This is a genomic window from Streptomyces sp. NPDC037421, from assembly GCF_055602105.1.
In genome coordinates this window covers 55414-167390 of sequence record NZ_JBVJWV010000015.1, presented here as the reverse complement: position 1 = coordinate 167390, position 111977 = coordinate 55414, and the positions used below count along the sequence as shown (strand labels likewise).

At 73.1% G+C, this 111977-nt stretch carries 105 protein-coding genes and 1 riboswitch (1 of these 106 running past the window's edge); of the genes, 65 read left to right on the top strand and 40 right to left on the bottom strand.

What is annotated here, in order from left to right; all coding sequences use genetic code 11:
* On the bottom strand, positions 1-86 hold the 5' end (the start) of the coding sequence (locus tag ACZ7IF_RS22570) for a Gfo/Idh/MocA family protein (RefSeq protein ID WP_470973950.1). 919 nt of this gene lie to the left of the window's left edge; only the first 86 of its 1005 coding nucleotides appear in the window; it begins with the start codon at positions 84-86; the stop codon falls past the left edge of the window.
* 142 nt (positions 87-228) lie between these two features.
* On the opposite strand from ACZ7IF_RS22570, the gene ACZ7IF_RS22565 reads away from it, so the two are divergent.
* From ACZ7IF_RS22565 to ACZ7IF_RS22510, 12 genes are all read left to right on the top strand, one after another.
* Positions 229-1239, top strand: coding sequence for a sugar ABC transporter substrate-binding protein (locus ACZ7IF_RS22565; RefSeq protein WP_470973947.1), 1011 nt, complete (start codon positions 229-231; stop codon positions 1237-1239).
* Positions 1236-2276: an ABC transporter permease gene (locus tag ACZ7IF_RS22560; RefSeq protein ID WP_470973944.1), complete on the top strand. Its 1041-nt coding sequence runs from the start codon at positions 1236-1238 to the stop codon at positions 2274-2276. The genes ACZ7IF_RS22565 and ACZ7IF_RS22560 overlap by 4 nt, the downstream gene beginning before the upstream one ends.
* Positions 2273-3109, top strand: a complete 837-nt coding sequence (locus ACZ7IF_RS22555; protein WP_470973941.1) for an ATP-binding cassette domain-containing protein — start codon at positions 2273-2275, stop codon at positions 3107-3109. The genes ACZ7IF_RS22560 and ACZ7IF_RS22555 overlap by 4 nt, the downstream gene beginning before the upstream one ends.
* Positions 3106-4275, top strand: a complete 1170-nt coding sequence (locus tag ACZ7IF_RS22550) for an ROK family glucokinase (protein ID WP_470973938.1) — start codon at positions 3106-3108, stop codon at positions 4273-4275. The genes ACZ7IF_RS22555 and ACZ7IF_RS22550 overlap by 4 nt, the downstream gene beginning before the upstream one ends.
* Positions 4272-4871: a hypothetical protein gene (locus ACZ7IF_RS22545; protein WP_470973935.1), complete on the top strand. Its 600-nt coding sequence runs from the start codon at positions 4272-4274 to the stop codon at positions 4869-4871. Before ACZ7IF_RS22550 ends, ACZ7IF_RS22545 begins: the two co-directional genes overlap by 4 nt.
* 34 nt (positions 4872-4905) lie before the next feature.
* Complete coding sequence (locus tag ACZ7IF_RS22540) at positions 4906-5538, top strand: MBL fold metallo-hydrolase (protein ID WP_470973932.1); 633 nt, start codon at positions 4906-4908, stop codon at positions 5536-5538.
* A 30-nt stretch (positions 5539-5568) separates the two neighbouring features.
* Positions 5569-6348, top strand: a complete 780-nt coding sequence (locus ACZ7IF_RS22535) for an exodeoxyribonuclease III (protein ID WP_470973929.1) — start codon at positions 5569-5571, stop codon at positions 6346-6348.
* A 229-nt stretch (positions 6349-6577) separates the two neighbouring features.
* A complete protein-coding gene (locus ACZ7IF_RS22530) occupies positions 6578-7018 on the top strand; it encodes a DUF6278 family protein (protein WP_470973925.1) in 441 nt (146 codons plus the stop codon).
* A gap of 112 nt (positions 7019-7130) precedes the next feature.
* Positions 7131-7874: an amino acid ABC transporter ATP-binding protein gene (locus ACZ7IF_RS22525; RefSeq protein ID WP_470973922.1), complete on the top strand. Its 744-nt coding sequence runs from the start codon at positions 7131-7133 to the stop codon at positions 7872-7874.
* An 11-nt stretch (positions 7875-7885) separates the two neighbouring features.
* Positions 7886-8791, top strand: coding sequence for a glutamate ABC transporter substrate-binding protein (locus ACZ7IF_RS22520; RefSeq protein WP_470973920.1), 906 nt, complete (start codon positions 7886-7888; stop codon positions 8789-8791).
* Positions 8792-8808: 17 nt separating this feature from the next.
* Positions 8809-9453 carry an amino acid ABC transporter permease gene (locus ACZ7IF_RS22515; protein WP_470973917.1) on the top strand — a complete coding sequence of 215 codons (645 nt, stop codon included), beginning with the start codon at positions 8809-8811 and terminating at the stop codon, positions 9451-9453.
* The gene (locus ACZ7IF_RS22510; RefSeq protein WP_470973914.1) at positions 9450-10328 is read left to right on the top strand and encodes an amino acid ABC transporter permease; all 879 of its coding nucleotides are present in this window, start codon (positions 9450-9452) and stop codon (positions 10326-10328) included. The genes ACZ7IF_RS22515 and ACZ7IF_RS22510 overlap by 4 nt, the downstream gene beginning before the upstream one ends.
* A 24-nt stretch (positions 10329-10352) precedes the next feature.
* Here the strand turns inward: ACZ7IF_RS22510 and ACZ7IF_RS22505 are convergent, their stop codons facing one another.
* Together ACZ7IF_RS22505 and ACZ7IF_RS22500 are read right to left on the bottom strand one after the other, a co-directional pair.
* The gene (locus tag ACZ7IF_RS22505) at positions 10353-11939 is read right to left on the bottom strand and encodes a CocE/NonD family hydrolase (RefSeq protein WP_470973911.1); all 1587 of its coding nucleotides are present in this window, start codon (positions 11937-11939) and stop codon (positions 10353-10355) included.
* A 129-nt stretch (positions 11940-12068) separates the two neighbouring features.
* Positions 12069-13250: a L,D-transpeptidase gene (locus ACZ7IF_RS22500; protein WP_470973988.1), complete on the bottom strand. Its 1182-nt coding sequence runs from the start codon at positions 13248-13250 to the stop codon at positions 12069-12071.
* Positions 13251-13614: 364 nt separating this feature from the next.
* Between ACZ7IF_RS22500 and murJ the strand changes: the two genes are divergently transcribed.
* From murJ to ACZ7IF_RS22475, 5 genes are all read left to right on the top strand, one after another.
* Positions 13615-15300, top strand: coding sequence for a murein biosynthesis integral membrane protein MurJ (murJ, locus tag ACZ7IF_RS22495; protein WP_470973908.1), 1686 nt, complete (start codon positions 13615-13617; stop codon positions 15298-15300).
* Positions 15301-15340: 40 nt separating this feature from the next.
* The gene (locus ACZ7IF_RS22490; protein ID WP_470973905.1) at positions 15341-16021 is read left to right on the top strand and encodes a response regulator; all 681 of its coding nucleotides are present in this window, start codon (positions 15341-15343) and stop codon (positions 16019-16021) included.
* 3 nt (positions 16022-16024) lie between these two features.
* Positions 16025-17470, top strand: a complete 1446-nt coding sequence (locus tag ACZ7IF_RS22485; RefSeq protein WP_470973902.1) for an ATP-binding protein — start codon at positions 16025-16027, stop codon at positions 17468-17470.
* A complete protein-coding gene (locus ACZ7IF_RS22480; protein WP_470973900.1) occupies positions 17467-17985 on the top strand; it encodes a hypothetical protein in 519 nt (172 codons plus the stop codon). Before ACZ7IF_RS22485 ends, ACZ7IF_RS22480 begins: the two co-directional genes overlap by 4 nt.
* An 84-nt stretch (positions 17986-18069) precedes the next feature.
* A complete protein-coding gene (locus ACZ7IF_RS22475) occupies positions 18070-19338 on the top strand; it encodes a cytochrome P450 (RefSeq protein ID WP_470973897.1) in 1269 nt (422 codons plus the stop codon).
* Here ACZ7IF_RS22475 and ACZ7IF_RS22470 read toward each other — a convergent pair.
* Complete coding sequence (locus ACZ7IF_RS22470; protein ID WP_470973894.1) at positions 19298-20020, bottom strand: hypothetical protein; 723 nt, start codon at positions 20018-20020, stop codon at positions 19298-19300. The two genes, ACZ7IF_RS22475 and ACZ7IF_RS22470, sit on opposite strands and share 41 nt — an antisense overlap.
* A gap of 112 nt (positions 20021-20132) precedes the next feature.
* On the opposite strand from ACZ7IF_RS22470, the gene ggt reads away from it, so the two are divergent.
* Positions 20133-21932 (top strand): gamma-glutamyltransferase, encoded by a 1800-nt coding sequence (ggt, locus tag ACZ7IF_RS22465; protein WP_470973891.1) that lies wholly within the window; start codon positions 20133-20135, stop codon positions 21930-21932.
* A gap of 72 nt (positions 21933-22004) precedes the next feature.
* On the opposite strand, the gene ACZ7IF_RS22460 is transcribed toward ggt, so the two are convergent.
* Complete coding sequence (locus tag ACZ7IF_RS22460) at positions 22005-23627, bottom strand: flavin-containing monooxygenase (protein WP_470973888.1); 1623 nt, start codon at positions 23625-23627, stop codon at positions 22005-22007.
* A gap of 564 nt (positions 23628-24191) precedes the next feature.
* Here ACZ7IF_RS22460 and ACZ7IF_RS22455 point away from each other — a divergent pair.
* The 5 genes from ACZ7IF_RS22455 to ACZ7IF_RS22435 all read left to right on the top strand — a co-directional run bounded on the left by ACZ7IF_RS22455 (position 24192) and on the right by ACZ7IF_RS22435 (position 28781).
* Positions 24192-24785: a carbonic anhydrase gene (locus tag ACZ7IF_RS22455; RefSeq protein WP_470973885.1), complete on the top strand. Its 594-nt coding sequence runs from the start codon at positions 24192-24194 to the stop codon at positions 24783-24785.
* A gap of 73 nt (positions 24786-24858) precedes the next feature.
* On the top strand, positions 24859-26316 hold the full coding sequence (locus tag ACZ7IF_RS22450; RefSeq protein WP_470973882.1) for a SulP family inorganic anion transporter: 1458 nt from the start codon (positions 24859-24861) through the stop codon (positions 26314-26316).
* A 331-nt stretch (positions 26317-26647) separates the two neighbouring features.
* Positions 26648-26800, top strand: coding sequence for a hypothetical protein (locus tag ACZ7IF_RS22445; protein ID WP_470973879.1), 153 nt, complete (start codon positions 26648-26650; stop codon positions 26798-26800).
* A 137-nt stretch (positions 26801-26937) separates the two neighbouring features.
* Positions 26938-28269 (top strand): hypothetical protein, encoded by a 1332-nt coding sequence (locus ACZ7IF_RS22440; protein WP_470973876.1) that lies wholly within the window; start codon positions 26938-26940, stop codon positions 28267-28269.
* The gene (locus ACZ7IF_RS22435) at positions 28266-28781 is read left to right on the top strand and encodes a glycine-rich domain-containing protein (protein WP_470973873.1); all 516 of its coding nucleotides are present in this window, start codon (positions 28266-28268) and stop codon (positions 28779-28781) included. The genes ACZ7IF_RS22440 and ACZ7IF_RS22435 overlap by 4 nt, the downstream gene beginning before the upstream one ends.
* A gap of 142 nt (positions 28782-28923) precedes the next feature.
* Here the strand turns inward: ACZ7IF_RS22435 and map are convergent, their stop codons facing one another.
* A complete protein-coding gene (gene map, locus ACZ7IF_RS22430) occupies positions 28924-29691 on the bottom strand; it encodes a type I methionyl aminopeptidase (protein ID WP_470973870.1) in 768 nt (255 codons plus the stop codon).
* Positions 29692-29755: 64 nt separating this feature from the next.
* Between map and ACZ7IF_RS22425 the strand changes: the two genes are divergently transcribed.
* The 7 genes from ACZ7IF_RS22425 to ACZ7IF_RS22395 all read left to right on the top strand — a co-directional run bounded on the left by ACZ7IF_RS22425 (position 29756) and on the right by ACZ7IF_RS22395 (position 36509).
* Entirely contained in the window at positions 29756-30007 is a 252-nt protein-coding gene (locus ACZ7IF_RS22425; protein WP_470973867.1) for a helix-turn-helix domain-containing protein, read from the top strand.
* Between the two features lie 97 nt (positions 30008-30104).
* Positions 30105-30287, top strand: a complete 183-nt coding sequence (locus ACZ7IF_RS22420; RefSeq protein WP_470973864.1) for a hypothetical protein — start codon at positions 30105-30107, stop codon at positions 30285-30287.
* Positions 30288-30310: 23 nt separating this feature from the next.
* Positions 30311-31726 (top strand): hypothetical protein, encoded by a 1416-nt coding sequence (locus ACZ7IF_RS22415; protein ID WP_470973863.1) that lies wholly within the window; start codon positions 30311-30313, stop codon positions 31724-31726.
* Between the two features lie 167 nt (positions 31727-31893).
* Positions 31894-32736, top strand: coding sequence for a nitrilase-related carbon-nitrogen hydrolase (locus tag ACZ7IF_RS22410; RefSeq protein WP_470973860.1), 843 nt, complete (start codon positions 31894-31896; stop codon positions 32734-32736).
* A complete protein-coding gene (locus ACZ7IF_RS22405; RefSeq protein ID WP_470973858.1) occupies positions 32733-34028 on the top strand; it encodes an aspartate aminotransferase family protein in 1296 nt (431 codons plus the stop codon). The genes ACZ7IF_RS22410 and ACZ7IF_RS22405 overlap by 4 nt, the downstream gene beginning before the upstream one ends.
* 10 nt (positions 34029-34038) lie before the next feature.
* The gene (gene hydA / locus ACZ7IF_RS22400; RefSeq protein ID WP_470973855.1) at positions 34039-35439 is read left to right on the top strand and encodes a dihydropyrimidinase; all 1401 of its coding nucleotides are present in this window, start codon (positions 34039-34041) and stop codon (positions 35437-35439) included.
* A 56-nt stretch (positions 35440-35495) separates the two neighbouring features.
* Positions 35496-36509 (top strand): TIGR03842 family LLM class F420-dependent oxidoreductase, encoded by a 1014-nt coding sequence (locus ACZ7IF_RS22395; RefSeq protein ID WP_470973852.1) that lies wholly within the window; start codon positions 35496-35498, stop codon positions 36507-36509.
* 17 nt (positions 36510-36526) lie between these two features.
* Here ACZ7IF_RS22395 and ACZ7IF_RS22390 read toward each other — a convergent pair whose 3' ends face one another.
* The 3 genes from ACZ7IF_RS22390 to ACZ7IF_RS22380 all read right to left on the bottom strand — a co-directional run bounded on the left by ACZ7IF_RS22390 (position 36527) and on the right by ACZ7IF_RS22380 (position 37180).
* Positions 36527-36802 carry a hypothetical protein gene (locus ACZ7IF_RS22390; protein WP_470973850.1) on the bottom strand — a complete coding sequence of 92 codons (276 nt, stop codon included), beginning with the start codon at positions 36800-36802 and terminating at the stop codon, positions 36527-36529.
* Complete coding sequence (locus ACZ7IF_RS22385; protein WP_470973983.1) at positions 36799-36897, bottom strand: hypothetical protein; 99 nt, start codon at positions 36895-36897, stop codon at positions 36799-36801. Before ACZ7IF_RS22385 ends, ACZ7IF_RS22390 begins: the two co-directional genes overlap by 4 nt.
* A gap of 109 nt (positions 36898-37006) precedes the next feature.
* Positions 37007-37180: a hypothetical protein gene (locus ACZ7IF_RS22380; protein ID WP_470973848.1), complete on the bottom strand. Its 174-nt coding sequence runs from the start codon at positions 37178-37180 to the stop codon at positions 37007-37009.
* Between the two features lie 303 nt (positions 37181-37483).
* On the opposite strand from ACZ7IF_RS22380, the gene ACZ7IF_RS22375 reads away from it, so the two are divergent.
* Together ACZ7IF_RS22375 and ACZ7IF_RS22370 are read left to right on the top strand one after the other, a co-directional pair.
* On the top strand, positions 37484-38458 hold the full coding sequence (locus ACZ7IF_RS22375; protein ID WP_470973847.1) for an alpha/beta hydrolase: 975 nt from the start codon (positions 37484-37486) through the stop codon (positions 38456-38458).
* Positions 38459-38480: 22 nt separating this feature from the next.
* Entirely contained in the window at positions 38481-39941 is a 1461-nt protein-coding gene (locus tag ACZ7IF_RS22370) for a glycosyltransferase (RefSeq protein ID WP_470973845.1), read from the top strand.
* Here ACZ7IF_RS22370 and ACZ7IF_RS22365 read toward each other — a convergent pair.
* Both ACZ7IF_RS22365 and ACZ7IF_RS22360 read right to left on the bottom strand, forming a co-directional pair.
* The gene (locus ACZ7IF_RS22365; protein ID WP_470973843.1) at positions 39934-41508 is read right to left on the bottom strand and encodes a M4 family metallopeptidase; all 1575 of its coding nucleotides are present in this window, start codon (positions 41506-41508) and stop codon (positions 39934-39936) included. The genes ACZ7IF_RS22370 and ACZ7IF_RS22365 overlap by 8 nt on opposite strands.
* 205 nt (positions 41509-41713) lie before the next feature.
* A complete protein-coding gene (locus ACZ7IF_RS22360; protein WP_470973841.1) occupies positions 41714-42760 on the bottom strand; it encodes a M4 family metallopeptidase in 1047 nt (348 codons plus the stop codon).
* Positions 42761-43052: 292 nt separating this feature from the next.
* On the opposite strand from ACZ7IF_RS22360, the gene ACZ7IF_RS22355 reads away from it, so the two are divergent.
* From ACZ7IF_RS22355 to ACZ7IF_RS22345, 3 genes are all read left to right on the top strand, one after another.
* Positions 43053-43877 (top strand): inositol monophosphatase family protein, encoded by an 825-nt coding sequence (locus tag ACZ7IF_RS22355; RefSeq protein ID WP_470973840.1) that lies wholly within the window; start codon positions 43053-43055, stop codon positions 43875-43877.
* A gap of 77 nt (positions 43878-43954) precedes the next feature.
* Positions 43955-45373 carry a phytoene desaturase family protein gene (locus ACZ7IF_RS22350; protein WP_470973838.1) on the top strand — a complete coding sequence of 473 codons (1419 nt, stop codon included), beginning with the start codon at positions 43955-43957 and terminating at the stop codon, positions 45371-45373.
* A complete protein-coding gene (locus ACZ7IF_RS22345; RefSeq protein ID WP_470973836.1) occupies positions 45373-45891 on the top strand; it encodes an O-acetyl-ADP-ribose deacetylase in 519 nt (172 codons plus the stop codon). The genes ACZ7IF_RS22350 and ACZ7IF_RS22345 overlap by 1 nt, the downstream gene beginning before the upstream one ends.
* On the opposite strand, the gene ACZ7IF_RS22340 is transcribed toward ACZ7IF_RS22345, so the two are convergent.
* Positions 45888-46370, bottom strand: coding sequence for an Lrp/AsnC family transcriptional regulator (locus tag ACZ7IF_RS22340; protein ID WP_125817366.1), 483 nt, complete (start codon positions 46368-46370; stop codon positions 45888-45890). The two genes, ACZ7IF_RS22345 and ACZ7IF_RS22340, sit on opposite strands and share 4 nt — an antisense overlap.
* A 178-nt stretch (positions 46371-46548) precedes the next feature.
* On the opposite strand from ACZ7IF_RS22340, the gene ACZ7IF_RS22335 reads away from it, so the two are divergent.
* From ACZ7IF_RS22335 to ACZ7IF_RS22305, 7 genes are all read left to right on the top strand, one after another.
* On the top strand, positions 46549-47547 hold the full coding sequence (locus ACZ7IF_RS22335) for a DMT family transporter (RefSeq protein WP_470973835.1): 999 nt from the start codon (positions 46549-46551) through the stop codon (positions 47545-47547).
* Positions 47540-48727 carry an amino acid aminotransferase gene (locus ACZ7IF_RS22330; RefSeq protein ID WP_470973833.1) on the top strand — a complete coding sequence of 396 codons (1188 nt, stop codon included), beginning with the start codon at positions 47540-47542 and terminating at the stop codon, positions 48725-48727. Before ACZ7IF_RS22335 ends, ACZ7IF_RS22330 begins: the two co-directional genes overlap by 8 nt.
* 416 nt (positions 48728-49143) lie before the next feature.
* Positions 49144-49779, top strand: a complete 636-nt coding sequence (locus ACZ7IF_RS22325) for a hypothetical protein (RefSeq protein WP_470973831.1) — start codon at positions 49144-49146, stop codon at positions 49777-49779.
* Positions 49776-50993: an MAB_1171c family putative transporter gene (locus ACZ7IF_RS22320; RefSeq protein WP_470973829.1), complete on the top strand. Its 1218-nt coding sequence runs from the start codon at positions 49776-49778 to the stop codon at positions 50991-50993. The genes ACZ7IF_RS22325 and ACZ7IF_RS22320 overlap by 4 nt, the downstream gene beginning before the upstream one ends.
* A complete protein-coding gene (locus tag ACZ7IF_RS22315) occupies positions 50990-51913 on the top strand; it encodes a DNA-binding protein (protein ID WP_470973827.1) in 924 nt (307 codons plus the stop codon). Before ACZ7IF_RS22320 ends, ACZ7IF_RS22315 begins: the two co-directional genes overlap by 4 nt.
* Positions 51914-52008: 95 nt before the next feature.
* On the top strand, positions 52009-52488 hold the full coding sequence (locus ACZ7IF_RS22310) for a DUF3574 domain-containing protein (RefSeq protein WP_470973825.1): 480 nt from the start codon (positions 52009-52011) through the stop codon (positions 52486-52488).
* A 212-nt stretch (positions 52489-52700) separates the two neighbouring features.
* Positions 52701-54770 (top strand): SpoIIE family protein phosphatase, encoded by a 2070-nt coding sequence (locus tag ACZ7IF_RS22305; protein WP_470973824.1) that lies wholly within the window; start codon positions 52701-52703, stop codon positions 54768-54770.
* Between the two features lie 18 nt (positions 54771-54788).
* Here ACZ7IF_RS22305 and ACZ7IF_RS22300 read toward each other — a convergent pair whose 3' ends face one another.
* Together ACZ7IF_RS22300 and ACZ7IF_RS22295 are read right to left on the bottom strand one after the other, a co-directional pair.
* On the bottom strand, positions 54789-57590 hold the full coding sequence (locus ACZ7IF_RS22300; RefSeq protein WP_470973820.1) for a SpoIIE family protein phosphatase: 2802 nt from the start codon (positions 57588-57590) through the stop codon (positions 54789-54791).
* Positions 57587-58573 (bottom strand): GlxA family transcriptional regulator, encoded by a 987-nt coding sequence (locus ACZ7IF_RS22295; RefSeq protein WP_470973819.1) that lies wholly within the window; start codon positions 58571-58573, stop codon positions 57587-57589. The genes ACZ7IF_RS22300 and ACZ7IF_RS22295 overlap by 4 nt, the downstream gene beginning before the upstream one ends.
* Positions 58574-58686: 113 nt before the next feature.
* Here ACZ7IF_RS22295 and ACZ7IF_RS22290 point away from each other — a divergent pair, with 113 nt between their 5' ends.
* Positions 58687-59289 (top strand): cysteine hydrolase family protein, encoded by a 603-nt coding sequence (locus tag ACZ7IF_RS22290; RefSeq protein WP_470973816.1) that lies wholly within the window; start codon positions 58687-58689, stop codon positions 59287-59289.
* Here ACZ7IF_RS22290 and ACZ7IF_RS22285 read toward each other — a convergent pair.
* Complete coding sequence (locus ACZ7IF_RS22285; protein ID WP_470973813.1) at positions 59277-60419, bottom strand: FAD-dependent monooxygenase; 1143 nt, start codon at positions 60417-60419, stop codon at positions 59277-59279. The genes ACZ7IF_RS22290 and ACZ7IF_RS22285 overlap by 13 nt on opposite strands.
* Before the next feature lie 126 nt (positions 60420-60545).
* Here ACZ7IF_RS22285 and ACZ7IF_RS22280 point away from each other — a divergent pair, with 126 nt between their 5' ends.
* Positions 60546-61451: a GntR family transcriptional regulator gene (locus tag ACZ7IF_RS22280; protein ID WP_470973812.1), complete on the top strand. Its 906-nt coding sequence runs from the start codon at positions 60546-60548 to the stop codon at positions 61449-61451.
* A 261-nt stretch (positions 61452-61712) separates the two neighbouring features.
* Here ACZ7IF_RS22280 and ACZ7IF_RS22275 read toward each other — a convergent pair whose 3' ends face one another.
* Positions 61713-62861: a glycerate kinase gene (locus ACZ7IF_RS22275; RefSeq protein WP_470973810.1), complete on the bottom strand. Its 1149-nt coding sequence runs from the start codon at positions 62859-62861 to the stop codon at positions 61713-61715.
* A 143-nt stretch (positions 62862-63004) separates the two neighbouring features.
* On the opposite strand from ACZ7IF_RS22275, the gene ACZ7IF_RS22270 reads away from it, so the two are divergent.
* The 3 genes from ACZ7IF_RS22270 to ACZ7IF_RS22260 are packed head-to-tail and all read left to right on the top strand — an operon-like array spanning position 63005 to position 65752.
* A complete protein-coding gene (locus ACZ7IF_RS22270; RefSeq protein ID WP_470973809.1) occupies positions 63005-64717 on the top strand; it encodes a BCCT family transporter in 1713 nt (570 codons plus the stop codon).
* A gap of 59 nt (positions 64718-64776) precedes the next feature.
* The gene (locus ACZ7IF_RS22265; protein ID WP_470973808.1) at positions 64777-65277 is read left to right on the top strand and encodes an NUDIX domain-containing protein; all 501 of its coding nucleotides are present in this window, start codon (positions 64777-64779) and stop codon (positions 65275-65277) included.
* Positions 65278-65323: 46 nt separating this feature from the next.
* Positions 65324-65752 carry a hypothetical protein gene (locus ACZ7IF_RS22260; RefSeq protein WP_042802173.1) on the top strand — a complete coding sequence of 143 codons (429 nt, stop codon included), beginning with the start codon at positions 65324-65326 and terminating at the stop codon, positions 65750-65752.
* Between the two features lie 16 nt (positions 65753-65768).
* Here ACZ7IF_RS22260 and ACZ7IF_RS22255 read toward each other — a convergent pair whose 3' ends face one another.
* Both ACZ7IF_RS22255 and ACZ7IF_RS22250 read right to left on the bottom strand, forming a co-directional pair.
* Positions 65769-66272: a methylated-DNA--[protein]-cysteine S-methyltransferase gene (locus ACZ7IF_RS22255; RefSeq protein ID WP_470973805.1), complete on the bottom strand. Its 504-nt coding sequence runs from the start codon at positions 66270-66272 to the stop codon at positions 65769-65771.
* Positions 66269-67762, bottom strand: coding sequence for an AlkA N-terminal domain-containing protein (locus ACZ7IF_RS22250; RefSeq protein WP_470973804.1), 1494 nt, complete (start codon positions 67760-67762; stop codon positions 66269-66271). The genes ACZ7IF_RS22255 and ACZ7IF_RS22250 overlap by 4 nt, the downstream gene beginning before the upstream one ends.
* A gap of 233 nt (positions 67763-67995) precedes the next feature.
* Here ACZ7IF_RS22250 and ACZ7IF_RS22245 point away from each other — a divergent pair, with 233 nt between their 5' ends.
* Complete coding sequence (locus ACZ7IF_RS22245; protein ID WP_470973802.1) at positions 67996-68958, top strand: hypothetical protein; 963 nt, start codon at positions 67996-67998, stop codon at positions 68956-68958.
* A 157-nt stretch (positions 68959-69115) separates the two neighbouring features.
* Here ACZ7IF_RS22245 and pssA read toward each other — a convergent pair whose 3' ends face one another.
* From pssA to ACZ7IF_RS22200, 9 genes are all read right to left on the bottom strand, one after another.
* Positions 69116-69979 carry a CDP-diacylglycerol--serine O-phosphatidyltransferase gene (gene pssA / locus ACZ7IF_RS22240; protein ID WP_470973801.1) on the bottom strand — a complete coding sequence of 288 codons (864 nt, stop codon included), beginning with the start codon at positions 69977-69979 and terminating at the stop codon, positions 69116-69118.
* The gene (locus ACZ7IF_RS22235) at positions 69966-70622 is read right to left on the bottom strand and encodes a phosphatidylserine decarboxylase (protein WP_125817380.1); all 657 of its coding nucleotides are present in this window, start codon (positions 70620-70622) and stop codon (positions 69966-69968) included. The genes pssA and ACZ7IF_RS22235 overlap by 14 nt, the downstream gene beginning before the upstream one ends.
* A 186-nt stretch (positions 70623-70808) precedes the next feature.
* Complete coding sequence (locus ACZ7IF_RS22230; protein WP_007267474.1) at positions 70809-72014, bottom strand: acyl-CoA dehydrogenase family protein; 1206 nt, start codon at positions 72012-72014, stop codon at positions 70809-70811.
* A gap of 2 nt (positions 72015-72016) precedes the next feature.
* Positions 72017-72529 carry a MaoC family dehydratase gene (locus ACZ7IF_RS22225; RefSeq protein ID WP_401252887.1) on the bottom strand — a complete coding sequence of 171 codons (513 nt, stop codon included), beginning with the start codon at positions 72527-72529 and terminating at the stop codon, positions 72017-72019.
* A 5-nt stretch (positions 72530-72534) separates the two neighbouring features.
* Complete coding sequence (locus ACZ7IF_RS22220; protein ID WP_470973798.1) at positions 72535-73509, bottom strand: HpcH/HpaI aldolase/citrate lyase family protein; 975 nt, start codon at positions 73507-73509, stop codon at positions 72535-72537.
* Positions 73506-75575: a protein meaA gene (locus ACZ7IF_RS22215; RefSeq protein WP_470973796.1), complete on the bottom strand. Its 2070-nt coding sequence runs from the start codon at positions 75573-75575 to the stop codon at positions 73506-73508. The genes ACZ7IF_RS22220 and ACZ7IF_RS22215 overlap by 4 nt, the downstream gene beginning before the upstream one ends.
* A 31-nt stretch (positions 75576-75606) precedes the next feature.
* The gene (gene ccrA, locus ACZ7IF_RS22210) at positions 75607-76944 is read right to left on the bottom strand and encodes a crotonyl-CoA carboxylase/reductase (RefSeq protein WP_470973794.1); all 1338 of its coding nucleotides are present in this window, start codon (positions 76942-76944) and stop codon (positions 75607-75609) included.
* A 416-nt stretch (positions 76945-77360) separates the two neighbouring features.
* Positions 77361-78173, bottom strand: a complete 813-nt coding sequence (locus ACZ7IF_RS22205) for a TetR family transcriptional regulator (RefSeq protein ID WP_470973792.1) — start codon at positions 78171-78173, stop codon at positions 77361-77363.
* 181 nt (positions 78174-78354) lie between these two features.
* Positions 78355-80157, bottom strand: coding sequence for a 3-hydroxyacyl-CoA dehydrogenase family protein (locus ACZ7IF_RS22200; protein ID WP_470973791.1), 1803 nt, complete (start codon positions 80155-80157; stop codon positions 78355-78357).
* Positions 80158-80543: 386 nt separating this feature from the next.
* Between ACZ7IF_RS22200 and ACZ7IF_RS22195 the strand changes: the two genes are divergently transcribed.
* Entirely contained in the window at positions 80544-81113 is a 570-nt protein-coding gene (locus ACZ7IF_RS22195; protein WP_470973788.1) for a HEAT repeat domain-containing protein, read from the top strand.
* Positions 81114-81155: 42 nt separating this feature from the next.
* On the opposite strand, the gene ACZ7IF_RS22190 is transcribed toward ACZ7IF_RS22195, so the two are convergent.
* The 3 genes from ACZ7IF_RS22190 to ACZ7IF_RS22180 all read right to left on the bottom strand — a co-directional run bounded on the left by ACZ7IF_RS22190 (position 81156) and on the right by ACZ7IF_RS22180 (position 84362).
* A complete protein-coding gene (locus tag ACZ7IF_RS22190) occupies positions 81156-81581 on the bottom strand; it encodes a RidA family protein (protein WP_470973786.1) in 426 nt (141 codons plus the stop codon).
* A gap of 24 nt (positions 81582-81605) precedes the next feature.
* Positions 81606-83195 (bottom strand): alpha/beta hydrolase, encoded by a 1590-nt coding sequence (locus tag ACZ7IF_RS22185; protein ID WP_470973783.1) that lies wholly within the window; start codon positions 83193-83195, stop codon positions 81606-81608.
* Between the two features lie 135 nt (positions 83196-83330).
* Positions 83331-84362 carry an Rv2578c family radical SAM protein gene (locus tag ACZ7IF_RS22180; protein ID WP_470973781.1) on the bottom strand — a complete coding sequence of 344 codons (1032 nt, stop codon included), beginning with the start codon at positions 84360-84362 and terminating at the stop codon, positions 83331-83333.
* Between the two features lie 205 nt (positions 84363-84567).
* Here ACZ7IF_RS22180 and ACZ7IF_RS22175 point away from each other — a divergent pair, with 205 nt between their 5' ends.
* The 5 genes from ACZ7IF_RS22175 to ACZ7IF_RS22155 all read left to right on the top strand — a co-directional run bounded on the left by ACZ7IF_RS22175 (position 84568) and on the right by ACZ7IF_RS22155 (position 89792).
* The gene (locus ACZ7IF_RS22175) at positions 84568-84768 is read left to right on the top strand and encodes a hypothetical protein (protein ID WP_470973780.1); all 201 of its coding nucleotides are present in this window, start codon (positions 84568-84570) and stop codon (positions 84766-84768) included.
* 150 nt (positions 84769-84918) lie between these two features.
* On the top strand, positions 84919-85371 hold the full coding sequence (locus tag ACZ7IF_RS22170) for an SRPBCC family protein (protein ID WP_470973777.1): 453 nt from the start codon (positions 84919-84921) through the stop codon (positions 85369-85371).
* A 189-nt stretch (positions 85372-85560) separates the two neighbouring features.
* The gene (locus ACZ7IF_RS22165) at positions 85561-86394 is read left to right on the top strand and encodes a M55 family metallopeptidase (protein WP_470973775.1); all 834 of its coding nucleotides are present in this window, start codon (positions 85561-85563) and stop codon (positions 86392-86394) included.
* On the top strand, positions 86387-87778 hold the full coding sequence (locus tag ACZ7IF_RS22160) for a M20/M25/M40 family metallo-hydrolase (protein WP_470973774.1): 1392 nt from the start codon (positions 86387-86389) through the stop codon (positions 87776-87778). The genes ACZ7IF_RS22165 and ACZ7IF_RS22160 overlap by 8 nt, the downstream gene beginning before the upstream one ends.
* A 13-nt stretch (positions 87779-87791) precedes the next feature.
* Positions 87792-89792, top strand: a complete 2001-nt coding sequence (locus tag ACZ7IF_RS22155) for a prolyl oligopeptidase family serine peptidase (RefSeq protein ID WP_470973771.1) — start codon at positions 87792-87794, stop codon at positions 89790-89792.
* Positions 89793-89804: 12 nt separating this feature from the next.
* On the opposite strand, the gene ACZ7IF_RS22150 is transcribed toward ACZ7IF_RS22155, so the two are convergent.
* Entirely contained in the window at positions 89805-90509 is a 705-nt protein-coding gene (locus ACZ7IF_RS22150; protein WP_470973769.1) for a hypothetical protein, read from the bottom strand.
* A 34-nt stretch (positions 90510-90543) separates the two neighbouring features.
* On the opposite strand from ACZ7IF_RS22150, the gene ACZ7IF_RS22145 reads away from it, so the two are divergent.
* Positions 90544-91077, top strand: a complete 534-nt coding sequence (locus tag ACZ7IF_RS22145; RefSeq protein ID WP_470973767.1) for a GNAT family N-acetyltransferase — start codon at positions 90544-90546, stop codon at positions 91075-91077.
* Positions 91078-91171: 94 nt separating this feature from the next.
* On the top strand, positions 91172-93145 hold the full coding sequence (locus ACZ7IF_RS22140; protein ID WP_470973764.1) for a DUF5107 domain-containing protein: 1974 nt from the start codon (positions 91172-91174) through the stop codon (positions 93143-93145).
* A 43-nt stretch (positions 93146-93188) separates the two neighbouring features.
* Here ACZ7IF_RS22140 and ACZ7IF_RS22135 read toward each other — a convergent pair whose 3' ends face one another.
* Positions 93189-94019, bottom strand: coding sequence for a methyltransferase domain-containing protein (locus ACZ7IF_RS22135; RefSeq protein ID WP_470973978.1), 831 nt, complete (start codon positions 94017-94019; stop codon positions 93189-93191).
* Between the two features lie 204 nt (positions 94020-94223).
* Between ACZ7IF_RS22135 and ACZ7IF_RS22130 the strand changes: the two genes are divergently transcribed.
* From ACZ7IF_RS22130 to ACZ7IF_RS22120, 3 genes are all read left to right on the top strand, one after another.
* Positions 94224-94796: a TIGR03086 family metal-binding protein gene (locus tag ACZ7IF_RS22130; protein ID WP_470973762.1), complete on the top strand. Its 573-nt coding sequence runs from the start codon at positions 94224-94226 to the stop codon at positions 94794-94796.
* Between the two features lie 120 nt (positions 94797-94916).
* A complete protein-coding gene (locus ACZ7IF_RS22125) occupies positions 94917-96161 on the top strand; it encodes an aminotransferase class I/II-fold pyridoxal phosphate-dependent enzyme (protein ID WP_470973760.1) in 1245 nt (414 codons plus the stop codon).
* Between the two features lie 45 nt (positions 96162-96206).
* The gene (locus tag ACZ7IF_RS22120) at positions 96207-97310 is read left to right on the top strand and encodes an MBL fold metallo-hydrolase (protein ID WP_470973757.1); all 1104 of its coding nucleotides are present in this window, start codon (positions 96207-96209) and stop codon (positions 97308-97310) included.
* Positions 97311-97324: 14 nt separating this feature from the next.
* Here the strand turns inward: ACZ7IF_RS22120 and ACZ7IF_RS22115 are convergent, their stop codons facing one another.
* The 4 genes from ACZ7IF_RS22115 to ACZ7IF_RS22100 form a co-directional block, all read right to left on the bottom strand.
* Positions 97325-97954 (bottom strand): helix-turn-helix domain-containing protein, encoded by a 630-nt coding sequence (locus ACZ7IF_RS22115; protein WP_470973755.1) that lies wholly within the window; start codon positions 97952-97954, stop codon positions 97325-97327.
* A gap of 293 nt (positions 97955-98247) precedes the next feature.
* On the bottom strand, positions 98248-98583 hold the full coding sequence (locus tag ACZ7IF_RS22110) for a MazG-like family protein (RefSeq protein WP_470973752.1): 336 nt from the start codon (positions 98581-98583) through the stop codon (positions 98248-98250).
* Entirely contained in the window at positions 98580-99227 is a 648-nt protein-coding gene (locus ACZ7IF_RS22105) for a DedA family protein (protein ID WP_470973750.1), read from the bottom strand. The genes ACZ7IF_RS22110 and ACZ7IF_RS22105 overlap by 4 nt, the downstream gene beginning before the upstream one ends.
* Positions 99224-100000, bottom strand: coding sequence for an MBL fold metallo-hydrolase (locus ACZ7IF_RS22100; protein WP_470973746.1), 777 nt, complete (start codon positions 99998-100000; stop codon positions 99224-99226). Before ACZ7IF_RS22100 ends, ACZ7IF_RS22105 begins: the two co-directional genes overlap by 4 nt.
* A gap of 116 nt (positions 100001-100116) precedes the next feature.
* On the opposite strand from ACZ7IF_RS22100, the gene ACZ7IF_RS22095 reads away from it, so the two are divergent.
* The 4 genes from ACZ7IF_RS22095 (at position 100117) to ACZ7IF_RS22080 (ending at position 104744) form a co-directional block, all read left to right on the top strand.
* Positions 100117-100521, top strand: a complete 405-nt coding sequence (locus ACZ7IF_RS22095) for a hypothetical protein (RefSeq protein WP_470973744.1) — start codon at positions 100117-100119, stop codon at positions 100519-100521.
* A gap of 258 nt (positions 100522-100779) precedes the next feature.
* Positions 100780-102795 (top strand): alkaline phosphatase family protein, encoded by a 2016-nt coding sequence (locus tag ACZ7IF_RS22090; RefSeq protein WP_470973972.1) that lies wholly within the window; start codon positions 100780-100782, stop codon positions 102793-102795.
* A gap of 75 nt (positions 102796-102870) precedes the next feature.
* Positions 102871-104262: an amino acid permease gene (locus ACZ7IF_RS22085; RefSeq protein WP_470973741.1), complete on the top strand. Its 1392-nt coding sequence runs from the start codon at positions 102871-102873 to the stop codon at positions 104260-104262.
* A 41-nt stretch (positions 104263-104303) separates the two neighbouring features.
* Positions 104304-104744, top strand: coding sequence for an SRPBCC family protein (locus ACZ7IF_RS22080; RefSeq protein ID WP_470973739.1), 441 nt, complete (start codon positions 104304-104306; stop codon positions 104742-104744).
* 96 nt (positions 104745-104840) lie between these two features.
* Here the strand turns inward: ACZ7IF_RS22080 and ACZ7IF_RS22075 are convergent, their stop codons facing one another.
* Positions 104841-106427 (bottom strand): RNA polymerase sigma factor, encoded by a 1587-nt coding sequence (locus ACZ7IF_RS22075; RefSeq protein WP_470973736.1) that lies wholly within the window; start codon positions 106425-106427, stop codon positions 104841-104843.
* 214 nt (positions 106428-106641) lie between these two features.
* Positions 106642-107403 (bottom strand): methyltransferase domain-containing protein, encoded by a 762-nt coding sequence (locus tag ACZ7IF_RS22070; RefSeq protein ID WP_470973734.1) that lies wholly within the window; start codon positions 107401-107403, stop codon positions 106642-106644.
* A 57-nt stretch (positions 107404-107460) separates the two neighbouring features.
* Positions 107461-107563, top strand: a riboswitch (ZMP/ZTP riboswitch).
* A 60-nt stretch (positions 107564-107623) separates the two neighbouring features.
* Between ACZ7IF_RS22070 and ACZ7IF_RS22065 the strand changes: the two genes are divergently transcribed.
* A complete protein-coding gene (locus ACZ7IF_RS22065; RefSeq protein ID WP_470973969.1) occupies positions 107624-108469 on the top strand; it encodes a bifunctional 5,10-methylenetetrahydrofolate dehydrogenase/5,10-methenyltetrahydrofolate cyclohydrolase in 846 nt (281 codons plus the stop codon).
* A 60-nt stretch (positions 108470-108529) separates the two neighbouring features.
* On the top strand, positions 108530-109789 hold the full coding sequence (locus ACZ7IF_RS22060; RefSeq protein ID WP_470973733.1) for an NADH:flavin oxidoreductase/NADH oxidase family protein: 1260 nt from the start codon (positions 108530-108532) through the stop codon (positions 109787-109789).
* Positions 109790-109949: 160 nt separating this feature from the next.
* Here the strand turns inward: ACZ7IF_RS22060 and ACZ7IF_RS22055 are convergent, their stop codons facing one another.
* Both ACZ7IF_RS22055 and ACZ7IF_RS22050 read right to left on the bottom strand, forming a co-directional pair.
* On the bottom strand, positions 109950-111140 hold the full coding sequence (locus tag ACZ7IF_RS22055) for an MAB_1171c family putative transporter (protein WP_470973730.1): 1191 nt from the start codon (positions 111138-111140) through the stop codon (positions 109950-109952).
* A 114-nt stretch (positions 111141-111254) separates the two neighbouring features.
* Positions 111255-111818: a toxin-antitoxin system, toxin component gene (locus tag ACZ7IF_RS22050; protein ID WP_470973728.1), complete on the bottom strand. Its 564-nt coding sequence runs from the start codon at positions 111816-111818 to the stop codon at positions 111255-111257.
* Positions 111819-111977 lie beyond the last annotated feature (159 nt).

The following is a 111977-nucleotide window of genomic DNA, read 5'->3' as shown; positions in this document are numbered from 1 at the left end:
AGCAGTGAGCCGGCGTCCGGGTGGCGGGCCAGTGCGGCCGCGTGGAAGGAGCCGATCCGGCCCGTTCCGATCAGCCCGATGCGCATGCACTCAACGTGGCCCCGTACGGGGGACCTGTCAATCTGCCCGGGCATGCCCCGATGACCCTTCATGGTCCACTGTGGCGGATACTGGGCGGCTGAAACCGGAATGACCGATTGATGACGGACGAGGGAAGGGCACGGGGACGTGGCTAGGGTTCGGACAGGGGTACGCGTCGTCGGCGCCGTGCTCGCGGCGGTACTGGGGGCTTCCCTCGCCGGCTGCAGCAGCACGGGCGGCAAGCGCGCCGAGGAGCGGGCGAAGGCCGCGGAGGCGGGCCGGCCCGCCGTGTCCACGCCGCGCTGGACCTTCGCGATGGTCACCCACGCGGGCGACGGCGACACCTTCTGGGACATCGTGCAGAAGGGCGCCAAGGAGGCCTCGGCGAAGGACAACATCAACTTCGTCTACTCCCACGACGACCAGGCGCAGCAGCAGGCCCAGTTCGTGCAGAACGCCATCGACCAGAAGGTCGACGGGATCATCGTCAGCCTCGCCAAGCCCGAGGCCCTCAAGGACGTCATCGGCAAGGCCGTCAAGGCCGGCATCCCGGTGGTCACGGTCAACTCCGGCTCCGCCCAGTCCGCCGCGTACGGGGCGCTCACCCACATCGGGCAGGACGAGGAGATCGCCGGCGAGGCCGTCGGCACGGAGCTGACCAAGCGCGGCAGGAAGAAGGCCGTCTGCGTCCTGCACGAGCAGGGCAACGTGGGCCACGAGCAGCGCTGCGCCGGGGCGAAGAAGACCTTCGGCGGGTCGATGGAGAACCTGTACGTCGAGGGCACCAACATGCCCTCCGTGCAGGCGGCCGTCCAGGCCAAGCTCCAGGCGGACCCCTCCGTCGACGCCATCGTGACCCTCGGCGCGCCCTTCGCCCCCACCGCCGTCAAGGCCAAGGACGCGGCGGGCAGCAAGGCGGAGGTGGACACCTTCGACCTCAACGAGTCCGTCGCCCGCGACCTGAAGTCCGGGGCGCTGGGCTTCGCCGTGGACCAGCAGCCCTACCTCCAGGGCTACCAGGCCGTGGACCTGCTGTGGCTCTACCGCTACAACGCGGACGTCCTCGGCGGCGGCCGCCCGGTGCTGACCGGCCCGCAGATCGTCACCGCGGCCGAGGCGGCCAAACTGGAGGAGTACATCAAGCGGGGCAGCCGATGAGCACCCCCGCCGCCCCCGCCGTCGACGAACGGCTCGCGCCCGCCTCGTACGTCCGGCGGCTGCTGGGCCGCCCCGAGCTGGGCGCGGTCGTCGGCGCCGCCGCGGTCTTCGTCTTCTTCTGCTTCGCCGCCGACAGCTTCCTGAAGCCCTCCAGCCTGAGCACGGTCCTGTACTCGGCCTCCACCATCGGCATCATGGCGGTCCCGGTCGCCCTGCTGATGATCGGCGGCGAGTTCGACCTCTCCGCCGGCGTCATGGTCACCACCTCGGCACTGTTCAGCTCGATGTTCAGCTACCAGATGACCGCCAACGTCTGGGTCGGCGTCCTCGTCTCCCTGCTGGTCACCCTGGCCATCGGCTTCTTCAACGGGTTCATGCTGACCCGCACCAAGCTGCCGAGCTTCATCATCACGCTCGGCACCTTCCTGATGCTGACCGGCCTGAACCTCGGCTTCACCAAGCTGATCAGCGGCTCGGTCTCCACCAAGACGATCGCCGACATGGAGGGCTTCTCCTCCGCCCGGGCCCTGTTCGCCTCGCAGTGGAACGTCGGCTCGGTCACCCTCAAGGTCACCGTCCTGTGGTGGCTGGTGCTGGTCGCCGTCGCCACCTGGATCCTGCTGCGCACCCGAGCCGGGAACTGGATCTTCGCCGTCGGCGGCGGTGCCGACGCGGCCCGTGCCACCGGCGTCCCGGTGGTCAAGACCCGGATCGGCCTCTACATGGGGGTCGCGCTGTGCGCCTGGATCTCCGGGCAGCACATCCTCTTCTCCTTCGACGTCGTCCAGTCCGGCGAGGGCGTCGGCAACGAGTTCCTCTACATCATCGCGGCCGTCATCGGCGGCTGTCTGATGACCGGCGGCTACGGCTCCGCGATCGGCTCGGCCGTCGGCGCCTTCATCTTCGGCATGACCAGCAACGGCATCGTCTACGCGCAGTGGAACCCGGACTGGTTCAAGTTCTTCCTGGGCGCCATGCTGCTGCTCGCCACGCTGCTGAACGCATGGGTCCGCAAGCGGGCGGAGGCGCGGGCATGAGCACGCCACTGGTGAAGCTGACGGACGTCAGCAAGTACTACGGCAACATCCGCGCCCTCCAGGGCGTCTCCCTGGAGGTGTCGGCCGGCGAGATCACCTGCGTGCTCGGCGACAACGGTGCCGGCAAGTCCACCCTCATCAAGATCATCGCGGGGCTGCACCGGCACGACGCGGGCAGCTTCGAGATCGAGGGCGTGGAAACCGGGCTCGCCAACCCGCGCGCCGCCCTCGACCACGGCATCGCCACCGTCTACCAGGACCTGGCCGTCGTCCCCCTCATGCCGGTCTGGCGGAACTTCTTCCTCGGCTCCGAGCCCACCAAGGGCCGCGGCCCCTTCCGCCGCCTCGACGTGGAGTTCATGCGCGAGACCACCCGCACCGAGCTGCTGCGCATGGGCATCGACCTGCGCGACGTCGACCAGCCGATCGGCACCCTCTCCGGCGGCGAGCGGCAGTGCGTGGCCATCGCCCGCGCCGTGTACTTCGGCGCGAAGGTCCTCGTGCTGGACGAGCCCACCGCGGCCCTCGGCGTGAAGCAGTCCGGCGTGGTCCTCAAGTACGTCGCCGCCGCCCGGGACGCGGGCCTCGGGGTGGTCCTCATCACCCACAACCCGCACCACGCGTACCTGGTCGGGAACCGCTTCGTGCTCCTCAAGCGGGGCGCCATGGCGGGCAGCCACACCCGCGACTCGATCACCCTGGACGAGCTCACCCGGCAGATGGCGGGCGGCTCGGAGCTGGAGGAGCTGAGCCACGAGCTGGAGCGGGTGGCAGAATCAGGGGCGACCACCCCATCCGATCCGGCCGGCGACAGGGACGAAACGACTCGATGAGCACGTACCGGGACTTCACGCTCGCCCACCGGGGGGCGGCGCGAGGCACCGTCCTGCGGACCGTCGGGACCCGTGAGCGCCGCTCGTTGCGCACCGCCCCGCGCGTACCGACCGTCGGCATCGACATCGGCGGCACCAAGGTGATGGCCGGCGTGGTCGACGCCGACGGGGTCATCCTGGAGAAGATCCGCACCGAGACCCCGGACAAGTCCAAGAGCCCCAAGGTCGTCGAGGACACCATCGTCGAGCTGGTCCTCGACCTCTCCGACCGGCACGACGTGCACGCCGTGGGCATCGGCGCCGCCGGCTGGGTCGACGCGGACCGCTCCCGCGTCCTGTTCGCCCCGCACCTGGCCTGGCGCGACGAGCCGCTGCGCGACGCCCTCCAGTCCCGGCTCGCGGTCCCGGTCATGGTGGACAACGACGCCAACACCGCGGCCTGGGCCGAATGGCGCTTCGGCGCCGGCCGCGGCGAGGACCACCTCGTCATGATCACCCTGGGCACCGGGATCGGCGGGGCCATCCTGGAGGGCGGCCAGGTCAAGCGCGGCCGCTTCGGAGTGGCCGGCGAGTTCGGCCACATGCAGGTCGTCCCCGGCGGACACCGCTGCCCCTGCGGCAACCGCGGCTGCTGGGAGCAGTACAGCTCCGGCAACGCCCTGGTCCGCGAGGCGCGCGAGCTGGCCGCCGCCGACTCCCCGGTCGCGTACAACATCATCGCCAGGGTCGGCGGCAACGTCCACGAGATCACCGGCCCCCTCATCACCGAGCTGGCCCGCGAGGGCGACGCCATGTGCGTCGAGCTGCTCCAGGACATCGGCCAGTGGCTCGGCGTCGGCATCGCCAACCTCGCCGCCGCCCTGGACCCCTCCTGCTTCGTCATCGGCGGCGGCGTCAGCGCCGCCGACGACCTGCTGATCGGCCCCGCCCGGGACGCCTTCCGCCGCCACCTCACCGGCCGCGGCTACCGCCCCGAGGCCCGCATCACCAAGGCCGAGCTCGGCCCCGAGGCCGGCATGGTCGGCGCCGCCGACCTCGCCCGCCTCGTCGCCCGCCGCTTCCGCCGCGCCACGCGCCGACGCGTCGAGCGGTACGAGCGCTACGCGCAGCTCGGCCGGCGCGGCGCCGCGGGCCCCACGGACCCCAAGGATCAGGAACAGCAGTGACACCGCCCTCCCTGCCCCGCCAGGCCTCCTCCCCCGAAGCGGGCGGTACGCAGCCGCCCACCGCCGAGGAACGCGAGGACCGCCGGCACACCGTACGGCGCCGCTGGGTCACCGCGATCATCATCGTGCTGCTCATCGGGGTCCCCGCGGGCTACCTGTTCATCTCGGCCCAGCAGAGCCGCGAGAGCGGCAAGGACAAGGCCGCCCGGGTGGGCGCGGTCAAGGTGCGCACCGACTGGCCCTCCAAGGTGCAGCGCGGCATCTACGAGGTGCCGATCCCGATGATGGCCTCCCACGTCGGCTACCTGGAGACCAACAACTGGCACACCAGCCGGCTGTACGTGCAGTTCCAGGTGACCCCCGCGGAACTGGACGCCTTCCTGGCCGGCGTGGGCACGAGCAGGGACGCCCTGACCCCCGGAGTGTCGGTCTCCGACCGCGACGCCGGGGTCGCCGGCTGGAGCTGGAGCCCGCAGCACAAGTGGTCCGGGGTCACCCTGGAGGCCGAGGACCCCCGCCCCACCCGGGACATCACCGTCGACTCCACCAACCCGACGGCCCCCCGCGTCTACGTGGTCTCCACCACCGTTCCCTAGGTCTTGGCCGGGCGCGGCCGCCTATGGTGGGATCATGAAGCTCACCAAACGGCTGCACTCCTGCGTCCAGTTGGAGAAGGACGGGCGCGTGCTCGTCATCGACCCGGGCGCCTTCAGCGAACCGGACGCGGGCCTCGGGGCGGACGTCCTGCTGGTCACCCACGAGCACCCCGACCACTTCGACGAGGGCCGGCTGCGCGCGGCGCTCGACGCGAACCCGGCCGCCGCCCTGTGGACCCTGCGCAGCGTCGCGGACCGGATGGCCGCCGCCTACCCGGGCCGGGTGCACACCGTGGGCCACGGCGACGCCTTTGCCGCCGCGGGCTTCGAGGTCCAGGTCCACGGCGAGCTGCACGCCGTGATCCACCCCGACATCCCGCGCGTCACGAACGTCGGCTACCTCGTGGAGGGCTCCCTCTTCCACCCGGGGGACGCGCTGACCGTGCCCGGCGTCCCGGTGGAGACGCTGATGCTGCCCGTGCACGCGCCGTGGAACAAGGTCGGCGAGGTGATCGACTACGTCCGCGAGGTGAAGCCGGCCCGGGCCATCGACATCCACGACGCCTACCTCTCGGACATCGCCCGGCCCATCTACGACTTCGCCCTCGACAACTTCGGCGGCGCCCCGCACAGCCGTCTCGGCGCAGGTGAGAGCGCCGCGCTCTGACTGTCGGTGCCGGGCGGTAGGTTGGTGTACATGCGTATCGCCACGTACAACGTCAACTCGATCACCGCCCGGCTGCCGCGCCTGCTGGCCTGGCTGGAGAGCTCCGGCACGGACGTGCTCTGCATCCAGGAGACCAAGTGCTCCGCGGAGCAGTTCCCCGCCGCGGAGCTGCGCGAGCTGGGCTACGAGTCGGTCGTCAACGCCACCGGCCGGTGGAACGGCGTGGCCCTGCTCTCCCGCGTCGGGCTGGAGGACGTCGTCGTGGGGCTGCCGGGCGGCCCCGACTACGAGGGCGTCCAGGAGCCCCGCGCCATCTCCGCCACCTGCGGCGGGGTGCGCGTCTGGTCCGTGTACGTGCCCAACGGCCGCGAGGTCGAGCACGACCACTACGGCTACAAGCTGAACTGGTTCGGCGCCCTGGCCACCGCCATCGCCGAGGACGCGTCCGGCACCCGCCCCTTCGCGGTCCTCGGCGACTTCAACGTGGCGCCGACCGACGAGGACGTGTACGACCCGGCCGTCTTCGCGGGCCTCACGCACGTCACCCCCGCCGAGCGGGCCGCCCTGGAGGCCCTGCGCGCCGCCGGGCTCAGCGACGTCATGCCGCGCGCGCTCAAGTACGACCGCCCGTACACCTTCTGGGACTACCGCCAGCTCGCCTTCCCCAAGAACCGGGGCATGCGCATCGACCTGGTGTACGGGAACGAGCCCTTCGCGAAGGCGGTCAAGGACGCGTACGTCGACCGCGAGGAGCGCAAGGGCAAGGGTGCCTCCGACCACGCCCCGGTCGTCGTCGACCTCGACGTCTAGGTCCTGTCTGGGCGATCTTCGTGGATCAGGCCGCGGGGTCTGGTGCGGTGCATCGCAAGGCGGAGGAGCGCAGCTCGTACTCGGCCGTACTCGCGCGCTCCGACAACGCGGCGAGGTGCCGTGCCGGACGTCGCGGGCCCGCGAAGATCGCCCGGACAGGGCCTAGAAGACGGAGGGATCAAGGCGCGCCCTGTGGCCAGCCGGGGATCCTGGTGCCAGGCTGGTCGGTATGAACATCCCTTTCCTGGCCAACTGGCTGAACCGGCACGAAACGGAACAGGGTGCGGGGCTCGCCGCCGCCCTCGCGGATGATCCCGAGGGCGTCGCCGAGCTGTTCTCGGAGTGCGAGATGCTGCGGTCCCAGGCGAGGGCGGCCGGGCTGGAACTCGACCAGACCCCGGCCTCGTTGGAGGCCCTGGACCAGCTGATGCCGCGCTGGCGCCGGGACCCCGAGGCCGTGCCCTGGCTGGGCAACGACGCCGGCTTCTACCTCGGGACCGTGATCGTGCGCAGCCTCCCGGGCGCCGGCTGGCAGGTCTGGCCCAACGGCCAGCCGGTCATCCGGCTCGCGTCCGGGCGGGAGCTCAACGTGATCGAGTCGGGGCTGTCCTGGGCGATGACCGGCTCCCCGGAGCTCAGCCAGGCCTACGCCGAGGCCTCCGAGGGCTGAATAAAGGGCCAATGTACTTTATGTACCTTTTTGGCGTGTCGAAGTGAAGTCCCTTCGGCGGCTGGATAGTTTGCGCTGACCTCGACACACCGACAAGTGGGCAGGGCAGCGTATGGCCGTCGATCCGTTGATCGAGCTGCGGGACGTCAACAAGCACTACGGGAAGTTGCACGTCCTCCAGGACATCAACCTCACCGTCGGCCGCGGGGAGGTGGTGGTGATCATCGGGCCCTCCGGGTCCGGCAAGTCCACCCTCTGCCGAACGATCAACCGGCTGGAGACCATCGAGTCCGGCACCATCACCCTCGACGGCCGGCCCCTGCCCGCCGAGGGCAAGGAACTGGCGGGCCTGCGCGCCGAGGTCGGCATGGTCTTCCAGTCCTTCAACCTCTTCGCGCACAAGACCGTCCTGGCCAACGTCTCGCTCGCCCAGATCAAGGTGAGGAAGCGCAAGAAGGAGGAGGCCGACAAACGCTCCCGGGAGCTCCTGGACCGGGTGGGCCTCGCCAGCCAGGCGGACAAGTTCCCCGCCCAGCTCTCCGGGGGCCAGCAGCAGCGCGTGGCCATCGCGCGCGCCCTCGCCATGAACCCCAAGGCACTGCTCTTCGACGAGCCCACCTCTGCCCTCGACCCGGAGATGATCAACGAGGTGCTGGAGGTCATGCAGCAGCTCGCCCGCGACGGGATGACGATGGTCGTGGTCACCCACGAGATGGGCTTCGCCCGCTCCGCCGCGAACCGCGTCGTCTTCATGGCCGACGGCCGGATCATCGAGGACCGCACCCCCGAGGCCTTCTTCACCGCCCCCGAGAGCGACCGCGCCCGGGACTTCCTCTCCAAGATCCTCAAGCACTGAGGGGCGGCCCGGTGAAGCACACCCTGCGCGCACTCGCCCTGGCCGCGCTGCTCCTCGTGACCGCAGCCTGCGGCAGGTCCGGCAGCCCCCCGGTCAAGGGTCCCCAGCCCGAGGACCTGCCCGCCTACAAGGTCGACACCGCCTTCTCGCTGCCCCAGTCGCGTACCTGGGAGAAGGCGAAGAAGCGCGGCCGCCTCGTGGTCGGAGTCAAGGAGGACCAGCCGTACATGGGGGAGAAGGACCCCGCGAGCGGCCGCTACTCCGGCTTCGACATCGAGATCGCCAAGATGATGGCGGCCTCGCTCGGCTTCGGCCCCGAGGCCGTCGAGTTCAAGACGATCGCCTCAGCCAACCGCGAGACCGCCCTGCAGAACGGCCAGATCGACTACTACGTGGGCACCTACACGATCAACGACAACCGCAAGAAGCAGGTCGGCTTCGCGGGCCCCTACTTCATGGCCGGCCAGTCCCTGCTCGTCCGCAGGAACGAGAAGGACATCAAGGGCCCCGAGGACCTCGACGGCAAGAAGGTCTGCTCCGCCGCCGGCTCCACCCCCTACCAGCGGCTCCAGCGGGAGTTCCCCAAGGCCGTGCTCGTCGCCTACGACACCTACTCGGTCTGCGTGGACAACCTGCTGACCTACCAGGTCGACGCCGTCTCCACCGACGACTCCATCCTCCTCGGCTACGCCGCCAAGGTCCCCGAGGAGCTCAAGGTCGTCGGCAAGCCCTTCTCCCAGGAGCCCTACGGCATCGGCGTCCCCCGCGGCGACAACGCCCTGCGCCTCGCCCTCGACGACGCGCTGGAGGCGGACGAGAAGAACGGCTACTGGAAGAAGGCCTACGAGGCCACGCTCGGCCTCTCCGGCCAGCCCGCCCCCAAGCCGCCCGCCATCGACCGCTACCCGGCGGGCTGAAGGGAGAGCGCACCTCCATGGACGTACTCACCGAGAACTTCGCGCTCTACGGCAAGGGCTTCCTCGGCACCGTAGAGCTGACCGTCTACGCCTCGCTCGTCGCCCTGGTCCTCGGCTTCCTGATGGCCTCCTTCCGCGTGGCGCCCATCGGCTCCTTCCGGGTCTTCGGCACGGTCTGGGTGACCGTGCTGCGCAACACCCCGCTCACCCTGCTCTTCTTCGCCGTACTGCTGGGCCTGCCGCGCTTCGGGCTGGTCCTGCCCTTCCAGCTCTTCGCCGTCCTCGCGCTCGGCTGCTACACCTCGGCCTTCATCTGCGAGGCGCTGCGCTCCGGCATCAACACCGTGCCCAAGGGGCAGGGCGAGGCCGCGCGCAGCCTGGGCATGTCCTTCGGGCAGACCCTGGGCACGGTGGTGCTGCCGCAGGCCTTCCGCTCCGTCATCCCGCCCGTCGGCTCGACCCTGATCGCGCTCGCGAAGAACTCCGCGATCGCCGGCGCCTTCAGCGTCACCGAGCTGCTGGGCACGTACAAGACCCTCAACGAGCTGGGCTACAGCATCGTCTGGACCTTCGTCTGGATCGCCGTCGGCTACCTGATCATCACCCTGTCCATCAGCGCGGTCTTCAACGTGCTGGAGAAGCGCTACGGAGTCGCCCGATGACCGCGCACGCGCTGCACGGGGACCTGGAGTCCACCGCCCTCTACGACCTGCCCGGCCCCCGGGCGCAGCGCCGCCACTTCCTCTACGGGATCGCCTCGACGGCGGTGATCCTCGGCCTGCTGGCGTGGATCCTCTACCTGCTCTTCGACACCGACCAGTTCACCGCCGCCAAGTGGAGCCCCTTCGAGTACGAGGGCATCCAGGAACTGCTGCTCAAGGGGCTCGGCAACACCCTGAAGGCCTTCGCGTACGCCTCGGTGCTCTCGCTGGCGCTCGGCGCGGTGCTCGCGACCGGCAGGCTCTCGGCGCACCGTCCGGTGCGCTGGATCGCGACGCTGTGCGTGGAGTTCTTCCGGGCCATGCCGGTACTGGTGATGATCTTCTTCATCTTCGTGGCGCTGAAGGTCCAGCCCCTGCCCGCCCTGGTGGCGGGGCTGACCCTGTACAACGGGTCGGTGCTCGCCGAGGTCTTCCGTACGGGCATCAACGCCGTGGAGAAGGGCCAGCGCGAGGCGGCGTACGCGCTCGGCATGCGCAAGACGCAGGTGATGACCTTCGTGCTCGCACCGCAGGCGGTCCGGGCGATGCTGCCCACGATCATCAGCCAGCTGGTGGTGGCCCTGAAGGACACCTCGCTGGGCTTCCTGATCACCTACGAGGAGTTCCTGCACGCGGGCAAGCTGATCGCCTCCAACCTGGACTACGACCTGCCCTTCATTCCCGTCGTGATGATCATCTCGCCGATCTACATCGGCATGTGCATGCTGCTGTCCTGGTTCGCCACCTGGGTCGCGCGGCGCGAGCGGCGCAGCCTGAAGACCAGGGCCGTCGAGGTCGCACCCGCCGAACCGGGCACGGTGCTGCCGGGGAGATAGACGCCCCCCGGCAGCGGCCGCGGATCACTGCTCGCGCAGCGGCACCGAGACGTACGAGGGATCGGTGCGCGGCGAGGAGAAGGTCAGCTGCGCGCCGGTGGGGTTGTGCTCGATGTAGAGCGGGTCGACCGTGTCGACGACGAGGGCCAGGCGGTGGCCCTCGGGCACGTCGTAGGCGGTGGAGAAGAGGTCCAGGTCGACCCCGAAGGACCGGCCGGGGGTCTTTCCGTGGAAGGTGTACGGGGCGTTGCTGACGAGCTTGCCGATGCCGAGCGGGCCGACGTCGTAGAGGTAGGCGACGAAGGTGCCGTCGCCCTTGGTGGGCGTGACGGTGGTGTGCAGGCGTACGGTCCCCCGGATCCGGCGCTCCTGCGCGTAGCGCGGCGACTGCCAGACGGCGGCGAAGGCGCGGGGGAGCAGCGGGACGGAGGCGGTCGGCGGGGCCTTGGCGAACTGGTCGAGGATGCTGGAGAGGAAGAGGATCCCGCCGTTGGCGCCGGAGTCGACGTTCGCCCAGACGTGCTCGCCGTCGGCGAGCGGGAGCTTCTCGGTGCCGCCGGAGCCGACCGACTTCCAGTCGGCGTAGCCCTCGTACCCGTCGGTGCTGCGGGACTTGATCTGCACCGGGGCCTCGGCGTCGACCCCGTTGCGCTCGCCCTTGAGGTAGCGGTCGAACCAGCGGTGGGCGTTGGTCCAGGTGTCGTTGGGCAGGCCGAGCAGGCCGGTCGCCTCGGCGGTGGCGTGGTCGCCGGGGCGGAACTCCAGGCGCTTGGGGCCGGTGAGCTTCTCGAAGAACGACGCGTACTGGTTGGGCGGGAAGATGGTGTCGCCCCAGGCGTTGCCCAGCATGATCGCGGCGCCGTTGGCGTTGATCCGGTCGACCTGCTCGGAGGCGGAGCGCTTCTTCCCCCACTCGATCATCGCCTGCTCGTTCTCCAGCTTCGAGCCGAGGAAGTCGCCGAGGATCTGCTGGAGTTCGGGTCCGGGGCGGCCGGTGAGGTGGCCGGCGGCGCCGAGCATGCCGGCGGCCTGGAGGTGCTGGGTGCGGCCGGAGTAGATGGACTCGATGAGGTCGGCCCAGCCGCTGAGGGCCACCACGGCCTTGACCCGCGGGTCGTGCGCGGAGGCCAGCAGGCTGATGCCCGCCCCGTACGAGACCCCGCCGAGGCCGATGCGGCCGGGGTCGGCGGGGGCGTTGGCGAGGGCCCAGTCGATGACGGCGGAGACGTCGGCGATGTCGGCCGGTCCGGCGGTCTCGATCTGCCCGCCGGAGAGCCAGAAGCCGCGCGAGGTGTAACTCACCACGACGTAGCCGGAGTCGGCGAGCCGCTTGGCCTGGGCGATGTATTCGATCTGCGGCATTCCCCAGCTGGTGGGGAGCACGATCAGCGGGTACTTCCGGCCGGGTTCGGCGCCGGCGGGGGTGAAGACGTTGCCCTTGAGGGTGATGCCGCCGGAGCCGGGGATGTCGTGGAAGCGCACCTGCGAGGACGCGTCGGTCTGCGAGGTGGCGGCGGCGGGGGCCGCCTGGGCCGGGTGGGGGGCCAGGCCCAGGGCGGTCGCCGCGAGCAGTGCGGCCACGGCCGCTGCGGTGGTGGGGCGGGCTCTCATCGATCGCTCCTCGCGTGCGCCGGTGTCCGAAAGTGAACCGACGGTAACGGGAGGGGCTTACTCAAGGTAACCCGTGAGTAAGTTACGTAGCGGTAACAATCGAGGAGGGGTCGGCGGCCGCCCGTCCGGTCAGCCCTGCTGGGTGCCGCCGCCGGCCAGGGCGCTCTTCGCCTTCCACTGGTCCCACGACAGGTTCCACTCGCCGTATCCGTTGCCCAGGTCGGCGTTGCCCTTGGAGCCGCTGCCGACCACCTCGAAGGGGTCACCCACCTGCACCCGCTCGTAGAAGGACTTGGCCTCGGCGTCGCTCATGCCCACGCAGCCCGAGCTGGAGTTGACGCGGCCGAAGTTGGCGGAGTTCCAGGGCGCGGCGTGCGCGTACATGCCCGACCAGGTCAGCCGCATCGAGTAGTCGACCATCTTGTCGTAGGAGTCGCCCAGGCCCACCGTCTGGGAGTCCATCCGGATGGTGCCCTCCTTCGCCATCAGCACCATCTTCCCGGACCAGGAGGCCTTCTGGCCGCCGGGCGTGCCCGCCGAGACCGGGATCGTCTTCACCGCCTGGCCGTCCTCGGTCACCGTCATCTTCTTGGTGTCGAGGCTGACCTCCATCCGGCGGTCCTTGCCCGCCTTGAACTCGGTGTTGTAATCGCGGGCGAAGAGACCGCCACCGGGCCCGGAGTCCACGCCGTTCAGGTTCATGTCGACCTTCACGTCGATGCCGGACTTCCAGTACTCCTTCGGCCGCCAGTCCACCCGGTCCTTCCCGGAATAGTCCTTGAACCAGCCCCAGGAACCCTCGGTGTTGTTCGAGGTGGTGACCTTCAGCTGCTTCTCGACCTCGGCCTTGTTCTTCACCGGATTGTCGAAGACCAGCGAGACGGGCATCGCGACGCCCACCGTGCTGCCCTTCGGGATGTTGATGGAGACCTTGTTCACCTTGTCCGCGGGCGAGGTCTTGAACTGGGTGCTCGCGCTCTGACTGGCGGTGTTCTGCGCCTCGACCTTGTAGTCGGTGCCGGGGGAGGCGTTGCGCTCCGAGGTCCAGGTCCGGCCGTCGGCGGATATCTGCCCCGCCAGCTCGCCGCCCTTGCCGTCCACCACCTTGACCAGGGAGAACTTGCCGTCGGCGAGGGTCACCCTGACGGGTTCTCCGGCCTTGACCTGGTCGCCCGTGAGGTTCACCGAGATCGCCATGGCCGGGCTCTTCTCCGGACCCGCCCCCTTGCCGTCGCCGCCCGCCTTCCCGTCGGAGCCGCCACCCCCGCAGGCGCTGAGCGCGAGGGTGAGGAGCGCGGTGCCCGCCAGCATCGCGTGACGGGTGCGGCGGCGCGGAAGTGCGGTGCGGCGTGTGCGGCTCAACGAAAACCCCTCCGAAAATAACGGTCGTCCTCAGGTAAGGAGCGAACGCGGCAACATTAGGTTGCGCATTCGGCGGAAAAACTCCCCGGGACCGTTGTGACATGGGCCGCAGCGGAACTGTTGCCATCCGGTCACATTCGGGAGCGTGTTACGGGAACCGGCCGTCCGGAATTGGCCAACGAGCGGGTCCGGGGCGGGAAAAGGACCTTCCGCGCCGGTGCGGGGGCCAAAGGACCCTACCGGGGCGTGAATTCACCCGGCCCCGGCGGCCGGGTTACCCTCCACCTTCGGCTCGGCGAAGGGAAAGACCCCGATGTACGGATCCACCAGCAGCGCGGCACCAGGCGCGGCCCCCACGGGCCCGCCGCCGGCGGAACCGGCACCCGCGACGGCGGTGGCGCAGGCACCGGCGAAGACCTCGGTGCTGCGCAGCGGAGCGCTGATGGCCGCCGGCTCCGTCGTCTCCCGTGCCACCGGCTTCGTCCGCTCCGCCGTGGTGCTCGCCGCGCTGGGCGCCGGATTCCTCGGAGACGGCTACACCGTCGCCAACACGGTCCCGAACATCATCTACATGCTGCTCATCGGCGGCGCGCTCAACGCCGTCTTCGTCCCCGAGCTGGTCCGCGCCGCCAAGGAGCACCGCGACGGCGGGGCCGCGTACACCGACCGGCTGCTGACCGCCTGCACCGTGGCGCTCCTCGCGCTCACCGCCGCCGCCGTCATCGCCACGCCGCTGATCGTCGACGCGTACACCCCCGCCTCCTACACGGACGCCCAGCGGAGCACCGTCATCGCCCTGGCCCGCTTCTGCCTTCCGCAGATCCTCTTCTACGGGCTGTTCACCCTGCTCGGCCAAGTGCTGAACGCACGCGGCCGGTTCGGCGCGATGATGTGGACCCCGGTCCTCAACAACATCGTGATCATCGGGGTCTTCGGCCTCTTCCTCCACACCTCCGGCGGCGGCCGCGACGCCCTCGGCGCCGCCGACACCCGGCTGCTGGGCATCGGCACCACCGCCGGAATCGTCATCCAGGCCCTCGCCCTCGTCCCCTCGCTGCGCGCCGCCCGCTTCCGCTGGCGCCCCCGCTTCGACTGGCGCGGCAGCGGCCTCACCCGCCCCCTGCGCAACGCGGGCTGGCTGGTCGTGCTCGTCCTCAGCAACCAGATCGCCTACTGGGTGGTGACCAAGCTCTCCACCACCGTCGGCGACCAGGCCCCCGGCTTCGGCTACGCCGCCTACACCAGCGCCTACCAGCTGTGGATCGTCCCCCAGGGCATCATCACCGTCTCCCTGGTCACCGCCCTCATGCCCCGGATGAGCTCGGCCGCCGCCGAAGGCGACCGCACCGCCGTCCGTGAGGACGTCTCGTACGCACTGCGCTCCAGCGCCGCCCTCGTGGTGCCCGCCGCCGCGCTCTTCGCCGCGCTGGCCCCCTGGGTGATGGACTGCGTCTCCGGATACGGCAAGGTCACCCCCGCCGAGGTCGGGGCCATGGCCGGCATGCTCACCGCCTTCGCCCCCGGCCTGGTCGCCTACTCCGCCCAGTACGTGCTCGCGCGCGGCTTCTACGCCCTCTCCGACACCCGCACCCCCTTCTTCCTCAACCTGGTGATCGTCACCCTCAACGCCGGGCTGTCGTACGCCGCCTACCTGCTGCTGCCGGTGCGCTGGGCCGTCACCGGCATGGCCGCCGCCACGTCCCTCGCCTTCATGGGCGGCGCCGCCGTCACCGCGTACGCCCTCTCCCGGCGGCTCGGCCCGCGCGGCGGGGCCCGTACCACCGCCCTCGCCACCCACCTGCGGCTGCTCGCCGCCTGCCTGCCCGCCGCCGCCGCCGCGTACGCGGCCGCCCGCGCCGCCGGAGGTCTCGGCTCCTTCGCCGCGGCCGGAGCGGGAACCGCCGCGCTCGCCCTGGTCGTCGTACTCCTCGCCCGGCCGCTGCGCCTGGCGGAGATCACCGACCTGCTGGACTCCCTGCGCCGGAAGGTCAGCCGATAGCGGGAGGAAAGCACATGAACCACCCTGGAATACTGACCGGATGCCACGCGTACTGCTGATCGAGGACGACCCTTCCATCCGGGAAGGGGTCGGCCTCGGCCTGCGCCGCCGCGGCCACGAGGTGAGCGCCGCCGCGACCGGCGAGGAGGGACTGGCCCTCATCGGCGGCTTCCGCCCCGAGCTGGTGCTGCTGGACCTGATGCTGCCCGGCATCAACGGCGTACAGGTCTGCCGCCGGATCCGGGAGACCAGCCAGGTGCCGATCATCATGCTCACCGCGCGCGGCGACGACTTCGACATCGTCGTCGGCCTGGAGGCCGGAGCCGACGACTACATCGTCAAACCCGCCCGCACCGAGATCATCGAGGCCCGCGTCAAGGCCGTGCTGCGCCGCCTCAAGGGCCCGGGCGGCCGGCCCGGGGTGGAACGCCACGGCGAGCTCGCCATCGACCGCGCCGGGCTGACGGTCGCCAAGAACGGCGAGCGCATCGCCCTCGCGCCCAGCGAGATCAAGCTCCTGCTCCACCTGTCGGCCTCACCCGAACAGGTCTTCTCCCGGCAGCAGCTGCTGGAGTACGTGTGGGAGCACAGCTACCACGCCGACGCCCGGCTCGTGGACGCCTGCGTGCGCAGGCTGCGCAACAAGGTCGAGGACCCCGACGGCCACCCCCGCTACATACAGACCGTGCGGGGCTTCGGCTACCGCTTCGGCCCGCTCTAGGCCGTGCGCCGCCTCCCGCCGCTCGGCCTGCGCACCCGGCTGATCGCCGCGTTCCTGCTGGTCGCCACGATCTGCGCCGTCAGCACGGCCGCCCTCACCTACCGGCAGGCCCGCAGGGCCGTGCTGACCCAGAGCCAGGACACGGCGGTCAGCACCCTGCGCGACCAGCTGGAGGGCCAGGGCATGAGCCTGCCCATGGACCGCCAGCAGCTCCAGCGCCTCGTCAACGACCTGGGCAAACGCGGCAAACCCCACTCCTGGGTGGTGTACGGGGAGTACGGCACCCTGCGCGCCTCCTCCAACGGCACCCCCACCACCTCCGCCGTCCTCACCCAGAAGCTGCGCGACCAGGTCGCGGCGAACCCGCACGGGGCCTTCCAGCGGGTGGAGGACAGCCGCGGCGAGCCCTACCTGACCATCGGCATGCCGGCCGTCTTCACCCGCAACGGAAACCGCGAGCCGACCGGGGTCACCGTCTACGCCGTCATGCCGCTCACCAGCGAACAGCAGACCGTCGACGCCATGGTCGAAGCCGCCAAACAGGGCGCCGTACCGGGCCTGGCCATCGCCCTCGTACCCGCCCTGCTCGCCGCGCGCAGCGTCCTGCGCCCCGTACGCGACATGCGCCGCGCCGCACAGAACCTGGGCCGGGGCCGCCTCGACACCCGCATCACGGTCAGGGGCGCCGACGAACTCGCCGGCCTCGCCCGCACCTTCAACGAGACCGCGGGCGCCCTGGAGGAGTCCGTCACCGAACTGCGGGAGGCGGAGGCCCGGGCCCGCCGCTTCGCCGCCGACGTCTCCCACGAACTGCGCACCCCGCTCGCCGGGATGCTCGCCGTCACCGAAGTGCTCGACGAGGACGCCGCCTGCCTCGACCCCGACACCGCCAAGGCCCTGCGGCTGATCAGCGCCGAGACCGGCAAGCTCGCCGTCCTCGTCGAAGACCTGATGGAGATCTCCCGCTTCGACGCCCGCGCCGCCGAACTCAACCTCGACGACGTGGACGTCGCCGAGGCCGTCGGCAAGACCCTGGAACGCCGCCGCTGGGACGACGACCGGGTCACCACCGACCTCCCGGAAGGGGTCCGCGCCCGGCTGGACCCGCGCCGCTTCGACGTGGTCCTGGCCAACCTCGTCGGCAACGCGCTGCGGCACGGCGAGGCCCCCGTACGGGTCGCCGTACGCACCCAGGAGCACCCCGGCGGTCCGCGCCTGCTGCTGGAGGTCGCCGACAGCGGACCGGGTATCGCCGAGGAGGTGCTCCCGCACATCTTCGACCGGTTCTTCAAGGCCGACGCCGCCCGCGCCCGCTCCGCCGGCAGCGGCCTCGGGCTCGCCATCACCCTGGAGAACGTCCGGCTGCACGGCGGCACCCTGACCGCCGCCAACGGCCCCGGCGGGGGAGCCGTGTTCACCCTCGACATGCCCCTGGAGGCCGCCGTATGAGCCGGACGCGGACCCTCGCCGCCGCCCTGCTCGGCCCGGCGCTCCTGCTCACCGCCTGCGGGATCAAACCGACCGGGGTCGTGGAGAGCGGCGCGGCGGCCAAGGTGGCCGTCGCCGCGCCCGCCCGCACCTCGATGGCCTACTTCGTCACCCCCGAGGGACGGCTGGTCCCCTCGCCGCAGCCCGAGCACACCATCGACGGCCCCCGGGGCAGCCTGATGGGACTCCTCGGCGGCCCCGGAGCCCGGGAACTGGAGGCCGGGCTCGGCACCCGGCTGCCCCCGGTCGAGGGAAGGGGACTGGAGGAGATCGGCGTCGGCTTCACGGCGCGCGACCGGGTGGAGGCGCGGCTCCCCTTCCCCGTCGCCGACCTGGACCCGATCGCCCGCCGCCAGCTCGTGTGCAGCGCCCTGTCCACCCTCGCCCCGGCCTTCGACGTGGTGCTGCGCGGCACCGACACCGCGCTGGAGGCGGCCCGCTGCGAGGCCGGGGGCCGAGCGGGCGGGGCGGGCTGACGGGGGGACGGCGCTGCGGGCCCCGGGGTGCCGGGGCCCGACGGCCCCTTGCGGCGGCCCCGCCGTCCCGCCACCGTGTGGACCATGGAACGCGCCGCCCGGCCCCCCGGCATCCCCGACGTCTTCGACCCCCGCGTCTACGCCGGGGGCGTCCCGCACGAGCGCTACCGGCTGCTGCGCGAGCGGCACCCGGTGGCCTGGCAGGAGGAGCCCGAACTCCAGGGATGGCCCGCCGGGCCCGGCTTCTGGGCCGTCACCCGGCACGCCGACGTCGTCCGCGTCCTGCGCGACCACACCGCGTACTCCTCCTGGATCGGCGCCACCCAGATCCGCGACCCCGACCCCGCCGACCTGCCGTTCCTGCGCAGCACCATGCTCAACCAGGACCCCCCGGAGCACGGCCGGCTGCGCCGCCTGGTCTCCCGCGCCTTCACCCCCGCCCGGGTCGACGCCTTCGCGGACCGGGCCCGCGAGCGCGCACGCACCCTCCTCGCCGCCGCCCGGGACGGCGCCGAGGACGGCGGCGCCGACGTGGTGCGCGCCGTCACGGACGAGTACGCCCTGCTCAACCTGACCGACCTGCTGGGCGTGCCGGCCGCCGACCGGGGCCTGCTGCTGGAGTGGACCGTGAGGGTCATCGGCTACCAGGACCCCGAGGACGCCCCCGCGCCGCTCCTCGGCCCCGACGGCAAGCCGCTGAACCCGCGCTCCCCGGCCCTGCTCGGCGAGATGTTCGGGTACGCCCGGGAACTGGCCGCGTACAAGCGCGCCCACCCGGGGGACGACGTCATGACCGCCCTCGCCCAGGCCGGACTGGAGCCCGCCGAGCTGGAGATGTTCTTCTTCCTGCTGACCGTCGCCGGCAACGACACCGTACGCAGCGCCGCGCCCGGCGGCCTCCTCGCCCTGGCCGGGAACCCCGACGCCTACCGGCGCCTCGCCGACGGCAGGGCCCCCCTGGACCGGGCCGTCGAGGAACTGCTGCGCGTCCACCCGCCGGTGCTCAGCTTCCGCCGCACGGCCGCCCGCGACACCGACCTCGCCGGCACCCCGATCCGGGCCGGCGACAAAGTGGTGGTCTTCCACGCCTCCGCCAACCACGACGAGCGCGTCTTCACCGACCCCGACCGGCTCGACCTCGGCCGCTCCCCGAACCCGCACGTCTCCTTCGGCGACGGCCCGCACGTCTGCCTCGGCGCCCACTTCGCCCGGCTCCAGCTGCGCGTGCTCTACGAGGAGTGGCGTACGGCGATGCCCGCGCCCGAACTCACCGGAGAGCCGCGCCGGCTGGTCTCCAACTTCATCAACGGCGTCACCCGGCTGCCGCTGCGGGTGTCCGGGCCGCCCGCGTGACGTCCGCGACCAGCTCGGTCACGTCCGGCCCGTAGGCGTCGGAGTTGACCACTTTCAGCACGAGGCAGAAGGACTTCCCGCGGTGTGCGCGCGCCAGCTCCTCGTGGTTCCGGGCCAGGTAACGGGCTGCCGCCTGGTTGCTGTTGGCGGTCTGCCCCGACAGCAGGAAGACCGGCCGCGCCCCCTGCCCGGTGGTCAGCCGGGCCAGCAGTACGTACTCGGCCAGGCCCGGCTCCCAGCGGTACGTCTCCCCGCCGACGCCGATCGAACCCCGGTCCGGGCCGGATTCGGTGGACAGGTCGACCCGCACCCCGGGGAGCAGCGAGTGCAGGTGGGCCACCGTACGGGAGTTGGACGCGGGGCCGCCGACGCAGAACTCGGCGCGTTCGCCGAAGCCCTGCCGCGCCTCGTGGGTGACGACCTGCACCGTCGCCCCGCAGTCCTTTATCAGGGCGGATATCTCCAGCAGCGCGAAGGCGTCGTTGCGGTGCAGCGAGTTCTCCGTGCCGCCCATCTGGCGGTTCACCACGAACAGGCAGTCCGAGCCGGCCGGCAGCCCGAAGAAGGCCTGCTTGCGGCGCAGCGCCCGGCGCCACAGGTACGTTCGAGTGAACCAGCCGAAGCCACCGCTGACGGCGGTGGCCGCCACCCCGAGCACGATGTTGCGGACGTCGTCGTTCATGCGGCGGATGGTAGCCGCCGCGCCGCCGTCATGACGCGGGGGGCGGGACGGGGCTAGGCTGCCGAGCCTGGACACGGCCCAGGCCTGACAGGCAGTCGACTGGAGGAACCGGATGCGCGCTTCCGCCGCACGTCAGTTAGCGTTCGCAGCCCTCGCCGGGGCGCTCGTCTCCACCGGGGCCGCCGCCCCGCCGCAGCAGGCACCCGCCCCGCCCAAGGTGCCCGTCGCCGCCGGCTACGGCGGGGCCGTCGCCAGCGTCGACGCCGACGCCTCCGCCGCCGGCATCGCCGTACTGCGGACCGGCGGCAACGCCGTGGACGCCGCCGTCGCCGTCGCCGCCGCGCTCGGGGTCACCGAGCCGTACTCCGCCGGGATCGGCGGGGGCGGCTACTTCGTCTACTACGACGCCTCCTCCCGCCGGGTGCACACCATCGACGGCCGCGAGACCGCGCCCGCCACGGCCACCTCCGCCCTCTTCCAGGAGAACGGCGTCCCCATCCCGTTCGCCGAGGGCCAGACCAGCGGACGCTCGGTCGGCGTCCCCGGCACCCCCGCCACCTGGAAGAGCGCCCTCGACGCCTGGGGCAGCCGCCCCCTCGCCCAGCTCCTGCGCCCCGCCGAGAAACTGGCCCGCGACGGTTTCAAGGTGGACGGCACCTTCCGCGCCCAGACCGAGGCCAACCAGGACCGCTTCAAGGACTTCCCCGCCACCCGCGAGCTGTTCCTGCCCGGCGGCCAACTGCCCGTCGTCGGGTCCACCTTCAAGAACCCGGACCTCGCCGCCACCTACGCCGAACTCGCCCGCAAGGGCACCGGCGCGCTCTACCGGGGCCCGATCGCCGAGGACATCGTCAACACCGTCCGCAAGCCCCCCGTCGACCCGGCCGCCACCCGCAACGTCCGCCCCGGCGACCTGACCACCGCCGACCTGCGCGCGTACGCGACCAAGCGGCAGGCCCCGACGCAGATCTCCTACCGGGGCCTGGACGTCTACAGCATGGCGCCGTCCTCCTCCGGCGGCACCACCGTCGGCGAGGCGCTGAACATCCTGGAGCGCACCGACCTTTCGAAGCTGTCCCAGGCCCAGTACCTGCACCGGTACATCGAGGCCTCCCGGATCGCCTTCGCCGACCGGGGACGCTGGGTCGGCGACCCGGCCGCCGAGTCCGTGCCCACGCGCGAGCTGCTCTCGCAGCGGTACGCGGACACGCGCGCCTGCCTCATCAGGCCCGACCGGACGCTGACCAGCCCGCTGGCCCCCGGCGACCCCCGCAACCCGGTCCCCTGCGCCACCACGGGCGAGACCGCCCCCACCACCTACGAGGGGGAGAACACCACCCACCTGACGGTCGCCGACCGCTGGGGCAACGTGGTCTCCTACACCCTGACCATCGAGTCCACCGGCGGCAGCGCCATCACCGTCCCCGGGCGGGGCTTCCTGCTCAACAACGAGCTGACCGACTTCTCCTTCGCCCCGGCCGCTCCCGGCGTACCGGACCCGAACCTGCCCGGGCCGGGCAAGCGCCCGCGTTCGTCCATGTCCCCGACCATCGTCCTGGAGCACGGCCGTCCGGTCCTCGCGGTCGGCTCCCCCGGCGGCGCCACCATCATCACCACCGTCCTGCAGACCCTGACCGGCCACCTGGACCGGGGCCTGCCCCTGGTGGACGCCATCGCGGCCCCGCGCGCCAGCCAGCGCAACCAGACGACCACCGAGCTGGAGCCGGGCCTGTGGAACAGCCCGCTGCGCACCGAGCTGGAGGGCCTGGGCCAGGCCTTCCGGCAGAACCCGGAGATCGGCGCCGCCACCGGCGTCCAGCGGCTGCCGGACGGCCGCTGGCTGGCGGCGGCCGAGACCAGCCGCCGGGGCGGCGGCTCGGCGATGGTCGTACGGCCGCACGGCGAGCCGTAGCGGTCGCCGGGGCCGTTCGCGTCTTCCGGATCACGCCGCCCCCCGCGGCGTGATCCGTGCGTCCGGGGCCGCCTACGAGGACGCGGTGGTGGAGAGCACGAAGCCGCCGTATCCGCTCCGGGCCGCGGCGTCGCACTCCGCCCGGTACCGGTCCAGCCCGCCCGCGTAGGCCAGGAACACCCGGGGCTTGCCCGGTACGTTGGCTCCCGTGTACCAGGAGGCCGCGGCGGGGTAGAGCGTCCGGGCGGCGACCTCCGCCACGTGGGCGCCCCAGTCCGCCTCGGCTTCCGGAGCTGCGTCGATCTCCGTGAGGCCGTTCCGCCTCAGATGGGCGATGCAGTCGGTGATCCACTCCACCTGCTGTTCCAAGGACACCGCGATGTTGGTGAGAACGGACGGGCTGAGGGGGCCGAGGACGGTGAACAGGTTGGGGAAGCCGGCCGACATGAGCCCCAAATGGTGCTGCGGGCCGTCCGCCCACTTCTCCCGGAGCGTCACGCCGGCCTTGCCGACGATGTCGATGGCCAGTTGGGAGCCGGTCAAGGCGTCGAAGCCGGTGGCGAAGACGATCGCGTCGAAGGCGTGTTCCCCGTCCGAGGTCAGGACGCCCCGGGGCGTGAGCCTTTCGATCGGCGTCGTGCGCAGGTCCACCAGCCTCACGTGCGGCCGGTTGTAGGTGGCGTAGTAACCGGTGTCCAGGCAGGGCCGCTTGGTCGCGAACGGGAACGTCCGTGGTGAGAGCAGTTCGGCCGTCGCCGGGTCGGTGACGATCGACCGGATCTTGGACCGGACGAACTCGGCCACGGTCTCGTTGGCCTTCGCGTCGGTAAGGATGTCGGTGTACGTGCGGAGCAGTCCGCTGAGCAGCCCCGAGCCCCAGGCGGCTTCATAGGCGGCCGTGCGCTCCGCCTCGTCCACCTCCAGGGCCGACCGGGTCGGCGGTTCGAAGACGGTCCCGCCCCGGGAGAGCCGCTGGGCCTTCCGGAACTCCGGGTACCGGGCCTTGAGTTCGGCGATCTCCGTGCTCCGCAGCGGCCGGTTGTGGGCCGGGAGCGCATAGGCGGGGGTGCGCTGGAAGACGGTGAGTGCGGCCGCCTCCTCGGCGATGACGGGGATGGCCTGGACGCCGGAGCAGCCGGTGCCGATGACGGCGACCCGACGGCCGGCGAAGGAGACCTCCTCACGGGGCCAGCGGGCGGTGTGGTGGATGGCCCCCCTGAAGCCGTCCGCCCCGGGGATTCCCGGGTCCTTGGGGCGGGACATGCAGCCCGAGGCCAGGACGACGAACCGGGCGGTGACGGTCCGGCCGGTGTCCGTGGCGACCTGCCAGGTGTGCCGGTCCTCGTCGTACGCGGCGCGGGTGACGCGGGTGCGCAGGCTGACGTGCTTGCGCAGGTCGAAGCGGTCGGCGACGTGGTGGATGTAGCGCAGGATCTCCGGCTGGGACGCGTAGCGCTCGCTCCACTCCCACTCCTGGTCCAGCTCGGGGGAGAAGGAGTACGAGTACGACATGCTCTCGACGTCGCAGCGCGCACCGGGGTACCGGTTCCAGTACCAGGTCCCGCCGATGTCGTCACCCGCTTCGAAGGCCACTGCCTCCAGGCCGAGTTCGCGCAGCCTGTACAGCTGGAAGAGGCCGGAGAGCCCGGCCCCGACCACGACGACGTCGATCGGGCGGGCGGAGGTGTCGTCCATTGGGTTCCCTCCCCGAGGGCGGTCGTGGTGGCGTGGGGCGGCGGAGACGTGTGACACAGGAGCGACATCCTGGTGCACTCCAGGCGACACGGGAAGGGGCGTTATTCGCTCGTACGGCTTTTCCCCATTCCCTTGGCCGGATATCGCCGGACCGAGTGTGACCGAGCCCACTGGGCGGCGCGGGTTCCCGCGGTATGGGGCGCTTGAGGGGCGCATTTCAACTTTTGCCGCGCGGGGCGCCCGCCCCTCGCGACACCGTGGAGAATGCGCCATTTTCCCGCATGCGGGCGGCACTTGGCCATTATGCGACCGTGACTTGAACCCCTTCCCTGAGGTAATCTCCAGGCAAAGAGGGGTTCGCGTGGTCGTCAAGCGCACCCGTTGGCGTTTTCCTGCTGCGCTATAGGCGCGAGCGTCGACCCGTTTCGAACCACCTCACCGCGTCGACGATGACGCACAAGCACCGGCGTGCGCCCTTGGCATGCGCCGGCACACCCATCGACTGATGACCTGAACACACCGCGCCCGCCACCCTCATGGCCCGGGCGCAGGAGAAAGGCCACCATGAAGTCCCTGGTTGACCACGCACGATCCTTTCCCGCCCGTGTAGCGGAACGCGCTGAGGAGTTCACCGTTCTCGGGGCTGGGCAGAGCCCCGAAGCGCTGTTCATCACGTGCTCCGACTCTCGCGTCGTGCCGTCCCTGTTCACCGGCGCCCGCCCCGGTGAACTGTTCGAGCTCCGCACGGCGGGCAACATCGTGCCCGACTACCGCAGCCACCACCCGGCCGCCGAGACGGCCACCATCGAGTACGCGGTGAGGGTGCTCGGGGTCCGCGACGTCATCGTGTGCGGGCACTCCCACTGTGGCGCGGTCAACGCCCTGATGAGCGGGGGTGACCTGTCCGGCCTGCCCGCCGTACGAGGCTGGCTGGAGCACGCGGCCGTCCAGCCCGAGACCACCTCACCCCTCTCACCGGACCTCGCCGAGGCCGTCCAGGGCCACGCGGTGCTCCAACTGGAGCGGCTGCACACCCACCCGTGCGTCGCGGAGCGGGTGGCGGACGGCACCTTGGGGGTCCACGCCTGGTACTACGAGGTGCACACGGGATCCGTGCAGGAGTACAGGCCGCGTGACAACTCCTTCCGGCCGCTGTGATCCGCATCCGCCCGCCCCACGGGCCGCCCGGTACACCGCCCCTTCCGCTTCGGCCCCGCAAGGAAGTCCGCTGATGTCCTTCACCCTCAAAAAGCCCCCCCACCTGCGGCGTGACGCCTTAGCTTCTCTCGTCGTGTTCCTGGTCGCCCTGCCCCTGTGCGTGGGAGTCGCAGTCGCCTCGGGAGTGCCCGCCGAACTCGGTCTGATCACCGGCATCGTCGGGGGCCTGGTCGTCGGCTTCCTGCCCGGCAGCTCCCTCCAGGTCAGCGGCCCGGCCGCCGGCCTGACCGTCCTGGTCTTCGAGGCCGTCCAGGAGTTCGGTCTCGGCGCCCTGGGTCCCATCGTCCTGGCCGCCGGTCTGATCCAACTCCTCCTGGGCGCATTCCGGTTCGGTCGCTTCTTCCGTGCCATCACGGTCGCGGTCGTGCAGGGGATGCTCGCGGGAATCGGGCTGGTGCTGATCTTCGGGCAGCTCTACACCATGGCCGACGTCAAGCAGCCCCGCTCCGGAATCGAAAAGATCGCCGGTCTGCCGGGTCTGGCCGTCGAGATCGCCGGCTCCGGCCGGGCCCTGACCACGTTCGCCGTCGGGGCGGGCACCATCGCCGTGCTCGTCCTGTGGAAGAAGCTCCCGGCCGGAGTCCAGGCGGTCCCCGCCCCGCTGGCCGCGGTCGCCCTGGCCACGGCCGTCACCGCGGCAGCCGGCTGGTCGGTCCCCCGTGTCGACGTACAAGGACTGCTCTCGGCGGTCCAGCTCCCGGGGATGTCCGATTTCGCCGCACTGGGCAGCCTCGCCGCCATCGGCACGGTCATCGCCTTCGCCCTGATCGCGTCGGCCGAGAGCCTCTTCAGCGCCGCCGCCGTCGACCGGATGCACGACGGCCCGCGCACCGACTTCGACAAGGAACTGATGGCGCAGGGCGTGGGCAATGCCGTCTGCGGCGTACTCGGCGCCCTCCCCCTGACGGCCGTCATCGTGCGCAGCGCCGCCAACGTCCAGGCCGGCGCCCGGACGAAGCTCTCCCGCATCCTGCACGGCCTGTGGCTCGTGCTGTTCGCCGCCCTTCTTCCCGCCGCGATCGGCGTCATTCCCCTGGCCGCGCTCGCCGGTGTCCTCGTCCACGCGGGCTGCAAACTCATCCCCGTCAAGGACTTGCCGCCCCTGTGGCGCTCGCACCGGGGCGAGGCCGTCGTCCTGGTCGCCACCGCGATCGCCATCATCACCACGAGCATGTTCGAAGGGGTCCTCCTCGGCATCGCCCTCGCCGTGGCCAAGAGCGCCTGGGAGACCTCCCACGTGCACCTCGGCGTCCACGAGACGACCGACGGCCGGTTCCTCGTCACCCTCACGGGGTCCGCCACCTTCCTACGCCTGCCCCACATGCTCGAAACCCTCGAAGCACTCCCCGCCGGCCACCCCGTGGAACTCGACCTCTCGGAGCTGCGGCACCTCGACCACGCCTGCCGCATCACCTTGGAGAATTGGGCACAACAGCGCGGGGCCACCATCGGGGCACTCGCGAGAACCTGACCGACCGGAATTCCGAGGCCGGCGCCGATCCACGGCCCGGCCTTCGGCATGCGCGGGCGATGCGCCGGGATCCGTTCTGCTCAATCTTCGCTCGATTCCTGCTCGGTCACCAATGTGCGGGCGGTGAAAAGGCTCAAATTCGATCACCGGAATCCCGGAAGCCGTGTGCTCGGACAAAGCCGCGGGGGCACCACCCGTTTCGGCCCCTCTCTGTCGGTTACGCGCCAACCATTGGTCTTCTGTTGACCATTCCTTGCCCCGTTCTTTAACTTCAGGGGGCGGCGGGAAGCGATATGCGCCGCACTCTTTCCCTATTACCGGAGGTATTGCCATGGAGCAGCTCATCCGCACGATGACCCAGGACGACGTCTGGCGCCGCTGGGTCGAGGCCAACTCCGTCCAGGGTGCGAAGGACGGATGCATCAGCGCCTCGCCGAAGGAGGGCTGCATCAGCCTGGCCGGCAAGACCGGCTGTATCTCCTGAAGCACCTGATCGAGCCTGTCCGCCCGAGGTGACGGGCCGTCGGGCCGGAGCTGGGCGGGGGGAACGCCCCCCGCCCGCCCGGCCCGGGGGCCCACACCCCGGAAGACCCCCCTCACGTCCCCCGACCGAAAGTGGCCATGGACGGCACAACCACCCCGACCGGCATCCCGCATTCGGAGGGCCTCCCGGTCCCCGACGTCATCGACTGCGTCCGGGACATCCCGGTCTACCGTTCCGCTCTCGACCAGGGCGCCTTCCCCATCCTGGAGAAGCCCGAGATCGCCCGGGGCTTCCCGGACAACTGGATGACCCCGCGCCTGGCCGCCGCCCTCGAGGCCGGCGAAGCCGAGTACGTCTGGTCGACCGGCACCCATCACGCCCGGATGCAGCTCATCCGGCCGCCGTACTTCCTGCTGCGCTCCTACTACCGGCTGTGGAAGGAGCACCCCGACCTGGCGAAGACGTGGGAGAGCGGCTGCCGGCGGATCTCGCTGACCACGGTCCTCGCCACCGAGCACGTGGCCCGCGTCAACGCCCGCCGCAACGGCACCGAACCGGCCGCCTCGCCGGCGCTGGAAGACCGCATGCTCGACGAGCGCACCCTGTACCTCAACACGCGCCTCGACCCCGCGCACTGGGACCGGGCCGATGTCGAACGGATGCTGGCCGAGATGCGCGAGGTCTGCTCCGCGCACCCCGACGGGGCCTACCACCTGGACTGCTCCGGGTACCACCTCGCCCACCTGGTGCACCGCGCCTCGGCGTTCGGCCTGTGGACGCCGGAGGCGTTCCCCCGGCCGGCCAGTATCGTCACCGCGTACGAATACACCCCGGCCAACGTTCGGCGGTACCTGACGCAGCGGTTCGGCATACCGGTGATCGACCTCTTCGGCAGCACCGAGCTGGGCTACCTCTACTACAGCGACCGGCACGGCCGCTACCACCCCTACCTGGACCGCATGGGCATCGAGCTCGTCCCGGTGGCCCCCGGCAGCGGGATCCACAGCCTGATCGTCACCAGCATCCGCAACCCGTACATGCCGCTGGTGCGCTACCGCTCCGGCGACTGCGTCCGCACCTCGGACGGCAGTACCGACCCGGCGAAGGTGGTCGCCTTCTGCGGGCGCGAGAAGGAACTGCTGGAAACCCCGCACGGCCCCGTCGCCCAAGCCGACCTCGACGAGCATGTGGCCGCGACCGCCCCGGAGGTCTTCCTCTACAGCCTCGAAGCGGGCGGTGGCGGCCCCGGCTCCCCGGCGCTCCTGCGCTACACCACCTTCGACGGGCAACCGCTGTCCGCCGAACGGGCCACCGCGCTCGCCGCCGGGCTCACCGCCCTCACCGGACGCCCGTGCGGCACCGGGCACGCCACCCATCTGCCGATCGGCGCGTCGGGCAAGTACGCCTGGCTGGCGACCGCCACCGGCATGGACCTGCCGGCCGCAGACCCCCGAGGAGAAACCGCATGAGCCCCCGTGTGACGCCCGAAGCGCTGCGCGCCCTGCTCGGCGAGCCGCTCCACGAGGAGGCGGTGCGGTACGCCGAACGCCGCACTGGCGTCGAGCGGCCGTACGCCGAACGCCAGGTGCTGGAATGCCTGCGCCACCTCTACCTCGTATCCGCCCACCCTGACCGGCTCGGCGGGCTGTTCCTGCCCGTCGAGCAGGACATAGACGAGATCTGGCACTACCTCATCCTCCAGACCCGCGAGTACCGCACGCTGTGCGAGGAACGGCTCCCGGGAGGCTTCTTCGTCCACCACCGCAGCATCGGGTACGAGGAGTACCAGGCCGAGCCCGGGCGCGAGCAGGCCGTCGAGGAGGCACTGCGCTGGATCCCGCTGTACTGCGCGGAGTTCGGCCCCATGGACGAGGGGATCCTGCCGCACTGGACGATCGTCCGCTTCCTGCACGAGGGGCTGCACATGTCCCTCGCCGAGATCTCGGCACTCGAAGCGGTCCCGGAGCCGGCCGTGCGCTGAGACCGCTGTTCCGGCGATCCGGGGGAGAAGCGGATCGCCGGATACGCGTGCCCCGGCCGGCCGGGCGGGCCGGATCGACACCCGACGGGCACGGCCCTCCGGCCCTCCCTCCCGCGGCCGCTCCCACCTGCGTGGACATGCCCTAGAGGGCGGTGAGGATCCTCGGGCCGCCGGCGGTGATCGCCACCGTGTGCTCGGCATGGGCGGCGCGGGAGCCGTCGGTGGTGCGCAGGGTCCAGCCGTCGGGGTCGCAGACGTAGTCGTCCGTACCGCCCGCGATCAGCATCGGCTCGATCGCGATGACCATGCCGGGGCGCAGCTTCATGCCGCGCCCCGGCGGTCCCTCGTTGGGGACGCCCGGGTCCTCGTGCATGCCGCGGCCCACGCCGTGGCCGCCGAAGCCCTCGGGGATGCCGTACCCGGCCGAGCGGCAGACGGTGCCGATGGCGTGGGCGATGTCGCCGATCCGGTTCCCGGGCACGGCGGCCGCGATGCCGGCCGCCAGGGCCCGCTCGGCGGTCTCGACGAGCCGCAGGTCCTCGGGGCGGGGGCGGCCGACGGTGAAGCTGACGGCCGCGTCCCCGACCCAGCCGCGCAGCCTGGCCCCGCAGTCGATGCTCACGAGGTCCCCGTCGCGCAGCCGGTAGCCGTCGGGGATCCCGTGGACGATCGCGTCGTTGACCGAGGCGCAGACCACGGCCGGGAAGGGCACCGGCGCGAAGTGCGGCCGGTAGCCGAGGAAGGGGGAGGCGGCCCCGGCCTCGCGCAGGACCGCGCGGGCCACCGCGTCCAGCTCCAGCAGGGACACCCCGACCCGGGCGGCCCCGCGCACGGCTGCCAGGGCGTGCGCCACCACCCGGCCGGCGGCACGCATCTCGTCGATCGACCTGTCGGTCTTCAGTTGCACCATGCCAATAACTATACCGGTATTAGTTTACCGGGATAGTTATTGGCGTGCGGGGTAGGATGGGGTCATGGTCCGCACCCCCCTGACACCCGAAGAGCGCGAGCGCGGCGAGCGCCTGGGCGCGCTGCTGCGCGAGGCGCGCGCCGGCCGCAGCATGGTCGAGGTCGCCGCCGGCGCCGGCCTCTCCGCCGAGACCCTCCGCAAGATCGAGACCGGCCGGGCGCCCACCCCCGCCTTCTTCACGGTCGCCGCCCTGGCCGAGGCCCTCGGGCTCTCCCTGGACGAGGTCGTACGGCGCTGCGCCCTCGTGCCCGCCTGATCCGGCAGCGGCCCCTCCACGGGCGTGTCCGGCGGCCGGACGGCCCAATGGGCGGTGGAGGTTCCCGGATCCGGGAAACGGTGAAGGCGTGTCAGTGATGAACGCAGCGAAACGCCTCGGCCTCGCACTCCTCGGCGCCCTCCTCGCGGCCGGCCTGCTGGCCGCCGCCTGCTCCACCCCCGGAGGGCGGACCGGCGCCCTCGCCCCGGCACCGGCCGGCGGGAGCGCGGTGGACGCGGGTTCGCCGTCAAGGTTTGAGATTTCCGTAGCCCGCCCGTAACGCGGGTGGGATGCAATGCGTGCATGGAGACGCCGACTGCGCTGGTGATCGGGCAACTCACGGACTACCTGCGGGGGTTGACGCAGAGACTGGATCCCGGAGCCGGCTGGTACGGGGAGTTCCTGCGGCGGGACCCGGAGGGCATGCGCGCCTGCCTCGACGGGGTCGCGGTGCCGCCGTGGGACGTACTGGAATCGCTGCTCGGCGACCTGCCGGGCGAACCGGGCGGCACGGCCGGCGAGGCGGCCTACGCGGCAGCGCTGCGGGCGGCCGCGGTCGCCGCGTGGGACGCCCTGCCGGGCGGCGCGGGGGAGCTGCGCACCCTGCTCGACACGGCCGCCGGGCAGCGGGCCGTCCTGGACCGGGCACTGCGGAGCCTGACCGCCAGGCTCGCCTCCGCCGGGGACCCGGCGGAGGCGGCCGCCCTGAACCGGGAGCTGGCCTGGACCCGGGACGACGCGGCCCGCGCCGCCGCGCGGTACGCGGACCTGGAATCCCGGCTGGCCGCCCTCGGGCCGGGGCCGGGGCTGTGGCCGGAGCCGCCGCCGGGGCAGCAGCCGCGCCCGGAGCCCGAGCCGCTGCCCGCCGTGCCGGCGCAGCGGGAGGGCGGCCGGTGGCTGCGCGGGGCCCGGCGGGCCGGGGGCGCCCGGTACGCGGGCGCGCCGCCGGCCGCCGCCGCGGCACCGATGCCACCCGGGGAGCCCGCCCCGCCCGCCGGCACCGTCCCGGACCTCCCCGTTCCGCCGCCGCGCGGCGCCCGCTACCTCCGCCCGGCCGCCCCGTCGGCCGGGGAGGCGCCGGAGGAGGCACCGGCGGCACCGGCGGCACCGGAGGCCGCCCGGGCCGAGCACCCCGCCCCCGACGAGCCCTCCGTGTGGGACGCCCCCGCCGGTGCCCCGGCGCCCGCCCCGGCGAGCGGCCCGCGCGGCGGGTTCACCGCCGAGCTGCTCGCGCTGCGCGCCCAGGGCCGTAGCGGCGAGGCCCACGTCCTGCTCTGCGAGGCCGCAGCCTGGCCCGCCGCCGAACTGCCCGCCCTCGCCGCCGAGCTCGCCCGCGCGGGCCTCGCCGCCGACTGGGCCACCCTGCTCTGGGAGGCGGCCTCGCTCCCGCCCGACCGGCTCGCCGCGGCCGCCGCAGCCCTCGGCGAAGCGGGCCGGGAGGCCGACTGCGACGGGCTGCTGCGCCAGGGCGTGGCCCGTCCCGCCGCCGAGGTCGCCGAAGCCGCCCTCGCCCTCGGCGAGGCCGGCCGGGACCGCGAGGCCCAGGCCCTGCTCGGCGCCTTCGTCCGGCTGCGCACCGCCGAGGAGGCGGCCGGCCTGGCCCGCCGGGACCCGCAGTGGTTCGCCCCCCGGCTCCTGCGCGCCGCCCGGGCCCTGTCCGCCACCCGGCACCGCGACCTGGCGCACGCCCTGCGGGTCGCGGGAATCCCGGTGGCCTGAACCGCCCGTCCGCTGACCGCAAACGCCCACGTATCGACGTAACGTGATCGACTACTCCAATCGCGCAAGGCGGTCTTGCCCCGCGCTGTGGCGAGGCCTACCTTCGACTCCCTACGCACACCGTCTACGTGCGTAGAAGCCGGCGTTCCCGTCGCGAGGAGCAGCTCATGGCCCAAGTCGTCCGCGCCGCACTCGTCCAGGCCACCTGGACCGGAGACACCGAGTCGATGATCGCCAAGCACGAGGCGCACGCCCGCCGGGCGGCCGCCCAGGGCGCGCAGATCATCGGCTTCCAGGAGGTGTTCAACGCCCCCTACTTCTGCCAGGTCCAGGAACCCGAGCACTACCGCTGGGCCGAGCCCGTCCCCGACGGCCCCACCGTGCGCCGGATGCAGGAGCTGGCCCGCGAGACCGGCATGGTGATCGTCGTCCCGGTCTTCGAGCTGGAGAGCGAGGGCTTCTACTACAACACCGCGGCCGTCATCGACGCCGACGGCAGCTACCTCGGCAAGTACCGCAAACACCACATCCCACAGGTCAAGGGCTTCTGGGAGAAGTTCTACTTCCGCCCCGGCAACCTCGGCTGGCCCGTCTTCGACACCGCCGTCGGCAAGGTCGGCGTCTACATCTGCTACGACCGCCACTTCCCCGAGGGCTGGCGCCAACTCGGCCTGGGCGGTGCCCAGCTGGTCTACAACCCCTCCGCCACCTCCCGAGGCCTCTCGGCGTACCTGTGGCAGCTGGAGCAGCCCGCCTCCGCCGTCGCCAACGAGTACTTCGTCGCCGCCATCAACCGCGTCGGCCAGGAGGAGTACGGGGACAACGACTTCTACGGAACCAGCTACTTCGTCGACCCGCGCGGCCAGTTCGTCGGCGAGGTCGCCAGCGACAAGGAGGAGGAACTCCTCGTCCGCGACCTGGACTTCGACCTGATCAAGGAGGTCCGCGACCAGTGGGCCTTCTACCGCGACCGCCGCCCCGACGCCTACGGAGGACTCGTCCAGCCGTGACCAACCCCATCCCGCTGCACAGCCGCCACCGCACCGTCCTGCCCGACTGGCTCGCGCTCTACTACGACCGCCCCATCGAGCTCACCCACGGCGAGGGCCGCCACGTCTGGGACGCCGACGGCAACCGCTACCTCGACTTCTTCGGCGGCATCCTCACCACGATGACCGCCCACGCCCTGCCCGAGGTCACCAAGGCCGTCGCCGAACAGGCCGGGCGGATCATCCACTCCTCCACCCTGTACCTCAACCGGCCCATGATCGAGCTGGCCGAGCGGGTCGCCGCCCTGTCCGGCATCCCCGACGCCCGGGTCTTCTTCACCACCTCCGGCACCGAGGCCAACGACACCGCCCTGCTGCTCGCCACCACGTACCGCCGCTCCAACCAGATCCTGGCGATGCGCAACAGCTACCACGGCAGGTCCTTCTCCACCGTCTCGATCACCGGCAACCGGGGCTGGTCCCCGACCAGCCTCTCCCCGCTCCAGACGTACTACGTCCACGGCGCGGTCCGCACCCGGGGCCCCTTCGCCGGCCTCGACGACACCGCCTTCACCGCCGCGGCCGTCGCCGACCTGGAAGACGTACTGGGCCAGGCGCGCGGGGGAGTGGCCGCACTCATCGCCGAACCGGTCCAGGGCGTCGGCGGCTTCACCTCCCCGCCCGACGGCCTCTACGCAGCCTTCCGCGAGGTGCTGAACCGCCACGGCATCCTGTGGATCAGCGACGAGGTGCAGACCGGCTGGGGCCGCACCGGCGACAACTTCTGGGGCTGGCAGGCCCACGCCCGGAGCGGCCCGCCGGACATCCTCACCTTCGCCAAGGGCATCGGCAACGGCATGTCCATCGGCGGTGTCGTGGCCCGCGCCGAGGTGATGAACTGCCTCGACTCCAACTCCATCTCCACCTTCGGCGGCTCCCCGGTCACCATGGCGGCCGGCCTCGCCAACCTCGCCTACCTGCTGGACCACGACCTCCAGGGCAACGCCCGCCGCGTCGGCGGCCTGCTCCTGGAGCGGCTGCGCGCCGTCACCGCCTCCGTGCCCGCCGTACGGGAGGTCCGCGGCCGGGGCCTGATGGCCGGCATCGAACTGACGAAGCCGGGCACCGACCAGGCCGACCCGCAGACGGCCGCCGCCGTCCTGGAGGCAGCCCGGGAACGCGGGCTGCTCCTCGGCAAGGGCGGCGGGCACAACACCAGCGTGCTGCGCATCGCGCCGCCGCTCTCCCTCACCGTCGCCGAGGCGGAAGAGGGCGCCGAGATCCTCGAACAGGCGCTGAGCAGCATCCAGTAGGGGGACGCACATGAGCATCCGTACGCTGATCAGCGGCGGCCTGGTCGTCACCGCCGCCGACGAGCTCCACGCGGACGTCCTGATCGAGGACGGCCGCGTGGCGGCCCTCGCCGCGCACGGCTCGGCGGCCGCCGGGGCCTGGACGGCCGACCGCACGATCGACGCCACCGGGAAGTACGTGCTCCCGGGCGGCGTCGACGCGCACACGCACATGGAGCTGCCGTTCGGCGGCACCTTTGCGTCGGACACGTTCGAGACCGGGACGCGAGCCGCGGCATGGGGCGGTACGACGACGATCATCGATTTCGCGGTGCAGTCGCAGGGACAATCCCTGCGGGCCGGCCTGGACGCCTGGTACGCCAAGGCCGACGGCAAATGTGCGATCGACTACGCATTTCACATGATCGTGTCGGATGTGCACGAGCACACGCTCAAGGAAATGGACGGACTTGTCGAAGAAGGCGTGAGTTCGTTCAAATTGTTCATGGCGTATCCGGGGGTCTTCTACTCGGATGACGGCCAGATCCTGCGTGCGATGCAGCGGGCATCTTCCAACGGTGGGCTGATCATGATGCACGCCGAGAACGGCATCGCGATCGACGTCCTCATCGAGCAGGCCCTGGCGCGCGGTGAGACCGATCCGCGCCACCACGGCGAGGTCCGCAAGGTGCTGCTGGAGGCCGAGGCCACCCACCGTGCGATCCAGCTCGCCCGCGTCGCGGGCGCCCCGCTGTACGTCGTCCACGTCTCCGCCGAGGAGGCCGTCGCCGAGCTCGCCGCGGCCCGGGACAAGGGCCTGCCGGTCTTCGGCGAGACCTGCCCGCAGTACCTCTTCCTGTCCACCGACAACCTGGCCGAGCCCGACTTCCAGGGCGCCAAGTACGTCTGCTCCACCCCGCTGCGCCCGCGCGAACACCAGGCGGCCCTCTGGCGCGGCCTGCGGACGAACGACCTCCAGGTGGTCTCCACCGACCACTGCCCGTTCTGCTTCCGGGGCCAGAAGGAGCTGGGCCGCGGGGACTTCTCGAAGATCCCCAACGGGCTGCCGGGGGTGGAGAACCGGATGGACCTCCTGCACCAGGCCGTGGTGGACGGGCACATCAGCCGTCGCCGCTGGATCGAGATCGCCTGCGCGACCCCGGCCCGGATGTTCGGCATGTACCCGCAGAAGGGCACCATCGCGCCGGGCTCGGACGCCGACATCGTCCTCTACGATCCGCACGCCGAGCAGGTCATCTCCGCCGAGACGCACCACATGAACGTGGACTACTCGGCGTACGAGGGCAGGCGGATCACCGGACGCGTGGACACGGTCCTCTCGCGCGGCGAACTCGTCATCGACCGGCGCGAGTATGTGGGCCGGGCCGGCCACGGGGCCTTCGTTCACCGTTCCACCTGCCAGTACCTCTAAGCGGTGTCCGGGGCGTGCACGCCCCGGCGCCCGTACTCCCCAGCAAGGAGCGACGTATGGACTTCGGCCTCGTCCTGCAGACCGACCCGCCCGCTTCCCAGGTCGTCAGCCTCATGAAGCGGGCCGAGCGCAACGGCTTCCGCTACGGCTGGACCTTCGACTCGGCCGTGCTGTGGCAGGAGCCGTTCGTCATCTACAGCCAGATCCTCGCCAATACGCAGAAACTGCACGTCGGACCGATGGTGACCAACCCGGGCACCCGCACCTGGGAGGTCACCGCCTCCACCTTCGCCACCCTCAACGACATGTACGGCAACCGCACCGTCTGCGGCATCGGCCGCGGCGACTCGGCGATGCGCGTCGCCGGCCGCGCCCCCAACACCCTGGCCCGGCTCGGTGAGGCCATCGACGTCATCCGCGACCTCGCCGAAGGCCGCGAGGCCCTCGTCGACGGGAACCCGATCCGCATCCCGTGGATCAAGGAGGGCAGACTCCCCGTCTGGATGGCCGCGTACGGGCCGAAGGCCCTCGCCCTCGCCGGCCAGAAGGCCGACGGGTTCATCCTCCAGCTCGCCGACCCCTTCCTCACGGAGCGGATGGTCAAGGCGGTACGGCAGGCCGCGAGCGAGGCCGGCCGCGACCCCGACGCGCTCACCGTCTGCGTGGCCGCGCCCGCCTACGTCACGGCCGACGACTCGGCGGCGGCCCTCGCCCACGCTCGCGACCAGTGCCGCTGGTTCGGCGGCATGGTCGGCAACCACGTGGCCGACCTGGTGGCCAAGTACGGCGAGCACTCCGCGATGGTCCCGGACGAGCTCACGACGTACATCAAGGACCGGCACGGCTACGACTACAGCCACCACGGCCGGGCCGGCAACCCGTCCACCGACTTCGTCCCGGACGAGATCGTCGACCGCTTCTGCCTGCTGGGCCCGGCCGAGGCCCACATCGAGAAGCTCCGGGCCCTGCGGGACCTGGGCGTCGACCAGTTCGCCGTCTACGACATGCACGACGCGCGGGAGGCCACCATCGACGCGTACGGTTCCACGGTCATCCCGGCGTTCGACTGACCCTGGCCGGCGACGCGTCACCGTGGGCCGGCGAGCTCCGGCCCCTCTGCCGCGGCGGCGTTGTCGAAGATCACGTGTGTGTCCGGCGACGCGTTGGAGAGGGCCATCAGGCCGATCGCGCAGACGACGGCGACGATCGGGAGGACCAGGACCGCGACGACACACCGGCGCCTGTGCTCCCGTCGGCGCCAGCGGGCCTGTTCCTTGCGGTACGACGTCGCAGAGCCGTCCGGAACCGACGCGGCGAGGCCGACCAGTACGCTGCGCAGAAGGGCCTCGGTCTCCGTGCTCACCTGGCTGCTCCCTTCATGAGACCCGTCAGCTTCGCCATGCCCCTGGCGGTGTGCGACTTCACTGCCCCGACGGAGATCTTCATCGTCTCGGCGATCTCGGTCTCTCGGCCACCATCGGCTTCCCCGCCTACAGCCCGGGGAACGGCTCACCATCCTGGCCCACCACGCGGAGCGTTCCGGCTCCGAGACCCCGGACGCCACCCTTCAGGCGGTCCGCACCCAGATCGCCGCCGACCCCGAGAGGTTCGCCCAAGGCAACGCCCGCGAAGAAAGCTCTTCGACGAGGTCAAGAGCGCCCATGCCCGCCGCATCGCCGCCCTCGAACGCACTGGTCGCGAAGCGACCCTGGACGATCTCCGCGTCCTCCTCCCGCAGCACGCCGCCCGGTAGCGGGGCGGTAGCGGCGCGGTGCCGCTACCGCGACAGGGTTTGTCCGATAACCCGAATGGATCAGGCTAAGATGCCACGGCAGACGCAACCTGCCGATCGCGGCCCATTTCACAAGGCCGCTGTAGGTGCGGTTCCGTACGGGGCGTTTCCCCCGGCACTCCGGTGGCCGCAACCGCGCCGCGTGTATGTCCGGCCCCACCGGGGGCCGCCGCCCTGGTCGGACGGACCGGGCGCGTCATTGCTTGGAGAGTTCTCGCCGTGTTTGGTCAGCGTTCCCGTTCCCATGCCGTCGTGACCGGCGCCGCCGTCGTGGCCCTGGCCGTCGCGCTCGCGGGCTGCGGGAGCCACGAGGGCGAGAAGAGGAAGAAGACTCCGGCGGTGGCGAGCGGCCCGACCGCCGCGACCGCTTCCCCCTCGGCCGGCGGGAAGGTGCAGATGCCGACCGGTCCGGCCGCCACCATGACCAAGGCCCGGGACACCGCCGTCGGCCCGGTCATGACGACCAGACTGGCCGGCCCGAAGTCCGGTGTGACCGGCCAGGTATGGGTCTGGCTCCCTCCCGAGTACCACGACCCCAAGTACGCCAAGACCGGCTTTCCGGTGCTGACCCTGTTCGCGGGCGGTCAGAGCAACGGCTACAACACCTGGGCCGGCAGCGAGCTGCCGATCCAGGAGGAGGACGTGCGGCTGGCCAAGGCGGGCAAGGCCCATCCGTTCATCATGATCATGCCGGTGCAGAACTTCAGCGGAGACGAGAAAAAGGCGCTGGACTGTTCGGACATCCCCGGCCAGCCCAAGATGGCGACCTGGATGGCCCAGGACATCCCGGACTGGGTCCGCGCCAATTTCCGCACCCTGAAGGGCCGCGACAGCTGGGGCGTCATGGGCGCCTCCACGGGTGGATTCTGCAGCGCCAAGCTCGCTCTGCAGTACCCGGACGTCTACAAGGCAGCGGTGCCGATCGACGGCTACTTCGTCCCGGACTCGCGCCTGTGGCAGGGCCACAGCGCGGAGAAGGCGGCCAACAGCCCCGACCAGATGGTCACCCAGGGCAAGGCCGACGTGAAGATGCTGGTCACGGCCGGCGGTGCCGACGCGTACGAGCAGGGCGTGGTCAAGGGCTGGATGGCCAAGGCGGCCCCGCCGGTGTCCATCGAGTACTACGAGCAGCCCGGCGGCAAGCACCTGACCTCGGACTTCAAGAAGATGATCCCGGACGCCCTGCAGTGGTTCACCAAGAACCTGGCGGGCCCGGCCCACGACTGACCCGGACGCGGGGAAGGGCGGCATGGCGGACACCGTCGGTACGGACGTGGCCGGAGAACTGGCACGGGCCGGAGCGAAGGAACAGGACCGGATCCTGGAAGAACGCGCGGCGGCGGTGGCCGGCGTCATGGCCGACGGGTTCGGCCGCCGGCACCCGGAGCTGGCGGCGAAGTCCGGCTTCGCCCGCTGGCAGCTCGGGGCCCTGGCCGTCGGCGCCACCGCCGCCCTCGCCGGGCTGGCGGTCGCGCCCATGGCCGTACTCGCGCTGCTCACCGCGGTGGTGACGGCCTACAGCCTGCTGCACGTGGTGGTCATGCTGGCCGGCCTGCCGCGCGGCGGACGCCCCGCGGGGGCCGGCGACGTGCCGGTGCCGGACGCGGAGCTCCCGTTCTACACGGTGCTGGTGCCCGCCTACCGGGAGGCCGAGGTGATCGGCGGTCTGGTCCGGCACCTGGCCGCCCTGGACTACCCGGCGGACCGGCTGGAGGTACTGGTCCTGGTGGAGCGGCACGACCCCGGCACCGCCCGGGCCGTGCTGGCCGCGGACCCGCCCCCCTTCGTCCGCCTCGTCCGCCTCCCGCCGGGTCCGCCCCAGACCAAACCCCGCTCGGTGAACCTGGGCCTGCTGCTGGCCCGCGGCGAACTCCTGGTGGTCTTCGACGCCGAGGACCGCCCCGACCGCGGCCAACTGCGGCGCGTGGCCGCCCGGTTCGCCGCGCGCGGCGAGCGCCTGGCCTGCGTACAGGCGCAGCTGCTCTTCCACAACGCCGACGGGAACTGGCTGACCAGGCAGTTCGCCATGGAGTACGCCCTGCGCTTCACCCTGGAGCTGCCCGGGCTGGTACGGCTGGGGATGCCGGTCCCGCTCGGCGGGACCAGCAACCACTTCCGCACCGGCACCCTGCGCGCCCTCGGCGGCTGGGACGCCTGGAACGTCACCGAGGACGCGGACCTCGGCATGCGCTGCGCCGCCATGGGCCACCGCACCGAGACCGTCGAGTCGGTCACCTGGGAGGAGGCCCTCGGCGCCGTCCGCCCCTACGTCCGCCAGCGCACCCGGTGGTTCAAGGGGTTCCTGCTGACGACGGTCGTGCACACCCGCCACCCCCGCCGGACCGTGCGCAGGTTCGGCGTTCCGGGCCTGATCACCCTGTTCGGGATCGTCGCGGGCGCCGCGGTGACCTCCTGCGTCCAGCCGCTGCTGGCCGCCCTGACCCTGATCGGCCTCTGCGGCCTCTCCTGGTCGCCCGTCGGAGCCGGTCTGCTGCTGCCTTCCGTGGCCGCGCAGGCCGTGGCGGCCCTCGCCTGGACCGCCATCACCTTCACCGCGGCGAGGCGCGCGGGCCTCGGGGCTCCGTGGCACGCGCTCCTCACGCCGCTCTCCTCTGTGCTCTGGTGGTTCGCCGCCTGGCGGGCGGTGCACCAGCTGGTCTTCTCCCGGTTCACCTGGGAGAAGACACCGCACGGAGCCGGGCTCAGTTGACGTTGACGGCCTTCCAGGCGGCCGCCACCTGCTGGTACTCCGTGCCGGAGGCGCCGTAGAGGTCGGCCGTCGCCTTCAGCGTCGCCGTGCGCGCCCCCGCGTAGTTGGTGGTCGACGTCATGTAGGTGGAGAGCGCCTTGTACCAGATCTTGTACGCCTTGGTGCGGCCGATCCCGGTGACGGTGGAGCCGTCGTAGGTCGGGGAGTCGTAGGACACCCCGTTGACCGTCTTGGCGCCGCTGCCCTCGGAGAGCAGGTAGAAGAAGTGGTTGGCGACTCCGGAGGAGTTGTGGACGTCGAGCCGGCCGACGTTCTTCGACCAGTAGTCGGCGGAGACGCCGTCCTTGCTGGGCTTGTCCATGTAGCGCAGCGGGGTGCCGTTGCCGCGGATGTCGATCTTCTCGCCGATGAGGTAGTCGCCGGGGTCGGCGGCGTTGTTGGCGAAGAACTCCACGGAGGTGCCGAGGATGTCGCTGGTGGCCTCGTTGAGGCCGCCCGACTCCCGGCTGTAGTTCAGCTTGGCGGTGGCGGCCGTCAGGCCGTGGCTCATCTCGTGGCCGGCGACGTCCAGGGAGGTCAGGGGCTTCTGGTTGTTCGCGCCGTCGCCGTAGGTCATGCAGAAGCAACTGTCGGACCAGAACGCGTTGACGTAGGCGTTGCCGTAGTGGACGCGGGAGTACGCGGCCTTCCCGTCGCCGGCGATGCCGTTGCGGCCGAACTCGGTCTTGTAGAAGTCCCAGGTGACGGCCGCGCCGTAGTGGGCGTCGACGGCGGCGGTCTGGCGGTTGGACGGCGTGCCGTCGCCCCACGCGTCGTCGGCGTCGGTGAAGAGGGTGCCGGTCGCGGTGGAGGTGGCGCCGTTCAGGTCGTAGGTCTTGTGGCCGCCTCGTGCCGCGTCGGTCAGGCTGTACGCGGACCCGCTCTGCGTGGTGCCGAGGGGGACGGTGCCGGAGTATCCGCTGGTGCCGGTCCCCGTGTCGATGGCCTCGTACGCGTAGAGCTCGGCGCCCGTCGCGGCGTCGGTGATGACGTGGCGCTCGCTGGGAGTGCCGTCGGGCTGGGTGCCGGTGACGACGGCCTCGTAGGCGAAGACCGGGTTGCCGGCGGCGGCCCACACGACCTGCCGGGCGCCGGCCGGGGCGGCCTTGACGCCGCGGGCGGCGGTCGGGGCGATCCGGGCCTCGGTGCCCTTGGTCGTCTTGCGGCTGCCGTCCTTCTTCTGGTGGACCACCAGATCGCCGCCGAGGACGGGGAGCCCGGCGTAGGTGCGCTCGTAGCGGGTGTGCACGGTGCCGTCGGCGTCCTTGACGACGTCCCGTGCGACGAGGCGCTCCTCGTCGGACAGGCCGATGGCGCGTGCGGTGCCCGCCGCTTCGCCCTGGGCGGCGGATATCGCCTGGGCGCGGGCGCCGGAAGACAGCGTCAGGGCGGTGGCGCCCGCCTCGCGTTCGGCCGCCGCGCTGGCGGCGCCGCTCTGGGCGGCGACCGCGACCATCGCCGCGGAGGCGACCACGGCGGCGGTGCGCAGCATCCGGGCGCGGTTGCGAGAGGTGGGGGTTGAGGACATGGGGTGGGTCACTCGCTCTCCTGGTGTCGTGGGGGACGCCGGCGAGATTGCCAGAAAGCAGCCCTGCAATGACAGGTACGCAACAATTATTTGACCTGCTGTTATCCGGAGAGCGGAGATCGGTGTCCGGATGTCGGCCGAAACCGGAGCATTCCGGCGCCCGCCCGGGACGGGGCGGGCGCCGGCGGTCCGGACGGGGCCGGGCCTACTGGACGCCGGGGATGCGGCGGGCCTTGAACGCGGCCCGCACGGCGTCCGCGGCGCTCTGGCCGTACATGCTCCGGGCGGTGTCGATCGTGGCCAGCGCCGCCTCCCGGAAGCCGGTGTCCGGCGCGAAGCGGAACTGGGCGTTCACGATGATGCGGTCGGCGGTCCTGGCGCCGAGGGCGCCGCGGACGTCGAAGAGGGCGCGGGACCAGATCTCGCCGTCGGCGTGCACCTCGCCCACCCGGTCCTCGTAGACCTTCGTCCCGTCGATGCGGCGCAGGCAGTGCGGGGCGGCGCTGTACGGGGCCGAGTCCCAGTCGGCGACGCACGCCCGGTCCGCCCCGCGGGGCCAGCCGTACGCGGCGGCGGCGTGGTCGCCGACCTCCACCGCCAGGTAGTCGCCGAAGGCCTCGCCGATCGCCCCGGCCTCCGGGGAGCTGCCGAAGCCGGGGACCTGCGCGTTGTGCACGGCGTGCCCGTACTCGTGGACGATGACCTCGGCGTCCTCGGCATCGTCGACACCGCCCTTGCCGAAGCGGATCTCGGCCTTCTTGTCGGTGAAGAAGGAGTTGTCGGCGCCCCACTGGTTGATGCGGACCGGCTGGACGCGGTCGTTGGCGCCGGGCAGCTCGCTGCCGAAGCCGAGGCCCTGGAGGTACTCCTGCGCCTCGTTGACCCAGAAGTAGGCCATGACCTGTTCGAACTGCTCGTCGGAGCGGTCGTAGCGCGCGGCGTCCGCGACCGACGCGGGCGCCCCGGTCTCCGACCGGACGGACGCCCATCTGCCCGAAAGGCCGCCGCTGCCGTCGAGGTTGCGCAGCGCCGCGGTGGCGTAGGCCGAGGCGGGTATCGCGGCGGCGGAGTCCTTGGCGTCGGTGAGCGTCTGGTCGCCGGACGACTGTACGGGGTTGACCATGAAGACACGGCCCTGCGGAAGGCCGCCGCCCGCCGGCCGGGGTGCGGTGGCCGAGGCGGGGACGGCGAGGCCGAGCAGTGCCACGGCGGCGGTGGCCGTCGCGATCAGTCCGCGGGGTGTGCGGGGCATGGACATCCTCCTGTGATGGACGCGGAGTACGGGAGAAAACGCGGTCGCGTGGTGCGGACGCGATCCTTGCCCACCCGCGGCGCCTTTGACCAGGCCTCAGGAGGGCCCGGCCCCGTTCCGCTCCGGCACCGCGGGCCCCCGGGTCCGGGCGGCCGAGGACCGCCGGCGACCGGGGCCGGCCGGCCTCGCGGGACCCTGACCTGCGCCGGTTCACCGGAAATTCCCCCGGTGTGCGGGCCTCGGACCGGGAATGACGATGGGCTTCGCCGCCCGGGCGTGCTTTGCTGGAGGCATGATCGATGAATTTCCGGCCCTTGACCCGTCCGCTGTCGACGAAGCCGTCCGCAAGGCCGCGGCGGTCGAGATCATGCCCCGGTTCCGGCAGCTCGCCGAGCACGAGGTGGACCAGAAGAGCGGTCCGCACGACCTCGTGACCGTCGCCGACCGCATGGCGGAGGAGCACCTCACCGCCTCCCTGACCCGGCTGCTGCCCGGCTCCGCCGTGGTCGGCGAGGAATCCGTGCACGCCGACCCGAACGTCTACGGAGCGCTGCGCGCCGACGCCCCCGTGTGGATCGTCGACCCGGTCGACGGCACCCGGCAGTTCGTCAACGGCGAACCCGACTTCTGCACCCTGGTGGCGCTCGCCCTGCGCGGCGAGATCCTCGCCTCCTGGACCTTCGCCCCGGCCCTGGAGGAGATGTCCACCGCCGTGCGCGGGCAGGGCGCGTACGTCAACGGCCGCCGGATCCACAGCGGTTCGCCCGAGCCCGGCGCGGAGCTGCGCGTGGCGACGGCCCACCCGCTGTACACGTCGGAGGAGGACCGGCGCAGCCTCGCACGGCTCGACGTGCCCGGCGTCGCCGCCCGGCCGTGCGGTTCGGCGGGCCTGGAGTACCTGAAGGTGGCGCGCGGGGAGATGGACGCGCTGGCCTTCACCTGGCCCTCCGCCTGGGACCACGCGGCCGGCCTGCTGCTCGTCGCCGAGGCGGGCGGCGCGCAGAGCACCGTCGAGGGCGTCCCCTTCCGGGTGGACCGGGACAACGCCCTCCCGTTCGCCGTGGGCCGCGACGAGGCCACCGCGATCCGCGTCCGCGATCTGCTCCGGGGCGCGTGACCGCCGCGACGGGCGGGTGTGGACGGGCGGACTAGGGTGGAGGCAGTGGCCGCCGCCGGACGAAGGAGCTGTTGTCAGTGCCGTCGATTCTCGACGCAGTCGTGGTGGGTGCGGGGCCCAACGGCCTGACGGCCGCGGTCGAACTGGCCCGCAGGGGGCACTCGGTGGCCGTTTTCGAGGGCGCCGGCGCGATCGGCGGCGGCGCCCGCACCGAGGAGCTGACCCTCCCCGGTTTCCGCCACGACCCCTGCTCCGCGGTGCACCCGCTCGGCGTCGGCTCACCGGTGTTCAAGACGATGCCGCTGAAGCGGTACGGGCTGGAGTGGCTGCACGCCCCGCTGCCCATGGCCCACCCCTTCGACGACGGCACGGCCGCCGTGCTCTCCCGTTCCGTGGCGGAGACGGCGGCCTCCCTCGGGCCCCGCGACGCGGGCGCGTACCGGCGGCTGGTGGAGCCGTTCCTCGGCAAATGGGACACCCTCGCCCGGGACTTCATGTCCCTGCCCAACACCGCCCTGCCCCGGGACCCCCTCACCCTGGCCCGCTTCGGCCTCACCGGACTGCCGCCCTCCACCTGGCTGCTGCGCCGCTTCCGCGACGACCGCGCCCGCGCCCTGTTCGCCGGGCTCGTCGCGCACGTCATCGCCCCGCTGAACGGGATCGCCACCGGCGCCGTCGGACTGGTCTTCGCCCTCGCCGCGCACGCCGGCGGCTGGCCGATGCCGCGCGGCGGCTCGCAGTCCGTCTCCGACGCCCTCGCCGGCTACCTGGCCGACCTCGGCGGCACCGTCCACACCGGCTTCGAGGTCAAGCGGCTCGACGACCTGCCCCCGGCCCGCGCGTACGTGTTCGACACCTCCCCGACCGCGCTGGCCCGGATCGCCCGCCTCGGCCGCGCGTACGACGGCTACCGGTACGGTGCCGCCGTCTTCAAGCTGGACTACGCCCTGGACGGACCCGTCCCCTGGACCGCCGAGGCACCCCGCCGGGCCGGCACCGTCCAGATCGGCCCGGGCAGCCGCGACATCGACGCCGCCCTCCAACTGGCCTCCGGCGGCCGGGCCCCGCGCAACCCCTTCCTCATCACCGCCCAGCCCAGCCTGGTCGACCCCGGGCGGGCACCCGAGGGGAAGCACGTCTTCTGGGCGTACGGCCATGTCCCCGCGGGCTGGGACGGCGACCTCACCGAAGCCGTCGAACGGCAGCTGGAGCGCTTCGCCCCCGGCTTCCGCGACCTGGTCCTGGCCCGCGCCACGGCCGGCCCGCCGCAGCTCGCGGCCCGCAACCCCAACTACGTCGGCGGGGACATCGCCTGCGGCGCAGCCTCGGGCCTCCAGCTGCTGCTCCGCCCCAGACTCACCCTGTCCCCGTACACCACCGCCCACCCCGCGGTGTTCCTCTGCTCCTCGGCGACCCCGCCGGGTCCGGGCGTCCACGGCATGTCCGGCCACAACGCCGCCAAGGCGGTCTGGCGGCACCTGCGAAAGGCGAACTGATGGTCCGCATCACCCTCGTCCAGGGCGACATCACGGCCGAGAAGGCCGACGCGATCGTCAACGCCGCCAACTCCTCCCTGCTCGGCGGCGGGGGAGTGGACGGCGCCATCCACCGGCGCGGCGGCCCCGAGATCCTCGCCACCTGCGAGGACCTGCGCCGCTCCCACTACGGCAAGGGCCTCGCGACCGGCCAGGCGGTCGCCACCACGGCCGGCCGGCTGGCCGCCGGGCACGTCATCCACACCGTCGGCCCGGTCTGGTCGCGCGAGGAGGACCGCTCGCACCTGCTCGCGTCCTGCTACCGCGAATCCCTGCGCGTCGCCGACGGGCTGGGGGCGCGTACGGTCGCCTTCCCGGCGATCTCCACCGGCATCTACGGCTGGCCGATGGACGACGGCGCCCGCATCGCGATCGAGACCGTCCGGTCCGCCCGCACCTCGGTGGAGGAGGTCCGCTTCGTCCTCTTCGACGCCGCCGCCCACACCGCCTTCGAAGCCGCCCTGGGCCACACGGCCTAAGGGGTGCGCGCCCCGCCCCCCGGGGTGGGGCGCGGATAGGTGCGGGACTGCTTGACGCTGCCGTACGCGAAGCTGGACTCGATCGACGCGATGCCGGGGATGGCGTGGATGCGGTGGCGCACCAGGGACTCGTACGCCTCCAGGTCCTCGATGACCACCCGGAGCAGGTAGTCGCTGCTGCCCGCCATCAGGTAGCAGTCCTGGATGTGCTCGATGACCGCGACGTGCTCCTCGAAGAGCGCGACCGCCTCCGCCGTGTGCCGTTCGAGGCGGATGCGTACGAAGACGGTGATCGGGAGCCCGAAGGACACCTGGTCCACCACGGCCGTGTAGCCGCGGATCAGCCCAGCCTCCTCCAGCCGGCGGACCCGGCGCAGGCAGGGGGAGGGGGAGAGGCGGACGCGGTCCGCCAGGTCCTGGTTGGAGAGCCGGCCGTCGGCCTGCAACTCCCGGATGATCTGCAGATCGACCGCGTCCACGACTGCTCCCGAGGGCTTTCCCGGGGGTTCCGGGGGGCTTCTCCGCCGTTTCTTGGCAGATCCTGCCCCAAACGTATGTCCGAGCGACAGAACTGGCAATCGGCTGCCCCGGCAAAAGCCCTAACGTTGCCCGCGAACGGGCCGGACCGGCCCGCTCTCACAGGCTGGAGCAGATCCCTTGGTCGCGACCAACACCACCGGCGCGGCCGCGCCTCACGACACGGCGGTCCCGCCGGCCGGAAACCCCGGCCGGCGCGGACCGTCACCGCAGGCCCGCGGCATGGCCGCGCTGCTGGTGACCGTGGCGATCTGGGCGGCCTTCGCCCTCAGCGCCCGAGGCCTCAGCGCCTCCACCCTCCTGCCCGCCGACGCGGCCCTGCTGCGCTTCGGCGTCCCGCTCCTCGTCCTGCTGCCGGCCCTGTGGCGGCGCAGGCGCCGCATCGCCGCCGTGAAGCCGGGCGCCGCGATCAAGATCGTCTGCGGGGCGGGGGTGCCGTTCTTCCTCGCCGCCATGCACGGCGGGTCCCTGACCTCGGCGGCCTTCGTCGGCTCGATCGTCCCCGGCATGGTCCCGCTCTTCGTCGCCGCGCTGATGGCCGCCCGCGGCCACGGACTGCCCAGGGGCACTCAGGTCGCCGGGCTCGCACTGATCGCGGCCGGAGTGGCCGCCCTCGTCTGGCGGTACGTCGTCCCCGTCGACACCGATGTCCTGGAAGGCGCCGGCACCCTCCTGGTGGCCAGCGGGCTGTGGGCCCTGTACACGGTCGGGCTGCGGGACGTGGACCTCGACCCCGTCGGGTCGATCGGGCTGCTGTGCCTGCCCTCCTTCGCCGTGATCGGGCTGCTGGTCCTGACCGGGGCGCTCCCGACGGGCCTCGCGCACGCGACGGGCGGCGACATCGCCACGTTCCTCGTGGTGCAGGGGCTCGGGGTCGGGCTGTGCGCCGGCCTGCTCTACGCCTACGCCATCCGCAGTCTCGGCGCCGAGCGCAGCTCCGTCGTCGGCAGCCTCAGCCCCGTGGCCGTCGTCCTCCTCGCCATCCCCGTCCTCGGCGAGTCCCCGGCCCCCGCCGTGCTGATCGGCGTACCGCTGATCACCGCCGGTGTCGTGCTCGCCAACCGCCGCCGCACCCCCGTCCGTCCCGCCCCCCGCCCCGAGGTCCCCGCAGATGCTTGAGCTCCTTCCCCCGCCGCCCACCGACCCGCTGTGGGACCTGACGTACGAGTTCGGCTCCGACGAGCGGGCCGAGCGGCTCAACCTGGTCCTCGGCGTCTACCGCGACCACACCGGCCGCACCCCGGTGATGGCCGCCGTCCGCGAGGCCGAGATACGCCTCGCCGAGCGCTCCGAGTCCAAGGAGTACCGCGGGCTCTCCGGCAACGCCGCCTTCAACCGGGCCCTGCTGGACCTGGTGCTCGGCCCGCAGGGGCCCTCCGACCGGGCGGCGGCCGTACAGACCGTCGCCGGCTCCGGGGCGCTGCGGCTGCTGGCCGACCTGATCTGCCGGACCCGCCCGGGCACCACGGTGTGGATCAGCGACCCCGCCTACGTCAACCACCGCCCCATCCTGGAGGCCGCCGGACTGGAGGTCCGCACCTTCGGCTGGTGCGACGCCGAGGGCGGGTTCGACGCCGCCGGAGTCCTGCGCGACCTGGCCGGAGCGCGGCGCGACGACGTCGTCCTGCTCCAGGGGTGCTGCCACAACCCCACCGGCGCGGACCCGGCGCCCGAGGACTGGGCGGCGCTCGCGGAGCTGGCCGTCCGGAACGGCTGGGTCCCCTTCGTCGACCTCGCCTACCACGGGCTCGGCGACGGGCTGGAGGCCGACCTGGCGGCCACCCGCCTGCTGGCCGAGCGGGTCCCGGAGATGCTCGTCGCCGTGAGCTGCTCCAAGAACTTCGGCCTCTACAGCGACCGCACCGGCTGCGCCATCGTCCTCGGCGCGTCGGCGCGGGCGGTGCGGCACGCCGAGACGGCCCTGCAGAACGCCGCCCGGACCCTGTACTCGATGCCGCCCGAGCACGGCGCCGCCGTCGTCACCACGGTCCTGGAGGACGCGGGGCTGCGGGACCTCTGGCGCGCGGAGCTGGACGCGATGCGGGGCCGCATCGAGGCCAACCGGACGGACCTGGCGGCACGCCTGACCGCCATGGGGTGGCAGGCGCAGGCCCGCTCGCTCGCGCGGCAGCGCGGGATGTTCTCGATGCTGCCGCTGACGGCGCAGGAGATGCTCAGACTGCGCCGCGAGTACGCGATCTACGGGACCACCGCCGGGCGGATCAACATCGCGGGCATCGGGGCCGACCGGATCCCCTGCCTCGCGCGGGGCATCGCGGGAGTACTGGCGGGCCGCTGACCGCAGAGGCGGCGGGGGCGCCGGGGGCACGCGGAGCGCGGGAGCGCGGAGGTGAGGGAACGCGGGTCCCCGCTCCGCGGGCTCCCCGGACGTGACAGTCCCCGGCTGTCCCGTCGGTGCCATGAGCCATCCGCCGTCGCCGATGGCTCCCGTGGTCCGCGAGAACGGCCGGGGGCCTGGCCAGAGCCTGGACAAGGGTCACGCGGGCCTGGGGACGTCTCCCGAGGGAAGTGCGGCTCTTTCCGGTATTCCGGTGTATCACCGATTTTCCTCCGTGCCATCCCATAGTCAAGGGAAATCGGCAGCCGAAATCCCGGAGCCAATGGCCGGATAGAACTGGCCTTGAGCAGGGCCGAGTTGGGGTGTGGCATCATGGCCGCATTGTCCGACCGCTGGGTTCGCCGGAGGACTGAGGGATGAAGTTACCTGGCTCCGCGTTACCGGCGTCGGAGGACAGGCGGCTCAGGCGCCGTCTCAAGAAGGTCCGCCACACCTGCGAGGGTCTGCTCGCCGACTGGGGCATGGAGCACGGTTGCGGCATCGACGAACTCCACGCATATCTCAGCGAGCAGCGCGGGCGGCCCATCCATTTGATTCCGACGGCCTTCCCCGAACGGCATCTCTTCGGCATATGGCTGAAAACCGATGACTTCGACATCATCGCCTTCGAGAAGGCCGCTTCGGCGTCGCACAAGGAACACATCATCGCCCACGAGCTCGCCCACATCGCCTTCGACCACAACGGATCCGTACAGCTGGACCAGCTCGGCGGCACGGCGGACGGGGACGGGCCCGGGAGCCCTGCGCCCACCGCCGGCGGCGGGCCCGGCGGGCTGTTCTCGGACGTCGACCCCGAGGCGGTCCGCGGCGTCCTGATGCGCTCCCGCTACAGCGACGACGAGGAGCAGGAGGCCGAAACCATGGCCTCGCTGATCCTGGCCCGCGCCACCAAGCGCTGGACCGAGCGGGCCTGGGGCGTACCGGACGAGGCCGCCGAGATCGTGGCCCGCATCGAGAGCGGGCTCGGCCGGCCCGACCAGGGGCCCGCGTGATCTACACCGTCCTCGCGTGGGTCTGCGCCTTCGTGGGCCTCGCGGCCTTCGCCTACCGCCTCCCGGACCTGCTGCGCCGCAGGAACGACATCGCCCTGTGGGCGCTGTGCACCTACTTCCTGTGCTCCGGGATCAGCTTCCTGGTCGACCTGGACCAGCTGCGGCTGCACATCTCCGCCTTCTTCGGCCTGCCGAACATCACCTCGCTGATCACCCAGGTCGCCGTGGTCGTGCTGACCGCCGCCCAGCAGGTCGTCCTCGTGTACTGGTCCTCGCCGCCCGGCGAGGCCCGGCGCATGGCGCGCCACCGCGTCCTGTTCTTCGCCGGGGCCCTCGCCGTCCTGGTCGTCGCGTCCTTCGCCGTCGGCCCCGTGGCGCACTCGGAGACGGCCACCTCCACGATCCTGCTCAGCATCCAGCACGGCAGCTACGCCCTCTACATGTCCTTCTACCTGCTGATCTGCGCCGTGGGCCAGTTCGAGACGGTCCGGCTGTCGCTGCGCTTCACGACGATGGCCAACCGGCAGTGGCTCAAGGTCGGCATGCGTACCGTCACCGTCGGCGCCAGCATGATCCTCGTCTACTGCGTCACCCGGAGCATCCAGATCGCCGGGACCCGCCTGGACTACGACGCGGCCGCGCTCGACCCGATCCAGTGGACCTGCGGAAGCGTCGGCGCCCTCCTCCAGATCGTCGGCTGGACCATCCCCTCCTGGGGCATCCGCATCACCCGCGCACGCGGCTGGGCCCGCAGCTACCGCTCCTACCGCCGGCTGCGGCCCCTGTGGTGGGCGCTGTACGAGGCGTCCCCGGACATCGCCCTGGACCCGCCGCGCTCCTGGCTGCGCGACCTGGTGCCGCCCCGGGACCCGCACTACCGCCTCTACCGGCGCGTCATCGAGATACGCGACGGCCAGCTGATCCTGCGCACCTCCCTCTCCCTGGACGACTTCGTCCGGGTGGCCCGCTCCCTGGACCTCCCGGAAGACCCCACCTCGCCCCTGGGCGAGGCGCTCCAGGTACGCGCCGTACTCAGCCGCCCGGCGCAGGAGCGGGCGGACCGCGCCGAGCGGGCCGAAGCCTCCGACATCCCCGCGCGGCCCCCCTACCAGGACTTCCGCGACGAGGTGGACTGGCTCAGCAAGGTGGCCTCCTCCTTCGACGACCTCGGCCGGCTCCGCGCCGACGCGGTCGGCGCCGGCCTGCTGTCATGACGGCGGCGGCCGCCCCGCCCGGGGGAGCCGAGGAGCACGACGCGGCGCTCCGGCTGGCCGTGCGCACCATCGGCCGCCTGGTGGCCCTGGACGCCGAGCGCGGCGCGACCGCCGCCGTGCCCGCCGTACGGGAGGCCGTGCGGCGGATCCCGGAACTGGCGGCCGACCCCCTGGCCCTGCGCGCGTACGGCCCGGACCGGCTCGCGGCCCTCGCCGAGCTGAGCGAGGTCATCGGCTGGATCCTCTTCGACGCGGGCCGCTACCGCGGCGCCCGCCGGATGAACGCGCGGGCGCTGGCCCTGGCGGAGCTCTGCGGCGACCGCTGGACGGCGCGGCTGGTCCTGCTGAACCACAGCATGCTCACCACCCACACCGGGCGGCCGCGCGCCGCCCTGGCGGCGGCCGCCCGGGTGAGCGGGCCCCGGCCGCTCCCCGCCCGCATCGCCGGCCTCGTACTGATCCGGCAGGCCCACGCGACGGCCCTGCTCGGCGCCCGATCGGAGCCGCTGGAGCTGGTCTCCCGGGCCCGCAGCCGCTTCCTCGACGGGGTCTCCCGCCGGGACCCCCACTGGGCCTGGTGGATCGACGAGGCCGAACTGCTGGGCCACGAGGGCTGGGTCCAGGCCAGGCTGCGCCGCTGGGACCGGGCCATCCCGCTGCTGCACCGGGCGGCCACCGCCCCGGGCCCCTCCTACCGGCACCTGTTCACCGCGGAGCTGCTCTCGGCCCTGGCCGGGGCCGGGGCCTGGCGCGAGGCGGAGGAGCTGATCGCACGGGTCGCTCCGGGTGCCGCCGCCATCGGCTCGGTACGCACCACCGAGACCCTCCGCAGGACGGCGGCGGCCCTCCGCCGGGACGCGGCCGCCCCGGCCCCGCTGCGGGACGCGGCGGCCTACCTGCGGGAATCACTGCCCGCCTAGACCTCCCGGGCCGGCACCCGGTCCGCCTCCGGGCGGCCCGGCGCACCTGCCGGTCCGCGGACCACGTACGACACACGGACTGATTGGACGACTGCATGCGCAGCATAAGGATCTCCACGCCCGCCGCCGGCCTGCTGGCGGCGGCCGCGCTCCTGCTCGCCTTCGGCGGACCGGCGCCGCAGGCCTCCCTCGGGTCCGGCACCGTCTCGGCGGCGTCGGCCGGGGCGGACACCGCCGAGACGGGCAGCGCGTACATCTCGACGCACCTCTACTTCGGCACCGGCCGGCACGACGGGCACCCGCCGATCACCGAGGAGGAATTCAACAAGTTCATCGCCGACGTGGTCACGCCGCGCTTTCCCTCCGGGCTGACCCTCCAGGAGGGCCGCGGCCAGTGGCGTGACCAGGAGGGCGACATCAACCGGGAGAGATCGTACGAGCTGACGGTCATGTACCCGGTGCGCGAGGCCCGCGCCCGGAACGCGGACATCGAGTACATCCGCCGCCTCTACTGCACCATGTGGGAGCTGGAGTCGGTCGGCCGGGCCGACGTCCGCGCCCAAGTCGATTTCTGACGGACGCCGTCCAAGGGTCCGCCAGGCACCGCCTCCTGCTCCGCCGGGGCCCGGGTCCGCGCATTCCGGACCGGGGCCCCGTTCCGCTTCCACGGGTTCCGGACGCGGCCCCCGCCCGGCCCCCGCCCGGGAACGCGCGGAGCGCCCCGGGCCGGGGGCTCGGATAGGGTGAATCGGTACGAATCAGGCCCCCTCGGGGTGAGGTCGGTGCATTGGACACTTACCAGTCGACGAGCAAGGTGCCCGATCCGCCGGCGGCGGCGGTCGGGTACGCGGGCGTCCTGCGCGAACTGCTCCCGATCGCCCTGTGGCGGGAGGACGCGGACGGCCGGGTCGTGGAGTGGTCGCTGGCCGCCCAGGACCTGCTGGGCCACCGCCCCGAGGACATCCTCGGCCGCCCCGGCACCGCCGTGCTCGTCCCGGAGGCCAACCGCGAGCTCGCCGACGACCTGACCCGCCGGGTCCAGGCCGGCGAGACCGTCGTCGGCACCCTGCCCGTGCGCCACCGCGACGGACACCGGGTGGCCATGGAGATGTGGATCGTGCCCGCCGCCGACCCCCAGGGCCGTACCGGCGCCATGCTCATCGCCGTCGAGACCTCCGAGGTCCTGCGCATGCGGGACTCCCTCGCAGCCCTCCAGAGCCTCTTCACCCAGTCCCCGATCGGCCTCGCCACCCTCGGCCCCGACCTGCGCTTCCTGCGCGTCAACGACGCCCTCGCCCGGATGAACGGCGTCTCCGCCGCCGAGCACCTCGGCCGGCGCCTCACCGAGGTCGTCCCCGGAGTCAACGCCGCCGCCCTGGAGGCCACGATGCGCCAGGTGCTCGAACAGGGCACCGCCGTCGTCGACGTCCGCCGCACCGGCCGCACCCCCGCCGACCCCGACCACGACCGCACCTGGTCCTGCTCCTACGCCCCGCTGCTCGACGGCAGCGGCCGCCGCCTCGGCCTGATCGCCTCCCTCATCGACATCACCGAGGGCCAGCGGGCCCTGCTGGACGCCGAACGGGCCCGGTCCCGCTTCGCCCTGCTCGCCGAGGCGGGCACCCGCATCGGGACCACCCTCGACCTGCGCCAGACCGCCCGGGAGATCACCGACCTGCTGGTCCCGCAGCTCGCGGACTCGGCCGACGTACAGCTCCTCGAAGCCGTCCTGGACCCCGACGAGAGCGCCGTCGCCGCCGCCTCCACCCACGGGGTGCTGCGCAGGCTCGCCGCCACCTTCCCCGACCCCGCCGCCCCCACCGCCCGCCTCGCACCGGGCCAGACCTTCCAGATCCCCGCCGGGACCGTCTACGAGCGCGTCATCGCCGAGGGCGTGCCCATGAACCTGTACGTCTCCGACATCCCCGCGCTGATCACCGACCCCCGCGCGGACGCCCTGCGCGACTACCTGGCCACCCTCGGATCGGCCCGCATGGTGCCCCTGGTCGCCCGGGGCAAGGTCCTCGGGGCCGTCGCCGTGACCCGGCTGCGCTCCCGCGAGCCCTTCGACGCGCAGGACTGCGTACTCGTCGACGAACTCGTCGCCCGGGCCGCCCTCAACATCGACAACGCCCGCATGTACACCAGCCAGCGCCAGGCCGCCCTCACCCTCCAGCGCAGCCTCACCAACAGCGCCCTCCCCGAGGTCCCCGGCCTGGAACTCACCGGCCGCTACCTGCCCGCCAGCGAGCACGACGTCGGCGGCGACTGGTTCGACGTCATCCAGCTGCCCCGCGGCCGCACCGGCCTCGTCATCGGCGACGTCATGGGCCACGGCATCCACGCGGCCGCCGTCATGGGCCAGCTGCGCACGGCCGTGCGCACCCTCGCCCGCCACGACGTGCCGCCGGCGCAGATGCTCCGCTCCCTGGACGCCGTCGTGGCCGACCTGGGCGAGGACGAGATGGCGACCTGCGTCTACGCCGTCCACGACCCGGCGGCCGGAGGCTGCGTCATCGCCCGCGCCGGGCACCCGCCGCCCGCCGTGGTCACCCCCGACGGACGGGTCGCCTTCCTCCAGGGGCCGCCCGGCACCCCGCTGGGCACCGGCGGCCACGACTTCCGCACCGAGGAGGTCCCGCTGCCGCCCGGAACCCTGCTCGCCCTGTACACCGACGGGCTGATCGAGTGCCGCCACCGGGACCTCGACGAGGGCATGGACCGCCTCGCGCGGACCCTCCGCCAGGCCGGCCGGCCGCTGGAGGAACTGTGTGACGGCATCCTGGCCCGGCTGCTGCCCGACGCCCCGCAGGACGACGTGGCCGTACTGCTGGCCCGCACCGCCCGCACCGGGTGAGGGCGTGCCGGGCGGCCCTCACCAGGCCAGGTCCTCCAGGGCGTCCAGGTCCATCTCCAGCGGCACCGGGGCCTCGCCGCCCGACGGCGACAGCTCCGCCCAGATGACCTTGCCGCGCTCCGTGTAGCGGGTGCCCCACCGCTCGGCGTACTGGGCCACCAGGAACAGGCCCCGGCCCCCTTCGTCCGTCGTCGCCGCGTACCGCAGGTGCGGGGAGGTGCTGCTGCCGTCGGCGACCTCGCAGATCAGCGCCCGGTCGCGCAGCAGACGGACGCGGATCGGCTCGTTCCCGTACCGGATGGCGTTGGTGATCAGCTCGCTGAGGATCAGCTCGGCCGTGAAGGAAGCTTCCTCCAGCCCCCAGTCCCGCAGCTGCGCGGCGGCCTCCCGCCGCACCCGCGACACGGCCGCCGGATCGTCGGGCACGTCCCACTCCGCGATCCGGCCCGGCTCCAGCCGCCGGGTGTCCGCCACCAGCAGCGCGATGTCGTCGCTCGGCGCCGGGAACAGCAGCGCCGCCAGCACGTCCGCGCAGGCCTGCTCGGGGCTGCGGCCCGGCCGCGACAGGGTCTCGCTCAGCAGCTCGAGCCCGCTGTCGAAGTCCCGGTCGCGGTCCTCCAGCAGCCCGTCCGTGAACAGCACCAGCCGGCTCCCCTCGGGCAGCACCAGCCGAGCCGTCTCGAAGGGCATCCCGCCCACCCCGAGCGGCAGCCCGGCGGGCAGCTCGGGGAACTCCACCCGCCCGTCCCGGTGCACCAGGGCGGGCCCGGGATGTCCGGCGCTGGCCATCGTGCACTGCCCGGACACCGGATCGTAGACGGCGTACAGGCAGGTGGCGCCGGTGATCCCGGCCGGCGGCTCCTCCACGCCCCCGGCCAGGCCCGTACCCTCGGCTCCGCCCTCGCCGGGCTCCCCGTCCTCCAGCTGGTCGATCCGGCCGGTCAGCTCGTCCAGGTGGCCGAGCAGCTCGTCGGGCGGCATGTCCAGGGTCGAGAAGTTGTGCACCGCGGTCCGCAGCCGGCCCATCGTCGCCGCCGCGTGCACCCCGTGCCCCACCACGTCGCCCACCACCAGCGCCACCCGGGCCCCCGGCAGAGGGATCACGTCGAACCAGTCCCCGCCCACCCCCGCCTTCGCGGGCAGGTAGCGGAACGCCGTGTCCACCGCGCTCAGCTCCGGCAGCACCCGGGGCAGCAGGCTGCGCTGGAGGGCCACGGCGGTGGCGTGCTCGCGGGTGAAGCGGCGGGCGTTGTCGACGGACACCGCCGCCCGCGTCCCCAGCTCCTCCGCGAAGGACAGGTCCTCCTCGTCGAAGGCCTCCGGGGTGTCCGCCGCCCGCCAGAAATTGGCCATGCCCAGGACCACGCCCCGGGCCTGGAGCGGTACGGAGATCAGCGAGTGGAGCCCGTAGTCCAGGGCCTGCTTCGTCCCGGGCTCGTCCTGCGCCCGCCAGCCCATCGCCGCGTGCAGGTCGGCGGCCAGCACCGCGTGCCCGGCGGCCAGGGCCGCCGCCATCGGAGCCGTCGGCACCTCGAAGCGGATGACGTCCCCGACCGGCTGGAGCGGCTGGTCGGTGCGCGTCCCGCTCATCGCCGCCCGGCGCATCCGGGTGTGCGCCCCCGCCGCGGGCGAGGGCTCGTCCCCGCGCAGCACCGGCTCCAGCAGCTCGACGGTGACGAAGTCCGCGAAGCGCGGCACGGCCACCTCCGACAGCTCCTCCGCCGTCCGCACCACGTCCAGGGTGGTGCCGATCCGCACGCCCGCCTCGTAGAGCATCTGGAGCCGCTCCCGGGCCACCTCGGCGCGCCCGGACAGCGCCGCGAGCTCGGTGGTGTCGCGCAGGGTGGTGACACTGCCCGACGGCCGCCCGGCGAACGGCTCGGTGGGCCGTACGTTGACGGCGAGGAGCCGGTCGCCCGCCAGGTGGACCTCGTCCGTGGCGACCCGACCCGACAGCAGCAGCTCGGTGGTGCGCGGGTCCAGGCCGAGGTCGCCGACGTACCGCTGCTCGGCGTCGGGCGGCAGGTCCAGCAGCCGCCGGGCCTCGTCGTTGGCGAGCAGCAGCCGGTGGTCGGCGCCGACGATCAGCACTCCCTCGCGCACGGCGTGCAGCACCGCCTCGTGGTGCTCGTTCATCCGGGCCATCTCCACGGCGCCCAGGCCCCGGGTCTGGCGCCGCAGCCGGCGGCTGACCAGGGCGGCGCCGCCGGTGCCCAGCAGCAGGGCGCCCGCCGCCGCGCCGAGCAGCAGCGGCAGCTGGCCCTCCACGGCCTGGCCGACGTTCTCCACCTCGATGCCGGTGGCGACCAGCCCCACGACGGTGCCCCGCGCGTCCCTCACCGGGACCACGGCGCGGACGGCGTCACTGGGATCGCCCTTGAACACCTCCGTGAAGGAGTCCCCGGCCGCCGCGCGGGCGAGGTCCCCGGTGGCGCGCTGCCCGATCAGCTCGGGTCTGGAGTCGGTGTAGCGGATCCCGTCGGTGGTCATGACGGCGACGAAGTCCACCCCCGAGGCGCGGCGGGCGCCCTCGGCCAGCGGCTGGAGCTCGGCCGTCGGGTCGGCGGACTTCAGGGCCGCGGGCAGGCCGGGGGCGTGGGCGAAGGCCTCGGCGGCGGCCAGCGAGCGGTCCCGGGCGTTGCGCTCGATGTCGTAGCGGCCCTGGAACACCAGGGCCAGCGCGGCCGTTGTGATCAGCACCAGCACGATGACGGCGGTGACGGAGAAGACCTGGCCGGCGATGCTGTTCCGGGCCAGCCACAGGCGCGCGGGCAGGCTCGGGGGCCGCGTCTCCCTGTGCCGACCCGAACGTCCGGTCATGAGCCATTTCTAGCACTGTCGCCGCCCGCGGGAGCGCTGGCCGCGGCCGCCCGGTACGCGCGCGGGCTCAGGCCGAAGGCGGCCCCGAAGTGCTGGCGGAAGGTGACCTCGCTGGCGAACCCGGCGCGCCGGGCCACCTCCGGCACCGGATGGTCGGTGCGCTCCAGGAGTTTGCGGGCCTCGTCCAGGCGCCGGCTCAGCAGCCATCTGTGCGGCGTGGTGCCGGTGGCCGCGGTGAAGTGCCGGGCGAAGGAACGCGGGGACATGCCCGCCCAGCGGGCCAGGGTGGCCACGTCCAGCGGCTCGTGCAGCCTGCGCAGCGCCTGCTGCCGTACGGCGGCCAGCGCCTCGGCGGTACGGTCCGCCGCCGGGGTGGGCCGGTCCAGGTACTGGGCGTGGTCCCCGGTGCGGAAGGGGCCGGTCACCATCGAACGGGCGATGGCGGCGGCGGCCTCCGCGCCGTGGGCCTCGCGGACCAGGTGCAGGCACAGGTCGATCCCGGAGGCCACCCCGGCGGAGGTCCACAGCCCGTCGTCCTCCACGAAGAGCGGGGCCTCCTCGACCAGCACCGCCGGGTAGCGGGCCGCCAGCTGAGGGGCCAGCCACCAGTGCGTCACCGCCCGGCGGCCGTCCAGCAGCCCGGCCTCGGCGAGTACGAACGCCCCGGCGCAGAGCGCGGCCACCGGCACCCCGCGGGCGTGCGCGGCGCGCAGCGCGGCGAGGACGGGCTCGGGCGTCGGGTCGGCGGGTTCGGCCAGTGCCGGTACGACGATCAGGTCGGCCTGCCCGAGCCAGTCGAGGCCCCGGTCGGGCATCAGGGTCAGCCCGCCGGGCAGGGCGATCGGCCCGTCGTCCAGGGCGCAGCGGCGCAGCTCGAAGGGGGGCACCCCGGCGCGGCTGCGGTCGGGGCCCCAGACCTCGGTGATGACGGCGAGGTCGAAGCCGCGGATCCCGGGCTGGGCGACGATGGCGACGCGCTGCATGGGGCCACTGTGCCAGAGCCGGAAGGGGGAGTGCTGCCAGTCTGGCAGGATCTCATCGGTTCGCGGCCCCGGGGCCCCTGGGGCGGGTGCGGCCGGGCGGACACGATGGAGCCATGACAGAGAACGCGATCGAGATCGCCGCCGACAGCGCCCTGCTCGTGATCGACGTCCAGAAGGGCTTCGACGACGCCTCCTTCTGGGGGAAGCGCAACAACCCGGCCGCCGAGGGGAACATCGCCGCCCTCATGGACGCCTGGCGGGAGACCGGCCGCCCGGTGGTGCTGGTCCGGCACGCCTCGCGGCCCGGCTCCGTGCTGGCCCCGGACCAGCCCGGCCACGCCTTCAAGGACTTCGTCGAGGACCGCCGCGGCCAGGAGGCCCTCCTGGTCACCAAGACCGTCAACTCGGCCTTCTACGGCACCCCGGACCTTTCCGAGTGGCTCACCGCGAGCGGCACCCGCCAGCTCGTCGTGGCCGGGATCCAGACCAACATGTGCGTCGAGACCACCGCCCGGATGGCGGGGAACCTCGGCCATGACGTGCTGGTGCCCCTGGACGCCACCCACACCTTCGACCTCGCCGGCCCGGGCGGCCTGTCCCTGACCGCCGACGAACTGGCCGCCGCCACCGCGGTCAACCTCCAGGGCGGCCGCTTCGCCCGCGTGGTGACCACGGCCGAGCTGCTCGACGCGGCTGTGGCGGCTCACACCCCGTAGTCCTGGAGGCGGACCGGCTCCGTGCGGGTGTTCTCGGGGGCGTTCGCGGCGAGCATGTCCAGGATCTCCTGGGTCGGGGCCGGCATGAAGAACCGCTCGGCGCCCTCACGGCCCAGGGCCTGGTGCTCGGCGACGTAGCCGCGCATGCGCTCCTCGTACGCGGCGAAGGCCGCGGCGTGGTCGCCGCCGCAGACGCCCAGCTCGCCCGCCAGGAGGTACGCGCCGATCAGGGCCTGCGAGGTGCCGCGGCCCGAGGTCGGCGCCGCGCAGGCGGCCGCGTCACCGAGCAGCACGACGCGGCCGGCGGCCCAGGTGTCCATCTCCACCTGGGCGTTGGCATCGAAGAAGAACTCCTCGGCCGCCTCCATCTCCTCCAGCAGGCGCGGCACCTCCCAGCCCTCGCCCGCGAACCGCTCGGCGACGATCCGCTTGTGCGCGGCCGGGTCGCGGCGGTCGTACTCCAGGCCCTCGGCGGCGAAGTGGAAGGCGGCCCGGGCCTCGGTGTTCGCACGGGCCGTGAAGATGTTGGCGGCCTTGCCCGGGACGGAGTACAGCCGGCCGGTGTTCTCCAGCCCCAGGTAGTTGTCCAGGTTGAAGACCGCCGTGTAGATGCCGAGGTGGCGCAGGTACCGCTCCTCGGGCCCGAAGGCCAGGGCCCGGGTCTTCGAGTGGAGGCCGTCCGCGCCGACGACCAGGTCGAAGCGGCGGGGCGCGCCGCGCTCGAAGGTGACGAGGACGCCGTCCTCGTCCTGCTCCAGGCTCGCGATCGAGTCGCCGAAGACGTACTCGGTGTCCTGGCGGGTGGCCTCGTACAGCAGCCGGGTCACATCGCCCTTGAGGGCCTCCAGGTCGCCCGCGAACACCGCCGCCGGGAGGGTGGCGTACCGCCTGCCCTCGGCGTCGACCATGGCCGCGTCGCCCATCTCGGTGTCCAGGGCGCGGACGGCGTCCAGCAGGCCCATGCGGTCGAGGACGTCCAGGGCCTCACCGCGGAAGTCGACCGCGTAGCCGCCGTCGCGCAGCCGCGGGGCCCGCTCGACGATGGTGGGGGCGAAGCCGTGGCGGTGCAGCCAGTAGGCGAGGGCGGGGCCCGCGACGCTGCCACCGGAGATCAGCACGCTCTTGTTCATTTCCGTTTCCTCTCTCGGGGTGATGTGTACAACGTACAGACGGAGATCCCTGGTGGGAACAGGGGAGTTGGGCAAAGCAACCTAGTGCACTAGGGTTGGGGTGTACTAGTGCACCAGGAGGGCGGGATGAAGGAAGAGGCGCCGTACGCGCGGATCGCGGCCGAGCTGAGGCGGCGGATCGAGAGCGGCGAGCTGCGGCCGGGGGACCGGGTGCCGTCGACGCGGGCGATCACCCAGCGGTGGGGGGTGGCCATGGCCACGGCGAGCAAGGTCCTCGCGGCGCTCGGGCAGGAGGGCCTGGTCCGTGCGGTGCCGGGGGTCGGCACGGTGGTCGCCGACCGGCCGGCCCCGAGCTCCGGGCGCCACCCGGCCGACGACTTGGAGTACCGCGCCCGGATCGTCCGTACGGGGGTCGAGATCGCGGACGCGGAGGGCCTGGCCGCCCTGACCATGCGGCGGCTCGGCGCGGAGCTGGGGGTCTCGGCGATGTCCCTGTACCGGCACGTGGGCAACAAGGAGCGGCTGGTGGTGCTGATGGCCGACGCGGTCTTCGGGGAGGAGGCCCTGCCGGAGCGGCCGCCGCCGCACTGGCGGGCCCGGCTGGAGCTGTCGGCGGCCGTGCAGTGGCGGCTGTACGGCAGGCACCCCTGGCTCGCCGGAGCCATGAACCTGAACCGCCCGCTGCTGGTCCCGAACGGCATCCGGCACATCGACTGGGCGCTCGCCGCGCTGGAGGGGCTGGGCCTGGACGACGACACCAGGATGCACGCCGCCGTGACCCTCTTCGGCTACGTCCGGGGACACGCGGTGGACCTGGAGCCGGAGTCCGAGGCGGCGCGCTCCAGCGGGGTGAGCGGGGAGGACTGGATGCGGGCCCAGGAGGCCCGGCTGGCCGCCCTGGTCGACGGCGGCGCCTTCCCGGCGTTCGCCGCCGCCCGTGGGCTGGCCGCCCTGTCCCCCGAGTCCCTCCTCCGCTTCGGCCTGACGGCCCTCCTGGACGGCCTCGCCGCCCGTGTAGCGGAGCCGGGCTGACGGGCCGCTGCGCGGGGCTGGTCCCCTGCCCGCCCTTCCTCCGTTCCCCGGGGCTGCGCCCCGGACCCCCAGCGCCTCAAACGCCGACGAGGCTGAATTCGCCGGCGTCTGAGGCGCGGGGGTCCCCCGGACTGAGGCTGGGGGAGGGCGAAGGGCGGGGAGGGGACGGGCCCGCGCCGCGGCGCCCCCGGGGCCGGGCCACGGCAGAGGCCCGCCGCCCCCTGCGGGGCAACGGGCCTCGGGGCCGGGGACCGGCCGGGGTCAGAGGACCTCGGCGGCGATGTTCTCCGCGACCCGCTCCAGCAGCGGCCCGGCGTTCGGGATGGACTTCGCCGGGTCCGGCTCCAGGTCCGTCAGCGGGTACGCCTTGCGGATGCCCGCCGCCTCCAGGGCCTCCTGCCCCAGCAGCAGCCGCCCGCAGACCGCCACCACCGGCTTGCCCGCCGCCCGCGCCGCCGCCGCGACACCGGCCGGGGCCTTGCCGTGCAGGGTCTGCTCGTCCAGGGAGCCCTCACCGGTGATGACCAGCGTGGCCCGCTCCAGCGCCGGGGCGAAGCCCAGCACCTCCAGCATCAGCTCGATGCCGGGCCGGAACGTCGCGCCGAGCAGCAGCGCCCCGTAGCCGATGCCGCCCGCGCCGCCCGCGCCCGGCAGCACCGCGCACTCGGCCGCCTTCGCGCCGATCGACTTCTCCAGCACCACCGCGAAGTGCGCGAGGGCCGCGTCGAGCGCCGCCACGTCCTTTGGCGACGCGCCCTTCTGCGGGCCGTACACCGCCGCGCAGCCCTTCGGGCCGGTCAGCGGGTTGTCCACGTCGCTGGCGAGGACGAACTCCACCTCCGCGAAGCGGGGGTCGACCCCGGACAGGTCCGCCGACGCCAGGGACGCCAGCGCGCCACCGCCCGGGCCGACCGGTTCGCCGTTCGCGTCCAGGAACACCGCGCCCAGCGCGGCCAGCATGCCCGCGCCGCCGTCGGTGGTGGCGCTGCCGCCCACGCCGAAGACGATCGAGCGCGCGCCCGCGTCCAGCGCGGCCTTCAGCACCTCGCCGGAGCCGTACGTGGTCGCCGTCAGCGGGGCGAAGGTGCCCGCCGGCAGCAGCTGGAGCCCGGAGGCCTCCGCCATCTCGACCACGGCGGTGCCGTCGCGCAGCGCGAAAGCGGCCGTGACCTGGTCACCGAGGGGTCCGGTGACCCGTACCTCCCGGCGTTCGAACCCGGCCGCCACGGCGGCCGCGACCGTGCCGTCGCCGCCGTCCGCGACGGGGAGGGTCTCGACCTCCACGCCCGGTACGGCCTTGCGAAGGCCGGCCGTCACCCGCTCGGCGACCTGAACGGCCGTGAGCGAGCCCTTGAATTTGTCCGCGGCGATGAGCACGCGCGCGGCCTCAGTTACTGCTCCGTCCGTCACCTTTGCTATCCCTTGCTATCGAACAGTGCAGTCGCGCCGCCATGAGCTTATCCGGAGGATCCTCCTATGCCCATGAGTGGCCTGGGCCACATGCGGCGCGCCATGCATCAAAATAGGGATATATCCCCGCATAGTGTGGCCCCATGAGCCCGGAATCACTGGAACAGGCACGTCCGGATGCCCCCGGAGCGGGGTCCGGGGGCCCGGCGGACGGCTCTCCCGACCTCGGCGTCGTCACCGTCGGAGTGATCGCCGTGCTCGCCGTCGTCGGCTGGGCCGCCCTCGGCAAGGACTCCTTCGACACCGCCTCCGCCGCCGCCCTGGCCTGGGTGCTGAACAACTTCGCCTGGCTCTTCGTGATCGCCGCCGACGTCTTCCTCGTCATGTGTGTCGTCCTCGCCATCAGCCGCTTCGGCCGGATCCGGCTCGGCGCCGACGACTCCGAGCCGGAATTCGGCAACCTCGCGTGGATCGCGATGATGTTCAGCGCCGGCATGGGCATCGGCCTGATGTTCTACGGGGTGGGGGAGCCGCTCACCCACTACCTCAACCCGCCCCCCGCCAGCGGCGCCGCCCCCGGCACCGGGGCGGCCGCCCGCGCCGCCCTGGACTACTCCTTCTTCCACTGGACCCTCACCCCCTGGGCGATCTACGGCATCGCCGGCCTCGCCCTCGCCTACGCGACCTTCCGCAAGGGCCGCGGCAACCGCCTCAGCTCCGCCTTCGTCCCGCTCATGGGCGAGGAACGGGCCAACGGCAGGCCCGGCAAGGCCATCGACCTGCTCGCCGTCTTCGCCACCGTCTTCGGCACCGCGACCAGCCTCGGCCTCGGCGCCCTCCAGGTCTCCAAGGGCCTGAACATCACCACCGGCATCGAGGACTCCACCCGCGTCGAGCTCGTCATCATCGCCTCGCTCTCCGCCGCCTTCGTGCTGTCCGCCTTCTCCGGACTGCACAGGGGCGTCAAATGGCTCAGCACCGTCAACATCGTGCTCGCCGCCACCCTGATGCTCTTCGTCTTCGTCCTCGGGCCGACCGTCTACGTCCTCGACGTCATCCCGGCCGGCGTCGGCAGCTACCTGCACGAACTGCTGCCCATGGCCTCCCGCACCGGCGCCTTCACCGACAGCGCCTGGCTCGGCGCGTGGACGATCTTCTACTGGGCCTGGTGGCTCTCCTGGGCCCCCTTCGTCGGCACTTTCATCGCCCGCATCTCCCGCGGCCGCACCATCCGCGAGTTCCTCGTCGGAGTCCTGCTCGTCCCCAGCGGAGCCACCGTCGTCTGGTTCTGCGTCATGGGCGGCACCGCCATCCGCCTCGACTCCACCGGCGCCGCCGACCTCGCCTCCAAGGTCAAGGAGGGCGCGGAGGCCTCCCTCTTCGCCATGCTCGACGCCCTCCCGCTCGGCACGCTCACCTCATGGGTGGCCATGGCCCTGGTCATGACGTACTTCGTCACCAGCGCCGACTCGGCCTCCCTGGTCATGGGCTCCCTCACCAGCCGGGGCTCCCTGCACCCGCCCACCTGGCTCGTCGTCACCTGGGGCGTGCTGATGGCCGCGGTGGCCGCCGTACTGCTCGTCGCCGGCGGCCTGAAGTCCCTCCAGACCGCGACCATCCTGGTCGCCCTGCCCTTCGTGATCGTCATGCTGCTGCTGTGCTGGGCGCTGCTGAAGGAACTGCGCGAGGACCCCGGCGCGGGACCGGCCCGCCACCCCGCCCTCCACGGGCTGCGGGACGCCGTCAAGGCCATGGTCGGCGACGCCATCACCGAGCAGGGCCAGACCCGCCACCCCCGGCTGCGCCGCGTCGCCGAATCCCGGGGACGCGACCGCGAGGACGGCGGCGGCACCTGAACGGGTTCCGCGCGGGCCCGCCCTGCGCGGCGCCCCCTACCGACGGTTAGGGTGGCCGCGTGACCACCACGGATGACTTCGCCACCTACATCGCGAGCCTGCCCCGGGTGCTGGCCGGAGCCGCCGCCCTCTTCCGCGACGAGCGGGGCCGGGTCCTGCTCGTCGAGCCCAACTACCGCGAGGGCTGGGCCCTGCCGGGCGGAACGGTCGAATCGGACAGCGGCGAGTCACCCCGTACGGCCGCCCGGCGCGAGAGCGCCGAGGAGATCGGCATCGACGTCCCGCTCGGCCGGCTCCTCGCCGTCGACTGGAGCCTCGGCGCGGGCCGCCCGCCGCTCGTCGCCTACCTCTACGACGGCGGCGTGCTCGACGCCACACAGCTCGGCTCCGTCAAGCTCCAGGAAGAGGAACTCCTCTCCTGGAAGCTCGTCGAGCCCGCCGAACTCACCCACCACCTCCCCGGATCGCTCGGCCTGCGCACCCAGGAGGCGTACCGCGCCCTGGAGTCGGGCGAGGGCACCGTGGAACTGGAGAACGGCCGCCGGCCGGCCAACCCCTGAACCACCCCGCGTACTTGGACACCTCCGACCAGGGCAGAATCAACAGATGATCACGATGTACGCCTGGCCGAGCACGGCCGACGGGCCCGACGCCCTCCCCATGGTCCACTTCACCACCGACGAGCAGTCGGGCGGCGAGGTCTCCGAAGAGGGGATGCCGATCTGGCTGTTCGACACCGCGATACGCGAGGGCGGCTGGTCCGCCTTCGAGGACTTCGAGGGCTGGTCCGCGCCCGCCGAGGGCTGGCAGGCCTTCTACCGGCGCGAGGACGACGTCCTCGCCGTCACCGGCCCCGGCGCCTGCGAGGGCTGGTACCAGGGCCGGCTCGGCGCCGACGACGACTGGATCAAGGCGGCCGCCACCCAGAACAGCGTGGTCCTGCTCGCCGCCCCGGTCCAGCACCCGTCCCTCTACGCCTACGCCGTCGAAGCCGGCGCCGGCTTCGCCCTGCTCGCCCCGCTCGTGGTGATCTGACCCGGACCGGCCCGCCTCAGCGGGCCGCGCCGCTCTCGAACTCCAGCAGCCGCACCTTGCGCTCGATGCCGCCGCCGTACCCGGTCATCGAGCCCGAGGCGCCGATCACCCGGTGGCAGGGCACGATGATGCCGACCGGGTTCTTCCCGTTCGCCAGGCCGACCGCGCGCGAGGCGTTCGGCTTGCCGAGCTCCGCGGCGAGCCGCCCGTACGACCACGTCTGCCCGTAGGGGATCCGGACGAGCTGCTCCCAGACGCCGCGCTGGAACTCGGTGCCCTCCAGCCGCACCGGCACGGTGAACTCGGTCAGCTCGCCGGCGAAGTACGCGGCCAGCTGCCGCCGCACCTCGGGGAAGGGCTCCTCGCCGTCCGCCACCCGCTCGCCGAAGGACTCCTCGGCCGGCCGGTGGCGCTGGCCCGTCATGTACAGCCCGCTGAGGACCCCGTCGGTGGCGACCAGGGTGAGCGGCCCGTACGGGCTGTCGACGACGGTGTGGATCTTGTGGCTGACGCTGCTCACGACGGTGCTCCTTGCGCTACGGGCAGATGGTTGATCGGGTGGTCGTCGGTGGCCCACAGGTACTGGACGGCGTACGCGCGCCAGGGCCGCCAGCCGCCCGCGCGGGCGGTCAGGGCCGCCGGCGTGGACGGCAGGCCCAGCCCCCGGGCGGCCTTGCGCACTCCCAGGTCGGACGGGAGGAACGCGTCGGGGTCGCCCAGCGCCCGCATCGCGATGATCTCGGTGGTCCACGGCCCGAAACCGGGCAGCGCGGACAGCCGGGCGCGTGCCGCCTCCCAGTCGCTGTCGATGCCGAGCGGCAGCGAGCCGTCGGCCAGGGCCGTGACCAGGGTGGTGAGGGTCGTGCGGCGGCTGCGCGGCATCGACAGCGACTCGGGGTCGATGCCGGCCAGCGCCTCCGGGGACGGGAACAGGTGGGTCAGCCCGCCCTGCGGGTCCTCGACGGGCTCCCCGTACGCCGCCACCAGCCGGGCCGCGTGCGTCCGCGCCGCCGCGGTCGACACCTGCTGCCCCAGCACCGCCCGTACGGCGAACTCCGCCGCGTCGACGGTACGGGGCACCCGGCGCCCGGGGGCCTTGTCCACGAGCGGGGCCAGCAGCGGATCGGTGCGCAGCTGGCCGTCGACGGCCTCCGGGTCGGCGTCCAGGTCGAGCATCCACCGGCAGCGGCTGATGGCGATGGTCAGGTCCCGCAGGTCGGTCAGCGCGAGCCGGCAGCCGATGTGGTCGGGGCCGGGCGTCAGCGCGACCACCCCCGAGCCGTACGGCAGCCGCAGCGTCCGCCGGTAGGCCCCGTCGCGCCACTCCTCGACCCCGGGCACGGCGGTGGCCGCCAGGTGCCCGAAGAGGTTGTCCGGGTTGAGGGGCTTGCGGAACGGCAGCCGCAGACTGATCGTCCCGGGGATCCGCGGCTCGCGGCGGGCAGAGCGCTCGGAGCGCAGCCGCAGCTCGGTCGGGGAGAGGGCGAAGACCTCCCGGACGGTCTCGTTGAAGGTCCGGATCGAGGAGAACCCGGAGGCGAAGGCGACCTCCGCCATCGGCAGCTCGGACGTCTCGATCAGCAGCCGCGCGGTCTGGGCGCGCTGCGCCCGGGCCAGGGCGAGGGGGCCGGCGCCGAGCTCGGCACCCAGCTGGCGCTCGACCTGGCGGGCGGAGTAGCCGAGCCGGGCCGCGAGCCCCGGCACCCCCTCCCGGTCCACCACCCCGTCCCGGATCAGCCGCATCGCGCGCGCGACGGCGTCGGCGCGGGCGTTCCACTCGGGGGAGCCGGGGCTGGTGTCGGGCCGGCACCGCTTGCAGGCCCGGAACCCGGCCTGCTGGCAGGCCGCGGCGCTGGGCAGGAAGGTCATGTTCTCGACCTTCGGCGGGACGGCGGGGCAGCTGGGGCGGCAGTAGATCCGGGTGGTCACGACGGCGGTGAAGAACCAGCCGTCGAATCGGGCGTCCTTCGACTGCACGGCCCTTACGCAGCGCTCGGTGTCGGTGTGCATGGCTCCAGCATCCTGGGAGGAGGTACCACCGGGCTGGCGGTTTTCCGACATCAAGCGTAGTGGGGCCGGGGCCGGGCCGGGCTCCCGCGGGCCCGGGCACCGGCGAGCACGGTGCGGGGTGCGGCCCTGGCCAGGGGCCGTGGCAATATGGGCGACCGATTTCGGCCATCAGTCCTGCCCATGGCCTGAACCAGTCCTATGCCGACATCGGAACGAGCCGGAAGGACCCGCGCGTGAGACCCGAGGCCATCATCTGGACCGTCGTCTGGCTCCTGTTCCTGGGAGCCTCCCCCGTACTGCTGCGCCGGCACTGGCGCGGGGGCGGCATCGCGAGCAGGCCGGATCTGGACTGGGTGTCCTGGTCCCTGCCCTGGGGGGTCTCCGCCGGCCCGGCGCTGCGGCGGGGCGTCAACCGGGCCTTGCCCCTCCTGCTCGGCGGAGTCTGGGTCCTCGCCCTCGGCGTGGGCGTCCGCGGGGCGCTGCCGATGCTCGGGGTGGAGCCGGGGGACGCGGCGAAGACCGGGATCCCGGCCGCCGCCCTGGGGCTGATGGCGTTCGGGACGGTGGTGCTCATACCGGCGGTCGTCCTGTTCAACCGACCCCGGCTGCTGGTGGCGCCCGGCCTCCGCGGGGAACCCGGGCTGCTGGCCGAGCGGCGCGCCGGCCGGCGGCCGCGGGCCGAGGAGTCCATGGCGGCGGGCGGGCGCGGCCGAGCGTCCCGCCGCGCACAGGGCGGCATGGCCGCCGCCACCGCTCTGCTGGGGCTCGCCGCCTTCGCGACCCTGAGCACCCTGTACGCGGCCGATTGGTGGCGCGCCGCCGCCCTGCACTGGCCGGGCGGCGGCCACGCCTTCGCCGCCTGCCTCGGCCTGGCGGTGCCGCTGCTCGCCGCCGGGGCGTACCTCGCCGGCGCCCGGGCAGCCGACGAGCCCGCGCTCCGCGCCGTCCCGTACTGGCTGCTGACCGGCGCGACGTCGGCCGTGCTCGCCGTCACCCTGATGCTGGCCTTCCACACGATGCCCGGCCGGCGGGAGCGTGTCCGCGGCTGCCGCGACCGCTGCTGGCTCCTGTACTCCTACCCGCACGCCGTGGCATGGCAGGTCGCCGGCTTCGTCCTGGGCCTGGCACTCACCGCCCTGCTCGTCTTCGCGCTCCTGCGCCTGCGCGCCCGCCGCCGCGCCCCCGCCCCGGCCTGACGGCCCCGGCTCTGCCCCGGCCTGACGGCCCCGGCCCTGCCCCGGCCTGACGGCCCCGGCCCTGCCCCGGCCTGACGGCCCCGGCCCTGCGGCCGCATGACGAGAAGGGCCCCGGACGCCTGATGGCGTCCGGGGCCCTTCTCGGTGTTACCGCGTGCTACGGCAGCTGCGACGCGGCCCGCGCCTCGCGCCGGTTGTGGCGGAACGTGTTCGCGCGACGGGTCGTCGCGAACAGCGGGATGGTCGCCGCCAGGGCGATCTGGAGCGCGCAGCCGGTCTGGAGGAGCAGCTGGCCGCCCGGGGCGTCGAACGCCCAGGCCGCCAGGAGGCCCATGGCCCCGACGATCCAGCTCAGCATCGCCGCCGCGAGGACACCCCGCGGCTTGGGGTACTCGACCCGGCTCACCATCAGCCAGGCCACCCCGATGATCGCCAGCAGCGTCGGGATGAACGGCAGCTCCAGCAGCACGATCGAGACGACCGTCAGCGCGCCGAAGGGGCTCGGCATGCCCTGGAACATGCCGTCCTTCATCGTCACGCAGCTGAATCTCGCGAGCCGCAGCACGACCGCCAGCAGGACCACGATCGCCGCGAGCGCCGACATCTTCTGGTGCGCGTCGTCGGCGACCATGCCGTAGACCAGCACGAAGTACGCCGGCGCCAGCCCGAAGCTGATCAGGTCGGACAGGTTGTCCAGCTCCGCGCCCATCGGCGAGCTGCGCAGCTTGCGGGCCACGATGCCGTCGAAGAGGTCGAAGACCGCCGCGAGCAGCATCAGTATCACCGCGGTCGCCGCGCTGTGCCGGGCCATGCCCGACTCGCCGCTGCCGGTGAGGTGCGGGATGAGGATCCCGGTGGTGGTGAAGTACACCGCCATGAATCCGCACGTGGCGTTGCCGAGGGTGAGGGTGTCCGCTATCGACAGCCGCAGCGAGAGCGGCATGTCGTCCTCGGCGGACTCCTCCTCGGCCGACTCGGGAACCCAGCCGGTGGCAGGAGTCTCGGGGTCAGTCACGGTCAATTCGGGTCACCCCCGCGGTGGTGGCCTGACCGACCTCGACCGCGACCTCGACGCCCTCCGGGAGGTAGATGTCGACGCGGGAGCCGAAGCGGATCAGACCGATGCGTTCGCCCTGCTCCACCTTGGTTCCGGCCGGCAGGTACGGGACGATGCGACGCGCGACGGCGCCGGCGATCTGCACCATCTCGATGTCGCCGAGCTCGGTGTCGAAGTGCCAGACAACGCGCTCGTTGTTCTCGCTCTCCTTGTTGAACGCCGGGACGAACCCGCCGGGGATGTGCTCCACGGACGTCACCGTGCCCGCCAGGGGCGCGCGGTTGACGTGGACGTTCAGCGGGCTCATGAAGATCGCGACGCGGGTGCGCCCGTCCTTCCACGGCATGATGCTCTGCACCACACCGTCGGCGGGCGAGATGACGCGGCCCTGGGCGATCTCGCGCTCGGGGTCGCGGAAGAACCACAGCATGCCCGCCGCGAGAGCGGTGGCGGGCACGGCCGCCGCGGCCCAGCGTCCGGACTTGCGGGCCCGGGTGAGGCTGAGCGCCGCGGTGGCGACGGTCGGCAGAAGCCACGGCGATGCTCCGCGCGCGAGGCGTACGCCGGAGAGGCTGTCGCGGTGTGCAGAGGTTTGGCTGTGGGGCATGGATGACCTTCGTAGCGGGTGATTGCCGCGCCGCAAACGGGGGGACGGGACGGCGGCTTTACTGGAATGCTATCGGTTGCGCGCAACAACTGGGCAAGCCAGAAGCCGAGTCGATGGCCGCCGGCCAGTGACTGCTGGTGACTCTTCTGCGGTGGATCATCGGATGATCCACCGCAAAAGGGACATTCAGCCCTGGAGTCGGTACTCCTCGAGCAGGCGTCGCCCGATGATCATTTTCTGGATCTCGGCGGTTCCTTCACCGATCAGAAGCATCGGCGCTTCCCGGTAGAGGCGCTCGATCTCGTACTCCTTCGAGAACCCGTAGCCGCCGTGGATGCGGAAGGCATCCTCGACGACCTCCTTGCAGTATTCGGAGGCGAGGTACTTCGCCATCCCGGCTTCGAGGTCGTTTCGTTCCCCGGAGTCCTTTTTGCGTGCCGCGTTCACCATCATGGCATGGGCGGCCTCGACCTTGGTAGCCATCTCGGCCAGCTTGAACTGGATGGCCTGGTGCTCGGCGATCGCCTTGCCGAAAGTGTGACGTTGCTGGGCATAGGAGACACCCAGTTCGAAAGCACGCTGTGCGACGCCGCAGCCACGCGCCGCCACGTTGACGCGGCCGACCTCCACGCCGTCCATCATTTGGTAAAACCCTCGGCCCGTCTGGCCTCCGAGGACCCGATTGGCCGGAATGCGCAGTCCGTCCATGATGAGCTCGGTCGTGTCGACGCCCTTGTAGCCCATCTTGTCGATCTTGCCCGGGATCGTCAGGCCCGGACGGACCTCCCCGAAGCCCGGCTCCTTCTCCACGAGGAAGGTGGTCATCGACTTGTGGGGCGCCGTGCCCTCGGGGTGTCCTTCGTCACTCCGGACGAGAACGGCCACCAGCGTCGAGGATCCGCCGTTCGTCAGCCACATCTTCTGGCCGTTCAGGACGTACTCGTCGCCGTCCTTCACCGCCTTGGACGTGATGGCCGACACGTCCGAGCCCAGCCCCGGCTCCGACATCGAGAAGGCGCCGCGCACCTCGCCCAGCGCCATCCGCGGGAGGAAGTACTCCTTCTGCTCCTGCGTGCCGTGCTGCTTGAGCATGTACGCCACGATGAAGTGGGTGTTGATGATGCCCGAGACGGACATCCAGCCCCGCGCTATCTCCTCGACGCACAGCGCGTAGGTGAGCAGCGACTCACCCAGGCCGCCGTACTCCTCCGGGATCATCAGGCCGAAGAGGCCCAGCTCCTTGAGCCCGTCGACGATCTGCTGCGGGTACTCGTCGCGGTGCTCCAGCTCGGTCGCGACCGGGATGATCTCCTTGTCGACGAACTCCCGGACGGTCTTGAGGATCTCCTGCTGGACGTCCGTGAGCCCGGCGGTCTGGGCGAGTCGTGCCATGGCTACTTCCCCTGTTCCTTCAGCTGAGGCCGGCCGGGCTGCTCGCCGCCGCGCGCCGTGATGTACGTCTCGGTCGGGACCATCACCTTGCGCCGGAAGACGCAGACGAGGGTGCCGTCCTGCTTGTAGCCCTTGGTCTCCACGTAGACGATGCCGCGGTCGTCCTTGGACTTGGACGGGGTCTTGTCCAGGACCGTGGTCTCGCCGTAGATCGTGTCGCCGTGGAAGGTCGGCGCCACGTGCCGCAGGGACTCGATCTCCAGGTTGGCGATGGCCTTCCCGGAGACGTCCGGCACGGACATGCCCAGCAGCAGGGAGTAGACGTAGTTGCCCACCACCACGTTCCTGCCGAAGTCCGTGGTGTTCTCCGCGTAATTCACGTCCATGTGCAGCGGGTGGTGGTTCATGGTGAGCAGACAGAAGAGGTGGTCGTCGTACTCCGTGACCGTCTTCCCGGGCCAGTGCTTGTAGACCGCGCCGACCTCGAACTCTTCGTAGGTGCGTCCGAACTGCATGGTGCTCAGGCCTCCGGGATCTCGAACTTGCTGGTGCGCTGCATGCCGGCGGCCCGGCCCTTGCCGGCGATGACCAGGGCCATCTTGCGGCTGGCCTCGTCGATCATCTCGTCGCCGAGCATCGCGGAGCCCTTCTTGCCGCCCGCCTCCGAGGTGCACCAGTCGTAGGCGTCGAGGATCAGCTCGGCGTGGTCGTAGTCCTCCTGCGAGGGGGAGAAGACCTCGTTGGCCGCGTCGACCTGGCCCGGGTGCAGCACCCACTTGCCGTCGAAGCCCAGGGCGGCGGCGCGGCCGGCCACCTCGCGGTAGGCGTCCACGTCGCGGATCTGGAGGAAGGGGCCGTCGATCGCCTGGAGGTTGTGCGTACGGGCCGCCATCAGGATCCGCATCAGGATGTAGTGGTAGGCGTCCGCCGGGTAGCCGGGCGGCTGCATGCCCACGACCAGGGACTTCATGTTGATCGAGGCCATGAAGTCGGCCGGGCCGAAGATGATGGTCTCCAGGCGCGGCGACGCGGCGGCGATCTCGTCGACGTTGACCAGGCCCTTGGCGTTCTCGATCTGCGCCTCGATGCCGATCTTGCCGACCTCGAAGCCCATGGTCTTCTCGATCTGGGTCAGCAGCAGGTCCAGCGCGACGACCTGCTGCGCGTCCTGGACCTTCGGCAGCATGATGCAGTCGAGGTTCTGGCCGGCGCCCTCGACGACGGTGATGACGTCGCGGTACGTCCAGTGGGTGGTCCAGTCGTTGACGCGCACCACGCGGGTCTTGCCGGTCCAGTCGCCGTTGTTCAGCGCGTCCACGATGGTGTGGCGGGCGCCTTCCTTGGCGAGCGGGGCGCAGGCGTCCTCCAGGTCCAGGAAGACCTGGTCGGCCGGCAGGCCCTGGGCCTTCTCCAGGAACCGCGGGTTGGAACCCGGGACCGCGAGGCAGGAGCGGCGCGGACGCAGCCGGTTCACGGGGGAGAGGGGCGTGGTCATGCGGGGACCTCCGTGCTTTCAGCGATGTTGAGAGGGTGGAGCTTGTTGGCCTTGCGGATCTCGTCGACGATACGGCCGATGATCTCCGTGATGCCGAAGTCCTTGGGGGTGAACACGGCGGCCACCCCGGCGGCCTTCAGCGTGACGGCGTCGGCGTTCGGAATGATGCCCCCGACGATGACGGGGACGTCGCCCGCCCCCGCCGTGCGCAGCCGTTCCAGGACGTCCGGGACCAGTGCGCTGTGCGACCCGGACAGGATGGACAGTCCCACGCAGTGCACGTCCTCGGCCAGAGCCGCCGAGGAGATCTCTTCGGGAGTCAGCCGGATGCCCTGGTAGACGACCTCGAAGCCGGCGTCGCGGGCCCGTACGGCGATCTGCTCGGCGCCGTTGGAGTGCCCGTCCAGGCCGGGCTTGCCGACCAGCAGGCGCAGCCGGCCGGAGCCCAGCTCGTCGGCCGTCCGGGAGACCTTCTCACGGACCAGGGCCAGCGGGGTGCCCTCCTCGGCGGTGACGGCGACCGGGGCCGAGGAGACCCCGGTCGGGGCGCGGAACTCGCCGAAGACCTCGCGCAGGGCGTTCGCCCACTCACCGGTGGTGACACCGGCGCGGGCGCACTCCAGGGTGGCCTCCATCAGGTTCTCCGTCCCGGCGGCGGCCTCCTTGAGCCGGTCCAGGGCCTGCCCGGCGGTCGGGAAGACGAACGGGTCGCCGTTCCCCTGCCGGTCCGAGGACTCCTGCCGCTCCGCCCGCCAGCGGGTGATCCGCTCCACGGTGAACGCCTCCACCGCGGGGTCGACGGTCATGATGGCCCCGTCGAGGTCGGCGGTGAGCGGGTTCTCCTCGGTCTGCTGGAAGCAGTTCACCCCGACGATCTTGTCCTCGCCGCCCTCGATCCGGGCGCGCCGCTCGGCGTGCGAGGAGACCAGCTGGGACTTCAGGTACCCGGACTCGACGGCGGCCATGGCGCCGCCCATCTCCTGGATCCGGTCGATCTCGGCCAGGCAGTCGGCGACCAGGGAGTCGACCTTGGCCTCGATGACGTGGGAGCCGGCGAAGATGTCCTCGTACTCCAGCAGGTCGCTCTCGTGGGCCAGGACCTGCTGGATGCGCAGCGACCACTGCTGGTCCCAGGGCCGGGGCAGCCCCAGCGCCTCGTTCCAGGCGGGCAGCTGCACCGCGCGGGCGCGGGCGTCCTTGGAGAGGGTGACCGCGAGCATCTCCAGCACGATCCGCTGGACGTTGTTCTCGGGCTGCGCCTCGGTCAGGCCGAGCGAGTTCACCTGGACGCCGTAGCGGAACCGGCGCTGCTTGGCGTTCTCGATGCCGTAGCGCTCCTTGGTGACCTTGTCCCAGATCCGGCCGAAGGCGCGCATCTTGCACATCTCCTCGATGAAGCGGACGCCCGCGTTCACGAAGAAGGAGATACGGGCGACCACCTCGCCGAAGCGCTCCTCGGGCACCTGGCCCGAGTCGCGCACCGAGTCCAGGACGGCGATCGCGGTGGACATGGCGTACGAGATCTCCTGGACCGGGGTGGCCCCGGCCTCCTGGAGGTGGTACGAGCAGATGTTGATCGGGTTCCACTTGGGGATGTGGCTGACCGTGTACGCGATCATGTCCGTCGTCAGGCGGAGCGAGGGCCCGGGCGGGAAGACGTGCGTCCCGCGCGAGAGGTACTCCTTGACGATGTCGTTCTGGGTGGTGCCCTGGAGCCGGGAGATGTCCGCGCCCTGCTCCTCGGCGGCCACCTGGTAGAGCGCCAGCAGCCACATCGCGGTGGCGTTGATCGTCATCGAGGTGTTCATCTGCTCCAGGGGTATGTCCTGGAACAGCCGCCGCATGTCGCCGAGGTGGGAGACCGGGACCCCGACCCGGCCGACCTCGCCGCGGGCGAGGACGTGGTCGGGGTCGTAGCCGGTCTGCGTCGGGAGGTCGAACGCGACCGACAGGCCGGTCTGGCCCTTGGCGAGGTTGCGGCGGTACAGCTCGTTGGACGCCTCGGCCGTGGAGTGGCCGGCGTACGTCCGCATGAGCCACGGACGGTCCTTCTGGCGCTCTGTCATCTCAGGCGATCCTTATGGCCTTTGAGTGGACTCAGACGTTACGGAAGCGGTTGATCGCGTCGAGGTGCCGGGCGCGCATCTCGTGGTCGCGGACGCCGAGGCCCTCCTCGGGGGCGAGGGCGAGGACGCCGACCTTGCCCTGGTGGAGGTTGCGGTGGACGTCGTAGGCGGCCTGGCCGGTCTCCTCCAGGGAGTAGACCTTCGAGAGGGTGGGGTGGATCTTGCCCTTGGCGATCAGGCGGTTGGCCTCCCACGCCTCGCGGTAGTTGGCGAAGTGCGAGCCGATGATCTTCTTGAGGGACATCCACAGGTAGCGGTTGTCGTACTCGTGCATGTAGCCCGAGGTGGAGGCGCAGGTGGTGATCGTGCCGCCCTTGCGCGTGACGTAGACGGAGGCGCCGAAGGTCTCGCGGCCCGGGTGCTCGAAGACGATGTCGATGTCCTCGCCGCCGGTCAGCTCGCGGATCTTCGAGCCGAAGCGCTTCCACTCGCGCGGGTCCTGGGTGCGCTCGTCCTTCCAGAACTTGTAGCCCTCGGCGTTGCGGTCGATCACGGCCGTGGCGCCCATCTTGCGGCAGATCTCCGCCTTCTCCGGGGAGGAGACGACGCAGATCGGGTTGGCGCCGCCGGCCAGCGCGAACTGGGTGGCGTACGAGCCGAGGCCGCCGCTGGCGCCCCAGATCAGGACGTTGTCGCCCTGCTTCATGCCGGCGCCGTTGCGGGAGACCAGCTGGCGGTAGGCGGTCGAGTTGACCAGACCGGGGGACGCGGCCTCCTCCCAGCTGAGGTGGCCGGGCTTCGGCATCAGCTGGTTCGACTTGACGAGCGCGATCTCCGCCAGGCCGCCGAAGTTGGTCTCGAAGCCCCAGATGCGCTGCTCGGGGTCGAGCATGGTGTCGTTGTGGCCGTCCGAGGACTCCAGCTCGACCGAGAGGCAGTGCGCGACGACCTCGTCGCCCGGCTTCCAGGAGTTGACGCCGGGGCCGGTGCGCAGCACGACGCCCGCGAGGTCGGAGCCGATGACGTGGTACGGGAGGTCGTGGCGCTTGGTGAGCTCCGACAGGCGCCCGTAGCGCTCCAGGAAGTTGAAGGTGGAAACCGGCTCGAAGATCGAGGTCCACACCGAGTTGTAGTTGACCGAGGAGGCCATGACGGCCACCAGGGCCTCGCCCGGGCCGAGTTCCGGAACCGGGACCTGGTCGAGGTGCAGGGACTTGCGCGGGTCCTTCTCGCGGGTGGTGAGCCCCGCGAACATCTCCGCCTCGTCCTTGTGCACGGTGATCGCGCGGTACGAGTCGGGGAGCGGCAGTGCGGCGAAGTCTGCGGCGGTGGCGGACTGCGACTGAATCGCGTCCAGGATGTCCTTCACGGTAGAGCCTCCGGCTAGCGCTGATGAGGGTGCGCTGAGGGATACGCGGGTGCGCGGGTACGTGTGTGGTGGGTGCTGCGAGGTGCCGTCGGTCCGGCGGAGCTGTGGTGCTGTCGCGCCTGTGGTGAGGGCGAGCGGGGGCCTGGTGACGCAGGCATCCGGGGCGCGTTCCGTGCCGAGTGGGCGTGGGCCGCGGGGACATCCGGACGGGACTCAACGTATGGCACCCCGTGTCACTCGGCAAGGCACTGGGTGCCAGAAATTTCTCTCACTTGCCGATTGACCTGCGCAGATGAGCGATGATCGATCAGAGTTACCCGCGAGTAGGGGCAACTCGGACAAAGAAAAGCGGCCGCCCCCGGAACGGGAGCGGCCGCTGTGACGGAGGTCGCCTTCTGCTGCTGGAGAGGGACCGCCTACTTGTTCTTGAGCGCCTCTTCGATGGTCCGCATGACCTCGTCGAGCGGAGCGTCCGTACGCGCCACCGCGACCAGGACCTCGCCCTCCGTGCGCACGGCCGCCGGGGCCTCGGTACTGGCGCCCGGCGTGCGGCCGGCGCCGATCCCCGACCCGAAGGTCTTGCGGACGATCGCGAAGGCGTGGTCCAGCTGCGCCTCCACGTCCCCCTGGCCCCCCGCCCGCAGCCAGCGCCGCAGCACGTGGTTGTGCGCGGTCACCACCGCGGAGGCGGCCACCTCGGCGAGCAGCGGATCGTCGTTGCCGTCGTGGTGGTCGGTCTCGTCGAAGTGGGCGAGCAGGTAGCGGGTGAAGAGCCGCTCGTAGCGGGCCACCGAGGCGATCTCCCGCTCCCGCAGCGCCGGCACCTCGCGGGTCAGCCGGTAGCGCTCCACCGACACCGCCGGCGAGGCGGCGTACATCTTCATGACTTCCTTGATCCCCCGGCACACCGTGTCGAGCGGGTGCTCGTGCGCCGGGGCCACGTCCAGGACGGCCTCGGCGCGGGTCAGGGTGTCGTCGTGGTCCGGGAAGATCGCCTCTTCCTTGGAGCGGAAGTGCCGGAAGAAGGTCCGGCGCGCCACACCGGCGGTCGCGGCGATCTCGTCGACCGTCGTGGCCTCGTACCCCTTGGTCGCGAAGAGCTCCATGGCCGCGGTGGCGAGCTCGCGGCGCATCTTGAGCCGCTGGGCGGCCGCCCGGGTGCCGGCCGCGCTCTCCTGGGAATCGGCGGCCGACGCGGCGCGGGGTGAGGTCTTGGCGGGCTGGGACATAGAGCGAAAGTACTTCATTCGCGCAGGCGCGCGCGCCGGAGGGGGGTACGAGGGGGGTGGATGCGGGGGAGGGCCCGCACTGGGCTCGGGAGGGTATGTCCGCCGTGAGGGTCCGGCGGACCCGAGCAGCCCTCCCCACGCATCCTGATCGGGGCCCGGCCGGGGGTCAGGGGGTGTCCCCCTACCGGCGGGCGTACTCACGGAATCCGCGGCCGGTCTTCCGGCCCAGGCAGCCAGCCGCCACCAGGTGCTCCAGCAGCGGGGACGGCGCGAGGGCGGGGTCGCGGAACTCCTGGTAGAGGACCTTCTCGATGGCGAGCGACACGTCCAGGCCGACCACGTCGAGGAGCTCGAAGGGCCCCATCGGGTAGCCGCCGCCCAGCTTCATCGCGGCGTCGATGTCGTCGATGCCCGCGTAGTGCTGCTCGACCATCTTGATGGCGTTGTTCAGGTACGGGAACAGCAGCGCGTTCACGATGAAGCCGGCCCGGTCCCCGCAGTCCACCGGGTGCTTGCGCACCTTGGCGCAGACCTCGCGGACCGTGGCGTGCACGTCGTCGGCCGTCAGGACGGTCCGGACCACCTCGACCAGCTTCATGGCCGGAGCCGGGTTGAAGAAGTGCATGCCGATCACGTCCTGCGGACGCGAGGTGGCCCGCGCGACGGCGATCACCGGCAGCGAGGAGGTGGTGGTGGCCAGCACCGCGCCCGGCTTGCAGACCTTGTCCAGGCCGGCGAAGAGCTGCTGCTTGACCTCCAGGTCCTCGGCGACCGCCTCGACCGCGAGGTCCACGTCCGCGAAGGCCTCCAGCGACCCGGCCGGGGTGATCCGGTCCAGGGTCTGCGCGGCGGCCTCCTCGGTCAGTCGGCCCTTGGACACCGCACGGCCCAGGGACTTCCCGATCGCGGCCTTCGCGGCCTCGGCCTTCTCCTCACTGCGGGCCGCGAGGACCACGGCGTAGCCGGCCTGCGCGAAGACCTGCGCGATACCGCTCGCCATGGTCCCGGAGCCGGCCACGCCGACCGAGGAGACCGGACGGCCCGCGCCCAGCAGGGACCCGTCCAGCGGGGTCTGGAGGTCGCGGACGACCACCGGGCTGCCCGGGGCCTCGTACGTGTAGAAGCCGCGCCCGGCCTTCTGCCCGGTCAGGCCCGCCTCGACGAGCTGGCCCAGGATCGGCGCCGGGGCGTGCAGCCGGTCGCCCGAGGAGGCGTACATGGCCTCCAGCACGGTGCGCGCGGTGTCGACGCCGACCAGGTCGAGCAGGGCGAGGGGGCCCATCGGCAGGCCGCAGCCGAGCTTCATCGCCGCGTCGATGTCCTCGCGGGAGGCGTACTTGGCCTCGTACATCGCGGCGGCCTGGTTGAGGTAGCCGAAGAGCAGGCCGTCGGCGACGAAACCGGGCCGGTCGCCGACCGCGACGGGCTGCTTGCCCAGCTCCACCGCCAGCTCGGTGACCGCCTCGACGGCCGTCGGCGCGGTCAGCACGCTGGAGACGATCTCGACGAGCTTCATCGCCGGGGCCGGGTTGAAGAAGTGCATGCCCAGCACCCGCTCGGGGTGCAGGGACTCGGCGGCGAGCCGGGTCACGGACAGCGCGTTGGTGCCGGTGGCGAGCACGGTGTCGGGCCGGACGACCGCGTCGAGCTCGCCGATGATCCGGTGCTTGAGGTCGTAGTCCTCCGGGACCACCTCGATGACGAGGTCGGCCTCGGCGGCGGCGCCGAGGTCCGTGAAGGTGCGGAAGCGGGCCAGGACCGCCTCGCGCTCCTGCTCGGTCAGCTTGTACTTGGCCACCGAGCGGGCCGTGGCGGCCGCGAGGGCCCCGGCGGCGCGGCGGGTGGCGGCCTCGCTGACGTCGATGCCGATGACCTCGCGGCCGGCCCGGGCGAGGACCTCGGCGATGCCGGTGCCCATCGTGCCGAGGCCGACGACGGCGACGGTGCGGAGGGAGGACTGACTGGACGTGGACGGAAGGTCCATCGCGGGACTCCAGTGGAAGAGGGTGACGACTGAGGGAGCGCGCGGCGCACAGCGCGCGCGGATGCCGTACGGAAGAGCCGTGCGGAGCACGCCCGGCGGTGCGCCCGGAGAGGGATGGGGGCGCGGCGGGCGGAAACGGTGGAACCCTGTCCCGGGGTCCAGCCGTACGGGTGAAACGGTCGAGCGAACGAACCGACTGGTACGGGGCGGCTGCGTCACCAGGCCGCGTCCGTACGTGTTGGGAGCGAGATTAACCGGCCGGTAACTGGTCCGCCAGAGCGCGGAGATGTGACCTGTACCGCCTAAATGTACCGATCATCGATCATCGATCAACGAGCTCTGCGGAACCCCGCCTGCCGGGGGCCCCCGACCCCTAGGGTGGCGGCGTGAACGACGTGCTGGAACGCCTGCGGGCGGAGGCCGACGGGTCGGCCGCGTACGCGGAACTGCTCGCGGCGGCGCCCGACGCCCTGGCCGCCTCCCTGACCTCGGCCGGGCTGCCCCTGTGGGCCCGGGAACTGGCCGCCTACCGGCTCGGGATGGCGGGGGACCGGCGGGCCTTCGAGCCCCTGGTCCTGCTGCTCAACCACCGGGACCCGGTCCGCTGCGCCGCCGCCGCGCAGGCGCTCGGCGTCCTGGGTGACCCGCGCACCGCCCGCGCGGCGGCGGCCCTGGCGACGAACTCCCTGCGCACGGCCTACGCCCTGCACCCGGTCCGGCTGCTGACCGCGCTGCGCGCACCGGAGTCGGCCCCGGCCCTGATCAAGACCCTGTCGCGGCTGCTGGCCCCGCACGACCCGTACTGGCGGGTGGCCCTGGCCTGCGTCGAGGGCCTGGGCACCCTGGCCGACGCCCGGGCCCGCGACGTCCTGGTCCGCGCCCAGGCCCACCCCCGCCTCGCCCTGGCGGCGACGGACGCCCTGAACCGCCTGATGGCAGGGCACCCCGACGCTTAGGCCCTGGCCGGGCGGGGCGGGGACCGCACCACGCAGCGGCCCTCAGCCCGCCGTCGGGACCACCGCGAAGGCCTCGACCTCCAGCAGGAGCTCCGGGCGGAACAGGGCCGCGACCTGGACCGCCGAGGAGGCCGGCAGCCGGTCCGGGGCGATCACCTCGTCCCGGGCCGCCCGGACCGCGGGCAGGTGGGCCACGTCCGTGACGAAGTACGTCAGCTTCACCACGTCCTCGAAGCCCGCCCCGGCCGCCGCCAGGCACCGCCGCAGGTTCTCGAACACCTGCCGGGCCTGCGCGGCCGGGTCGCCCTCGCCGACCACCGCGCCCTTCTCGTCGAAGGCGCACTGCCCCGAGACGGCCACGAACCGCCCGGTGCCCCAGACGACGTGGCTGTACCCGGTGCCGGGGCTGACGCCCTCGGGCGCGGCGATGCGGGTGAGGTGGGTGTCATCGTACGGAGGAGGAGTCATACGGACGATCTTGCCCGCCCGGCCTCAGCCCCGGAAGCCCAGCAGCCCGTGCAGTGCCGCACCGCCGGCCGAGGGCGGCACCGCGCGGGTCGCCGAGGCCGGCTTCGGGGCGGGCTGCGCCTGGCAGGTCGCGTCCGCCGCCTGACCCGTCCTCAGGTACGCGGACAGCTTCTCGTCCAGGCACTTGTTGCCGCTCAGGGCGATGCCGTGGTTCCCGCCGCCTTCCTCCACCACCAGCGCCGAGCCGGCCAGCTTGTCCCGCATGCTCACCGCGCCCTCGTACGGGGTGGCCGCGTCCTCCGTCGCCTGGAACAGCAGCGCCTTCGGCAGCGCCGTGTTCGTCACGTCCGTGGCCTGGAGCGGCTGCGTCGGCCAGAACGCGCACGGCGCGTTGTACCAGGCGTTGTTCCAGGTCATGAAGGGCGCCTTGGCGTGCGTGCGCCACATGTCGGCCCGCCAGCGGTTCCAGTCCCTCGGCCACGCCGAGTCCCGGCACTGCACCGCCGTGTACACGCTGTAGCTGTTGTTCGCCGACGGCTCCACCGCGCCCAGCCGCTCGTACGCCGCCACCAGCGGCTTCGGGTCCTGCTTCACCGCGTACGCCGCGAAGGCCTCGGCCAGGGCCGGCCAGTAGCCGTTGTAGTAGCCGCCCGGCATGTACGTGTCCTCCAGCTCGGCCGGGCCCACCTTCCCGCCCGCCGGGGCGGCGCGCAGCGCGTCGCGCATCCCGTACCAGCGCTCCTCGATCCGGGCCGGATCGGTGCCCAGGTGGTACGTGGAGTCGTACTGGGCCACCCAGGCCAGGAACGCCTTGTGGCGGGCGTCGAAGGCCAGGTCCTGCGAGAGGTTGTCCTCGTACCAGACGCCGCCGGGGTCGACCACGGAGTCCAGCACCAGCCGGTGCACCCGGTCCGGGTGGAGCTTGGCGTACACGGCGCCCAGGTAGGTGCCGTAGGAGTAGCCGAAGTAGCTGAGCTTCTCCGCGCCCAGCGCGGTGCGCAGCACCTCCAGGTCGCGGGCCGCCGAGACGGTGCCGACGTACGGGAGCACGTCCGCGTGCTTCTCCTGGCAGGACACCGCGAAGGACCGCACCCGCTCCAGGTTGGCCCGCTCGGTCGCCCCGTCCCGCGGTACGGAGTCGGGCCGTACGGGGTTGAAGTGGCCGGACCCGCAGTCGAGGGCGGGCTCGCTCTTGCCCACGCCCCGGGGGTCGAAGCCGATCACGTCGTACTGGGCGGCCACGTCCTTGGGCAGGGCGGATGCGACGAACCCCGCCAGCGAGCGGCCGCTGCCGCCCGGGCCCCCGGGGTTGACCAGCAGCGGCCCCTGGGAGGTGGCGGCGGTGTGCGGGACGCGGGTCAGGGCCAGGGAGATCTGCCGCCCGGCGGGCTGCTCGTGGTCGAGCGGGACCTTGAGGGAGGCGCACTGCAGCGTCGGGTTGCGGGGGGTCGCGCAGTCGGTCCAGCGCAGGCCGGCGGCGGCCGGGGCGGGCGCCTCGGCGGGCGCGGCCGGCGCGGCGGTGAGGGGGGTCGCGAGGGCGGCGGCGACGGTGGAGATCGCCAGCAGGACGGCGGCCCGCTTCTTCGCGGGGCGCAGCTTCGAGGGGTGGAGCATGGGGCCTCCCAGCCGAGGGTTCTGGGCGGAATCGTCCCGGAAACCGTGGCGGGAAGACGGGATTGGGCCGCGCATTGGCCCGATGTGATGACCCGTCGGGAGGCGTACGGGTCACGGGCGGTGCGCGCGGCGGGGTCACAGCAGTGTCAGCTGCGTCGGCCCGGCGGGAGCCGGGCGGGCCGTCCGCTCCGCCGCGGCGGCGGCCCGCGGCTGCTCGCGCCGGGCGGGTCCGATGCCGAATTCGGCGGCGAGTTCGTGGACTTGGCGGGTGATCCGGCGCTGGTACCAGGTGGGCGCGTACGCCCCGCCCGCATACATCCGTTCGTACCGTTCGACCAGGTGCGGGTGATGCCGGCCGAGCCAGGCCGTGAACCACTCGCGCGCCCCCGGCCGCAGATGGAGTACGAGGGGTGTCACGGAGACCGCCCCGGACGCGGCGATCGCCCGGACGGTCGCCCGCAGCTGCCCGGGGGAGTCGCCGAGGAAGGGGATCACCGGCGCCATCAGCACCCCGCACTCCAGGCCCGCGTCCGTCAGGGCCCGCACGGCGGCCAGCCGGGCGTCGGGGGAGGGGGTGCCGGGCTCGACGGTCCGCCACAGGGCGGTGTCGGTGAACCCGACCGAGACGCAGACGCCGACCTCCGTGACCTCGGTGGCCTGCCGCAGCAGGGGCAGGTCGCGCAGGATCAGCGTGCCCTTGGTGAGGATCGAGAAGGGGTTGGCGCGCTCCCGGAGCGCCTCGATGATCCCGGGCATCAGCCGGTAGCGGCCCTCGGCGCGCTGGTAGCAGTCGACGTTGGTGCCCATCGCGATGTGCGCGCCGCTCCAGCGCGGCGCGGCCAGCTCGCGGCGCAGCAGCTCCGGGGCGTTGACCTTGACGACGATCTGGGAGTCGAAGCCGGTCCCGGTGTCGAGGTCGAGGTAGCCGTGGGTCTTGCGGGCGAAGCAGTAGACGCAGGCGTGGCTGCAGCCCCGGTAGGGGTTGACGGTCCATTCGAACGGCATCCGCGAGGCCCCGGGCACGCGGTTGACGATCGAGCGGGCCCGCACCTCGTGGAAGGTGATCCCGTGGAACTCGGGGGTGTCGAAGGTGCGGGTGACGACGGCGTCGGCGCCGAACAGGGCGGCGGGTCCGCCGGTGCCGGTGGTCAGACTCTCCCAGCGCATGGCGCCTCCTCGGGGTAGCTCAGCCCGAGAATAGAACAAGCGTTCCCATGATCGTGCGGACGAGGGCTCGCCCGGCTCGCCGCCGGCGGTGCTGCGAGTGGCCGTAGTCGCCGTACCGAAGGGGTTGCCCGCCCCGCGCCGGCGCCGTCCGGCCCCTCCCGCCGGGAAGGCAATCGGCGTCCGACCACTCACGAATGGAGACGAAATGCGCAATTTCCTCAAGACCTCCCTGGTGGCGGTCGCCGCGATCGTCGTGTGCGGCGTCTCGGCGACCGCCGCCAACGCCGCTGCCCTGGGCGGCGGCGACGGGCTCGGCGGCAGCGTCATCGGCAGCGGCAACAGCTACGGCTACGACGTGAACTTCGCCAACATCGCCCTCGGCTCCCTCCTCGGCCTCCTCACCTGAGGAGCGGTCAGGGCGACAGCGGTTCGTCCCTCCGGCCGGGGGCTCGCGCCACCGGCCGGAGCCGTCCGGCAGCGGAGGGCGGATTTGGGCGCCCGCCCCGGAGGTGATTGGCTTGCCGCCGCAACGTTCACGACTGCTGGAGGAACAGGCATGGCGCAGGTCGAGGCCACCACGGAGCGCATCATCGAGGCCGACGCGGACACCGTGTTCGACGCGCTGGCCGACTACACCGGCACCCGGAAGAAGCTGCTCCCCGAGCACTTCAGCGAGTACGAGGTGCGCGAGGGCGGGGACGGCGAGGGCACCCTGGTCCACTGGAAGCTCCAGGCCACCAGCAAGCGCGTACGGGACTGCCTGCTGGAGGTCACCGAGCCCACCGACGGCCAGCTCGTGGAGAAGGACCGCAACTCCTCCATGGTCACCACCTGGACCGTCACCCCGGCCGGCGAGGGCAGGTCCAGGGCCGTGGTCAGCACCGTGTGGAACGGCGCCGGCGGCATCGGCGGCTTCTTCGAGCGGACCTTCGCCCCCAAGGGCCTCGGCCGCATCTACGACACCGTGCTCGACAACCTGGCCAAGGAGGTCAAGGAAGTCGGCGCCTGACCGGGGCCCATCGGCCGCCGACGGGGCCAACGCCCGGGGACGGCTCACCGGTTCGGGTGGAATTCCCGGCCGCCGTGAGCCGCCCCGCGACCCGCCGCGCACCCCGCCCCGGCCCGGGCGTGCCCCGGGGCCGCGATCCTGCCCGGAGGTTAGGGTGGGGCTCCGCGACCCGACCCACCGGGGGGCCCGATGAAGATCCTCGTCTCCGCCGACATGGAAGGCGCCACGGGCGTCACCTGGCCCGCCGACGTGCTGCCCGGCACCCCGCAATGGGAGCGCTGCCGGGGCATGTTCACCTCCGACGTGAACGCCGCCGTGCTCGGCTTCTACGACGGCGGCGCCGACCAGGTCCTCGTCAACGAGGCCCACTCGACCATGCGCAACCTCCTCCTGGAGAAGCTCGACGCCCGCGCCGAGATGATCACCGGCCGCCACAAGTCCCTCTCCATGGTCGAGGGGGTCCAGCACGGCGACGTCGACGGCATCGCCTTCGTCGGCTACCACACCGGCGCCGGCAGCGAAGGGGTCCTCGCCCACACCTACCTCGCCAACTCCATCACCGGCGTCTGGCTGAACGGCCTGCGCGCGAGCGAGGGCGTCCTCAACGCCCACGTGGTCGCCGAGTACGGCGTCCCCGTCATCCTCGTCACCGGCGACGACCTGACCTGCGCCGACGCGGCCGGGTACGCCCCCGACGCCCGCACGGTCGCCGTCAAGGACCACGTCTCGCGCTACGCGGCCGTCTGCCGCACGCCGGCCCGCACCGCGGCCGACATCCGCGCCGCCGCCACCGAGGCGGCCAAGCTCGCCGTCCGGCACGAGCCGGTGCGCGGCGGCCCCTTCGCGATGGAGGTCGAGTTCGACGCCGAGCACCTGTCGATGGCCGCGACCGTCGTCCCGGGCGTCGAGCGCTCCGGGGAGCGCAGGGTCGCGTACACCAGCGAGACCATGTACGAGGGGATCCGGACCTTCAAAGCGGTCACGACGGTCGTCTCGGCGGCCGTGGAGGAGCAGTATGGCTGACATGCACCGGGTGGAAGGCGTTCCCCGCGGGGTCGCCCACGAAGCAGCCGCGGCCCCCGACGGGGCCTGCGTCGACGAGGCGGCCCTCGCCGAGGTGGTCGAGTTCACCTCCGGCCTGATCAGGATCGACACCACGAACCGCGGCGGCGGCGACTGCCGCGAGCGGCCCGCCGCCGAGTACGCCGCCGAGCGCCTCGCCGGAGCCGGGCTGGAACCCGTGCTGCTGGAACGCACCCCGGGCCGCACCAACGTGGTGGCCCGGATCGAGGGCACCGACCCCTCCGCCCCCGCCCTCCTCGTCCACGGACACCTGGACGTGGTCCCCGCAGAGGCCGCCGACTGGAGCGTGGACCCCTTCTCCGGAGAGGTCCGCGACGGCGTGGTCTGGGGCCGCGGGGCGGTCGACATGAAGAACATGGACGCGATGGTGCTGGCCGTCGTACGCGCCTGGGCGCGCCACGGCGTACGGCCGCGCCGGGACGTCGTCATCGCCTACACCGCCGACGAGGAGGACAGCGCGGCCGACGGTTCCGGCTACCTCGCCGACGAGCACCCGCACCTGTTCGAAGGCTGTACGGAGGGCCTGAGCGAGTCCGGTGCCTTCACCGTGCACCCCCGGCCCGGCCAGGCCCTCTACCCCATCGCCGCCGGTGAACGCGGCACCGCCTGGCTCAAGCTGACCGCCCACGGCACCGCCGGACACGGCTCCAAGCCCAACCGGGCCAACGCCGTCAGCCGGCTCGCCGCCGCCGTGGCCCGCATCGGCGAGTACGACTGGCCGGTCCGCCTCACCGACACCGTCACCGCCTGCATCACCGAACTCGCGGCCCTCCAGGGCCTCACCGTCGACCCGCGCGCCCCCGGCACCGACCTGGACGGCCTCCTCGGCAAGCTCGGCCCGGCCGCCGCCCTGGTCGAGGCGACCATCCGCAACAGCTCCAACCCGACGATGCTCAGCGCCGGTTACAAGCTCAACGTCATCCCGGGCCACGCCACCGCCTACGTCGACGGACGCACCGTGCCCGGCGGCGAGGCGGAGTTCACCGACACCCTGAACCGGCTCACCGGCCCCGACGTGCACTGGGAGTTCGAGCACCGGGAGGTGGCCCTCCAGGCCCCGGTGGACGGGCGGACGTACGGGATCCTGCGCGAGTCCGTCGAGCACTTCGACCCCGACGGGCACGTGGTCCCCTTCTGCATGGCCGGCGGCACCGACGCCAAGCAGTTCTCCCGGCTCGGCATCACCGGCTACGGCTACTCCCCGCTCAAGCTGCCGCCGGGCTTCGACTACTGGTCCCTCTTCCACGGCGTGGACGAGCGGGTGCCGGTCGACGCCCTGCACTTCGGGGTCCGCGTCCTCGACCGCGCGCTGCGGGCCCTGTGATGGGAGCCCGGTGATGGCGGCGGCCGCCGTCGGGGGCCCCTACGGCAGCTGGCCCTCCCCGATCACCGCCGCGCACGCCGCCGCGCACGACGGCCGGCCCGAGTACGTGGGCACCGTCGGCGCCGAGGTGTGGTGGACCGAGCCCCGCCCCGAGGAGGGCGGCCGCCGCACCCTGGTGCGCCGGCCCGCCGGCGGCGGCGCCGCCCGGTCGGTGCTGCCCGCCCCGTGGAACGTGCGCAGCCGCCTCACCGAGTACGGCGGCCTGCCCTGGGCGGGCGCCGAACAGCCCGGCCGGGGGCCGGTGGTGGTCTTCGTCCACCACGCCGACCAGCGGCTGTACGCGTACGAGCCCGACGCCCCCGGCAGCCCCCGGCCGCGCCCGCTCACCCCCGTCTCGGCCGTCGGCGGCGGCCTGCGCTGGGCCGACCCCGTGCTGCGCGGCGGCGAGGTCTGGTGCGTGCTGGAGGAGTTCACCGGCCCGGGCCCGGGCGACCTGCGGCGGGTCGCGGCCGCCGTGCCGCTGGACGGCTCCGCCGCCGGCGACCGGGCCGCCGTACGGGAGCTGACCGACGACCGGCACCGCTTCCGCACCGGGCCGAAGCTCTCCCCCGACGGGCGGAGCGCGGCCTGGCTGGTGTGGGACCACCCCCGGATGCCCTGGGACGGCACGGAACTCCAGCTGGCCGGCGTACACCCCGACGGGACGCTCGCCGCCCCCCGCACCGTGCTGGGCGGGCCGGACGAGGCCGTGGCCCAGGTGGCGTGGGCGGCCGACGGGACCCTGCTCGCGGTGAGCGACCGCACCGGCTGGTGGAACCCGTACCGGGTGGACCCGGACAGCGGGGAGGCGGTCAACCTGTGCCCCCGCGAGGAGGAGTTCGGCGGCGCCCTGTGGAAGCCGGGGCTGACCTGGCTGGCCCCGCTGCCGGAAGGGCCGGTGGCCGTACTGCACGGACAGGGCTCCTCGGTGCTCGGCGTCCTCGACCCCGACACCGGCGACCTGGTGGACGCGGCCGGGCCCTGGACGGCCTGGCAGCCGGCCCTGGCCGTCAGCGGCACCCGCGTGTACGGGGTCGCGGCCAGCCCGCGCAGCGCCTACGAGGTCGTCGAGCTGGACACCGCCACCGGGCACGCCCGCGTCGTCGGAGCCCCGGCCGCCGACCCGGTGGACCCCGCCCACTACCCGGAGCCGCAGAGCCGTACCTTCCCCGGCCCCGGCGGCCGGGAGATCCACGCCCACGTCTACCCGCCGCACCACCCCGCCCTGCGGGCACCCGGCGACGAGCTGCCCCCGTACGTGGTGTGGGCGCACGGCGGTCCCACCGAGCACGTACCGCCCGTACTGGACCTGCACATCGCCTACTTCACCTCGCGCGGCATCGGCGTCGTCGAGGTCAACTACGGCGGGTCCACCGGCTACGGCCGCGCCTACCGGGAGCGGCTGCGCGAGCAGTGGGGCGTGGTCGACGTCGAGGACTGCGCGGCCGTGGCCCGGGCGCTGGCCGCCGAGGGCACCGCCGACCCCGCCCGGCTCGCGATCCGCGGCGGCAGTGCGGGCGGCTGGACGGCGGCGGCCTCCCTGGCCGCCACCGACCTGTACGCCTGCGCGGCGGTCATCTACCCGGTGCTCGACCTGAGGGGGTTCGCCGCCGAGACCCACGACCTGGAGTCGCACTACACGGACAGCCTGGCCGGACCGCCGGGCACCCTGGCGCTGCGCTGCCGGGAACGCTCCCCGGTGGCCCGCGCCGACCGGATCGAGGCCCCCTTCGTCCTGCTCCAGGGCCTGGACGACCCCGTCTGCCCGCCCGCACAGGCCGAACGCCTGCTGGCCGCCCTCCGCGGCCGCGAGCCGGCGGTCCCGCACGCGTACCTCACCTTCGAGGGCGAGGGCCACGGCTTCCGGCGCGCGGACACGATGGTGCGGGCCCTCGAAGCGGAACTGTCCCTCTACGCCCAGGTGTTCGGCATCGACCGCGGCGACGTCCCCAGGCTGGAACTGCGTACGGAGTAGGCCCCGGGGCCCCTACGCCGTGTGCAGCCAGATCCGCAGCGGGCCGAGCGGGGTGAACCCGGCGCGGACGGCGGTCTCCAGGTCGTCCCCGTGCTCGTAGCCCACGACCGGCAGCTCCGGCCAGTGGCGGGCGGCCGCGTCGAGGGCGGCCGCCCAGACGGCGTCGGCGTCCGCGTCGTCATGGGCGAAGACGTTGGAGACGCCGGCGGCCCCGCCGCCGGTGCTGACGACGGCCCCGGCCACGATCCGGGCCCCGTCACGGCCCGCGAGGAAGACGATCCCCTCCCGCAGCAGCCCCTCGTGGAACAGGCCGGTGCTCTCCTCGCCGTCCCAGGCCGCCTCCCAGGCCCCCAGCTCCCCGGGGCCCTCCACCTCGCTCCACTCCAGCCGGCCACCGGGAACGGCCGCCCCCGCCGGACGGTGGATCCACTGCGCCTCGAACAGCACCTCGAAGCCGGCCGGGGCCAGGTCGAGCGAGGCGAAGCTGTCCTTCACCGAGCAGCCCGGGGCGGCGGTGTCGACCCCGGCGAGCACGTCGGCGGCCGCGGCGTCCGGGGCGAGGGTGACGGCGTCGGGGTACAGCGGCGGGGTACGCCGCGGGCTGCACCAGACCGAGTCGCGGAAGCGGCCGCTGCGGGAAACGGCGGCGCACCACTCGGCGTTGTTGCGGGCGGCGGCGCCGAGCAGCTGCTCGGGAGTGTTCGGGGTGATGATCACACCGGGATGCTGCCACAGTGCCTAACCTGGGGCGATGCCTTATTCCGCTGAGTACGTCACGACGGGCGCCCGGGTCGGCCTGCGCCCCTTCCGGCCCGCCGACGGCCCCGAGTTCACCGCCCGGGTGCGCGAGAGCCGCGAGCTGCACCGGCCGTGGCTGTCCCCGCCCGCGTCCCTGGAGGAGTACGAGCCCTACGCGGCCCAGCGTGCCGGGTCCGGGTTCCTCGTCTGCGAGCTGGCCACCGGGGACATCGCCGGGTTCGTCAACGTCAACAACATCGTCCGCGGCGCCTTCCAGTGCGGGGCACTGGGCTACGGGGCCTTCACGCACGCCGCCGGGCGCGGACTGTTCGGCGAGGGCTTCGACCTGCTGCTGGCGCACGCCTTCGGGGCCGGCCTGGGCCTGCACCGCCTGGAGGCGAACATCCAGCCGGGCAACACCGCGTCGATCGCGCTGGTTCGCGGACGGGGCTTCCGCCTGGAGGGGCTCTCGCCGGAGTTCCTGTACGTCGACGGGGCGTGGCGCGACCACGAACGCTGGGCGGTGACGGCCCCGGCCCCGTCCTGACGCGACCTGGTCGCCGGGGCCTTTGCGTAATCCTGACCGGTGGTGATGTGCGGAAACCCTGTGCACAGGCCGCACCCGAGTGTTCCATTCCCCCATGGCCACCACAGTGCGACGTGCCCAGCTGACCCTCCCCGCCGCCCCCTTGGGCCCCGACAACCCGCTGCCCGCGCTGCGCGCCCCCGACGGGGTGCACGAACTGGACGAGCGCTCGCGCCAGGGGCTGCCGCGCGACATGGCGCGCCAGATCGGCTACGAGCCGCTGCGCTCCCTGCTGCCCGTCCGGATCCGCGACGGATACGGACGGCGGCGCGCGGAGCGGGAGTTCGAGGCGGTCGTCATCGAGAACGGGCGGCTGCGCGTCACCGTGCTGCCCGGGCTCGGCGGGCGGATCCACTCGATTGTCCACCTCCCGGCCGGCCGCGAACTCCTCTACCGCAACCCGGTGTTCCAGCCCGCGGACTTCGCGCTCAACGGGGCCTGGTTCTCCGGTGGCGTCGAGTGGAACATCGGCGCCACCGGGCACACCGCCCTGTCCTGCGCCCCGATGCACGCCGCGCTCGTACCGGCGCCCGACGGGGGTGTGATGGTGCGGCTGTGGGAGTGGGAGCGGCTGCGCGAACTGCCCTTCCAGGTGGACCTGTGGCTGCCGGCGGACTCCGACTTCCTGTACGTCGGCGTCCGCGTGCGCAATCCGCACGAGCGGCCCGCCCCCGTGTACTGGTGGTCCAACACCGCCGTCCCCGAGGGCGCCGGCACCCGGGTCCTGGCGCCCGCCGAGGAGGCCTGGCACTTCGGCTACGAGCGCACGCTGCGCCGCGTCCCCGTGCCGCACTGGCAGGACGCCGACCGCACGTACCCGCTGAACAGCACCCATCCCGCCGACTTCTTCTACGAGGTCCTCGGCGAGCACGCCGAGCGGCCCTGGATCGCCGCCCTCGACGCCGACGGGCACGGCCTGGTGCAGGCCTCCACCGGGCGGCTGCGCGGGCGCAAGCTGTTCGTGTGGGGTGCGGGCCCGGGCGGGCGGCGCTGGCAGGAGTGGCTGACGGAGCCCGGTACGGGCGGCTACGCCGAGATCCAGGCGGGGCTGGCCCGGACCCAGCTGGAGCACGTACGGCTGGACGCCGGGGCGGAGTTCAGCTGGCTGGAGGCGTACGGGCCGCTGTCGGCGGAGCCCTCGGCGGTGCACGGAGCCGACTGGGCGGCGGCGCGCGGGGCGGCTTCGGCGGCGCTCGACGCCGTGCTGCCGGACGGGACCCTGGACGCGGCGTACAAGGCGTGGCGCGGGCACGCCGACACCGAGCCGGGGGAGCGGCTGGCGGACGGCTCGGGCTGGGGCGCGCTGGAGGTGCTGTGCGGGGGCTTCGAGCTGCCCGGCACGCCCTTCCCGGAGTCCACCTTGCAGGAGGAGCAGCAGCCCTGGCTGGAGCTGTGGCGCACCGGGGTCTTCCCCGCCCCGGCCGGGGACGCCCCGCCCGGCCCCGGGCTGGTCGCCCCGCACTGGCGGGACATGCTGGAGACCGCCCCGGCGGACCCGCTCACCGAGTACCACCTCGGGGTGGCCCAGTGGCACGCCGGCGACGTCGCCCAGGCGGTACGCAGCTGGGAGCGCGGGCTGGCGCAGGCGCCCTCGCGCTGGCCGCTGCTGCGCTGCCTGGCGGCGGCCGACGCCCTGGCCGGGAACACGGAGCGGGCCGCCGACCGCTACGCGGAGGCCTTCGAGGGCCTGGCGGGGGAGGGCCGGGGCGGTGCGGCCTGGGCGGCGGCCGAGGCGGCCCTGGGGCGGGAGGCGATGACGGCCCTGCTCGCCGCCGGGCGCCTGGCGGCGGCGCGGGCCGTCTGGGACCGGCTGCGGCCGTCGCTGCGCGAGCAGGGCCGGTTCCGGCTGCTGGCCGCCCGGCTGCTGGCGGCCGAGGGGCACGTGGGCGCGGCCAGGCGGGTCTTCGAGGACGGCTTCGAGATCGCCGACCTGCGGGAGGGGGAGGAGACCCTGTCCGAGGTGTGGGCCGCCCTGACGGACCGCCCCCTGCCCCCGGAGTACGACTTCCGGATGCGCCCGCCGCAGTGACGCGGTCCTCATGGTCCTCATGGTCCTGATGGTCCTCATGTGGTCATACGCGGCACAGCAGTTCGCCGTTCAGGACCGAGAACCACGCGTCGGGGGCCTTCCTCCAGGCGTGCCAGGCTTCGGCGACGGCGGCCAGGCCCTCCGGGGTGGCGTGGCCGCCCTCCGTCGCGACGGAGGCGTAGGAGGAGGCGGTGGTGCGGTCCGCCCACAGGGAGGACCACCAGGAGACCTCCTCCGGCGTCGCGTAGCACCAGGCCGTCGCCGAGGCCTCCACCTCGGTGAACCCGGCCGCCCGCGCCCAGGACAGCAGCCGCCGCCCGGCGTCCGGTTCGCCGCCGTTGGCGCGGGCGACCCGCCGGTACAGGCTCTGCCACTCCTCCAGGCCCGGCGTCGCCGGGTACCAGGTCATCGCCGCGTAGTCGGCGTCCCGTACCGCGACGATCCCGCCGGGCCGGCACACCCGGCGCATCTCGCGCAGGGCCCGCACCGGGTCGCCGACGTGCTGCAGCACCTGGTGCGCGTGGACCACGTCGAAGGAGTCGTCGGCGAACCGCAGGGCGTGGACGTCGGCCGTGGCGAAGTCCACCGCCCCGGACAGCCCGCGCTCCGCGGCGTACGCGGCCGCCTGCTCCAGTACACCGGCCGCCGCGTCGACCGCGGTGACGTGGCCGCCGGGGGCGACCAGTTCCGCCAGGTCCGCCGTGATGGTGCCCGGGCCGCAGCCCACGTCCAGCACCCGCATGCCCGGGCGCAGTTCGCCGATCAGGTACGCGGCCGAGTTGGCGGCGGTGCGCCAGCGGTGCGAGCGCAGCACGGACTCGTGGTGGCCGTGGGTGTACAGCGCGGTCTCGTGGGCGTCGTGGGTGTCGTTCATGGCGGACTCCTCGTCGTCGAAGGTCGTCGAAGGCGTTGTGATCACCGTAGGCGATCCGCTCGCGATTCGAGATCCACGTTTTGACATGTGGACAACATCCTTGCGGGACATGGGATCTGGCCGGGTCGGTGGCAGGGCGGGTCAGGGGCGAGGAGAGTTGGGCCCAGGGGGCGGCGCACCTCGGGGCGAAGGACGGTGAGACCCATGCCGCGGACGCTGCTGGAATGGCACGCCGCCGCGTTGCGGCTCTTCGGTGAGCGGGTGCGGGCCGTCGGGGCCTCCCAGTGGGACGCGGCCACCCCCTGCACCGAGTGGACCGTGCGCGACCTGGTCAACCACGTCACCGGCGAGCAGCTGTGGATCCCGCCGCTGGTCACCGAGGGGCGCACGGTGGCCGAGGTCGGCGACGCGCTCTCCGGCGACCTGCTGGGCGAGGACCCGCAGGCCGCCTGGGACCGGGCCGCGGCCGCCGGGCACGCGGCCTTCGCCGAGCCCGGCGCGCTGGAGCGGACGGTCACGCTCTCGTACGGGCCCACGCGCGGATCGGCGTACTGCTCGGAGCTGACGGCGGACTGCGTCGTGCACGCCTGGGACCTCTCGCGGGCCATCGGCGCGGACGACCGGCTGCCCGCCGACCTCGTCGAGTTCTCCATCAAGGAGGTCATGCCGTACGCCGACGGACTCGCCGCGAGCGGGATGTACGCGGAACCGCTGGAGGTGCCGGCCGGTGCGGACGCGCAGACCCGGTTGCTGGCCCTCCTGGGGAGGAAGGGCTGAGGGGAAAGCCCGACGGGCCTGTCATGGTTGACGGGCGTATCGGTGTAAATAATCGTATAAAGGGCAGGTCGATCGGTGGCGGCGTCGGAAGGCGGGCACGTGTCGGGGATGGCCGAGGGCATGACGGAAGGGCTCGCCGGGCTCTGGCGCCGCCCGTCACCGGAGGGGCGCGGGCCGGTCAGGTACGGGCCCCCCGCCCCCGAGCCCGGCCTGCCGGTCCTGCCCGAGCTGACCTCCGTGCTCGCCGCCGCCGCGGACCGGGCCGCCCCGGAACCCCCCGGCGGCGGGCAGCCGCTGCGCGAGGCCGCATGCCGCCACTGGGCCCGGCGCGGGCTCGCCACCGCCCCCGAGAACGTGGCCGCCGGGCCCGGCGCGCCCGCCCTGCTGCTGGCCCTGCTCGGCGCGTACGGCGGCGACGTGCTGCTGCCCCGGCCGTGTCCCGCCTGGTGGACCCCCCAGGTCCGGCTGCTGGGACGGCGGGCCTACCACGTGCCCACCCCGGCGGAGTGCGGCGGCGTACCCGACCCGTACGCCCTGCTGGAGACCGTGCGGCGGGTCCGCGCCGAGGGCGGCGACCCGCGCGTACTGCTGCTGTCGGTGGCCGACGACCCGACCGCGACCGTGCCGCCGCCCGAGATGGTGCGCGAGGCGTGCGAGGCGGCCGAGGCCGCCGGGCTGTTCGTGGTCAGCGACGAGAGCTGGCGCGACACCGTGCACCGGCCGCACGACACGCTCGTGCTGAGCCCCGCCGAGATGCTCCCCGACCGGGCCGCCGTCCTCGTGGACCTCGCCGGAGCACTGCTGCCGGGCGGCTGGCCCGCCGCCGTGGTCCGCTTCCCCGACACCCCGAGCGGCACCTGGCTGCGCGCCCGCACCCTCGACGTCCTCACCGCCACCGGCGCGCTGGTCGCGACACCCGTCGCGGTGGCCGCCGCGCACGCCCTCGACGAACCCGACGCCGTCGCCGGGCGCGCCTACGCGGCGGCCGCCCTGCACGGCACGGTGGCCGCCGCCGCGCACCGGGTGCTGCTGGCCGCGGGCGCCCTCGCCCGGCCCCCGCAGGCCGGCCGGCACCTCTACGCCGACCTCACCCCGCTGCGCGCGGGCCTCGCCCGGCAGGGGGTCGGGGACGCGATGGAACTGGAGGACTGGCTCGGGGCCCGGCTGGGCACGGCCACACCCGGCGGACAGCGCTTCGCCGACGAACTGGGCGCACCGCGCGTACGGCTGTCGACCGGGCCGCTGCTGGGAGCCACCCCGGGCGAACGGCTCGCCGCGCTGGGCGCCCCCGACCCGCTGACGCTGCCGCAGGTCCGGGACGGGCTCGACCGGCTCGGGTCGGTGCTCGCCGGACTGGCCGACTGACGTGCGGCCCGCGCCGGCAGGCCGCCGCCGAACGGAGACTTCGAGATGAGGGACCAGCCGGACGCCGTGACCACCGCCCCGCCGGCCGACGGCCCCGGGGGCCCCGCCGCCGCGCTGCCGGGGCGCCCGACCCGGCGCCCGCCCGCGCCCGCCGGACCCCCGCCCGGCCCCGCGCCTTCGGTCGCGCCCGCCGCGCCCCGCCCGCTCGGCGAACACCGCCTCTGGCCGAGGTCGTTCGCGGACCGGCTGACCACCCCGCTGCCCGGGCTGCGCGCCTTCGCCCGGCTGGCTCGCGAGGGCGCCTTCCGGCCCGGGGCGGAGGGGCTGAGCGGGATCCCCGACCTGCCGTACGAGCCCGCGCCGCTGCCCGCGGTGCCCCCGGGCGCAGTGTGCGCCACCTGGGCCGGGCACGCCAGCTGGGTGCTCCGGACCGGCGGCCTGACGGTGCTGACCGACCCCGTGTGGTCCCGGCGGATCCTGGGGACCCCGGCGCGGGTGACTCCCGTCGGGGTGCCGTGGGAGGAACTGCCGCCCGTGGACGCGGTGGTGATCAGCCACAACCACTACGACCACCTCGACGCCCCCACCCTGCGGCGGCTGCCGCGCGACACCGCGCTCTTCGTCCCGGCCGGGCTCGCCCGCTGGTGCCGCCGCCGGGGCTTCACCCGGGTGACGGAGCTCGACTGGTGGGAGTCGGCCGAACTGGGCGGCGTACGCTTCGAGTTCGTCCCCGCACACCACTGGTCCAAGCGCTCCCTGCTGGACACCTGCCGCACCCTGTGGGGCGGCTGGGTGCTCACCGACACGGCGCGAGCCCGGAAGGTGTACTTCGCGGGTGACACCGGCTACGGCCACTGGTTCGGGGAGATCGGCCGCCGGCACCCCGGCATCGACCTCGCCCTCCTGCCGATCGGCGCCTACGCCCCGCGCTGGTGGCTGCGCGACGTGCACGCCGACCCGGAGGAGGCCGTGCGGGCCTGTCTGGACCTCGGGGCCCGCAGGATGGCCCCGATGCACTGGGCCACCTTCGTGCTGTCGGCGGAGCCCGTCATGGAGCCCCTGCGCCGCGCCCGCGCCGCCTGGGCCCGCGCCGGGCTGCCCCGCGAGGACCTCTGGGACCTGCCGATCGGCGCGTCCCGCGGCTTCTAGGCCCTGCTTTCGGATCAGGCCCGGCCCGCCGCCGGTTCCGCCGCTCCCTTCGGCTTCGGCTTCGCGACCACGTGCATCCGCTCGCCCTGCTTCCCGAAGAGGCTGAGGATCTCCACGGGCCGCCCGTCGGCGCTGCCGAACCAGTGGGGGGTCCGGGTGTCCCACTCGGCGGCCTCGCCGGGGCCGAGGACCAGATCGTGCTCGGCCAGCACCAGCCGCAGCCGGCCGGTCAGCACGTACAGCCACTCGTAGCCCTCGTGCGTGCGCAGGTCGGGGTCGGCGCCCCGGTCCGGGATGACCATCTTGTACGCCTGGAGCGGGCCCAGACCCTGGGTCAGCGCCACGGACGTTCCGCCGTGCCGCATCGCGCGGGGCGTCATCCGCACCCGGGGATCGCCCACCGCAGGCGCCCCGACCAGGTCGTCCAGGGCCACCCGGTAGGCACGGGCGAGTGGGAGCAGCAGCTCCAGGCTCGGCCGCCGCTGCCCGGACTCCAGCCGGGACAGGGTGCTCTTGGAGATCCCGGTCTCCTCGGACAGCGCGGCCAGGGTGAGACCGTGCCGGTCCCGCAGCCGCCTGAGCCGGGGGCCGACCTCGTCGAGGACGGCGCGGTGGGAGGAGGGTCCGTCCGGGCTGGCATCCATGCGGGCATTCCATCCCACCGTCCCGGAAACGGCAACAGGGGTTGCCGCGCGGCCGCGGCGGAGCACCGGACCACCGAGATCACGTGCCCGTGGAGCCGAGTGAACGTCCGGGACCGGTGCGGGGACGTCTACGCCGCCGAGGTCTGCGGCGAGCACCGGGTCCTGCGCGGCGGCGGCCGGCTTCGACGAGCACTGGCCCTGCCGCGCCTCCGCCCGCCGCCGCAGCCACCCGGCGTTCCCGCTCGGCGTGGGCTTGCGGCTCGCCCGCTCCGCCGCGCGCTGAACCGGCGGGCTCAGGGCCCACGGTCCGGCAGGAAACGGGCCGACTTCAGGGCCAGTTGCTCCGCGAAGTAGGCCTGCGCGTCGGGCCGCATCCGGGCCAGCGCCACCATCCCGGTGATGATGACGTCGCACACCTCGTCGTGCACGTCGTCCCAGCTGTGCGAGTGCCCCTTGCGCGGGTTGCTCCCCGTCGCGCCGATCACCGCCTGCGCGGCCTCGCCGAACTCCTCGCCGATCTTCAGCACTTGGAGCACGTGGCTGTGCGGAGGATGCACCCCGCGGGCGGCGGCGGCCGCTTCGAAGCGGGAGGCGAGGGCGCGGACCGTGTCCCAGGAGGCGGAGTTCACGGCCGGACCCTGCCCGGCCGCAGCCGCCGCCACACCCCCGGGGCCACGCTGATCAGCAGCGTCAGGCCCACCGCCAGCACCACGCCCTTCCACGGCTCGGAGAACAGCGAGCCGCCCAGGATCCCGATCAGGCCGTACGTCGCGGCCCACGCCACGCAGGCGGGCGCGTCCCCCCGGGCGAACCGGCGCAGCGGCAGCCCGCCCAGCAGGCAGGCCACCATCACCGGGATCCGGCCCGCCGGGACCAGCCTGGACAGCACCAGCACCAGCACCAGCACCCCGTGCTCGTCGAGCCCCCGCCGCGCCCGCTCCAGCCGCTCCGGTTCGGCCCGCCCCCGCAGGGACTCCAGCCACCGCGAGCCGCCCCGCGAACGCGCCCCGCGCGACCCCAGCCAGTACAGCGCGACGTCCCCGGCGAAGGCGGCCAGCGCGGCCACCGCGATCACCAGCAGCACCCCGAGGGGCAGCGACCGCTGGTGGAACGCCACCACCGCCGCCGAACTCACCAGCGCCCCCGTAGGGATCACCGGCACCAGCGCCCCCAGCGCCACCAGCACGAACAGCGCCGGGTAGCCGACCGCCTGCTGCGTGGTCTCCGGCGGCACCCGGCCCACCACCTCCGCCGCCACCCGCCACGGCGTCACGGCAGCAGCACCCGCTCCCCGTGCCCGGGGACCCGTACCGTCACCTTCGGAGCGAGCTGCCCCGCCCGCCGGGCGAACTCCCCGCCCGGCGCGTGGAACTCGTGCGGCCGCACCGCGTCCATCCCGATCGGCCAGTACGTCCCGTAGTGCACCGGCACCGCCGCCGCTGGAGCCAGCTCCGCCAGGGCCCGAGCCGCCCGCTCCGCGTCCAGGTGCCCCGGCCCCAGGTACGGCCCCCAGCCCCCGACCGGCAGCAGCGCCACGTCCACCGGACCGACCTCCTCGGCCATGGTGTCGAACAGGCCGGTGTCCCCGGCGAAGTACGTGCGCGCCGCGCCCTGCACCACGTACCCCAGCGCCGGCGCCCGCTGCGGCCCGAACGGCACCCGCCGCCCGTCGTGCCGGGCGCTCACCGCCCGGACCCGTACGCCGTCCCGTACGCCGACCTCCTCGCCCGGGACCACCTCCGTCACCACCAGCCCCCGCGCCCCCGCGAGCCGCGCCAGCCCCGGCACCGCCCGGCGCGCCCCGCGCGGCACCACCAGCCGGGTGCCGGGCGCCAGCAGGCCCAGCGAGGGCAGGTGCAGATGGTCGGCGTGCAGGTGCGAGACCAGCACCACGTCCGCCTCCGCCGCCTCCGGCGGGGGCACCGCCCCGCGCCGGCGCCGCAGGTGCGCGAGCCGCCGGGCGAACAGCGGATCGGTCAGCACCCGCACGCCCGAGTCCCGTACCGCACACGTGGCATGACCCCACCAGGTGATCTCCACCGCCACCCCGGCACCCCCTTCCCTCCGGCTACGAGCCTAGGACGATCCCTGCCCGCCCGCGCGGAAGCAGAACCCGGCGCACCCCTCCTCCCCGGGCCCGGATCGGAGTAGGGTCGGGCGCCATGGATGCGCTGCGCGTGGCCGCGATCGCCAGCCTGGCCCCGCTGGAGGAACTCGACGCCGACCCCTTCGCCGTGGACACCCGCGGCCAGCACGCCATGTGCGCGCGCTGGGCCGCGGAGCAGGGGTACGTGGTCACCCGGCAGTTGCTCTTCTACGGGCTGCGGACCGACCACTGCGGGCTCTGGCGCGACGTGGACGCCGGACAGGTCGACCTGTTCGTCGCCCCCAACCGCCGGGTCCTGGCCCGCGCGCTGCGCTCCGTCGAGGAGTTCACCGCCGAGTGCGAGCGGCGCGGCGTACGGCTGGAGACCGCCGGGCTCGAAGAGCCGGCCTACACCTCCGCGATGAAGGCCGAGGTGCACCGCCGGCTGTCCATGCCGACCGCCGGCTACGACGGCACCTGACCGACGGCACCTGACCGACGGCACCCGAGATGCCGGCGCCCGCCGGCCGCCGGCCCGCCGCGTCCCGTACTCCCGTGCGCCACCCGTGCCGACCGGCCGCTCCCGCCGCCCTGTGCGACGCTGGCGGAGGGGACCGCGGGCCGGGCGCGGGCCGGGGAGCGAGGCGGGTGCGGCGTGTGGCGGGAGCGGTTGCGCTGGCGGGCCGTGGGCGGGGCGCTGGTGCGCGTGGTGCTCGTCTGGGCGGCGTCCACCCTGACCATGCTCGCGCTCGCCGGGATCCTGCCGGACTTCCGCCTCCAGTCCGCCGACGGTGACAGCCTCACCCGGATCGGGCTGACGGCGGCCTGGGGCGCCGGGGCCTTCGGCCTGCTGAGCGCGCTGGTGTGGCCGGTCCTGGTACGGGCGCTGCTGCTGGTGCCCGCCCTCGTGCTCGGGCTGCTCGTGTTCTTCCTCAACGGCTCACTGCTGCTGATGGCCCTCAGCCTGATCCCCGCCGGGCGGGGCGCGGCGGTCGCCCCCGAGACGGCGGTGGTCGTGGCCGCCGTGATGTCCGCCGTGGCCTCGGCCACCTCCACCGCGCTCGCGGTGCGCGACGACGAGGCGTACCGGCGCCGGCTCTACCGGCTCGCCGACCGGCGCCGCCGCCGGTTCGGGGCGCCCCCCGGCGGCAGCCCCGGACTGGTCTTCCTCCAGCTCGACGGGGTCGGGTACGAGGCCCTGCGCCGGGCCGCGGCCGAGGGGCTGATGCCCACGGCGGCCGGCTGGCTGGAGCACAGCCACCGCGTCATGCCCTGGCACACGGACTGGTCCAGCCAGACCGGCGCCAGCCAGCTCGGCATCCTGCACGGCTCCAACTTCGACGTCCCGGCCTTCCGCTGGTACGAGAAGGACACCGGCGAGGTGATGGTCTGCAACCGGCCCACCAGCGCCGCCGAACTCCAGCGCCGGGCCGTCGCCCGGACCCGGGACGGCGGTCTGCTCACCCTCGACGGAGCCAGCCGGGGAAACCTGTTCAGCGGGGGCGCCGACCAGCTGGCGCTGGTGCTGTCCGTCGCGGCCCGGCGGGGCCGCGCCAACCGCTCCCGCGCGGGCTACTTCGCGTACTTCTCCGATCCGGCCAACGCCGTGCGCACCGCGCTCTCCTTCGTCGCCGAGGCGGGCCGCGAGATCGGCCAGTCGCTGCGCTCACGGCTGCGCGGGGACCGCCCCCGGGTGGCCCGGGGCGGGCTCTATCCGCTGATCCGGGCCTTCGCGACGGTGGTCGAGCGGGACGTGGTGGTCGCCGCGGTGATCGGGGACATGCTCGCGGGCCGCGCGGCCGTCTACGCCGACCTGGTCGCCTATGACGAGGTCGCGCACCACTCGGGCCCGCAGGGCCGGGACACCGACCGGGTGCTGGCCCGGCTCGACCGGAGCCTCGCGCTGATCGCCCGGGTCGCCGAGCACGCTCCCCGGGAGTACCGCGTCGTGCTGCTGTCGGACCACGGCCAGAGCCCGGGGGAGACCTTCCTCGGCCGGTACGGGCTCAGCCTGAAGGACCTGGTCCGGGCGGGGTGCGGGCTGCCCGTCTCGCGCAGGGCCGGCCGTACCCGCAGCGGGGCCGAGGCCCGCGCGGCGGTGCTGGCGGCCCTGCACCGGCCCGTGGAGGAGGAGGCGGAGGAGGCCCGTCCGGGACCGGGGCCCGGCCCGGTGGTGCTGGCTTCGGGCAACCTCGGGCTGATCTCCTTCCCGGACCTGCCGGGGCGGGCGTCGCGGGCGCGGATCGAGCGGGCGCACCCCGCCCTGCTGCCCACCCTGGCCAACCACCCGGGCGTGGGCTTCCTGCTGGTGGACGGGGAGGTGCTGGGCCCGGACGGGGCGGTGGCGCGGCTGGACGTACCGGGGGAGGCGGAGGCGCTGCTGGCCCCCTTCGGGCCGGGCGCGGCCCGGGCCGTGCGCCGGACGGACTCCTTCCCGCACGTGGCCGACATCATGGTCAACTCGGCGTACGACCCGGGAACCGGCGCCGTGCACGCCTTCGAGGAGCAGATCGGCTCGCACGGCGGGCTGGGCGGGGAGCAGGCCCACCCCTTCCTGATGTGGCCGACCGTGCTGTCGGAGCCGGACCCGGAGCCGGTGGGCGCCGAAGCCGTGCACGCGGTGCTGCGCCGCTGGCTGCGCGAGGCGGACGGCCCCCAGGTTCCGCTGTCCCCGCGGGAGGATTACCGGCCGGGAGCCCCTTCGGGTGGAATCCTTCCTTCCGGGGAGGTCCCCGCGCCGGACGAAACCCGGTGATTTGGCGCCCACTTCGCGGTGGTCAACCATGTGTTGACCTGCCCAGCATGTGAGACACCCAGAGGCGCACCACCGATGACCAGCACCGCAGCCCCGCCCGCCGAAGTCACAGCACCCCCGCAGGCCCCCCGCCGGCAGGACCGGCACGCCCGCAGCTTCGGCCTCCCGGTCGCCGTCTGCCTGGTCATGGGCAACGTCATCGGCGGCGGGATCTTCCTGCTTCCCGCCTCGGTCGCGCCCTTCGGCACCATCAGCCTCCTCGCCTTCGCCGTCCTGACCCTCGGCGCGATCGCCCTCGCCCTCGTCTTCGGCCGCCTCGCGCAGCGCCATCCGCAGACCGGCGGCCCGTACGTGTACGTGCGCGCCGCCTTCGGCGACTTCGCGGGCTTCCTCGCCGCGTACAGCTACTGGATGACCGCCTGGGTCTCGAACGCGGCGCTCGCCGTGGCCTCCGTCGGCTACCTCGCGGTGCTGTTCCCGGCCGTCGGGGAACACCGGTGGTCCATGTGCCTGGCCGCCCTGGCCGTGCAGTGGCTGCCCGCCCTGTCCAACCTGGCCGGCACCCGGTACGTGGGCGCCGTCCAGGTGGTCGCGACCGTCCTGAAGCTGGTCCCGCTGCTGCTCGTGGCCGTGGGCGGACTGTTCTTCTTCGACCCGGCGAACCTCGGCCCCTTCCAGGCCACCGACCAGAGCCCCGTGGGGGCGGTCTCCGCCTCCGCCGCGATCCTGCTCTTCAGCTACATCGGCGTCGAGTCCGCCGCCGTCAGCGCGGGCGAGGTCCGCGACCCGGCGCGCAACGTCGGCCGGGCCACCGTCCTCGGCACCGTCGGCGCCGCCACCGTGTACCTGCTCGGCACCCTGTCGGTCTTCGGCCTGGTCGCCCACGAGAAGCTGGTCTCCTCCCAGGCCCCCTTCACGGACGCCGTGAACGCCGTCTTCGGCGGCACCTGGGGCGGCACCCTCGTCGCCGGCGCGGCCGTGGTCTCGATGCTCGGCGCCCTGAACGGCTGGACCCTGCTCAGCGCGCAGACCCCGTACGCGGCCGCCAAGGACGGGCTCTTCCCGAAGGCCTTCGAGAAGAAGCAGCGCGGGGTCCCGGTCGTCGGCGTGGCCGTCACGGTCGTCCTGGCCTCCGCCCTCACCGTCTACAACTACACGGCGGGCTCGGCACGCGTCTTCGAGATCCTCGTCCTGGTCACGACCTTCACCGCGACCGTCCCCTACCTGCTCTCCACCGCCGCCCAGCTCTACTTCCTGGCCTCGGGCCAGACCGACCGGGTCCGGCGCGGGCGGCTCGTCCGCGACGCCGTCCTCGCCGGCACGGCCTTCGCCTTCTCGATGTGGCTGGTCGCCGGGTCCGGCTACGCGGCCGTCTACCAGGGCGTGCTGTTCCTCTTCGCGGGCGTCCTCGTCTACGCGCTGATGGCCGCCCGCAAGCGCCGCGCGGCCGGTACGGCCGCGGGGTAATTTGGAAGAAAGACCGGCCAGGGGGGCTCCGAGGGGTCGCCATGTCCGCGATCAGCAACACCATCGACATCGACCGCAGGCCCGAGGACGTCTTCGCCTACGTGACGGACCCCACGCACCTGCCCGAGTGGCAGGACAGCGCCGTGGCCGCCGTCCCCATGGGCGACCTGCCCGTGCACGTCGGCTCCAGGGTCGCCATCACCCGGCAGTTCGGCAAGCGGAGGATCCCCACCATGGTGGAGTTCACCGAACTCGACCCGCCGCGGAGCTGGCACATCCACGGCGTCGACGGGCCGGTCCGGCCCGACGTGCACGGCAGGATCGAGCCCCTCGACAACGGGACGCGCTCACGCGTGACGCTGTCGGTCGACTTCGAGGGCCACGGCCTGGGCCGGGGCCTGGTCCCCCTGGTGGTGAAGCCCAGGCTCCGCAAGGAGATGCCGCGCAGCGAGGAGAAGCTCAAGCACCTCCTGGAGCACTGACCGCCGCGGAGACGCGGAGCACGCGGAACACGCGGAAACACGGAGGCCCGCGCCGTTACGGCGCGGGCCTGCGGTGTGTCCGGTACCGGGAGCGGATCAGTCCAGGTAGTCGCGCAGGACCTGCGAACGCGACGGGTGGCGCAGCTTCGACATGGTCTTGGACTCGATCTGGCGGATGCGCTCACGGGTGACCCCGTACACGCGGCCGATCTCGTCCAGCGTCTTCGGCTGGCCGTCGTTGAGGCCGTAGCGCATGGAGACCACGCCCGCCTCACGCTCGGAGAGCGTGCCCAGGATCGACTGGAGCTGCTCCTGGAGGAAGGTGAAGGACACGGCGTCGGCCGGGACGACCGCCTCGGAGTCCTCGATGAGGTCACCGAACTCGCTGTCGCCCTCCTCACCCAGCGGGGTGTGCAGGGAGATCGGCTCGCGGCCGTACTTCTGGACCTCGATGACCTTCTCGGGGGTCATGTCGAGTTCCTTGCCCAGCTCCTCCGGGGTGGGCTCGCGGCCCAGGTCCTGGAGCATCTGGCGCTGCACACGGGCGAGCTTGTTGATGATCTCGACCATGTGGACGGGGATGCGGATGGTGCGCGACTGGTCGGCCATGGCACGCGTGATCGCCTGCCGGATCCACCAGGTCGCGTACGTGGAGAACTTGAAGCCCTTGGTGTAGTCGAACTTCTCCACCGCGCGGATCAGACCGACGTTGCCTTCCTGGATCAGGTCCAGGAAGAGCATGCCGCGGCCGGTGTAGCGCTTGGCCAGCGAGACCACGAGGCGGAGGTTGGCCTCCAGCAGGTGGTTCTTGGCCCGGCGGCCGTCCTCGACGAGGATCTCCAGCTCGCGCTTGAACGCGGGCTTGTGGTCCTCCTCCTCTTCGAGCTTGTACTCGGAGAACAGGCCCGCCTCGATGCGCTTGGCGAGCTCGACCTCCTGCTCGGCGTTGAGGAGCGGCACCTTGCCGATCAGCTTCAGGTAGTCCTTGACCGGGTCGGCGGTGGCACCGGCCACCATGACCGTCTGCGCCGGAGCGTCGTCCTCGTCCTCGTCGGACAGCACGAAGCCCTGGCCCGCGGCCTTGGGCGCCTCCTCCTCGGTCTCGTCGGCGAGGTCCTCGACGGCCCAGTCCTCACCCTCGACGGCGGGGTTCTCGGCGTCGTCGGCGTCCTTGGCGCCGGCCTTCTTCGAGGCGGCGGTCTTCTTGGTGGCCGTGGCCTTCTTGGCGGCGGCCTTCTTGACCACGCGCTTCTTCGGCTCGGCGGCGGCCTCGGCCGACACCTCCTCCGACGCGGCGGCCGACGGAGCGGATATCGCCGCGGCGGCGGCCGGGGCGGCAGCGGTGGCGGAGGCCTTGCGCGCGCCGATGGGGCGCGGCGGGGCGACCGCCTTCTTCGTCACGGTGCGGGCCGGGGCGGCAGCTGCCTTGCGGGGCTTCTTGGCAGCAGCCTTCGTGGCGGGGGCGGCGCTGACGTGGAGGGCGACACCCTCCTCGTCCAGGACCTGGTTCAGGCTGCGCAGGACCCGCTTCCACTGGTCCACCGGGATGCGGCCGGCCTCGAAGGCCTGGCGGACATCGTCACCGTTGATGTGACCCTGCTCGCGGCCGCGCTCGACGAGCGCGACCAGGGCCTCGGATTCGGCGATCTCCGGAGGGAACGTACGGGACGGGCTGAGCGACACAAGGAGCCTCTCGTTGCGAACAGATAAGGAGTGGGCGGGACATCATCGCGCGGACTCGGGAAACAGACCGAAGCGGGTCTGTATTCCGGGGCCGCGCGAGGACACCTGTCGGTTCATCGCCTGCCCGAGTCGATTCGTTACGCGCTGAATTGAGTGACCTGCGCCACGCTGTGGCCGCGCAACCGATCCGGAGTGGATCCGTCCGCACCTCGGGTCACTCCTTCTTCCGGGCCTCGATGAGGAAACGGGCGGTGTGCGCGACGAACGGACCCTCGCGCCCGATCCGTTCGTGGAGCTCGCGCAGCCGGTCCCGGTACTGCCCGACCGTGAAGCCGGGAACCATCCAGATCACCTTCCTCAGGAAGTAGATCACGGCCCCGATGTCGTGGAACTCGGTACGCAGCCGCTCGGAGCGCAGGTCGGTGATCTCCAGACCGGCCCGGGTGGCGTCGGCGACCGCGTCGTCGGGGTGGCGGGCGCGCCTGACCTCCTCCGGCTGCGGGCCGAGGAAGTACTCGACGAGCTCGAAGACGCTCGCCGGACCCACCTGCTGCGACAGGTAGGTGCCGCCCGGTGCCAGCACCCGGGCGATCTCGTCCCACCAGATGGTCACCGGGTGCCGGCTCGCGACCAGCTCGAAGGCCTCGTCCCCGAAGGGCAGCGGAGGCTCGTCGGCGTCCGCCACCACCACCGCGCCCAGCGGGTGCAGCAGCCGGGTCGCCCTGTCGATGTTCGGCGGCCAGGACTCCGTGGCGGCCGTCAGCGGGGGCAGCGGGCCCGCTCCGGCGAGCACCTCGCCCCCGCCGGTCTGGATGTCCAGGGCCGAGCGGACGGTGGCCAGGCGCTCGGCCAGCAGCCGCTGGTAGCCCCAGGAGGGCCGCTGCTCGGTGGCCCGGCCGTCGAGCCAGGAGAAGTCCCAGCCGTCGACGGAGACGGACTCGGCCTCGGCGACGAGATGGTCGAAAGTGCGCGTCATGTCTCGATCGTCCCAGCTCGGGCCCCGGTCATCCACCGGATATGTCGACTACAGTGGGCCCCGGGCCGTGACTGGCGTTCGGGTGGATCACCACCGGGGAGCGGCCCGGCGTACACCTCCGCGGTCCGTACGCCGTATGCCGCGCGCCTGGGCGAACCGCGATCCGCAGCGACGTTCAGGAGACCCCGTGACGACTGCCCCCACCGCCACCGCCCAGCTCATGGACGGCACCGCCCTCGCCCGCCGCGTCTCGGAGCGCACCGCCGCCCTCGCGGCGAAGATCACCGAGCGCACCGGCACCGCGCCCTGCTTGGCCACCGTCCTCGTCGGCGAGGACCCCGCGTCCGTGACCTACGTCAAGATGAAGCAGAACCGCTGTGCCAAGGCCGGGATCACCTCCCGCCACGTGGAGCTGCCGGCCGAGACCACCACCGAGGAGCTCGTCGCCGCGATCACCGCCCTCTCCGAGGACCCGGAGATCAGCGGCATCCTGCTCCAGCACCCCGTCCCGCACCACATCGACGAGCGCGCCGCCTTCGAGGCCATCGCCCCCGGCAAGGACGTCGACGGCGTGACCATGCACTCCTTCGCCGCCATGGGCTTCGGCCTGCCCGGCTTCGTCTCCTGCACCCCCGGCGGCATCATGCGCCTGCTGGAGGAGTACGACGTGGACCTCACCGGCAAGCACGCCGTCGTCGTCGGCCGCAGCGCGATCCTGGGCAAGCCCGCCGGGATGCTGCTGCTGGAGAAGAACGCCACCGTCACCTACTGCCACTCCCGCACGCAGGACCTGTCCTCGATCGTGCGCCAGGCGGACGTCCTGGTCGCCGCGGTCGGCAAGGCCGAGTTCATCCGGGGCGAGGACATCAAGCCCGGCGCGGTCGTCCTGGACGCCGGCTACAACGAGGGCAACGTCGGCGACGTCCACTTCGAGTCGGCCGCCGCCCGCGCCTCCCTCATCACCCCGGTGCCCGGCGGCGTCGGCCCGATGACCATCGCGGTCCTGCTGGAGCAGACCGTCCGGGCCGCCGCGGCCCAGGCCGCGCTGGACCTCGCGGAGCTCTGAGGCGATCATCTTGTGGCGCGGCCCCGCGTGACGGCCGCGCCACAAGCTTGGGGGACTCGGATGGACCTGTTCGCACCGCTCGACCTGCCGGGGGGCACCACTCTTCCCAACCGTCTCGCCAAGGCCGCCATGGAGGAGAGCTTCGCCGCCCAGCCCGGCCAGCTCCCCGACGCGCGCATGGAGCGGCTGTACGCCCGCTGGGCGCGCGGCGGCGCCGGACTGGTCATCACCGGCAACGTGATGGTCGACCGGCGCGCCCTGACCTCCCCGGGCACCGTCGTCCTCGACGAGCACTCCCCGCCGGAGCCCTTCCGCCGCTGGGCCGCCGCCGCGACCTCGGGCGACGCCCGGGTCTGGATGCAGATCAACCACCCCGGCCGCCAGGTCGGCTCCGACATGCCCGGCACCGCATGGGCCCCCTCCGCCGTCCCCGTCAGCCTCGGCCGGCACACCAAGCGCTTCGCCCACCCCACCGCCATGACCGAGGCCGACATCGAGGCGACGATCGCCCGGTTCGCCCTCACCGCCGGACGGGCCGAGGAAGCGGGCTTCCACGGGGTGCAGGTCCACGCCGCGCACGGCTACCTGCTCAGCCAGTTCCTCTCCCCGCTCGTCAACCGGCGCACCGACCGCTGGGGCGGCGGCCTGGACAACCGCGTACGGATGCTCACGCAGACCGTCGCAGCCGTCCGGGCCCGGGTCTCGGCCGGCTTCGCGATCGGGGTGAAGCTGAACGCCGCCGACTTCCAGCGCGGGGGCTTCGACAGCGAGGAGGCCGCCCAGGTCATCGCGGCCCTCGACGGCCTCGGAGTGGACCTGGTCGAACTGTCCGGCGGCACCGTCGAGAGCCCCGCCAGCATGGGCCACACCACCGACCAGCGGACCCTGGAGCGGGAGGCCTACTTCCTCTCCCTCGCGGAGCGCCTGCTGGAGACCGCGGCCGTGCCGCTGATGCTGACCGGCGGCATCACCCGCCGCGCCACCGCCGAGGAGGCCCTGGCCCGCGGGGTCGCCGTCGTCGGCATGGCCTCCGCCCTGGCCCTGCGCCCCGACCTGCCCGAGCGCTGGCGCGCCGGCGAGGACGTACGGGTGGCCGTGCCCCGGATCGCCTGGCGGGACCGGAGCCTGGCGGCCGCGGGCACGCTGGCCCTCGTACGCTTCCAGCTGGACCGGCTGGCCCAGGGCCTGGAACCCCGCGCACGCGTCTCACCGCGCTGGATCCTCACCGCCGACAGCCTCCGGCACCGCCGCAGGGTCCGTGCGTACGGGGCCTGGCTGGCCCGCGAGCCGGCCTCCGGCGCTCCTGAGACGGCCTCCTAGGCCGTCTCTTTCGGATCTTGCCGGTCAAGCCCGCGCCGTCCGGTGCCGTGCACCGCAGGCCGGAGAGGCTCCCGATTACCGGACGTCCTCGGGTGCCTCGCCAACGCGGCGAGGTGCGGTGCCGGGCGGCGCGGGTCGGGCAAGATCCGGAAGGGCCGGCCTAGCCGGCCTCCTGGCCGACCGGCAGCCCCCGGCGGGCCGCGTCCACGATGGGCGAGCCGCGGAACTCCCGGGCGAGCGCGGCCAGGGGCTGCCCGTCGAGGCGGTACGGGGCGGGTTCCGCGGAGCCGGCGCCCGCGGCGCCGGACCGTTCGGCGGCGGCCCGTGCCCGGCAGGCGGCGGCGAGCATGGCCGCGTCCGCCACCACGGAGGCACCCGCCTCGGTCAGGCCCTGGCGGCGGGCGGCCCCGTACGCGGCCGTCCGTACGGCGGGGTCGAACCAGCTCGCGAGGGCCAGCAGCCCGTCATCGATCACCGACTCGCGGTGGATCAGCCGGATCCCCACCGGTGACCACCAGGTCAGCGGTACCGTCGCCACGCCGAGGTGGGCGAAGCCGCGCAGGGCCTTCCACAGCGGGCGCAGCCGGCGGTACTGGCTGAAGTCCCGCCAGGCCGCCGAGCCGCCGACCATCGGGACGATGAACCCGGTGCCCACCAGCAGCGCCGCCGCAGAGGCGAGCGGCGGGGCCACGTACGTGGACAGGCCGTCCCAGTCGCGGCCCGCCCAGCGGGCTCCGACGGCCACCCACTTCGCGACGAGGTACCCGAGGTCCAGCACCCCGCCGAGGGTCAGCAGCGCCAGACCGGTCCGCAGCGGCCGCAGCGCGGGATCGACCCGCAGCATCCACTTCAGGCAGAGCAGGCTCAGCGCGGCGCTGCCGACGGTGTGCGCCAGCAGGTAGCAGACGATCATCTCGCGCAGCCACGGCGTGTTCGCGTAGTACGTGTCCAGGTCCCGCAGCCGCTCCACGCGCGCGTCCCCGATCACGAAGAAGGCCACGATCAGCACGGTGACCGCGCTGAACACCCCCACCGTCACCCAGGTCGCCCGCCGCAGCCGGACCGCCGGACCCCCCGCCCAGTGCAGGATCAGCACGATGGAGGCCCCCGAGAAGGCCGTCAGCACGCCGTACACCAGCGGGGCGGCGAAGTTGGCCACCCCGGTGAGCCGGTTGACCGCCGCGAGGGACGGCGGGGGCGCCAGGAAGGTGAGCAGGCAGCCGACCACCAGCAGCGCGCACACGGCCCGCATCAGCGGCTGGTCCCAGCCCCGGCGCAGGGCCGGGGCCTTGATCAGCAGGGCCAGCACCAGCACCGATCCCGCGAGGTAGAGCGGCAGGCCGTCCTTCACCGCGCACGGCCGGGGGTGTCGGTACGGAAGTCCGGGGCGGAGGTGGGGGGCATGGGGCGGTGCTTTCTTTCGGACCGCGCGGCGGCGGGGAAGGGCGGGTGCGGTGCGGTGCGGTCAGAGGTTCCAGCCGAGCGAGGACTTGATGCGCTCGGTCCCGTCCGGGAAGGGCTCCCGCCGGGGCGGGGGCAGGAGCGCCTTCAGGATCTTGCCGAGGTGCAGGCCGAAGGTCTCGGCCCGGATCTCGGCCGGATCCTCCCGGTCGGCGCGGGCCGCCGCCTGACGGACCACCGAGTCCAGCGCGGAGTCCGGGCGCAGCAGGTCCGCGAGGCTGCCGTGCGGGCCCGTCAGGCGGGCGGCCACCGCCATGCCGGGGCCGTGGCCGTCGCAGGCGCCCTCCTCGATGTGCCACAGCTCGTGGCAGGCGATCACCAGTTGGTGCTCGGGCCGGGTGCGGGCCTCCACGACGACCAGGTCGCGCTCCTCCAGCTCCAGCCACAGCCCGCTGGCGGTCTCCGGGGGGAAGGGGGCGAAGCGGAACTCCACCGGCCGGCCGCCGCGACGGCGCCCGAAGGCCGCGCACAGGCCCCCGATGATCACCTCGGCCCCGGCCGGGGCCGTGAGCCGCGCCTCCGCCGTCAGCTCGGCGCCGAGCTTCCGCATGGTCCGTGTGGTCCTCATGGCGCTTCCCCCTCGGCGGTATGGTCCGGGCGCGCGGCCCGCGGCTTGGGCCCGGGCCCGCCGGACAGCCCCGCCGGCACCACGGCGCGGCGGCCCCCGGCCGTGGTGGGACCGGGTCGGGCGACGGCTCGCACCGGAAGGTTCTCCGTGTGTCGACAA

Coding starts and splice junctions, on each gene's coding strand:
- ACZ7IF_RS22395 (WP_470973852.1), top strand. CDS start 35,496: ATGGACTTCGGCCTCGTCCTGCAGACCGACCCGCCCGCTTCCCAGGTC.
- ACZ7IF_RS22185 (WP_470973783.1), bottom strand. CDS start 83,195: ATGCTCCACCCCTCGAAGCTGCGCCCCGCGAAGAAGCGGGCCGCCGTC.
- ggt (WP_470973891.1), top strand. CDS start 20,133: ATGCGCGCTTCCGCCGCACGTCAGTTAGCGTTCGCAGCCCTCGCCGGG.
- map (WP_470973870.1), bottom strand. CDS start 29,691: ATGGTGCAACTGAAGACCGACAGGTCGATCGACGAGATGCGTGCCGCC.
- ACZ7IF_RS22310 (WP_470973825.1), top strand. CDS start 52,009: ATGCGCAGCATAAGGATCTCCACGCCCGCCGCCGGCCTGCTGGCGGCG.
- ACZ7IF_RS22500 (WP_470973988.1), bottom strand. CDS start 13,250: ATGCTGGCGGGCACCGCGCTCCTCACCCTCGCGCTCAGCGCCTGCGGG.
- ACZ7IF_RS22085 (WP_470973741.1), top strand. CDS start 102,871: ATGACCAGCACCGCAGCCCCGCCCGCCGAAGTCACAGCACCCCCGCAG.
- ACZ7IF_RS22200 (WP_470973791.1), bottom strand. CDS start 80,157: ATGGACCTTCCGTCCACGTCCAGTCAGTCCTCCCTCCGCACCGTCGCC.
- ACZ7IF_RS22230 (WP_007267474.1), bottom strand. CDS start 72,014: ATGGCACGACTCGCCCAGACCGCCGGGCTCACGGACGTCCAGCAGGAG.
- ACZ7IF_RS22460 (WP_470973888.1), bottom strand. CDS start 23,627: ATGGACGACACCTCCGCCCGCCCGATCGACGTCGTCGTGGTCGGGGCC.
- ACZ7IF_RS22160 (WP_470973774.1), top strand. CDS start 86,387: ATGGCTGACATGCACCGGGTGGAAGGCGTTCCCCGCGGGGTCGCCCAC.
- ACZ7IF_RS22090 (WP_470973972.1), top strand. CDS start 100,780: ATGCTCGCGCTCGCCGGGATCCTGCCGGACTTCCGCCTCCAGTCCGCC.
- ACZ7IF_RS22065 (WP_470973969.1), top strand. CDS start 107,624: ATGGACGGCACCGCCCTCGCCCGCCGCGTCTCGGAGCGCACCGCCGCC.
- ACZ7IF_RS22435 (WP_470973873.1), top strand. CDS start 28,266: ATGAGCCCCCGTGTGACGCCCGAAGCGCTGCGCGCCCTGCTCGGCGAG.
- ACZ7IF_RS22475 (WP_470973897.1), top strand. CDS start 18,070: ATGGAACGCGCCGCCCGGCCCCCCGGCATCCCCGACGTCTTCGACCCC.
- ACZ7IF_RS22080 (WP_470973739.1), top strand. CDS start 104,304: ATGTCCGCGATCAGCAACACCATCGACATCGACCGCAGGCCCGAGGAC.
- ACZ7IF_RS22130 (WP_470973762.1), top strand. CDS start 94,224: ATGCCGCGGACGCTGCTGGAATGGCACGCCGCCGCGTTGCGGCTCTTC.
- ACZ7IF_RS22220 (WP_470973798.1), bottom strand. CDS start 73,509: ATGACCACGCCCCTCTCCCCCGTGAACCGGCTGCGTCCGCGCCGCTCC.
- ACZ7IF_RS22260 (WP_042802173.1), top strand. CDS start 65,324: ATGATCACGATGTACGCCTGGCCGAGCACGGCCGACGGGCCCGACGCC.
- ACZ7IF_RS22315 (WP_470973827.1), top strand. CDS start 50,990: ATGACGGCGGCGGCCGCCCCGCCCGGGGGAGCCGAGGAGCACGACGCG.
- ACZ7IF_RS22525 (WP_470973922.1), top strand. CDS start 7,131: ATGGCCGTCGATCCGTTGATCGAGCTGCGGGACGTCAACAAGCACTAC.
- ACZ7IF_RS22300 (WP_470973820.1), bottom strand. CDS start 57,590: ATGACCGGACGTTCGGGTCGGCACAGGGAGACGCGGCCCCCGAGCCTG.
- ACZ7IF_RS22235 (WP_125817380.1), bottom strand. CDS start 70,622: ATGCCCCACAGCCAAACCTCTGCACACCGCGACAGCCTCTCCGGCGTA.
- hydA (WP_470973855.1), top strand. CDS start 34,039: ATGAGCATCCGTACGCTGATCAGCGGCGGCCTGGTCGTCACCGCCGCC.
- ACZ7IF_RS22490 (WP_470973905.1), top strand. CDS start 15,341: ATGCCACGCGTACTGCTGATCGAGGACGACCCTTCCATCCGGGAAGGG.
- ACZ7IF_RS22540 (WP_470973932.1), top strand. CDS start 4,906: ATGAAGCTCACCAAACGGCTGCACTCCTGCGTCCAGTTGGAGAAGGAC.
- ACZ7IF_RS22445 (WP_470973879.1), top strand. CDS start 26,648: ATGGAGCAGCTCATCCGCACGATGACCCAGGACGACGTCTGGCGCCGC.
- ACZ7IF_RS22215 (WP_470973796.1), bottom strand. CDS start 75,575: ATGACAGAGCGCCAGAAGGACCGTCCGTGGCTCATGCGGACGTACGCC.
- ACZ7IF_RS22550 (WP_470973938.1), top strand. CDS start 3,106: ATGAGCACGTACCGGGACTTCACGCTCGCCCACCGGGGGGCGGCGCGA.
- ACZ7IF_RS22140 (WP_470973764.1), top strand. CDS start 91,172: ATGGCCACCACAGTGCGACGTGCCCAGCTGACCCTCCCCGCCGCCCCC.
- ACZ7IF_RS22225 (WP_401252887.1), bottom strand. CDS start 72,529: ATGCAGTTCGGACGCACCTACGAAGAGTTCGAGGTCGGCGCGGTCTAC.
- ACZ7IF_RS22415 (WP_470973863.1), top strand. CDS start 30,311: ATGGAGACGCCGACTGCGCTGGTGATCGGGCAACTCACGGACTACCTG.
- ACZ7IF_RS22425 (WP_470973867.1), top strand. CDS start 29,756: ATGGTCCGCACCCCCCTGACACCCGAAGAGCGCGAGCGCGGCGAGCGC.
- ACZ7IF_RS22560 (WP_470973944.1), top strand. CDS start 1,236: ATGAGCACCCCCGCCGCCCCCGCCGTCGACGAACGGCTCGCGCCCGCC.
- ACZ7IF_RS22470 (WP_470973894.1), bottom strand. CDS start 20,020: ATGAACGACGACGTCCGCAACATCGTGCTCGGGGTGGCGGCCACCGCC.
- ACZ7IF_RS22175 (WP_470973780.1), top strand. CDS start 84,568: ATGCGCAATTTCCTCAAGACCTCCCTGGTGGCGGTCGCCGCGATCGTC.
- ACZ7IF_RS22370 (WP_470973845.1), top strand. CDS start 38,481: ATGGCGGACACCGTCGGTACGGACGTGGCCGGAGAACTGGCACGGGCC.
- ACZ7IF_RS22290 (WP_470973816.1), top strand. CDS start 58,687: ATGACAGAGAACGCGATCGAGATCGCCGCCGACAGCGCCCTGCTCGTG.
- ACZ7IF_RS22280 (WP_470973812.1), top strand. CDS start 60,546: ATGAAGGAAGAGGCGCCGTACGCGCGGATCGCGGCCGAGCTGAGGCGG.
- ACZ7IF_RS22180 (WP_470973781.1), bottom strand. CDS start 84,362: ATGCGCTGGGAGAGTCTGACCACCGGCACCGGCGGACCCGCCGCCCTG.
- ACZ7IF_RS22325 (WP_470973831.1), top strand. CDS start 49,144: ATGAAGTTACCTGGCTCCGCGTTACCGGCGTCGGAGGACAGGCGGCTC.
- ACZ7IF_RS22060 (WP_470973733.1), top strand. CDS start 108,530: ATGGACCTGTTCGCACCGCTCGACCTGCCGGGGGGCACCACTCTTCCC.
- ACZ7IF_RS22145 (WP_470973767.1), top strand. CDS start 90,544: ATGCCTTATTCCGCTGAGTACGTCACGACGGGCGCCCGGGTCGGCCTG.
- ACZ7IF_RS22285 (WP_470973813.1), bottom strand. CDS start 60,419: ATGAACAAGAGCGTGCTGATCTCCGGTGGCAGCGTCGCGGGCCCCGCC.
- ACZ7IF_RS22095 (WP_470973744.1), top strand. CDS start 100,117: ATGGATGCGCTGCGCGTGGCCGCGATCGCCAGCCTGGCCCCGCTGGAG.
- ACZ7IF_RS22360 (WP_470973841.1), bottom strand. CDS start 42,760: ATGCCCCGCACACCCCGCGGACTGATCGCGACGGCCACCGCCGCCGTG.
- ACZ7IF_RS22455 (WP_470973885.1), top strand. CDS start 24,192: ATGAAGTCCCTGGTTGACCACGCACGATCCTTTCCCGCCCGTGTAGCG.
- ACZ7IF_RS22330 (WP_470973833.1), top strand. CDS start 47,540: ATGCTTGAGCTCCTTCCCCCGCCGCCCACCGACCCGCTGTGGGACCTG.
- ACZ7IF_RS22155 (WP_470973771.1), top strand. CDS start 87,792: ATGGCGGCGGCCGCCGTCGGGGGCCCCTACGGCAGCTGGCCCTCCCCG.
- ACZ7IF_RS22295 (WP_470973819.1), bottom strand. CDS start 58,573: ATGCAGCGCGTCGCCATCGTCGCCCAGCCCGGGATCCGCGGCTTCGAC.
- ACZ7IF_RS22410 (WP_470973860.1), top strand. CDS start 31,894: ATGGCCCAAGTCGTCCGCGCCGCACTCGTCCAGGCCACCTGGACCGGA.
- ACZ7IF_RS22070 (WP_470973734.1), bottom strand. CDS start 107,403: ATGACGCGCACTTTCGACCATCTCGTCGCCGAGGCCGAGTCCGTCTCC.
- ACZ7IF_RS22420 (WP_470973864.1), top strand. CDS start 30,105: ATGAACGCAGCGAAACGCCTCGGCCTCGCACTCCTCGGCGCCCTCCTC.
- ACZ7IF_RS22125 (WP_470973760.1), top strand. CDS start 94,917: ATGACGGAAGGGCTCGCCGGGCTCTGGCGCCGCCCGTCACCGGAGGGG.
- ACZ7IF_RS22535 (WP_470973929.1), top strand. CDS start 5,569: ATGCGTATCGCCACGTACAACGTCAACTCGATCACCGCCCGGCTGCCG.
- ACZ7IF_RS22250 (WP_470973804.1), bottom strand. CDS start 67,762: ATGCACACCGACACCGAGCGCTGCGTAAGGGCCGTGCAGTCGAAGGAC.
- ACZ7IF_RS22480 (WP_470973900.1), top strand. CDS start 17,467: ATGAGCCGGACGCGGACCCTCGCCGCCGCCCTGCTCGGCCCGGCGCTC.
- ACZ7IF_RS22365 (WP_470973843.1), bottom strand. CDS start 41,508: ATGTCCTCAACCCCCACCTCTCGCAACCGCGCCCGGATGCTGCGCACC.
- ACZ7IF_RS22530 (WP_470973925.1), top strand. CDS start 6,578: ATGAACATCCCTTTCCTGGCCAACTGGCTGAACCGGCACGAAACGGAA.
- ACZ7IF_RS22345 (WP_470973836.1), top strand. CDS start 45,373: ATGGTCCGCATCACCCTCGTCCAGGGCGACATCACGGCCGAGAAGGCC.
- ACZ7IF_RS22135 (WP_470973978.1), bottom strand. CDS start 94,019: ATGAACGACACCCACGACGCCCACGAGACCGCGCTGTACACCCACGGC.
- ACZ7IF_RS22165 (WP_470973775.1), top strand. CDS start 85,561: ATGAAGATCCTCGTCTCCGCCGACATGGAAGGCGCCACGGGCGTCACC.
- ACZ7IF_RS22440 (WP_470973876.1), top strand. CDS start 26,938: ATGGACGGCACAACCACCCCGACCGGCATCCCGCATTCGGAGGGCCTC.
- ACZ7IF_RS22115 (WP_470973755.1), bottom strand. CDS start 97,954: ATGGATGCCAGCCCGGACGGACCCTCCTCCCACCGCGCCGTCCTCGAC.
- ACZ7IF_RS22555 (WP_470973941.1), top strand. CDS start 2,273: ATGAGCACGCCACTGGTGAAGCTGACGGACGTCAGCAAGTACTACGGC.
- ACZ7IF_RS22510 (WP_470973914.1), top strand. CDS start 9,450: ATGACCGCGCACGCGCTGCACGGGGACCTGGAGTCCACCGCCCTCTAC.
- ACZ7IF_RS22270 (WP_470973809.1), top strand. CDS start 63,005: ATGAGCCCGGAATCACTGGAACAGGCACGTCCGGATGCCCCCGGAGCG.
- ACZ7IF_RS22120 (WP_470973757.1), top strand. CDS start 96,207: ATGAGGGACCAGCCGGACGCCGTGACCACCGCCCCGCCGGCCGACGGC.
- ACZ7IF_RS22190 (WP_470973786.1), bottom strand. CDS start 81,581: ATGACTCCTCCTCCGTACGATGACACCCACCTCACCCGCATCGCCGCG.
- ACZ7IF_RS22050 (WP_470973728.1), bottom strand. CDS start 111,818: ATGAGGACCACACGGACCATGCGGAAGCTCGGCGCCGAGCTGACGGCG.
- ACZ7IF_RS22355 (WP_470973840.1), top strand. CDS start 43,053: ATGATCGATGAATTTCCGGCCCTTGACCCGTCCGCTGTCGACGAAGCC.
- ACZ7IF_RS22170 (WP_470973777.1), top strand. CDS start 84,919: ATGGCGCAGGTCGAGGCCACCACGGAGCGCATCATCGAGGCCGACGCG.
- ACZ7IF_RS22505 (WP_470973911.1), bottom strand. CDS start 11,939: ATGAGAGCCCGCCCCACCACCGCAGCGGCCGTGGCCGCACTGCTCGCG.
- ACZ7IF_RS22515 (WP_470973917.1), top strand. CDS start 8,809: ATGGACGTACTCACCGAGAACTTCGCGCTCTACGGCAAGGGCTTCCTC.
- ACZ7IF_RS22205 (WP_470973792.1), bottom strand. CDS start 78,173: ATGTCCCAGCCCGCCAAGACCTCACCCCGCGCCGCGTCGGCCGCCGAT.
- murJ (WP_470973908.1), top strand. CDS start 13,615: ATGTACGGATCCACCAGCAGCGCGGCACCAGGCGCGGCCCCCACGGGC.
- ACZ7IF_RS22450 (WP_470973882.1), top strand. CDS start 24,859: ATGTCCTTCACCCTCAAAAAGCCCCCCCACCTGCGGCGTGACGCCTTA.